The organism is Streptomyces sp. NPDC044033 (assembly GCF_056434425.1).
This window is the reverse complement of sequence record NZ_JBWKFF010000017.1, coordinates 56,221-169,301: the sequence shown is the minus strand read 5'-3', so window position 1 is coordinate 169,301 and position 113,081 is coordinate 56,221. Positions and strand designations below refer to the sequence as shown.

The window sequence follows — 113,081 nt, the reverse complement described above, 5'->3', positions numbered from 1 at the left end:
GTCTGCGAGGTCGCGCCGCAGGAGTGCGCGGTCGACGGCCGCTGGCTGGATCTGCCCGGTGCCGATCCGGCCGACTGGGCGCCGCTGCTCCCGGCCCTCCTCGCCGGTGCCGACGCCGCCACGGCGCTGCCCCGCCGACTGGCGCTGCGCCAGGGCTACTGGTGGCGGCAGGCGCTGCTGCCGGTCCCCGCGCCCGCCGCGACCTCGCCCTTCGCGCTGCCGACGGAGGGCGGTACGTACCTGATCCTCGGCGGTACCGGCGGCATCGGTGCCAGCATCGCGGCCTGGCTGCTGGAGGAGCGGCCCGACTGCCGCGTGCTGCTGCTGGCCCGGCGGCCGGAACTGCCGGTCGACCTGGCTCCATGGGCGGACCGCGTCGAGCTGATCGAGGCGGATCTGGCCGAGGCGGCGACCGAGGAGATCATGGACCGGCTCGACGGCCTCGCGCACGGCCGCCGGATCGACGGTGTCGTGCACGCCGCGGGCGCGGGGGCCGGTGGTCTGATCGCCCGGCGCGACGCGGCCGCGATGCGCCGGGCGATGGCCGCCAAGCTGCGCGGCGCCCTGCTGGTGGAGCGGCTGATCGAGCGTCACCGGCCGGTGTTCGCGGCGTACTGCTCATCGATGGCCGCACAGTTCGGCGGCGTCGGCCAGCTCGACTACGCCGCCGCGGGCGGCCTGCTGGACGGCTTCGCCCGGCACCGGGCCGGGGAGGCCGAGACCACCGTGCGGATCGGCGTGGACTGGGACATCTGGAGCGAGGTCGGCATAGCCCGGCACGCGCTGCGGACGGACGCCCGCCACCAGGCGCACCTGACGGTCGGCCTGGCGGTGAAGGAGGGCCAGCGGCTGTTCGCGCAGGCGCTCCAGTTGCAGCTTCCGCAACTGCTGGTCTCCACGACCGACATCGAGCGGGCGCGCGGCTTTTACGCCCCGGACGCCGACAGACCGAAGGGCGGCGTGCGCTCAGCGGCACCGGGCGAAGCCCTCGATTCCCCCGCACCGGCGGCCGATCGGCTCTCCACCTGGCTGTGCGACTGGCTGGGGCTGGACGGACTCGACCCGGCCGCCTCGCTCTACGACCACGGCGCCGATTCGCTGACGCTCCTCGACCTGATCGGCGAGGTGAAGGAGCACTTCGGCGTCGACCTGGAGCTGTCCCAGCTCAGCCACCAGGTGAGTCTGGCCGAGGTGCTGGCGCGGCTGGACGAGGCGGCGCCCATCGAGTCCGCCGCAGAGCCGCCCGCCGGGGCATCCGTCACGGCGCCCGCCGAAGCCGATGCCCCCGTGACGCTGGAGGTCTGGCAGCCGGGCGAGGGACGCGACGTATTGTGCCTGGTCCACCCGGTCGGCGGGGACATCCAGGCGTACCGGGCGCTGGTCTCGGCCCTCGACCCGCGGCTCACCGTCTGCCTGATCGCCGACCCCGCGCTGGTCCGGCCCGACCTGCCCGCCTGGTCGCTGGCCGAACGGGCGCGCCACTACCACGCCGCGCTCCAAGCGCGCTTCCCGCACGGCGAGTGGCGCTGGCAGCTGGCCGGCTGGTCCTTCGGCGCCTGGGTGGCGCAGTCGATGGCGGCCGAGGCGGAGTCGGCCGGCCGCCCGGCGTCGGGACTCTATTTGGTCGACCCGCCGCCGCCCGACGCCGGGCCGCGCTTCGCCGCCTATGACGAGACGCAGCTCGAAGCGGTCTTCGCCCACGAGCTGGGCCAGGGCAGCGCGGGATCGCCCGCGAGCCAGGAGGCGGCGGCGTACGCGGAGCGGCTGACGCGCTGCTGCCGCGCCAACCTGGCCGGCATGGCGCGACACGAGCCGCCGCGGCTGTCCGGCACGCCCAGCCGGCTGTGGCTCGCCGGACGGCCGGTGGCGGGTCTGCCCGCGCTGGGTTCCGCGCGGGAGCAGCAGCGGCTGTGGCGGGCGCTGCTGCCGGAGCCCGCGGGCTCGTACGTCCTCGACACCACGCACTACGACATCGTCCGGCCGCCGGGGGTACAGGAGGTGGCCGACGCCATCAACGCCGCGTCGCTGCCGGGCCCCGCGACGCGCTGACACCGGCCACGAGCCGGTGCCGCCCGCCGCAGGACCGGCTCGGCCACGGACCGGCGCCGCCCACGAGCCCACGACAGGAAGAGTTCGACTTGGACACCACCGGCACCGGGCCGAGCCCGGCCCCCGCGATGGACAACCCCTACCAATCGCTGCCGCCGCGCTCGTTCTGGCGTTCCGCCGTGGCCGAGCCGGACATGGCGGACATCGGCGGTCTGTGGTCGCCGAAGTTCGGCATCGGGCAGGACGAGCCCGTCCTCACCGCCGGTTCGTGCTTCGCCGGCCACATCGGCCGCACGCTGCGCGAGCGCGGCATGAACTGGCGCGACGCCGAACCGGCCCCGCCGGGGCTGACCGAGGCCGAGCGGACGGCCCGCCAGTACGGTGTGTTCTCCTTCCGCACCGGGAACATCTACACCGCCGCCATGCTGCGGCAGTGGCTGTCCTGGGCGCACGGCGAGACCGCGCCGCCCGACGGGGTCTGGAGCGAGGACGGCCGCTGCTTCGATCCGTTCCGACCGGCCGTCGAGCCCGCGGGCCACGCCTCGGCCGAGGAGGTACGGGCCGCGCGCGGGGCGACGCTGGGGGCCATCCGCGGGGCCGTGGCCGAGGCGGGCGTGCTCGTCTTCACCCTCGGCCTGACCGAAGCGTGGCGGGACCTGGCCGAGGGCACCGTCCACCCGGTCTGCCCCGGTACGGTGCGCGGCACGTACGACGCCGAGCGGTACGCGTTCCACAACTCCACCTATCCCGAGGTGTACGAGGACCTGTCGGCCGCCATCGAGCTGGCCCGCGCCGCCAACCCCCGGCTGCGGGTGCTGCTGACCGTGTCGCCGGTGCCGCTGACCGCGACCGCCACCGGCGGCCACGCCCTGACGGCCACCACCTATTCCAAGTCCGTACTGCGGGCGGTGGCCGGGCAACTCGCCACGGAGCTCGACCACGTCGACTATTTCCCCGCGTACGAGCTGGTCACGGGCTTCCCCTTCAAGGCGGCGTGGTTCGAGCCGAATCTGCGCACGGTCACGCCGGAGGGCGTTGCCTTCGTCATGCGCCACTTCTTCGACGGACTCGCCCAGCGCCCCGCCGAACCCGTCCCGGCGCGATCCGCCGGGCCCGCCGCACCTGCCACCGGAGAGGACTTCTGGTGTGACGACGCCGTACTCGACTACTACAACCCCCGCTAGGTTCCTGCTGCTGGGCGACTCGCACGCCGGGCCGATCGGCCGGGCGGCGAAGGAGGCCGGCATCCCGTTCAGCGGCGGCCCGATCGGCGCCGGGCGCGATTTCAACGCCGAGTTCTTCGACGTGCGCGAGGGCGACGTCGTGTTCCGCAAGCCGCAGGCGGACGCGTACTACCGCGGCTTCCTGGGCGAGTTGGACGTGGCCGGGCTCGACGGGCTGACGGTCCCGCTGGTGGCGACGTTCGGCTTCAGCGCCCATTTCATCGCCACCACCCAGAACTGGCACATCTACCGCACCCGCGACGGCGGCTTCCCGCCCGGCTTCCTGGCCGGCCCGCTGTTCGACGCCGTCGTCCGCGCCACGGTCCGCGACGCCCTGGCCTTCTACGCGCACGCGCGCGCCATGGGCCTGCGGGTACTGGCGGCGATGGGGCCGCAGCGGGTGCCGAGCCTGTCCGATCCGGTGGTCTTCATGGCGGCGCAGGACGCCGTGCGCGGCGCGCTGGCCGAACTCGGCGTGGAGATCGTGGACCTGCGGCCGCGCGTGACCGGCGAGGACGGCTTCCAGCGCCCCGAACTGTGCGAGAACAACGACGTGATCCACGGCAATCTGGCATTCGGCCGGCTGATCCTGACGGATCTGCTGGCGCGGGGCCTTTGAGCGCGCGGGCCTTGAGCGCGCGGGCCTTGAGCGCGCGGGCCTTGAGCGCGCGGGCCTTTGAGCGCGCGCCGCGCCACAGCCGTCGGCCGATGTCACTCAACCCCCTAATCCTCAGGAGGACGGAATGGAGCAGTACGCACTGGATGCCGTCGAGCGCATCACCACCAGGCCGCCGGAGGTCTACGACTCCGTCGTCGTCGACCCGCTGACCCCGCTGACCGGCGCCGAGGTCTCCGGCCTGGACCTGTCGAAGGAGTTGACGGCAAGTCAGGTCGACGATCTCAAGCGCGCCTTCCTCGCCCACCACGTACTGGTCTTCCGGGACCAGACGATCTCGGGCGACGACCACAAGCGGCTCGCCGGCCACTTCGGCGAGATGCACCCGGTGGCGGCGCCCGCCGAGGACTCGGACCCGTACATCCTCGAACTCAGCACCACCAAGGAGTCGCGCGCCGTGGCCGGCAACGGCTGGCACGCCGACGGCACCGCCGACGCCGAACCCTCGCTCGGCTCGATGCTCTACATCACCCGCACCCCGGAGATCGGCAGCGGCGGCGACACCCTGTTCGCCAATATGCACCTGGCGTACGAGCTCCTGTCGCCGGCCATGAAGACGTTCCTCGACGGGCTGACGGCGGTCCACGACGGGCTGCTGCCCTGGCAGGGCGAGACGCCGCCGGCCGACTACGTCGTGCCCAAGAACGAGCACCCCGTGGTGGCCCGCCACCCCGAGACCGGCCGCAAGCTGCTGTTCGTCAACGGCGCCTACACGTCGCACATACCGCAGCTGACACGCGGCGAGAGCCGGGCGGTGCTGGACATGCTGTACGCCCACATCGCCGGTACGCCCATGCTGTCCTGCCGGGTCCGCTGGGCGCCGAACACCCTGGTGTTCTGGGACAACCGCTGCGTGCAGCACCACGCGACGTGGGACTACTACCCGCACTCGCGGTACGGCCAGCGCATCGCCATCAAGGGGCAGCGGCCACTGGCCTGACCGGGGCATTCGGTCCCGCGCGGGCCGCGCTCGACGACAGGGCGGCCGTGCGGGGTCATGTTCCCCAGGTACCGCTGGCGACCGACTCCGTCAGCGGTCAAAGGGCCGGGACCTGGGAGGGGGCTGAGAGATGTGAGACAGGGCCCCTTCCTGTACCCGCCACGCCACATCGAGTCGATTTCGCGTGGCTCCTCCGGCCCCTGCTCCATCGACCAGTACCACCAGGACCGGCGACAGCGCCCCGGAATATCAAGGGCAGGGCCGGCGAGTCACACCGAGCACGGCAGGCCACGAGCCCGAACCGGGCTCTACAACGCAGATGGCAACTGACGTGCAGGTCTGCCCGCCGGGCAGAGGCCTCGCCGCTGTCCTGACCTACAGGACGCCCGCGTCTCCGGCATCGGTGAGCAACGTCGCGCGCAGTCCGGCTTCATGACGGCCCGTCAGGCGCCGCACCTCCTTGCCGCAAGTGAAATAGATCATGGAGAGTTCGCAGGGAACGAGAGCAACCATCCGTGTTCGCCCCATTTAGTCCGGTCGTTCGCGCTCGGGCGGGGGTGACGGGGTGGAGATTTCACTTTCTTCGGCCTTTATCCCGGCCATATGATCCCCGGCATGGCTGCTGCGTGACCGTGTTCGGCGCGACGGCCTTCACCTGCTTTCCGCCCGAGGAAATGGATCAAGTGAAGCATCGTCGCACTCCTGCGGTGACTACTGCTACCGCTGCGGCCGGCCCAGTCATGACCATCGATTTCACGGCAACGCGGATACCCCGACGGACATGAACAACCGCTGTCTGCCGTAATGCGTCAATAAAGCCACTGCCTATATGAGGTCACCCGCACAGGGTCGCCCATTTGGATTGATAGAAGGGCTTGCTGAAAACAGAATGCGCAACACACATTCGGCCTCCGCGCGTATGCGGAGCGTCTTCCATCGCGGGATCGTGACCGCGACCGCGCTGGCCGCGGTCGCCGGCATAGCCGTACCGGCCGTGGCTGTCGCCGCGCCGTCGGGTGCGGCGGTCGTGCCGGCCCGTATCGGTACCAACGACGAACAGCGGCGTGCCGCGGCGTCGGTGGTCCATCTGGACCCGAGCCCGGTGATACTGCTGCAGAGTGACCAAGACTTCATCTTCACACTGTGGGAGGAGGCCCAGGAGGCCGGAGAGCGTCTGGATACGGTGCGCATCGCCGCTGAGGAGGCCATGGCCAGTACCTCTGCCGACGATTACGTGCGGTTCATCGTCACCGGCATCCATGAGGCGCACGAGGTCGACAAGCAGCTGGAGAAGAGCCGGGCCGAAGCCGAGTACGCGGCCCGGCAGGCCAAGACCCAGGCGCTGATCGCGGTGGGCATCCCGGTCACTTCGGATCTGCTCGCCCTCAACGACGAGAATTTCATCCGGAAGATCATGAAGCATCCGGACTCGGGTGCGGAGGTCAGGACCGCGGCCGCGCACTCATTGGCCGGCACCCCGGCCGACCAACGGGAGTTCATCGCCAACGGGGCTCGCGAGGCTCATGACCGCGATGTGGCCAATCAAGAGGAGAAGAACCGTGAGGAGGCCCAGCACCGCAAGGAGCTGGCCGCCCGCATCAACGTCGCAGCGATGTTCGCCATCACCCCGACCGAAGCCATGCTCAACCTCGGCGACGACAACTTCATCCGCGAACTGCTCCGCCGTGCCCCGGCCGACGCCCAGTACACCGAATTGTATGCCGCGGCCCAGCGGGCGGTGAACAGTTCCACTCCGGCGGATTGGAAGAACTTCATCCTCACCGATGCCGAACAGGCATACAAACGCGACGTCGAGGCCCGCCGCAAGAAGGTCGCCGAAGCCAATCGCCGGCGCGCCCTGGAGATCCAGGCGGCCGCCGAGAAGACCGGGGTGTATCCGGGTCTGGTCGCCGCGGCGAAGGCGGCGCGGGCCGGCAGCGACGAGGACGTCGTCCGCTTCCTGGAGGAGGAGAGCCAGCACCGGGCGAAGCGGCAGTCCTTCCAGCCGAGCAACGCCAAACTGGCCGACATGTACATCCGTCGGTCCAGCGTCGACGACAACATGGCCTTCCTCGCTCCCATCTATGCCGAGACCAAGCAGCCCGACCGCGAAGACGCGACCTGGGTCATCGTCCCCTCACTCGCCAAGCAGCCCGGCTGCTACTCCTTCGAGTCGGTCCGCGAACCCGGCTACTACCTGGCGCAGAAGGATCTCCGCGTACGGATGTCCGCGAACGACCACAGCACGGCCTTCGCCAAGGACGCCACCTGGTGCGCCCGCAAGGGCCTGACCGGTTCCGGAATGTCCTTCGAGTCGGCAAGCCAGTCGGGCCGCTGGCTGCGCCAGTTCCAGGGCGACATCTGGGCGGCGGACAAGAGCGGCAAGCACCGCTACGACAACAGCAAGGACTTCGCCCTGGACGCCACCTGGAATATCACCGCCCCGCTCGCGCCCTGACCCGTTCCCCCGCTGAGTCCGCTCCTCAAGAGGAACGGAACGCTCAAGGTCTCGGATCGTCCGAGCCGCGCCGCCATGGCCGGCAGCGCGATACCAGCGCGCCGACGAAGCCGGCGAGGGTGTGCACCATTTCGGATATCCCTCGCTCAGCCCGCTCTTTGATGCGTCGGCGGATGGTCTGGTCGGAACATCACGGGGTGGAGACGCGTTCGTAGCCCAAGCCGTGGGCCAAGGCGAGCAGCACGTGCTCGCCTGCGTGCCGAACGCCGCGCGCTGGGCCAGGGATCTGAACACAGGCTCCGGCCCCCGGCCCCCTCCGGCCGCGCCCCCTGCTCAGGCCACGGCCCGCCCCAGGCTGTCGGCCAGCCCGTCGGCCAGCCGCGCGCAGGCCGCCCGGCGCCGTTCGTCCCGGCCCTCGGCGCCGTCCCGGTCGGCGAGGGCGAGGACGTAGGCGCGTACGTGCGCGAAGGGGTACGCCTCGGCGTAGCCGCGGGCGTCCGCCGAGGCGTACGCGGCAGCGGCGGCCCGGGCGTTCGCGAGGGCGTTGGCGGCGGCGTAGGAGCGGGCGTTGGCACCGGTGTTGAGCTCCGCGTAGCTGTCGGCGAACTCGGCGGCCCGCTGCTCGCCGTAGTCGTTCGCCATCGCGTAGGCGTGGGCGTCGGCGGACGCGGTGGCGAACGCCTCGGCGTAGGCGTAGGCATGGCGGTACACCTCCGCCAGCGCCGCGCCGAGCGCCGCTTCCCACGCGTCCGCCCCGACCCGCTCCCCCGCCAGCGCCCGTACGTGCAGCGCCCGCACCGCTTCCTGGGCCCCGGGATCGTCACCGCGCCGTGCGGCGGCCTCCGCAAGCATCGGTGTGACGGTACTGGCGTGCCAGTCGTGGACCACGGCGAAGGGCACCTGCCCGCCCAGGCGCGCGAGTTCGCCGTGGACGCGCCGGGCCCAGCCGGTGGCCGCCGCGGCTTCCTGTCCGTCGAAGAGCGCGGTCATGACCTGCACGGACCAAGGTGCCGGGGCGCCGTCGTACGAGCCGGCCGCGTGGCCTTCTTCGAGGCGGGCGAGGAACTGGTCGAACGTTTCGGCTACGGCCGGGGGAAGAGTCATCCATCTCTCCTGTGTGGGCTGTCGCGGCCGCCGGTGCTCCGGCCTCCGGCGGGGATGATCACCGTATCCGGGGACGCGGCGGGAAAGCGATGGCTGGAGTGATCGCGCCCCACCGGCCCGGCACCGGCCCGGGCGACCTGTCCCCCGCCCTCGGCCTGCCCGGGGAGCAGATCGTCGACACGGTCGCGGAGACCGCGGACGCCATGGCCGGCTCCTGGCCCAGCGTGCAACGGAACCTCACCCGTACCTCACGATGTCGAACGTCAGGAAATGGGGAACCAGGCCGACAGTCGCTTGGCGATGGCCGATACGTCGGCGTTGTCCTGCGCGACTTCCTCGACAAACGGGCCGGCGAGAGAGGCCGGCGGCGGGGAGATGCCGGCGCTGACGCCGTTGAGCCGCAGGAAGACGCGCATGGCGAGCCAGGCGGTGCGCTTGTTGCCGTCGATCAGCGCGTGATTGCGGGCAACGGAGTGCAGCAGTGCCGCCGCCTTCTCGTGCGGCGTGGGATACAGCTCGGATCCGAACACGTTCGTCCGGGGCCGTTCGATCGCCGACACCAAAAGTCCCATGTCACGAACGCTGTGCTCGGTGCCGTTGACCGTGCGGGCGATGGCCAGGATCTCGTCGATCTGGAGGTAGCGCACTTCGTTCACTTCAGGTAGTCCAGGATCTCCGCATCGCTGTCCATGAGCTCGGCCAGGACGTCATCGACCTTCAGCTCGGCCCGATCCTGGGCGTCACGGATGGCCTCAATGGCAAGTTCCTGCTTGCTGCGGCCCTCCCGGCGAGCCCGCTCGGTGAGCTTCGCGTCAAGGTCGTCGGGGAGTCGGAGTGTCATCGCCATACAGCGATGATACCGGACTGGTATCTAGGTGGCGAGGTGGTATCAGCCACTCAAAACCTCGGACCACGGCGCCGCCCTGTGTGGCGCCTGTGTCATATCCAGGGCCGGACGCCCGACGCCCGGCACGCCGCCGATCCGGCCAGAGGTGCGGCACAGGCCGTCAGGCCGCCGCGTGCTCCCCGGCCACGCCGGATTCCGGCCGGGCCGCGTCGCGGTGAATCGGCGTCCCCGCGCCCGTCAGCGGGCGGCCCGTACCGCCTTCCCGGGCCGCGACGATCTCGGCGGCGATGGACAGGGCGGTCTCCTCGGGCGTGCGGGCCCCGAGGTCGAGGCCGATCGGCGAGCGGAGCCGGGCCAGTTCGGCCTCGGTGACGCCGACCTCGCGGAGCCTGCGGTTGCGGTCCTCGTGGGTGCGGCGCGAGCCCATCGCACCCACGAAGGCGACCGGCAGCCGCAGGGCCGCTTCCAGCAGGGGTATGTCGAACTTGGCGTCGTGGGTCAGTACGCACAGGACCGTGCGGCTGTCGGTCGCGGTGCGCTGGAGGTAGCGGTGCGGCCACTCGACCACGATGTCGTCGGCTTCGGGGAAGCGGACGCGGGTGGCGAAGACCGGACGGGCGTCGCACACGGTCACGTGGTAGCCGAGGAACTTGCCCGTACGTACGAGGGCCGACGCGAAGTCCACCGCGCCGAAGACGATCATGCGCGGTGGCGGCACGCTCGACTCGACGAGCAGGGTGAGGTCCGGCTCGCAGTGCCGGCCGGCCGCCGAGACGTCGACCGTGCCGGTGCGGCCCGCGGCCAGCAGGGCGCGGGCCTCCGCCGCCGCCGTACGGGCCAACTCCGGGGGCCCGTCGAGACCGCCCCCGTACGTGCCGTGCTCGTCCCCGTGTCCGTCGAGACCGCCCCCGTACGTACCGTGCTCGTATCCGTCGAGGCCGCCCTCGTACGTGCCGTCCGGGTGTACGAGCAGGGCGCCGCCGAGCGGCCCGGCGGGGCTTCGGGCCACGCGGACGAGGGCCGCCGTCCCGCCGCGCGCGGCGGCGGCCAGCGCCGCCGCGAACACCGTGCGGCGGGGCGCCCGCGCGGCCACCGGCGTGACGAGGATCTCGATGACCCCGCCGCAGGTCAGGCCGACCGCGAAGGCGTCCTCGGCGCTGTAGCCGAACCGCTCCAGGACCGGTTCGCCGTCCTGGAGGGCCTGTACGCACAGCTCGTACACCGCCCCTTCCACGCAGCCGCCGGAGACCGAGCCGATGACCACGCCGTCGCCGTCGACGGCGAGGGCCGCACCGGGTGACCGGGGCGCACTGCCCTCGACGGCCACCACGGTGGCGACGGCGAAGTCGCGGCCCTCCTCGACCCATCGGTTCAGCTCATCGGCGATGTCCAGCATCTCGGTCTCCTCTCTGTACGCGGGCCGGTCGCACGGCGGGGCCGGGGGCGGCCGGCCCCGCCGTGTGCCGCTCGCGGACGGCCCCGGCCCCGGACACCGCCCACGGCTCAAGGCTCAGACGGCCCCGCTGCCCGCGGCCGCGCCCGTACCGCCCGCGAGCAGCACGCGGTCGGGCCGGATCGGCAGGTGGCGGTGGCGCACGCCGGTCGCGTGCCAGACCGCGTTGGCGATCGCCGCCGCGACCCCCACGATGCCGATCTCGCCGATCCCCTTGATCCCCACGGGGTCGTCCGGGTCCGGGTCGTCCACCCAGTCCGCCTCGATGTGCGGGATGTCGGCGTTCGCGGCGAAGTGGTAGCCCGCGAGGTCGGCGCCGACGACGCCGCCCGAGGCCCGGTCCCTGACCGCTTCCTCGTGCAGCGCCATGGACAGCCCCCAGATCATGCCGCCGACGAACTGGCCACGCGCGGTCAGGGGGTTGACGATCCGGCCCGCGGCGAAGATCCCGAGCATCCGCCGGACGCGCACCTCGCCGGTGGTGACGTCCACGGCGACCTCCGCGAACTGCGCTCCGTAGGAGTGCCGTTCCTTGGCGGCCAGCGCGGCGATCGCCTCGGCGGTGTTGGACCGGGCCGTGATCCCCTGCGGGGGAATGGCGCCGCCCAGGGCCAGTTGCTCCCGCAGGTCCTTCGCCGCGATGGCGATGGCCCAGGACCAGGAGCGGGTGCCCATCGAGCCGCCGGCGAGCATCGCCGGCCCGAAGTCGCTGTCGCCGATCTTCACGCGTACGCGCTCCGGAGCGACCTCCAGCGCGTCCGCCGCGACCAGGGTCAGCGCGGTCCGGGCTCCGGTGCCGATGTCCGATGCCGTGATCCGCACGGTGAAGGTGGAGTCCGCCTCCGCCGTCACAGCGGCCGTGGACGGGGCGGCTCCGACGAAGAACGAGGCCGCCGCGGTGCCGGTCCCGAGCAGCCAGCGCCCCTCGCGGCGCACTCCGGGGCGCGGGTCCCGGTCCGCCCAGCCGAACCTGCGGGCGCCTTCCTCGAAGCAGTCCGGCAGCCGGCGGGTGGAGAAGGGCAGCCCGGAGACCGGCCCCGCGGCCGGTTCGTTGCGCATCCGCAGTTCGATGGGGTCGATGCCGCACTTCTCGGCGAGTTCGTCGAACGCGGACTCCAGCGCGAAGGAGCCCGGCGCCTCGCCCGGCGCGCGCATATAGGTCGGCGTGGGCGTGTCGAGCCGCACGAGGCGGTGTGCGGTGCGGTGCGCCTCGGCGTCGTACATCACGCGCGACACATCGGCGCTGCGCTCGATGAACTCGCGGAAGGTCGAGGTGACCGACTCCGACTGGTGGTCGAGCGCGCGCAGCCGGCCGTCCCCGTCGGCGCCGAGCCGGACGCGCTGCTCCGTGGGGCTGCGGTGGCCGACGAGCGAGAACATCTGACGGCGAGTCAGTACGACGCGGACCGGGCGGTGCAGCACGGTCGCCGCCATCGCGGCGGCCACCTGGTGCGGGCGGGTCGCCTTGGACCCGAAGCCGCCGCCGACGTGTTCGGACCGTACGCGAACCGAGGCCGCGTCGAGGGAGAACAGCTGCGCGAGTTCCTGCGCCACGAACATGCTGCCCTGGTTGGAGTCGACGACTTCGAGCCGGCCACTGTCCCAGCGCGCCATCGCCGCGTGCGGCTCCATCGGGTTGTGGTGCTCCTCGGGCGTGGTGTACCGCCCGTCCACCACGAACGCGGACGCGGCCAGTTGGGCTTCGAGGTCCCCCTTCTCCGTATCCGACTCCTGGCCCTGGGAGGCGTCCGGCCTGTACGCGCCGGGGTGCCCGGCGAAGAAGTCGACGTCGTGCGGCTCCTCGTCGTACTGGACGGTCAGCGCCTCGGCGGCCTCCCGGGCCTGTTCGGACGTCTCGGCGACGACGAGCGCCACCGGCCAGCCGAGGTGCGGCACCCGGTCGTGCTGGAAGAGCTGGAGGATCGGGTCGGCCGGCCCCATAAATCCCATGTACTGCGACTCGACGCGCGGGGCGTTGCCGTGGTGCAGCACGGCGAGGACGCCGGGCATCGCGAGGACGGGCTCCGACTCCATGGCGCGGACCCTGCCGCGGGCCACGGTGGACAGCACCAGCCAGCCGTGGGCGAGCTCGGCGAAGGGGATCTCCCCGGCGTAGCGGGCCGCTCCGGTGACCTTGTCCCGGCCCTCCACTCGGGTGTGCGCGGCTCCGACGGCGCCCGTCGCCGCCGCGGTTCCGGTCGTCACCGTCATCGGGCTGCCTCCTCGGTGAGCTCGGTCAGTACGGCGACGACGAGGTTGCGCATCAGCGTCACCTTGTATCCGTTGTGGGGCAGCGGCTCGGCGGCGGCCAGTTCGGCGTCCGCGGCGGCGGCGAAGGCGGCTGCGCTCGCCGGGCCTCCGGTCAGCGCCTGTTCCGCCGTACGGGCCCGCCACGGCCGGGACGCGACCGCCCCGAAGGCGAGGCGCACCTCGCGTACCGTCCCCTCCTCGATGTCGAGGGCGGCGGCGATCGAGCCGATGGCGAAGGCGTACGACGCGCGCTCGCGCACCTTGCGGTAGCGGGAGACGGCGGCGACGGGGGCCGGCGGCAGGGTGATGCCGGTGATGAGCGCGCCGGGCGGCAGCGCGGTCTCCAGGTGCGGGGTGTCGCCCACGGGGAGGTAGAACTCCGAGAGCGGCAACTCCCCCGGCCCGTCCGCCGTTTCGTAGGTGACGGTGGCGTCGAAGGCGGCGAGCGCCACCCCCATGTCCGAGGGGTGGGTGGCCACGCAGTGCGCGGAGGCGCCGAGGATGGCGTGGTTGTGGTGCTCGCCCTCGATGGCGGGGCAACCGCTGCCGGGGGCGCGCTTGTTGCACGGCTGGGCCGTGTCGGCGAAGTAGCCGCAGCGGGTGCGCTGGAGCAGGTTCCCGCCGACCGTCGCCATGTTGCGCAGCTGACCCGAGGCGCCCGCGAGGACGGCCTGCGCCAGCGCGGGGTACCGGCGCCGCACCTCGGGGTCGGCGGCCAGCTCGCTGTTGGTGACGGTCGCGCCGACGCGCAACCCGCCGTCCGGGGTGGCCTCGATGTGGCCGAGGGGGAGTTCGCGTACGTCGATGAGGCGCGCGGGCCGCTCCACGCCGGTCTTCATCAAGTCGACGAGGTTGGTGCCGCCGCCGAGGTAGCGCGCCTCGGGGTCGGCGTCGAGCAGCGCGACCGCGCCCGAGACGTCGGACACCCGCTGATAGCCGAATTCCCTCATGCCGCCGCCTCCGCGTCCGCCGCGTCGCTGTGGTGGCGGGGGGCGGCCGTCGCGCCCTCCGCCGTGATCCCGGCCGCCCGGGCGACCGCCTGGACGATCGACACGTACGCACCGCAGCGGCACAGGTTGCCGCTCATCCGCTCGCTGATCTCGTCGGCGGTGAGCGGCGGCACGCCCGCTTCGGGCCGTACGTCGGCGGTGACCGCGCTCGGCCAGCCCGCGGCGTGCTCCTCGATCACTCCGAGGGCCGAACAGATCTGTCCTGGCGTGCAGTAGCCGCACTGGTAGCCGTCGAGGTCGATGAACGCCTGCTGCACCGGGTGCAGCGTCTCGCCGTCCGCCACGCCCTCGATGGTGGTGACCTCCCGCCCCTCGGCGGCGACCGCGAGCTGGAGGCAGGACACGGCCCGGCGCCCGTCGATCAGCACCGTGCAGGCACCGCACTGGCCCTGGTCGCAGCCCTTCTTCGTGCCGGTCAGGTCGAGGCGCTCGCGCAGCGCGTCGAGCAGGGTGGTGCGGTGGTCGACGGGCAGGCTGTGCTTCTCGCCGTTGATGTTCAAAGTGATGGCACTGGACGTCGGTAGGGCCATGATCAGCCTTCTTTCGCGTATGTGGTACGCGGCGGGGTGTCGGGGCGCGGCCCCTGTCCCCGGCGTGGTCGAGCGGTCTCTGCCGGTCCGGAGCGGGCGCCCGATCGGGGCCCCGCCGGAACGGCAGATGGGAAGAAGGTGCCGCTGTGCGCAGCGGCACCGCCTCGGCCACCTGCGACGCAGCCGGTGGCGGTACGACCGTTCACGATCGCCACCGACCGGGTATGCCGCTACGGTAGACCTAAATGGACACTTGTCCGTTGAGCTTCAACCTAACGGACAGCTGTCCGCTTAACAAGGCCGTTCCAGCCGTGTTTCCGGGAGCCGGGAAGCTGTGATCGCGGGAAGGAGGACGAGTGCAGGAGAGAAAAGACGCGCCGCTGCGCTCGGACGCGCAACGGAACCGTGAGCGCATCCTGACGGTGGCGCAGACCGAGCTGACGCGGTCGAGTGACGTACCGCTGAGTGCGATCGCGAAGAAGGCGGGCGTCGGGCAGGGCACGTTCTACCGCAACTTCCCCGACCGCCAGTCACTCGTGCTGGAGGTCTACCAGTACGGCGTCCAGCAGGTCTCCGACTCCGCGTCCCATCTGCTGGCGACCCGCGCCCCCGACCGCGCCCTGCGCGAGTGGATGGACCAGCTCGCCCAGTACGCCATGGTCAAGGCCGGGCTGGCCGAAGCGCTGCGCAAGGCCACCAGCGCCTGCGGCACCCTGGCCGGGCTGGGCCGCGGCCCGGTGACCTCGGCCGTCACCCTCCTGCTGCGGGCGAACCACGAGGCCGGCACCATCCGCCCCGGGATCACCCCCGAAGACTTCCTGCTCGCCATCGCCGGCCTCTGGCAGATCGATCCGCGCGGCGACTGGCAGCCGCGGGCGACCCGGCTCCTGGACCTGGTCATGGACGGACTGTGCGCCGGGGCTCCCGGCCGGTGAAACGGGGCAGGCCCGCGGGCCCGGACTCGTAGGAGCTACGGCCGACGGCGGGGCTTGCCGCCCTTGCTCCCCTTACCGGGCTTGCTCCCCTTGCCGGACTTGCCGGCGCCGCCGCCCTTGCCGCCCTTGGACGCGTCGGAGCCGCGCCGCGGGCCCTTGCTCCCCGGTTTGCCGGCCGCGGACTTGCCGCCCGCGGGTTTGCGTCGCGCGCCACCGCTCTCCGGGCGCTCGGTCTTCGGCTGGGCGGCGGCCGGAGCGCGACCGCGGGTGCTGTTGACGGTCCGCCCGCGGACGATCCCGATGAAGTCCTCCACCAGGTCCGTGGTCTCCTCCTGCGGCCATGACAGCGCGATCCGCGACTCCGGGGCGTCCGCGAGCGGCCGGTAGGTCAGGTCCTTGCGGTGGTACAGCCGGGCGAGCGACTGCGGGACGACGAGCAGCCCCACTCCGGCTGCCACCAGCTCGACGGCGTCCTCCGTCGTGGCGGGGCGTTCCTTCGCGGGCCGCCCCGGCCGGTGCTCCCAGTCGAGGGTCTCGTCGAGGGGGTGCAACACGATCTCGTCGGCCAGTTCCTCGGCGGACACCTCGTCGACCGCCGCGATCACGTGGTCCTTCGGGACCACGACCACCGTCGTCTCGGTATAGAGGGGGATCGCGCTGAGGTCCGCACCGTCGACCGGCAACCGCACGAAACCCGCGTCCGCGCCGCCGTCCCGCAGCACACCGCACGCGTCCGCGGCGGACACCTGGACCAGGGTCAGCGGGACGTCCGGCAGCCGCTCGTGCCAGATCCGCACCCACTTGGTGGGCGTCACCCCCGGGACGTACGCGAGCTTGAAGGAAGGAGGGGTCTGGGAGCCGGTCACCGGTCCAGGCTACCGGCTCCTGGTCGGCGGTAGCGCACACGATCGATACCCTTGGCACCATGACGTCGCACCAGACCACCCAGACCATGAAGCCCGCGACCGCGGCAAAGAAGCTGGGTGTGTACCTTGAGGCCACCCCCGCCGAGTTCCAGGAGGGTGTCGTCTCACGCACCGAGCTGAACGCCCTCCAGGCCGACCCGCCCCAGTGGCTGCTGGACCTGCGGCGCGACGGCCCGCACCCCCGGCCGGTGGTCGCGGCGAAGCTGGGCGTCTCCATCTCGGGGCTCGCCCGCGGCGGAGTCACGGAGGCGCTCACCACCGAGCAGATCGAGGCGCTGAAGCAGGACCTTCCCCTGTGGCTCCAGCATGAGCGCGCCACCCAGGCCGAGGTCCGTAAGGAGAACGTGCGCATCAAGGCCAAGCGCGCGGAGAGCGACAACCAGTCCGGCTGACGGCTCCCCGGCCCATACGGCCACCCGCACCATCGGCATCACCCGTACGCCCGGCCACCGGCCGGGCGTACTTCTTATGTGCGGGCTTATGCGCGGGCGGTGAGGAAGCGGGCGAGCGCCGCGTCGGCCCGTCCCGAGGGACCTACCCCAGAAAGCTCAGGCGCACCTGCCGGTGCGGGTTGTCGACGTTGGTGTCGACGAGGCAGACCGACTGCCAGGTGCCGAGGGCCAGCCTGCCCGCGAGGACCGGGAGGGTCGCGTGGGGTGCGACCAGGGCGGGGAGCACGTGGTCGCGGCCGTGGCCCGGGGTGCCGTGGCGGTGGCGCCAGCGGTCATCGGCGGGGAGCAGGTCGCGCAGGAGCGCGAGGAGGTCGTCGTCGCTGCCCGCGCCGGTTTCAAGGATCGCGACGCCGGCGGTGGCGTGCGGGACGAAGATGTTGAGGAGGCCGTCGCGGTCGGGGGCCGTGTCGCGGAGGAACGCCTCGCAGTCGCTGGTCAGGTCGTACACCGTCTGCGTGGAGCCGGTGGTGATGTCCAGGATGCTGGTCCGGAAAGCGTCTGCCATGGGCCCATCCTCGTACATGTGCCCGCACTCGCGCATACGCCCGTACGCGCGCGGCGCACGGGAACCGGTGGCCGGAGCCATTCGAGCCGGCTCCCGTAAGTCCGTACGCGCGCGGCGCGCCCGGCCCATCGCATGCGCCCGCCCCGTACACACGCCCGTAAGACCACCGCAACAAAGGTCCGCCTGCTGAGACGGCCATTGCCCCGGCGGCACGGCGATCGCTACGTTCACGGCATGTCTACGTCAGCCCGGCTCATCACGCGCGGTCACATCGACCTGCTGCGGGTGGCCTCCGCCGCGTGTCGCCGCGGCCGCTGACCCCCTTTCTTTCGCGCTTCCCCTTCCGCACCCCCTTCGCGTCGTTCCCCGCCGTGCCCGGCCCCGGGCACGGCCGCTGACGCGTACCCCGCCGCTGCCCCGGAGCCCTGATGAGCGTCAGTCATGCCCCGCCGGACATCTCACCGCCCCTTGAACGCATCATTCCCCTCGGTTCGCGACGCTCCAGGTCGCCGCGCTGGCTGCGCCGTACCTGGGGGCCCGTACTGCTGCTCCTGGCGTGGCAGGTGTCCAGCTCCACCGGTCTGCTGCGGCCCGACACGCTCGGGTCGCCGGGGGCCATGGCCGCCACCGCCCGGGGCATGGTCGCGGACGGGACGCTGCCGTCGGCGATGCTCGTCTCGCTACAACGCGTCGCCGTGGGGCTGCTGCTCGGTGTCGTCGTCGGGACCGGGCTGGCGCTCGCCTCCGGGCTGTCCCGGCTCGGCGAGGACCTGCTGGACGCGACCGTGCAGATGCTGCGGAGCATTCCGTGGGTCGGGGCGATCCCGCTGTTCATCATCTGGCTGGGCATCGGCGAGGCGCCGAAGGTCGCGCTGATCGCGCTCGGGGTCGCCTTCCACCTCTATCTCAACGTCTACGCGGGAATCCGCGGAGTCGATCCCCAACTCGTGGAGGCGGGCGACTCGTTGGGGCTCGGCCGGTGGGGGCTGATCCGTCATGTCGTGCTGCCGGGCGCACTGCCCGGGGCCATGACGGGGCTGCGCTACGCGCTCGCCACCGCATGGCTGGCGCTGGTCTTCGGCGAGCAGATCAACGCCGACGACGGCATCGGCTTCCTGATGAACCAGGCGCGGGAGTTCCTGCGCACCGACGTGATCGTGGTGTGCCTGGTGGTCTACGCCGTTCTCGGCCTCGTCGCCGATTTCATCGTCCGCTTCCTCGAAAGGCTGCTGCTGCAATGGCGACCGAGCTTCACCGGCCAGTGAGCCCCTCGGCGAACGGCCTCCCCGCGAGCGGCCCCGCGGCCGTCCGAACCTCGGGGCTGACCAGGTCCTTCGGTGGCCGCGCCGTCATCGACCAGCTGGAACTGACCATCCACGAGGGCGAATTCGTGGCCCTGCTCGGCCGCAGCGGCTGCGGCAAGTCGACGCTGCTGCGCGTGCTGGCCGGGCTGGACCGGGAGATCGAGGGCGAGGTGCTCGTACCGCGCCGCAGGGCCGTCGCCTTTCAGTCGCCCCGGCTGATGCCGTGGAAACGGGTCTGGCGCAATGTGCTGCTGGGGCTGCCCGGCCGCCCCGGCCGCGAGCGGGCCGAACAGGCGCTGGCGGAGGTCGGCCTCGGCCACCGGTCCGGCGCCTGGCCCGCGACGCTGTCCGGCGGCGAGGCGCAGCGCGCCTCCCTCGCCCGGGCCCTGGTACGGGAGCCCGACCTGCTCCTCCTCGACGAGCCGTTCGGCGCGCTGGACGCGCTGACCCGCATCACGGCGCAGCGGCTGGTGGCGGAGTTGTGGCAGCGGCGCGGCTGCGCGGTGCTGCTGGTCACGCACGACGTCGAGGAGGCGCTGCTGCTCGCCGACCGGGTGCTGGTGATGGACCGGGGCGTGATCGCGTACGAGCGGACGGTGGGGCTGGAGCGGCCGCGCGACCTCGCCGGTCCGGCCTTCGCCGCCCTGCGCGCCGAACTCCTCGGCCGGCTCGGCGTGGAGGGGGCCGGAGAAGGCTCCCACGACACGCCCGGCACGCCCGCCGACCCGGCCTCCGGCGACTCCCCCGGCGCGCCCGCCGGACCGGCCTCCGGCGGCTCCCCCGACACGCCCGAGACCGCACCCGCCACGCTGCCCGCGCCCGTATCCGCGTGAGTCCGGCAGCGGACGCGCGAGATCCGCGTGCGTCCGCGACCGGACGCGTACGAAACACCGACGATCGGACCCGTGCCATGAGACGGCCCTTCCGCCCCGCTTCCCTGCCCCTCCTGCTGCTGCCGCCACTGGCACTCGCCCTGACCGCCTGCGGCGGCTCCTCCGCCGCCGAAGCGGGCGGCCGTACCGACGGGAAGGGGCCGGTGACGCTGAACGTCGGCGACCAGAAGGGCGGTTCCGAGGCCGTATTGCGGGCCGCCGGGGAGCTGGACGACCTCACGTACAAGATCAAGTGGTCGACCTTCACCTCCGGGCCGCCGCTGCTGGAGTCGGTCAACGCCGGGGCGGTGGACATCGGCGGGGTCGGCAACACGCCGCCCGTCTTCGCCGCCGCGGCGCGGTCGAAGGTCAAGGTGGTGGCGGCCACGCACGGGTCGGCGGCGGCCGACGCGATCCTGGTCCGCGAGGGCTCGCCACTGAAGCGGACCGCCGACCTGCGGGGCACGTCCATCGCGGTGGCGCAGGGCAGTTCCGCGCACTACCAGCTCGTGGCCTCGCTGGCGAAGGCCGGGCTGACGCCGAAGGACGTACGGCTGAGTCTGCTCCAGCCGGCCGACGCGCTGGCCGCGTTCAGCCGGGGCAAGGTGGACGCGTGGGCGGTCTGGGACCCGTACACCTCGCAGGCGCTGCGGAAGGCCGGGGCCCGCACGCTCACCACCGGCCAGGGTGTGGTCAACGGCCTCAGCTTCCAGGTCGCCGCACCGGCCGCGCTCGCGGACCGGAAGAAGTCGGCGGCGGTCAAGGACTACGTCGAGCGGCTGCGCCGGGCTCAGGGGTGGGTCCACAGGCACCCCGAGGACTGGGCCAGGGTGTGGGCGAAGGACACCGGGCTGCCGTACGAAGTGGCGCTGGACGCCGTACGGCGCAGCGCCGGCACCCGGGTGCCGGTGGCCGTGGACGACCCGGCCGTCGCCGCCGAACAGCAGATCGTGGACACCTTCGCGCGGCTGGGGCTCATCCCCCGTTCGTACCGCTTCGCGGACTTCGTGGACCGCAGGTTCAACGGTTCCCTGCCGCCGTCCACCACCGCACCGCGCACCTATGGAGAGGCCTCCTGATGTCCGTACATCTGCACTGGTTCCTGCCTACGGGCGGCGACGGCCGTACGCTCGTGGACCGCCACGCCTATACGGACGGCGGTATCAAGCGCTCGCGCATCACGCCGGTGAGCGGGGTGCGCGCCCCCGACATCGAGTATCTGGCGCAGATCGCCAAGGCGGCCGAGCAGCTGGGCTTCGAGGCCGTGCTGACCCCGACGGGCACCTGGTGCGAGGACGCGTGGCTGACGACGGTGGCGCTCTCGCAGCACACGGAGCGGCTGAAGTTCCTGGTGGCGTTCCGGCCGGGGGTGATCTCGCCGGTGCTGGCGGCGCAGATGGCGGCCACGTATCAGCGCATCACGCGCGGCAGGCTGCTGCTGAACGTGGTGACGGGCGGCGACTCGACCGAGCAGCGGCGCTTCGGCGACCACCTGGACCACGACCGGCGCTATGCGCGGACCGGTGAGTTCCTGGAGGTCGTCCGGGGCGTGTGGGGCGGTACGCCCTTCGACTTCGACGGCGAGCACTACCAGGTCAGCGGGGGCCTCACGGCGCTGCCGCCCGACCCGCTGCCGGAGATCTTCTTCGGCGGTTCCTCGGCCGCGGCGGGCCCGGTGGCGGCCCGGCACGTCGATGTCTATCTGACCTGGGGCGAGCCGCCGGAGCAGGTGAAGCGGAAGATCGACTGGATCAGGGAACTGGCGGAGCGCGAAGGGCGCACGGTCCGCTTCGGCATCCGGCTGCACGTGATTTCGCGGGACTCCTCGCGCGAGGCGTGGGCGACGGCGCACCGGCTGCTGGACGACCTGGACGAGGACACGGTGCGCGCCGCGCAGCAGGCCCTGGGCAAGAGCGAGTCGGTGGGGCAGCAGCGGATGCTGGCGCTGCACGGCGGCGAGCGGGACAAGCTGGAGATCTCGCCGAACCTGTGGGCGGGGGTCGGGCTGGTGCGGGGCGGCGCGGGCACGGCGCTGGTCGGCGGGCACGCGGAGGTCGCGGACCGGATCGAGGAGTACCACGCGCTGGGCATCGAGCACTTCGTGCTGTCGGGGTATCCGCATCTGGAGGAGGCGTACTGGTTCGGCGAGGGCGTGACGCCGGAGCTGGCGGCGCGCGGGCTGCTGACGCGGCTGCCGGCGTCGCCGCTCGCGGGAGTGCCCGCCGCCAATGGCCGTCCGGCCTCGGCTCCTGGGGGTGCGCCGCTGCTGCTCGCGGGCGGGCGGTAGGGGCGGGCGGTAGGGGCGGGCGTGGCGCTTCGGCCGGGCCTCGCGCACGTGCGGCGGGGTGCACGGCATGTCCGCGCCAGGAGGCGCCGCGTCGCCTGGCGGCTCCGAGCCTCGGGATACGCGCGCGGAAACCCCGCCCGTGCGCCACGGGGGCAGCGGCACGGGCGGGGCCGTTTCAACGGGTCACAGAGGTGGACGCGTGCTCACTCGCCCCCGCCGCCCCCGCTCGGCTCCGGCTCGCGGGGTGCCTCCGGTGGCATCGATCCGCCGTCGTGCTTCCCGCCGTCCTGGGCGACGGCCCGCGGCCCCCGGGGGTGCCGGAAGGGGATGCCGCGCCACCCTTCCGCGTCGGGCACGCGCGTCTCGTACGTCTCGACGGCCACACCGTTCATGTACCAGCCTCCTCTGTCATGAGAGGCCACGCCGCCGTAGGGTCGACGGCGTGGCCCGTGGGCCGCGGAGGGTTTTCTCCGCGGCCGGGCACCCGCTCCGGCGTCCGACCTGTCCAGGGATCCACCGCCGGAACGGGCGTCGCTCCCGTCCCGCCGGGCCGGAAAATCGTCAACCGGGCCGGAGGGGCGGAGTCTTGGGTCAGGCGCGGAACACGGCCTCCGGGCGGACCAGGCGCTCGACGCCTCCGCGTTCGGGCGCGACGAATGCCGTCGGCCGCTTCCGCCGCTTGTCCGGCGGGTCCGCGGGGTCCTCGTAGTCGGGCAGGAAGTCCCGCAGGACGAACACGTGCCCCGCCTCGTCGGCCACACGGTGACCGATGTCCGCGCGGGTGATCATCAGTGGCCCTCGGGATGCCGTGCGATCCGGACGTTGCAGTCCGTCACGGTCGTCATATCGCCGCCCGCCCGCGCCCAGTCGCGCACCTTCGCGAGTTCCGCGCACCCCTTGCAGTCGGGCACCGGGGTCGGCTCCAACACGCCTGTACGGTCCGGGAGGTCAATCGGCGGTGTGCTGTACCTCGTTGGCTCGGCCATGCCGGGCTCCTTCGTGTCGTCCGTCTGGCGACAACGCTAGGAACGCACGCGCCCCGACGCCGAGCCGATTGCGCGCGATTGCACGGACATCACCCGAGTGAGTCAAGGGCCGACGTGATCAGCGCCCGAGCCCGCGCCCCGTACACCGCCTGGTCCGCCAACTCCGCGAACGTCTCGGCGTACATGGTGACTTCGCTCGGCTGCGTGATGGTGAGGTAGCCGGACACCAACTCGACGTTGACCTGTGCCATGTCGTAGATCCAGAACCCCTCGACGGGCATGCGGACCCTGCCGAGACCGACGGGGATCACTCCGACGCTGACACTGGGCAGCGCGCCGACCGTCAGCAGGTGGTCGAGCTGTTCCGCTTGGGTTTCGGCGTCGCCCAGCGCGTTGCCCAACGCGCTCTGCTCCACGAGGAACGCGAACCGCCGTTGCCCCTCCCGCAGTACATGTTGGCGCTCCATGCGGGCCGCCACGGCGTCGGCCACGTCATCGATCACCACCCGCCGCCGTCGGTGGACGCCGCGCAATACGTCCTCGGTGTACCCGAACGTCTGGAGCAGGCCCGGGAACAGCCCCGGCGAGTAGGCGCGGAACCAGCGGGTGCGCTCGTACAGCGGCAAGCGGTCTTCCTGCGCCCGCCGCAACCCCGCGCGCTCCATCCGACGCCAGGAGATCCACATGCCCTCAACGGCCCGCAAAGAGGCGATCAGGTCCTCCGCCTGGTCCTCCGCGCCGCATACCCGGCACCAAGTCCGAATGTCGTCGGCGCTGGGCTGCGTCTTCGCTGTCGAGACCCGGGACACCTTGGACGGGTGCCAGCCGCACAGCGCGGCGAGGTCCTTGCCGTCGAGCCCGGCGTCCTTGACCAGCTCCCGAAGGCGGTCGGCGAGGAGCTGCCGGGCTTGCTGGACGCTGGACGATGCTGATTGGGGCATGGCTCACTGAACCGGCTTGTACTCCCCGTGCGGCGTAGCCCGCTCCCACACCAGCTCGAAGGCGGACTCGACCAGCCGAATGACGTCCGGCTCCGTCCGCCACTCTCGGTCGACGACATTCCCGACTCCGGAGAAGTACGTGAACAGCACCGCCTCGCTGTCGAACATCCACAGGTCGGTACCGGGGAGTGGGATGTCAGCGGCCTTCCGGCGGGGCAGCCAGCGGACCAGCTCACCAGCCACCACGTTGGGGAACGTCACGTCGTACTCATACCGGATGTAGTCCGTCACCGGCTCCGAGACGACCCTCGCCCGCCGCATGGCAACACCGCGGGCCGTCGTCTCCGTCACCACGTCCAGGAACGGCCGCCACCACGTGGAACGGTCAGCGGCAGGGTCCAGCCGCTTCCCGCGCCGCCAAGCGATGAACTCGGGATCGTCGGGCTGGTAGGAGTCGCGCAGTTCCAGATGCACGGCGGAACGGCGAGCCTTCGCCAGCCCGTCGAGTACGGGGTTCGCCATCGCCCTACTCGCCGTCGTCAGGCAGCAGGTACTGCCGCATGACCTTGGGCAGCCGGATGACCACCTCGTGATCGGGAACTTCCGTACTGTGCCCGGGGATCGACCCGACCTCCCGACACGCCTCCACCTCCTCTTCGCTGGCCCGGTACGACTGGATCAGCAGGTCCCCGCTGTCGTCGTCCAGCCAAATGGTCGGCGAGTCGGTGTCAGGCGTGTTCGGGATGATCCCAAGAAACCGCAGCTTCATGCCCGCTCTCCTCCGGCGATCCGCTTGCACGTGATTGCTCGACTTTCACGCGCGCTGCCGCCTTCGTCAATGGGGCCCGACATGCGCAAACGAGTTCGACGGCCGAGCCGAGACCGGATCGGCAGACCGGGAAGGGATCAGCCCCCTCCGCCGTTAGTAGAACTATGAACAACTTCGGGACGCGCGAAGTCGACGTCGTCGTGATCGGCGCCGGGCAGGCGGGACTGTCCAGCGCCTACCACCTGCGGCGGGCCGGATACCAGCCCGGCCAGGGCTTCGTCGTGCTGGACCACGCGCCGCACCCCGGCGGCGCCTGGCAGTTCCGTTGGCCCTCGCTCACGTACGGCAAGGTGCACGGCATGCACGCGCTGCCCGGCATGGAGCTGACCGGGGCGGACGGGGCGCGGCCGTCGTCCGAGGTGATCGGCGAGTACTTCGCGGCGTACGAGCGCGCCTTCGACCTGCGCGTCCACCGGCCGGTGGACGTCGCGCAGGTACGCGAGGGCGAGGGCGGGCGGCTGCTCGTACGGGCCTCCGACGGCGACTGGTCGACGCGCGCCCTGATCAACGCGACCGGCACCTGGGACCGGCCCTTCTGGCCGCGCTACCCCGGTCAGGAGACGTTCCGGGGCCGTCAGCTGCACACGGCGAACTATCCGGGGCCCCGGGAGTTCGCAGGTCAGCGCGTGCTCGTCGTGGGCGGCGGCGCCTCCGGGACGCAGCATCTGATGGAGATCGCGGAGGTCGCGGCCAGTACCACGTGGGTGACGCGCCGGCCGCCCGTCTTCTGCGAGGGGCCGTTCGACGAGCGGCGCGGCCGGGACGCGGTGGCGCTCGTCGAGGAGCGCGTACGGCAGGGGCTGCCGCCGCAGAGCGTCGTCTCGGTGACCGGCCTCCCCGTGACGGACGCGGTGCGGCGGGCGCGGGAGCGCGGGGTGCTGGACCGGCTGCCGATGTTCGACCGCGTCACGCCGACCGGGGTGGCCTGGGACGGCGCGCAGGGGCGGGCGCCCCGGACGGCGGACGTCGACGTCATCGTCTGGGCCACCGGCTTCCGCCCCGCCATCGACCACCTGGCCCCGCTGAGGCTGCGCGAGAGCGGCGGCGGGATCAGGGTCGAGGGCACCCGGGCGGTGCGCGACGCGCGCGTGCACCTGGTGGGGTACGGGCCGTCGGCGAGCACCATCGGGGCGAACCGGGCGGGCCGGATGGCGGTACGCGACATCCGCGGGCTGCTCGCGCGCGAGCGGGTGCCGGTGGAGGCCGCAACCGCATGAGCGGCCGTGAGCGGCCGTGAGCTGACGGGCCGACACGTCCCGCGTATATGAGCAAGGCGTGACAGACATCGGATGAATCCTTCACAGCCATAGGGCCCTGGGGCAGTATGGCCGCAGGCTCGAAGGAGGTTCCGTGCGCGTCGCGCTCTTTGTCACCTGCGTCAACGACACTCTCTATCCGCACACCGGGCAGGCCGTCGTCACCCTGCTGGAGCGGCTCGGCGTCGAGGTGGACTTCCCGCCGGCGCAGACGTGCTGCGGGCAGCCCCAGTTCAACACGGGGTACCGGCACGAGACCGAGCCGCTGGTGCGCCGGTACGCCGCGGCCTTCCGGGAGTACGACTACGTGGTCACGCCGTCCGGCTCGTGCGTCGCGATGATCCGCGACAACTATCCGCGGATCGGCGCCAAGGCGTCCGCCGAGGGGCGGGGCGAGGAGCTGACCGAGGCCGCGGCCAGTGCGGTGCCGAAGACGTACGAACTGACGGAGTTCCTCGTCGATGTGCTGGGGGTGACGGACGTCGGCGCGTACTACCCGCACACCGTCACCTACCACCCCACCTGTCACGGGCTGCGGATGCTCGGCCTCGGCGACCGGCCTCGGCGGCTGCTGGAGCACGTCAAGGGGATCGAGCTGCGCGAGCTGGCGGGCGCGGACGAGTGCTGCGGCTTCGGCGGCACCTTCGCCGTCAAGAACGCCGCCGTCTCGGCCGCCATGGGCGCCGACAAGGCGCGCGCCATCGTGGACACCGGAGCCGAGACCGTCTGCACCGTCGACAACTCGTGCCTCATGCACATCGGCGGCACCCTGGCCCGGCAGGGCGCGGCGGCCCGGCCCGTGCACATCGCGGAGATCCTGGCCGCCACGGAATCCATGCCACCGGCCGCCGCGAAGGCCGCCGCCGAGGGGAGCCCGCTGTGACCCGTACGTACCTCGGCATGCCCGGCAGCCACCCCACCCCCTCCCGCGCGCCGTTCCCCGAGGCCGCGGCGGTCTCCACACAGGACGCCCAGCTCCGCGGCAACCTCCGGCGCGCCACCCACACCATCCGCGCCAAACGCGCCAAGGCCGTCGCGGAGCTGGAGGACTGGGGATCGCTGCGCGCCGCCGGGGCCGCGATCAAGGACCGGACGCTCCGTCACCTCGACCACTATCTGGAGCGGTTGGAGGAGTCCGTCACCCGAGCCGGGGGCACCGTGCACTGGGCGGCGGACGCGGACGAGGCGAACCGCATCGTCACGCGGCTCGTCCAGGAGACCGGCGAGCGCGAGGTCGTCAAGGTCAAGTCGATGGCGACGCAGGAGATCGGGCTCAACGAGGCGCTGGCGAAGGCCGGGATCAGCGCGTACGAGACCGATCTCGCCGAGCTGATCGTGCAGCTCGGCGACGATCTGCCCTCGCACATCCTGGTTCCGGCGATCCACCGCAACCGCGGCGAGATCCGCGACATCTTCCGCGAGAAGATGGCCGCTTGGGGACGTCCGGCGCCGGACGCGCTCACCGACGAGCCGCGCGCACTCGCGGAGGCGGCGCGGCTGCATCTGCGCGAGAAGTTCCTCAACGCCAAGGTGGCGATCTCCGGCGCGAACTTCATGGTGGCGGACACGGGCACGCTGGTCGTCGTCGAGTCCGAGGGCAACGGGCGGATGTGCCTGACCCTCCCCGAGACGCTCATCTCGGTGGTCGGCATCGAGAAGACCGTGCCGACGTGGCAGGACCTGGAGGTCTTCCTCCAATTGCTGCCCCGCTCCTCGACGGCCGAGCGGATGAACCCCTACACCTCGACCTGGACCGGCACCACCGACGGCGACGGCCCGCAGACCTTCCACCTGGTGCTGCTCGACAACGGCCGTACCGACACGCTCGCCGACCGGGTCGGCCGGCAGGCGCTGCGCTGCATCCGCTGCTCGGCCTGTCTCAATGTGTGCCCGGTCTACGAGCGGGCCGGCGGCCACGCGTACGGGTCGGCGTACCCGGGCCCGATCGGCGCGATCCTCACCCCGCAACTGCGCGGCGTCAGCGGCTCCTTGGAAGCGTCACTGCCGTACGCGTCCTCGCTGTGCGGCGCGTGCTACGAGGTGTGCCCGGTCGCCATCGACATCCCGGAGGTGCTGGTCCATCTGCGGGAGCGGGTCGTCGAGGGCGGCGAGGTGACGCTCCGGGGCTCGAAGGCGGTGATCAAGCCCGCGAAGGGGCATGCCGCCGAGCGGGCCGCGATGCGGGCCGCCCGCTGGGCGCTCGACCACCCGGGCGCGCTCCGCGGCGGCCAGCGGCTCGCGGCCCGTACCCGCCGGCTGCACCCCAAGCGGCTGCCGGGCCCCGGCCGCGCCTGGTCGGACACGCGCGAACTGCCCGAGGTGCCTGCGGAGTCGTTCCGGGACTGGTGGGCCCGTACGCGCGGCGAGAGGGGCACGAAGTGAGCGGCAGGGAGCGGGTGCTGGGGCGTGTGCGGCGCGCTCTGGCGGACGTACCGCGGCACGAGCGGCCGCAGGACCATCCGGTGGCGCGCGACTATCTGCGCACCCACGGCGACCGGACGCACGCCGAACGGGTCGACCTGCTCGCCGAGAACCTGGCCGACTACCGTGCCCTCGTGCACCGTTGCGAGCCCGCCGGGCTGCCCGCGCTGATCGGGCGCCTGCTGAGCGAGCACGGGACGCGCAGCGTCGTCGTGCCCGCCGGGCTGCCGCCGGAATGGCTCGCGGGAGCGGACGTCGAGTGCCTGCCCGACGCGGCCGGGGACACGGCGCGCGGCCTGGACGCGGTGGACAGCGTCGTCACCGGGTGCGCGGTCGCGATCGCCGAGACCGGCACCCTCGTCCTCGACGCGGGGCCGGATCAGGGGCGCCGCCGGATCACGCTCGTACCCGACCATCACATCTGCGTGGTACGGGCGCGGGAGAACGTCGTGGACTCCGTGGTGCAGGGGCTGGAGCGGCTGGACCCGGCGCGCCCGCTGACGTGGATCTCGGGGCCGTCGGCGACGAGCGACATCGAGCTGGACCGGGTGGAGGGCGTGCACGGCCCGCGCACCCTCGAAGTGATCATCGTGGAGGACGCGGCGGGGGCGTGACGGGCGCGGCCGGGTCCGCGCGGTCCTGTTACGCCCCGGGCGGGCCGGACTTCGCGGCCGGCCGGCTCGCCGCGCTCAGCCGGCGACGGCCGACTCGATCCCCGCGGACCGCGCGATCAGATACTCGTCCGCCCCTGGCGCGGCGGCCATCTGGAGCCCGAGCGGCAGCCCGTCGGCGGCCCGGCCGGCGGGTACGGTCAGGGCGGGCGCGCCCGCGTAGCTCCAGGGCAGGTTCATGATCGAGCTGCCGGTGGTGGCGATACCGCGCGGCGCGGGCCCGGGTGCGGCGGGCGTGATCCACAGGTCTATGCCCGCCTCGCCCATCGTGCGCGACAGGCGGGCGCGGAACTCCTCCCGGTGCCGCAGCGCGCCCTCGTAGTCCACCCGCGCCACGCCGTGTCCCTGCCGGATCGCGGCCGCCGTCTCCTCGCGGTAGTACCGCTCGTAGCACGGGAACCAGTCGGCGTGGGTGCGGGCGACCTCGTAGCGGTTGACGAGGAACTGCTGCCGGACGATCTCCTCGTAATCCGCCATGAACGGGACCCGCCGGACCGGGAACCCGGCGTCGGCCAGCCGCTCGGCCTGCCGCTCGAAGGCGGCCAGCGCCTCGTCGTCGGCGCGCCCGAGATAGGGGCCGTCGGGGACGCCGAGCACCGGCGGCCGGTCGCCGGCGGCCGCCGCCCGCCAGCCGTCGCAGAGCACGGCGGCGGCCCGCGCCACCCCCGCGACGTCGGGCGCGAAGACGCCGACCGTGTCCAGCGTGGGCGCGTTGTCGATGACGCCCGCGACGGGGATGCGGCCGTGGGTCGGCTTGTAGCCGACCACGCCGCAGAAGGCCGCCGGGCGGATCACGGAGCCGACCGTCTGGGTGCCGATCGCCAGCTCCACCATGCCCGCCGCGACGGCGGCGGCCGAGCCGCTGCTCGAACCGCCGGGTGTGTGCTCCAGGTTGCGGGGGTTGCGGGTGGGCCCCGGCGCGAGGACGGCGAACTCCGCCGTCACCGTCTTCCCGGCCACCAGCGCGCCGGCGGCCCGCAGCCGGTCGATGACCACGGCCTGCGGGCCCGCAAGCGCCTCGGCGGGCACCGTTGATCCGGCGTGGGTGGGCAGGCCGTCGACGCGGATGATGTCCTTCACCCCGGCCGCGAGGCCGTACAGCGGGGGCTCGTCGGAGCCCTCGGGCAGGCGCGCGGCCGTCTCGGCGGCCTCGGCGCGCAGCCGTTCGCGGCGGCCGGGTTCGGCTACGAAGGCCCGTACGTCCGTGTCCAACCGCTCGATCCGGTCGCAGAGCCGGCCTGTGTCCAGCATCGGATTTCCCATGCCGACCGAGGTTACGGGGGCGTGCGAGGGTGCAGACAGGGGCTTCGGGCGGTGGCAGGATGCGGCACAGCTCACTGATCATGTGGGGCTGTTCGCCGATCGCAGCATGGAGGCGTCGTGTTCACCCGCTCAGCGCTGTCCGTCCTCGCCGCCACCACCGCCGCCCTCGCCCTGCTGGTGGGCTGTACCAGCACCAAGGTCTCCGGATCGGACGGCTCGCAGCTGAGCCTGGTCGAGAAGGGAAAGCTGAAGACCTGCACCCATCTGCCCTATGAGCCGTTCCAGGTCCGCAAGAACAACAAGATCGTGGGATTCGACGTGGATCTGGTGGATCTGATCGCGGACGATCTCAAGGTGAAACAGGAGATCGTGGACACGCCCTTCGAGGGCATCCAGACGGGTGAGGATCTCAATACCCGGAAGTGCGATATCGCCGCGGCCGGGATGACGATCACGCCGGTGCGCGAGAAGAACCTGGACTTCTCGGACAGCTATTTCGAGGCGACGCAGGCCCTGATCGCCAAGAAGGGCGCGCCGTACCGGAGTCTGGCCGATCTCAAGGGGAAACGGCTCGGCGTACAGCAGGGCACCACGGGCGAGAACTACGCCAAGAAGCACGCCTCCGGGGTCACCAGGGTCCAGTTCGAGGACCTGGCCCTGCTTCTCACCAACCTGAAGACCGGGCAGATCGATGCCGCGGTCCATGACAACGGTGTCCTCTTGGACTACGCGAAGAAGAATCCGGAGCTGGCGGTCGCGGCCGAATTCCGTACGGGCGAGCAGTACGGATTCGGTGTGCAGACCGGCAACGACGCGCTGCGCGAGGAGATCAACAAGGTGCTGAAGAAGGCCAGGGCAGACGGTCGTTACGACCGCGTCTACCGCAAGTGGTTCTCCGACGCTCCCAAGAAGTGAGGTGTCACCTCACATGGCCATGTCCCGCCGGCAGCGGTCCCGGGCGATACGCGTCGTCCAGTACGCCGTGCTCGCCGCCGTCCTGCTCACGCTGGCGTTCGCCGCCGACTGGGGCGAGATCCGGCGCGCCTTCTTCGACGCCGAGGTGGCGAAGGCGCAATTCCCCGACATCATCACCACGGCGCTGGTCAACACCGCCGTCTACACACTGCTCGGATTCGGCTTCGGACTGGCTCTCGGGCTCCTGCTGGCTCTTATGCGGCTCTCGGAAGTGCCGCCCTACCGCTGGCTGGCCGTCGGCTATATCGAGTTCTTCCGCGGCGTGCCCACACTGCTGGTCTTCATCGCCCTGGGGTTCGGGGTTCCGCTCGCCTTCCAAGTGGCCATCAATCAGTACGCGACGGTGATGCTGGCTCTCGGCCTGGTGGGCGCGGCCTATATGGCGGAGACGATACGGGCGGGCATCCAGGCGGTCCCCAAGGGGCAGACGGAGGCGGCACGTTCGCTGGGCATGTCGCAGAGCCGGGCCATGGTGTCGATCGTGATTCCGCAGGCGTTCCGGATCGTGCTGCCGCCGCTGACCAATGAGCTGATCCTGCTGACGAAGGATTCCTCGCTGGTGTATTTGCTGGGCCTCTCGCTCGACCAGTACGAGCTGTCCAAGTTCGGCCGGGACGCCCTCAATCAGAACCGCAGCCTCACCCCGATCCTGATCGCGGGGCTGTGCTATCTGGTCATCACGCTGCCGCTCGGCCATCTCGTGCGGCGGCTTGAGGCCCGTACGGCGAGAGCGAGGTGAGCTGTGTGGTGAGCGACGAGACGAGTACGGCGATCGAGGTCCGGGGCCTGCGCAAGTCGTTCGGCGAACTGGAGGTGCTGCGCGGAATCGACTTCCGGGTGGGGCGCGGCGAGGTGGTCTGCGTGATCGGGCCGTCCGGGTCGGGCAAGTCGACGCTGCTGCGGTGCGTGAATCTGCTGGAGGAGCCGACGTCGGGGTCGGTGATGGTGGCCGGCGTCGAGATCACCGATCCGGAGGTGGACATCGACCGGGTGCGGCGGCGGATCGGCATGGTGTTCCAGTCGTTCAACCTCTTCCCGCATCTGTCGGCCATGGGCAATCTGACCATTGCCCAGCGGCGGGTGCTGCGGCGGGACAAGGCGGAGGCCGTGCGGGTGGCGCGGGAGCGGCTGGCGCGGGTGGGACTCACGGACAAGGAGTCCGCCTATCCGGCGCAGCTCTCCGGCGGTCAGCAGCAGCGGGTCGCCATCGCCCGGGCGCTGGCCATGGACCCCGAGCTGATGCTGTTCGACGAGCCGACGTCGGCGCTCGACCCGGAGTTGGTGGGCGAGGTGCTCGCGGTGATGCGCTCGCTCGCCGACGAGGGCATGACGATGCTCGTGGTCACGCACGAGATGAGTTTCGCGCGGGAGGTCGCGGACCGGGTGGTGTTCATGGACGGCGGGGTGATCGTGGAGGAGGGCACACCGGAGCAGGTCGTCGGCGCTCCCCGGCACGCCCGTACGCGGGCCTTTCTCGCGCGCGTACTCGATCCGACGGCCACCGAACTCGGTTCAGCCGCCACCGGACTCGGTTCAGCCGCCACCGGACTCGATCCAGCGGCCGCCGAGCCCGGCCCGGGGGCCAGCACACCCGGCCCGGGGACCACCGAACTCGGCCCGGGGACCACCGAACTCGACGAACGCACGAACAAGGGACCGGACGTTCGCTAGAACGCGTGATCGCGTCAGGAGAGATTGCGAAATCACCCTGCGACGCATGATGCTTACGGTGCGCAAGCGACGGGCTGCAGACCGTCATCGCACATCCGGCTCAAGTCCCCATGACGAGCCGGATGTTGGTCCCACATTTGCACCAAGGAGAAGGCACCACCATGAACATCATCACCGACCTGCTCGCCGGCATCGTCCACTTCGTGGGTTGGCTCGTCTGACGGACGCTCTCCCCCAAGCGGCGCCGCACCTCCCCGTCCCAGGGGGGTGCGGCGCCGCCGCGTCGTACACGGCGGGTACGGCTGTCCGACGGAGTTCGATGTGGCGCGGCACTTCCGCGAGGCCCCACTTGACGCTCGCCGGTGAGGGCACCGACGAGAACTGACGGAATGTCATCGTCCGCCGGCTGATCGGCCTCGGCGGGCTCGGCTGATCCGGCCGGAGGCGCGGGGCGGGTGGGGCGAAGGCGCTCAGCGCTCCATCGGCCGCTTCGCGGTCTCCGGCAGGACGCAGTACACGCAGGCCGAGACCAGGCAGAGCCCGGCCACGTACCAGGGGAAGCCCCCGGCATGGCCGGCCTGTTTGAACCAGGTGCCGACATAGGGGGCGGTGCCGCCGAAGAGCGCCACGGTCAGCGAGTACGGGAAGCCGATGCCGGCGGCCCGTACGCGCGCGGGGAAGACCTCCGCGTTCACGGCGGCGGCCACCGAGGTGTAGCCGGTGAGCAGGACCATGCCCGCGCACTGGACCAGCAGCAGCGAGAGGAACGCGTCGGTGACCGCGTGCAGGAGGGGCACGGCGAGGACGGCGAAGCCCACCGCGAAGGTGATCAGCAGCGGCTTGCGGCCGATGCGGTCCGAGAGCATCCCGCCCAGCGGCTGGAGCAGCGCGAAGAAGGCGAGCGAGATGGTGCCGACGAGCAGCGCGTCGCCCTTGTCGAAGCCCGCGTTGACCTGGGCGTAGGTGGGCAGGTAGGTGGTCCAGGTGTAGTAGGCGATGGTGCCGCCCGCGGTGATGCCGCAGATCAGCAGGGACTCACGGGGGTGGTTGCGCAGCGCCTCGAAGAGCGCGGGGCGGGCGGCGGCTCGCTGCTCCACGCTGCGCGTCTCGTGTGCGCCCTGCCGGACCCAGAAGCCCACGAGGCTGATGAGCGCGCCGATCAGGAACGGCACGCGCCAGCCCCAGTCACCCATCTGCCCGTCGGTGAGCAGATGCGTGAGCAGCGCGGCGACGCCGGAGGCGATGAGCTGGCCGATGGTGGTGGACACGTACTGGAAGCTGGAGAACAGGCCGCGCCGGCCCGGGCCCGCCGATTCGACGAGGAAGGTCGTGGACGCCGCGAATTCCCCGCCTACCGAGAGCCCTTGGATGAGCCGTGCGATGACGAGGACGACCGGGGCGAGGACGCCGACGGCGGCGTAGGTGGGGGTGAGAGCGACGAGGAGGCTGCCGCCGCCCATGAGCAGGATGGTGATGGTGAGCGCGGCGCGGCGGCCATGGCGGTCCGCGACGGCTCCCATGAGCAGGCCGCCCACGGGACGCATGAAGAATCCGACGGCGAAGACAGCGAAGGTGGAGAGCAGCGGGACGAGGGAGTTTCCGGAGCCCTTGGGGAAGACCTGGTCGGCGAAGAAGACGGCGAGGAACGAGTACGCGTACCAGTCGTACCATTCGGCGGCATTGCCGACGGAGGCCGCCGCGAGCTGGCGGAACGCGGATACGGGCCGTGCGCCGGAGGGCTTGCCGCGCCCGGCCGCTATGTGATCGGTACTCGTCATGATCCGCTACTCCCCCGGCACGGCCGCCCGCTAACGCGGACGCGGGGACTGGGATCGCGTGGCCGGCGAGGTATGCGGGGTCGGTGGAGGCAACGGGCAGGCGGGGGCGGTAAGGGACAGGGGGCTTACAGGGGCAGCGGTGAGGTGGCCTGCCCGTCGGCGGGGGGCGCGGCCGCCGACAGCCGGCCGCCACCGTCGAGCACGGCTCACCGCGGCCCGCCCTCTCCGGCTCCGCCCAGGCCGTGCCGCGCTCGGAATCTGCCCCCGTGCTCGGGCCGTGGCCCGCGGCGGGTCAGGCCGCAGGGGCGAGCTGCGTGTCGCGTCGGACCAGAGCCGCGTACCGGCCGCCGCGCGCGAGCAGTTCGTCGTGGGTACCGCGCTCCATGATGTGGCCGCCGTCGAGCACGACTATCTGGTCGGCGTCGCGGATCGTGGAGAGCCGGTGCGCGATGGTGATGGTCGTACGGCCGGCGGAGAGCGCGTCCATCGCCTCCTGGACAGCGAACTCGGTGCGGGTGTCCAGCGCGCTGGTGGCCTCGTCGAGGATGAGCACGGGCGGGTCGCGCAGAATGGTCCGGGCGATGGCCAGCCGCTGCTTCTCACCGCCGGAGAAGCGGTATCCGCGCTCGCCGACCAGGGTGTCGTAGCCGTCGGGCAGGGCGGCGATGTGGTCGTGGATCTGCGCGGCCTTCGCGGCGGCGGCGATCTCGTCGTCGGTGGCGTCGGGCTTGGCGAACCGCAGGTTGTCCCCCACGGAGGCGTGGAAGAGGTAGGTCTCCTGCGAGACCACGCCCACCGCCCGGGCCAGTGTGTCGAAGTCGAGGTCGCGGACGTCGACCCCGTCGATCAGGACGCGGCCGCCCGTGACGTCGTAGAGCCGGGGCACGAGGTAGCTCAGGGTGCTCTTCCCGGAACCGGTGGGGCCGACGACGGCCAGACTGCCGCCCGCCGGGACGCTCACATCGATCCCGCTGAGCGTGAGGGCAGCGCCCGCTTCGTCGGGACGGTCGGCTGCGCTCTGGGGCCCGGCCGCGTCGTTCCGGTCGACTGCGGCCTTGGGGTCGGCAGCGGCGTCGAGGGCCTTCGAGCCCTCCGAGCCCTTCGGGTCACCGGCATTCTTCGAGGCGCCCACGTCCTTCGAGTCGCCAACATCCTTCACGTCGTACGAGAAGGAGACGTCCTCGAAGCGGACGTCTCCGCGGACGGTCCGGAGGTGGACGGGCTCCGCGGGCTCGTCGATGTCCACCGGCAGGTCGAGGTACTCGAAGATGCGGTGGAAGAGCGCGAGCGAGGTCTGCATCTGGACGCCCGTGGTGAGCAGGCTGACCGTGGGCCGGAGCAGGCCCTGCTGGAGCGAGACGAAGGCGACCAGGGTCCCGATGGAGACGGCCGGGCCGCCCAGCTGGAGCGTCATTCCCGCGGCCCAGTAGATGAGGGCGGGCATGGCGGCCATGACGATGCCGATGGTGGACATCCGCCACCGGCCGGCCATATTGGAGCGCACTTCGAGGTCGACGAGGCGCTCGGACTCCGCGGCGAAGTCCTTGGTGAGGGAGTCCGCTCGGCCCATGGTGCGGCCCAGCAGGATGCCGCTCACCGACAGGGATTCGGTGACCATCGCGGACATGGCGGCCATCTGCTTCTGCCGCTGCGAGGTGATCTTCTTGCGTTCGCGGCCGACTCTGCGGCTGATCCATACGAACAGCGGCAGCAGGAGCAGCGAGACGACGGTGAGCCGCCAGTCCAGGGCGAGCATGGCCACCACGGTGGCGACGACGCTGGTCAGGTTGGAGACCAGCGAGGTGGCGGTGGAGGTGACGGTGGCCTGCATGCCGCCGATGTCATTGGCGATCCGGGACTGGACCTCGCCGGTGCGGGTGCGGGTGAAGAACGCCAGCGGCATGCGTTGCAGCTGGGTGTAGACGGCGGTGCGCAGGTCGTGCATGACGCGCTGGCCGACGGTGGTGGAGATGAGGGTCTGCAGGACGCCGAAGATGCTGTTGACGACGGCGGCGGCGATCATGCCCAGCGCGAGCAGGCTGAGCAGGCCCGTACGGCCGTGCGGCAGGGCGACGTCCAGCACCTCGCGGAGCAGGAACGGCGAGGCGACCGAGACCAGCGAGGAGGCGGCGACCAGCAGCCCGACGAGGGCGAGGCGGCCGCGGTAGGGACGGAAGAGCCGGAGGATGCGCCGCAGCTGCGCGGGCTGCTCCGGATCTGCGGGCGGGGGCGTCCATTCGATGTCGTCGCGGGGCATGGGCTCCTTCACAAGGGTGCGGGAACGAAGTCTCGCCGAGCATAGCTCATTGTTACCTATACTCACAATGCACTAAATCCTGTACCCTGTGATCATGACGGCCCCCGACCCGACCGGCCACCTCGCCGAACAGCTGCTGCGCCTCAACCGCAGACTCCACCGCGCACAGCGCCGCCTCCTCGAACCGGTGGGCATCACCCCCGCGCAGTCCCGGCTGCTGCGCGCCGTCGCGCACTTCGGCGACGAACCGCCGCGAATGGCCGACCTCGCCGAACGGCTGGAGGTCGTGCCGCGCGCGGTGACCACGCTGGTCGACGCGCTGGAGACGGCCGGGGCGGTGCGCCGGGTGCCGGACCCGGCCAACCGCCGCGTCATCCGGATCGAGCTCACGGACCACGGCCGTTCGACGCTCCGCGCGCTGCGTGACGCGCGCCGGACGGCCGCGGAGGACATCCTGGCCCCATTGGACGCCGAGCAGCGCGAGGTGCTCGGCGAACTGCTGGCCCAGCTGATGGCCGGGCCGAACGGCTACTGCTGACCCTGCCCCGGGGCCGCATCCGCGCCCGCGCTCCGGGGCCGCACCCCGGCACCGGGCCCGGCACCTCGACCCGGCACCATGAACCGGTACCGCATCCCGACACCGACACCCTGAGACCGAAACCCGATACTGCATACCGAGACCCGACATACCGCCATACGGCCATACCGGCGTCTTCCACGCCCCCGCACGAAGCTCGCGTTCAGCCGTCGACGCCGAGACGCACCACTAGCCGAGGAGAGCACCATGCCGCTGCTGGAGCCCGACCCCCACGCACTCCGGCCGACCACGACGCGGGCACCCTCCCCCGACCGCGTCGCGAGCGACCGTTCCCAGGGCACGCCGCAGCCGCTGCGCGGTGACCTGGAGGCGCTGCTCGGCGCGGAGAAGGTGCTGTGGAAGGTCTCCGACCTGGTGCGCTACGCCTCGGACGCGAGCCCGTACCGCTTCATCCCGCAGGTCGTCGTACTCGCCGAGGACGTGGACGACATCTCCGCCCTCTTCTCCTACGCCCACGGCAAGGGCCGCCAGGTGGTCTTCCGGGCCGCGGGCACCTCGCTCAACGGACAGGCGCAGGGCGAGGACATCCTCGTCGACGTGCGCCGGCACTGGGCGGGCGTCGAGGTCCTGGGCGACGGCACCCAGGCCCGTATCCAGCCCGGCACCACCGTCGTACGGGCCAATGTCGCCCTCGCCCGGCACAACCGGGTGCTGGGCCCGGACCCGGCGAGCTCGATCGCCTGCACCGTGGGCGGCGTCGTCGCGAACAACGCCTCCGGCATGACGGCGGGCACCACCCGCAATTCGTACCGCACGGTCCGCTCCCTGACGCTCGTACTGCCGTCCGGGACCATCGTGGACACCGGCGACCCGCGCGCCGACGCGGACCTGGCGCACGCCGAGCCGGAGCTGTGCGAGGGGCTGCTGGCCCTCAAGGCGGAGATCGAGGCGGACGGCGCGCTGACGGCCCGGATCCGCGCGAAGTACGAGATCAAGAACACCAACGGCTACCGCCTGGACGCCTTCCTCGACGGCTCGACCCCCGTGGAGATCCTGCGCGGGCTGATGGTCGGCTCCGAAGGCACGCTCGGCTTCATCTCGGAAGTCGTCTTCGACGCCCTGCCGCTGCACCGGCTCACCTCCACCGCCCTGCTCTTCTTCCCCACCCTCCAGGCGGCGGCCGCGGCCGTGCCGCTGTTCAACGAGGCGGGCGCGCTCGCCGTGGAGGTGATGGACGGCAACACCCTGCGCGCCTCCGTCAGCGTCGCGGGCGTGCCCGCCGACTGGGCGGAGCTGCCGAAGGAGACGGCGGCCCTGCTGGTGGAGTTCCGCGCTCCCGACGAGGCGGCCCTCGCGGAGTACGAGCGGATCGCGAACGACGCGATCGGCGGTCTCGAACTCACCGCCCCCGTCGCCTCGGTCACCAACGCCTTCACCCGCGACCCCGGCACCATCGGCGGCTACTGGAAGGCCCGTAAGGCGTTCGTCACCGCGGTGGGCGGCTCCCGCCCGTCCGGTACGACGCTGATCACCGAGGACTTCGCGGTGCCGCCGTCGCGCCTCGCCGAAGCGTGCGAGGCGCTTCTGGAGCTCCAGGAGCGGCACGGCTTCGACGCCGCCGTGGCCGGGCACGCCGCCCACGGCAACCTGCACTTCCTGCTCGCCTTCGACGCGGCGGACCCCTCCGACGTCGCCCGCTACGCCGCCTTCATGGACGACTTCTGCACGCTCACCGTGGAGCGCTTCGACGGATCGCTGAAGGCGGAGCACGCCACGGGCCGCAACATCGCCCCGTTCCTGGAGCTGGAGTGGGGGCCGCAGGCCACCGAGCTGATGTGGCGGATCAAGCGGCTCCTCGACCCGCACACCATCCTCGCCCCGCGCGTCCTGCTCGACCGCGACCCGAAGGCGCATCTCCGCGGCCTCAAGACGATTCCGCGGGTCGAAGAGGTCGCCGACCCGTGCATCGAGTGCGGGTTCTGCGAACCGACCTGCCCCAGCGGGGATTTGACGACCACACCGCGCCAGCGGATCGTGCTGCGCCGGGAGATGATGCGCCAGGCCCCGGATTCGCCGGTCGCCGACAGCCTGCTGGACAGCTATGGCTACGACGCCGTGGACACCTGCGCCGGCGACTCGACCTGCAAGCTCGCCTGCCCCGTCGGCATCGACACCGGCGCGATGATGAAGGACTTCCGGCACCAGCGGCACTCGCCGCGCGAGGAGCGCACGGCCGCGCTCGTCGCCAAGCGCTTCAAGGTGGTGGAGAAGTCCGCGCGGCTCGCGGTCGGCGCGGCGCAGCAGATCAGCGACCGGCTGCTGGAGTCGGTGACCGTTGCCGCGCGCAAGGCCGTACGTCCGGATCTGGTGCCGGAGTGGCTGCCGGAGATCCCGGGGGCCGCGGCCCGCAAGCTGCCCGCTACGCGGCGCGTCGGCGCGGTCGCCGTCTACTACCCGGCCTGCGTCAACCGGATCTTCGGGGAGCCCGAGGGGTATGCCGGGCCCTCACTGCCGGAGGCCGTGGTGGCGGTCTCGGCGCGCGCCGGGAAACCGGTATGGATCCCGGGGGACGTGGCGGGCACGTGCTGCGCGACGATCTGGCACTCCAAGGGGTACGACGAGGGCAACGCGGTCATGGCCAACCGCATCGTCGAGGCCGCCTGGGGCTGGACGGCGGGCGGGCGGCTGCCGCTGGTCGTCGACGCCACGTCGTGCACGCTGGGCATCGCCCATGAGGTGGTGCCGTATCTGAGCGAGGACAACCGGAAGCTGCACGCGGAGTTGAATGTCGTCGACTCGGTCGTCTGGGCGGCCGAGGAGCTGCTGCCTGATCTGACGGTGTTGCGGACCATCGATTCGGCTGTCCTGCACCCCACCTGTTCCATGCGGCACTTGGGGGACGAGGCGCAGTTGGTGACGGTCGCCGAGGCGTGCGCGCGGGAGGTGGTGGTGCCGGACGACGCGGGGTGCTGCGCCTTCGCGGGCGACCGCGGCATGCTGCACAAGGAGTTGACGCAGTCGGCGACGGAGCGGGAGGCGGCGGAGGTGACGTCGCGGCCGTACGACGCCCATCTGTCGGCGAACCGGATGTGCGAGATCGGCATGGACCACGCCACCGGCCGCAGTTACCACTCGGTGCTGCTGGAACTGGAGCGCGCGACGCGTCCCTCGGACGTCTGACGGCGCCCCGGGGCGGCCGGTGGGTGCCCGTGGGCGCTATGTCCTGGCACCGGTGTGCAGGGCGAGCGTGCTCTTGGCGCCCACCGTCGCGGTCGCTCTGCCGTCTTCTCCGACGGTGACCGTACGGCCCGCGCAATCGTCCGGCCCCGCTGCGACGACATCGCGGTAGGTGCCGGCGGGCAGTCCGGTGGCGAAGGTCCTGCTGAGCGCGGTGTCGCCGTTGTTGAGGGCGACGAAGCCCTTGTCGCCGCGGGAGAAGGCGATGGTGCCGCGGCCGTCGTCCCACCAGTGGGCGAGTTCGGTACCGGCGACGGCGTTGCGGAAGCCGACCATCCCGGTGATGTCCTGCCGGGCGTGCGTGCATGTCCAGGCGCCGTTGTCGCAGCGCGCCGCGCCGCCGTCCGGCGGGCCCGCGTCCCTGTCGGACCAGGCGTAGCCGGAGTAGACGTTGGGCGAGCCGTAGGGTGAGGCGAGCATGAAGATGTTGGCGAGGGTGTAGGCGGCGGAGTCCTTGTAGCTGAGGGTGGAGCCGTTGCGCTCGGTGTCCCAGTTGTCGACGAACGTACGGGCGCTGCCGCTGCTCAGCTTGGCGTCGCCGATGTGCCGAAGGCTCGTCAGGTCGCCGCTCTGGAAGGCCGACTTGAGGTGCGTGCCGTAGCGGAACTCGTCGACGTCGCCGATGCCGGTGTACTCGTCGGGCTGGACGGCCTCGCCCGCGCCGTAGATGGCCTCGGACACCCAGAAGCCGGGGTCGGCCATCTTGCCCTTGATGGCGGCGAGGTCGGTCGCGGCGATGTGTTTGGCGGCGTCGACGCGGAAGCCGTCCACGCCGAGCGAGCGCAGGTCGTCGAGGTAGCGGGCGATGGTGGTGCGTACGTAGTCGCTGCCGGTGTCGAGGTCGGCGAGGCCGACGAGCTGGCAGTTCTGTACGTCGCCGCGGTCGCGGTAGTCGTCGATGTCCTCGCGGCAGCCGTGGAAGTCCTGGACCTGGTAGGAGCCGGGGTAGTCGTACTTGGTGTACTCCGTGCCGCCGGTGCCGGTGCCCGATCCGGCCGACATGTGGTTGACGACGGCGTCGGCGATCACTTTGACGCCCGCCGCGTGGCAGCTTTCGACCATGTCCCCGAAGGCTTCGCGATCGCCGAGCCGTCCGGCGACGCGGTAGCCGACGGGCTGGTAGGAGGTCCACCACTGGTCGCCCCGGATGTGTTCGGAGGCGGGCGACACCTCGACGTAGCCGTAGCCCGCGGGGCCGAGCGATTCGGTGCAGGCGCGGGCCACGGCGTCGTACTTCCACTCGAAGAGGGTCGCGGTGACGGTCTTCCCACCCTGCGGTGCGGCCTGTGAGGAGCCCGGGGCGAGGGCGGCGAGGCAGGCGGCGGCGGTCAGCCCGGCCACAACGCCGCTGAGGGCGCGGGTGCGCAGGTACACGTGCGGCTCCTTCGGTGTGCGGGCACGGCGGGTGCCCTCGAAGGCAGCCACGCGCCAGGCCACCGTGGGGGTTCTGGGACGGAGACTGCCGCCCGGCGGTGAACACGTCAAGGTATACGGCCGAGGATACGACGGGCATCGCCTCTCGCCGCCGCCGGCTCTACGGAACCGCCTCGTCCGCACGTCGGGCCTCTTGCGCACCGAGTGCCCCAACCGCCATGGTCCTGACCGAAGTTCCTGCGAAAGCCGCGCACCGTCAACTCCCTGGAGGGTCGATGAACGAGGCAGCACCGCAGAACCATGGCGAAGACCCCGGCCCCAGCCGCCGCTCCCTGCTCTGGACGGCGGGCGCCGCGAGCGCCGGTCTGGGGCTCGGCGGGTTCAGTGCCCAGAGCGCCGCCGCCGACAGTAGATCCGCGACACAAGGGGCGCCCGCGGCCCCGTCCGCCGAGCCGAAACGGCGGGGCCCCACCATGATCGGAGTGCCTTTCGACCGCCGCTCCACGGTCCGCGTCGGGATCATCGGTCTCGGCAACCGCGGCGGCAGCATGATCGACCTGTTCCTCGCCGTGCCGGGGGTGCGGGTCGTCGCCCTCTGCGACATGGTCAAGGAGAAGGCCGCCCGGGCCGCGGCGAAGGTGACCGCCGCGGGCCAGCCCGCACCCGCCGTCTACACCAACGGCGCCGACGACTTCGAGAATCTCTGCGACCGCGGAGACGTGGACTTCGTCTACGTCGCCACCCCCTGGGACTGGCACTTCGAGATGTGCCGCACGGCGATGCTCAGCGGCAAGCACGTCGGCGTGGAGTGCCCCCTGGCGATGGAAATGCACCAGCTCTGGGAGCTGGTGAATGTCTCGGAGAGCACCAGACGGCACTGTATGCAGCTGGAGAACTGCTGCTACGGCAGGAACGAGATGCGGGTGCTGCGCATGGCGCACGCGGGCCTCTTCGGCGACCTGCTGCACGGCGCGGGCGCGTACAACCACGATCTGCGCTCCCTGCTGTTCGACCCCGTCTACTACAAGGACGGGTGGCGGCGTCAGTGGCACACCCGGCTGCGCGGCGACATCTACTCCACCCACGGCCTCGGCCCGGTCGCCAACTACATGGACGTCAACCGGGGCGACCGCGCGGTACGGATCACCAGCGTCGGCTCCCCCTCCCTGGGGCTCGCCGCCTACCGCAAGGAGCACATGCCGCCGGGCGACCCCAGCTGGAAGGAGTCGTACATCGAGGCGGACCGGACGATCAGCCTCATCCAGACCGCCAAGGGCCGGGTGATCCGGCTGGAGCACGACGTCTCGACCCCGCACCCCTACAGCCGCGTCAACAGCCTCGGCGGCACGAAGGGCCTCTTCGAGGACTACCCGGAGCGGATATACATCGAGCCGGACCACACCGACGACCAGTGGGGCGACTTCGGGAAGTACGCCCAGTGGGACCACTGGCTGTGGAAGGAGCACGCCAACCCGCCCGGCGGGCACGGCGGCATGGACTACATCCTCATCTTCCGGCTGATGCAGTCCATACGGCTGGGGCTGGTCCCGGACTTCGACGTGTACGACGCGGCGACCTGGACCGCGCCCGTACCGCTGAGCAACGCGTCCATCAAGGCGAAGGGCGCGCCTCAGGAGTTCCCCGACTTCACTCGCGGCCAGTGGCGGCACAAGCGGCCCGGGATGGACTCGCAGAAGCCCGAGGAGTGAGCGCGCGGGGTCCGGCCAGGCCGCCTGGCCGGACCCCCGGTTCCGTCTCGGCGGCGCTGCCGGACCTCCGTCGGCTGCCCCGCGCGGTGGCGAGCGGGAGGTCGTAGCGGCCGCCGGTCCCGGCCGGCCGGGTGGGGGACCTTGGCCCGTTGTCTCGCTCACCCGGGATAACCAGTTGAATTCAGACGGCGAATACGGCGAACCTTTCACGGCCCCCCGCCAGCGCACCGCTACCCGTGAGACGCCATGCAGATCAAAGACCTTCCGTATACCGACCCCGGCCGACCGGACGTTCGCTCCGGTCCTCGTTTCCTGCTGTGGCTGGGCAGCAACCAACTGGGCGGCCAGATCAAGGCCGCGCTGTGGGGAACGCTGCACATGATCGCCGTAGCCCTCTTCCCCGCCGCCGTGGGCATCGCCGTCCAGGCGGTGTCCGACCGCTCCGGCGCCCGACTGGCCCTCGCGGGCGGCCTGATGGCGCTGCTCGGCGTCCTCACGACGCTGGGCGACACCATGCTCCACCGGGTGGCCGTGAGCAATTGGATCCTCGCCTCGGCGCGGGTCCAACAGCTCCTCGCCCGCAAGGCGGCCCAGCTGGGCTCCGCGCTGACCCGGCAGGTCGCCGCGGGCGAGGTGGTGGCCGTCTCCACAGGCGACGTGGAAAAGATCGGCTGGTTCGTCGAGGCGTTCTCCCGCTTCACCGCGGCCCTGGTCGCCACCGTCGCCGTCTGCGTGGCGCTGCTCATCTACGAGCCCGAGATCGGCTGGCTGCTGGCGGCCGGGGTGCCCGTACTGACACTGGCCGTACTGCCGTTGCTGCCGCGCGCGACGCGGCGGGCCGACGAACAGCGAGAGAAGGCGGGGCGGGCCACCGAACTGGCCACCGACACCGTGGCCGGGCTCCGGGTGCTGCGCGGCATCGGCGGCGAGGAGCTGTTCCTGACCCGCTACCGCCGCGCCTCCCAGGAGGTGCGCAGGGCGGCGGTACGCAGCGCCCGCATGTGGGCGCTGATCGCGGCGGTGCAGGTGGCACTGCCGGGGCTGCTGCTGATCGGTGTGGTCTGGTACGGCGTCGGGCTCGCCCAGGACGGGCGCATCGGCGTCGGCGAACTGGTCACGGTCTACGGCACGGTCACCTTTCTGCTGTTCCCCTTGCGGCAGTTCGAGGAGATCGCCATGGCCTACTCCTTCTCGCGGCCGTCCGCCCAGCGCGCGGCCCGGGTACTGGCGCTGGAGCGCAACACCGACCCGGGTGGGCAGAGGCAGGCCGCAGACGGCCCCGCCCCGGACGGTGAGCGGCTCGCCGGTGACCTGTACGACCCGTCGAGCGGTCTGCGGGCCCCGGCCGGGCAGCTGACCGCCGTGGTCTGCGGCGACCCGGACGCCGCCGGCCGGCTCGCGGAGCGGCTCGGCGGGCACAGCGGGCAGGACGCCGAGGCGGGAGCCTCCGCGCTGCTCGGCGGTGTCGCCCTGGACGAGGTGCCGCTGGACGCGGCCCGCGCCGCCGTGCTCGTACAGGACAAGGACCCAGTGCTGTTGTCGGGAACCCTCGCCGAACTCCTCGACGTGCCCGCGTCGGGGGCCGTAACCGGCGCGGCCGCACTGGCCGCTGCCCAGTGCGATGACGTGCTGACCGCGCTCGCCCAGGCGTCGGCGGACGACTCCGGCGACCCGATGCGGACCCGTATCACCGAACGTGGCCGCTCGCTCTCCGGCGGCCAGCGCCAACGGCTGGCGCTGGCCCGGTCGCTGGTGACCGACCCGGAAGTGCTGGTGCTGGACGAACCGACCTCCGCGGTCGACTCGCACACCGAGGCGCGGATCGCGGAGGGGCTGCGCTCGCTGCGGGAGGGCCGCACCACCGTGGTGCTCTCCTCCAGCCCGCTCCTCCTCGACCGGGCCGACCGTGTGGTGTTCGTGCGCGACGGCGAGGCGACGGCGGTGGGCACCCACCGGGAACTGCTGCGCACCGACCCCGCGTACCGCGCGGTCGTCACCCGCGAGACCGACGACGAGCAGGACACGACGCCCGCCGCGGGACTGGAAAGCGAGCTCACGCGGCTCAACGAGAACGAGCAGATCGAGGAGTCCGCATGATCGGCGTCGCGCCGCCGGCGCACGACCCCGCCGCACCGGAGTCGGCGACGACCCTGCCGGTCGGCAAGCCCAGGACCGTACGGGCGTACATCGGCGAGCTGCTGCGCAGGCACCGAGTGGCCTTCGTGGTGCTGGTGACGGTGAACGCGGTCGCCGTGCTCGCCTCCATGGTCGGCCCGTATCTGCTGGGCGGGCTCGTGGAGAACCTGTCCGCCGGCGCGAGCGATCTGCATCTGGGGCGCACGGTCTCCCTGTTCGCGGTGGCACTGGCCGTACAGACCGTGTTCACGCACATGGTGCGGCTGCGCGGGTCGGTGCTCGGCGAGGAGATGCTGGCGGATCTGCGCGAGGACTTCCTCGTACGGTCCGTGGCCCTGCCGCCGGGCGTGCTGGAGCGTGCCGGGACGGGCGATCTGCTCTCCCGCATCACCACGGACATCGACCGGCTGGCGAACGCGATGCGCGAAGCCGTGCCGCAGCTCGCCATCGGCGTGGTGTGGGTGGCACTGCTGCTCGGGGCGATGGCCCTGACCGCGCCGCCGCTCGCGCTGTGCGCGCTGGTCGCCGTGCCGGTGCTGATAGCCGGTGGGCGCTGGTACTTCCGCCGAGCCCCGAGCGGCTACCGCTCGGAGGCCGCCGGCTACGCGGCGGTCGCCGCGGCGCTCACCGAGACGGTGGACGCGGGGCGGACCGTGGAGGCGCACCGGCTGGGCGAGCGCCGGGTGGCCCTCTCCGACCAGCGTGTCCGGGAGTGGACCCAGTGGGAGCGTTGATCACTTCCGTACCTGCACCCCCACCTGCACAGACACCCAAAAAGAGCCCTTCCCCACCTTCGGGGGAAGGGCTCTTTCGTGACCCAGACGGCCGGTCAGCTGTCCCGGGGGTCGGGCCACGCGATGGCGTTCAGCTCCTGATCCAAGGCGTCGACGTCCGGCCGCTCAAGGAGCGCACGCTCTTCCCGGTTCCGCTCCAGTTCGGGCCGGACGGCTTCAGCGAACTCCTCCTTCGTGACCCCCAGCACGCGGGACAGACGGTCGGCGTCGTCGGCGAACGCTCCGTCGACATCCGTACGCAGCAGTGCGGCCCACATCCGCAGCGCATCCCGCGTCTCCTGATTGGTGTCGACGTCACAGACCGACCGTGCTCGGGCAAGTAGCCAATAGGTGAACTCAGTGTCCTTGACGCGATATTGGCGCTCCATGCCCCCAGGCTAGGGCTCACTGATCCCCGCCGTGTGCCGACACAGAAAAGGGCCCTTCCCCGCGTCCGGGGAAGGGCCCTGCCCCCCGACCTACGCCCCAGTCAGGGACTAGCGTTCACGTGATCGCACGGTATGCCTCTCGGGGCCCGACCGAACAGCGGGGGCGACCCTCTGAACCGGTCCCCGGGGGGAGCGCTGCGAGCCTAGCAGCGTGCGAGGTGAGGTTCAGCTATACGGCCGTCTGCGGCCACCAGGTCCGCGCAGCGCAGACAGGTGATGTCGGCGATCACGGGGTGTGCCACCTGGTATGCCCTCATGCACCCGGCGGTCTCCTCCAACCGACGGTTACGGGCCCGTACATGGGTCTCCTTCCCGACTCCGATGGTGATCACCTCGTACTGAGCTGCGTTCTCCGGCATGGGCAGAGCCTCCTAGCTGGGGTACACCCGAACGCGAACAATGCCCGGGTGGTTGTACGTTGCCCCACTCCCCCGCTTGAGGGCCCGCGCAGCTTCGCCGACAACGAACAGCCCCAGTTTGGGCAGCACGTAGGCGTACAGCGCCGTCCGCTCTGCATCGTCCTCAACGGCCGCTAGATGGGCGTCAAGGGCCTTCTCAAGGGCCGTGCGAGCGGCTTGTGGGGTGTCGGCGGTCCCGGTCCCTTCGGACGGCTCACCGGCCGCTAGGTGGAGCCACCAGGTGAACCCGATTGCGGCGACGGGTTCGGACTCGTGTACCGGGGTTTCGTAGTCGGGTTGCAGGTTCTCCCAGCCCGGTTGCGGGCCCCGGATGCCATGGTGATTGACGTACACCATGAACGCCTCAAGCTCGGCTGCACCGACGCCTTCCGCCTCCTCGTAGGCTGCCTTGAGTTCCGTCATCACATCGGGCGTGATCCGGCCCGACAACTCAAATGTGCCCGTGCCGCTCCAGACTTCGCCCTTAGGCGCGTACAACCGTGCCAGCCGCAGCGCTACCGCGTCCGACACAAGGGCGGGGTGCCCGTCGTGCTGTTCTGTCTCCATGCACGGCATGGTACGGAAACGCCCCGCCCGGCGGGTGCCGGACGGGGCGGGTACTGCGTGCTGGTGGGGTTCCACGATGCTCTTCACCCGCCCTCGTACCGCTCGCCGTGGGTACGCAAGTGACGCTCCTCCCACGGCTCCCACGGGTCAGCGGGACGTGCTCCGTTCCGCTTCTTGACGCAGTTGTCACACACGGCCCGCTGTACGCTCCGCGCTTCGGCTTCCGGGGTGCCACCCCCCGGCTTGGGTACCGGCATGCCCTCCTGCATCACCACGTCCGGCGGTAGGCCCGTTTCAGGGTCAATACGAACCGTGCACACGCAGACAGGGCACGCCGTGAACGGCACGCCACACTCGACGCACGTCGAGAGGATCAGTTCCAGAGACATGGATCTAGCCTACCGAGCATGACAGTCCGCAGACGACGAAAAGCCCCGCCCGGCGACGGCCGGACGGGGCGGGCCCTACGCGCGCCGCCGGGCCTCTCCGGCACCGGTGCCGGGGGCGGGGCGCGTCACGCAGTCAGGGCAGGCGTAGACGGGCATCCCGCCTCCGCTTCCGGTCCAGCGGTAGCGGACGGCGACGAACGCGCGAGTCTCGACGCCGCACACCTCACAGAGCACAGAGGGAATCTCGGGTATGGGCGGGAACAGTTCGTCGGCCGTCATCGCTGCGCCCCCTGCTTCGCACGTACGGGGGTGAGCGTCAGCGTGGTCTCGGACCGGGCCCGGAAGATCGCTGCGGCCTCTGCCTTGGTCGGTCCGCTCCACGACCCCAACCACGCGGTGGGCAAGGGGAGTTCGGGACTCGCGGCCGGAGTGGTCGGGGTGTGTCGGCCGCCGGAGGGGAATAACACGTTCAGCGCCCAGACAAGGGCGCGTGCGATAGCGTCGCGCATGGTCGTTCAGCTCCTCGGAAAAGCTGTTCGGCTGAGCCTCGGCGAACCGCGTTGGACCGGTTCGCCGGGGCGTTTCTTTGGGGGTGCAGGAAGCCCCGGTCGTACCCCCTGTAGGCGTACGACCGGGGCCGCGATCAGGTGGTGCGGCTACGCGCTCTTAGATGGCTGTGGGTCGGGCTCGCGGGGTGCCTCGGGGGGCATCGGTCCAGCGTCGTGCTTCCCGCCGTCGCCGTCGTCGGCCGCCGCCCGTGGTTCGGGGAGACGGAAGGGCACGCCGTGCCACCCGTCCCTATCGGGCGTGCGGGTCTCGTACGTGTCTACCGGCTGATCTGCCATGGTGCTCCTTTCACCCAGTGGTTGCGCCATGCTGGCACCAGTGCCGATGCATGGCGTGCGACTCGCACGACCGGTCAGCCGTGTGAGTGATGCCCCACCCCGGTCGCAGCCGCTGCGCATACGACCGGGGCGGGAGTCTCTACGCGCTGTCGGCGTCGGTGGTGTCGGCGTCGGTGTCGGTCTTGGTGTCGGCGTCGGTGTCGGCGTCGGTCTTGCTGCCGGTGTCGGTGGTGTCGCTGGTCTCGTCGTCCAGCGGGTCTGGTGTGGTGTCCATGCGTCCTCCAGTTGTTGCGGGTGGGCTGAGCGGCTGCACCCCCTCATAGGTGAGGGCGCGCTCCGCGTGGCACGTCTTGCAGTGCTTTGTGCCCCGCCCCAGGACCCAACGGGGGTGGTAACACGGAATGATCGTCAGACTGCCGAGCGTCGGTGGAAGCGGCGGGCTCATCACGAGCTGGCCACCACCCCCGCGTGCTCCTCCTTGAGGTGACGTCGCAGCAACACCACGGCGTCACTCGTCATGCTGCCGTTCCGCCGCTCGCGGGCGGCCCGCAGAGCCGCTTGCAGGGTCGTGCAGCTCGTGCAGCTCGGGCAGGGCTCACAGATGGGGGGGGTCTTCATCGGTCGTGCCTTTCGATCACCGGATCGAACTCCGGCCTTGCAGTGGGGAGGTGGGCCCGTCCGTCCGCAGGAGAAACGGATGGACGGGCCCCGGTCGGTCACCCCCACTGGGGGTGGGGGTGACCGACCATCCGGCGCTCGTGCGGATGCACGCGGGGAAACGCCGGGGGTCAGTGGGTCGCGATCAGGTATCCGATCCCGGCCACGACCATGATCAAGAACGCTGTCGGCACAGGGCCGGACAGCAACTGCCGGATGCGCTCAGTTCCTCGGGTAGTTGCAGTGCAGCCGCTCTTCCGCCGCCGCATCCGCCGCCTCCAGGTCGCCGCTCTCACGGGCGGCTGCGCCCTGGTCGATCAGCGCTCCGCACACGTCGCAATCGCAGCTGGGAACGTGGTCGCTCACGCCCAACCCCGACCGTTCGGCCGGATGCCGTGCGACGTGCGCTCGTAGTCCGTCGCGATCCGCAGCACAGCGGGTCGCACCGGCCACTCGTAGCCGCCCGGTGTCCGGCATAGGTAGGCGTCGGTCCCCAAGAGTCCGGCCACCTGTCCGAAGGTGGCGTTACTGGTGTCCACGACCCATGCGCCCTCTTGGTAGCGCTCGCTCATCCTGCCTCCGGATACGGGAGTTGGGGGTACGCCGCCCCCGGCGGGGGCACGTACTGTGTGTATCCAACGGTCCGACCCCAACCACTCCGTTGGGAAGGGCCGCACCCTTTAATAAGCAGAATTAAAGGCGGGTCGAACACGTGACAGGTACCGAGCTTGAGGCTGTTCGCACGGTCGCTCACTTCTACGGAGAGGAACTGAAGCATCGACGCCTGGCCCGCGAGTGGAGCCAGTCCAAGCTAGGCGGGAAGGCAGGCATGTCGCCCAGCCGCGTAGCGCAGATCGAAACCGCGTGCATCCCGGCGACGGTCAACAACTCTCGTGACCTTGACCGGGCGTTCGGAGATGAGGAACCGCCGGGTTTCTTCGAGCGCTATTGGGCCTTCATGGATGGCGCGCCCTTGCTCGCCAATTGGTTCCTTCGCTTCGTCCAATTCGAGCGGCAGGCAACTAGCATCAGCGAATATGCCGCGACGCTAGTACCTGGCTTGTTGCAGACTGAGGCGTATGCACGCGCCCTACTCCGCGAAGGCATGCTGACCTCAAGTGAGGCAGAGATTGAAGCTGAGGTAGCGACTCGATTGCACAGGCAAGAGATCCTGACGCGCGATGCGCCGCCCCCCCTCTGGTACATCATCGATGAGGCTGTGCTCACACGACCCGTAGGCGGCCATGCCGTTATGGCCGAACAGCTCGCGCATCTCCTTGAGTTGGGCAGACAGCCGACCACCGTGATTCAGGTGCTCCCCGTCGCAGTCGGTGCACATCCGGCGCTAGGCGGACTCCTGTCGCTCCTCTCACTTCCGGAAGGACCATCGGTCGCCTACCTTGAAGGCTCCACGCTCGGGCAGCTTGTTGAAGACTCAGCGCGAGTCGCCCATTACGGTCTCATTTACGATCACCTTCAGACGTACGCACTTCGGCCCGCCGAATCTGCGTCCTTCATCCGCCTAGCACAGGAAGATATGGAAAAGATGGCCAACACCCACACGCACGACTTGAGCGCCGCCGACTGGCGAAAGGCGAGCTACAGCAGCCAAGCCGGGGGGTCGTGCGTCGAGGTAGCACGCAACCTTGACGGCATCGTGCCCGTACGCGACAGCAAGGACACCACGCGGCCCGCCATAGTGGTCTCTCCGGCCGCCTGGGGCGCGTTCGTGGACTCCCTTAAGGTCTAACGCCTCCGGCGTCCCACAGGCCGATAGACGGCCACACAGGGCCCCGGCATCCCCCACCAGGGACGTCGGGGCCCTTTCGTCATCCCGTCCATGGGTATCATTGTTTAGTTAGACTAACTACTCAATTCGAGGCTTGCCCCAAACGCAAAAAACCCCTTCCACTCTTTCGAGTGGAAGGGGTTACCCGTCCGGCCCTGCATGCCCATCGTAGGAATTCCTACGGTGGGCTGGTCTGCTACTTCACGCGCTCCGTTTCGACCACTTCGGACCGTACGACAATGACGCCACCGCTCCTTGTCGCGGAGTAGCTATCGGCAGCCTTCTGGGCGAGCGCGCGACTCCCGTGGAACGAGACAATCTCCCAATCCTGCGTGACCTCGTACCGGGTCCGACGCACGACCATTCGATACCATTCGCCGCCCGCCTCTTCGTCTGCGAGATCGGTTGCGTGGAACGACACCGGCTGACCCTCGTTCTCCGCACGTAGCCGCTTCACCTCTTCATCGGCCAGACGTCGACTTTCCACCTCTTCGGGGGATTCGACCGCGAGCCGTCCGCGAACGAACGGTGAATGGAACGGAGTCTCGGCCATCCATACGATGATCGCAGCAGATCTCTTGACGCGTTCAGCTTCGACCGCATGCGTGTACTCTCGCTCGGTCTGACGCGTGGCTACCTCGCCGCTGCGACTCGTCGCCCGGTACAGCCGCTTACCCATGCCCACCACTCCTTGACCCGACGAATGAAGCGCTTGAACCCTACCACGCACAGGGGGCCAGCGTAGGAATTCCTACGCTGGCCCCCTCCCCGTCACGCCTCCGCGAGGAACCGCGCAAGATCCAGCACAGCCACCTCGCTGTACGGCGTCACACCCTGCGAGAGCAGCTCTCGCGCACGGATGAACGCGCACTCACGATTGACCGTACCGGGCTGCGGCATCATCGCGTCGGCGAACGTCGGGCCACTGACGCCAACTGCCTTGCCGTCAGGGTCAGTTGATACATACGGAGCAGGTATAGACGTCGGGTCGGCCGACCCCTCCCCCACACTCACTTCATCGGCGCACGCCGAACCGGCCGGACACTCCGACCGGCCGAGACCATCTATCGCGCAACCCCCGGGCGGACAGTCCGCAAACCCCATGCCGATCAGTGCACGAGACATGCGCTCGGCGTTCGTAGGCGACAGGTAGACCGACGCGAGGTGAACGTCCTCGCACACCTGCACACGTAGGTACCCGTCCACATTGCGGGAGATCGTAAGCGTGTCGCTAGGCGCTTGGGAGCACCTGAACTCATAGCTAGTAGCTGCGTGCTTGCTCATGTGCGCCTTTCGATCGGGTCGGTTGGGTCAGTACGGGAAGAGTGCAGGTGGTGAAGGAACAGTTGCGTGACAAGCTGTTCGATAGTCGGTTCCGGCGCTTCGCGCGTCACCTCGGCTTCGGAGTCCCCTGCTATTGCTGCGGCTTCCGCCATGTCGGCGAGCGCGCACCGAAGAACCGCTGCGGACACAACCACGACGGTCCCCCCGTGTGCTCTGCGGAATTCCAGCTCTACGGCGGGTACTCCCTTCAAGGAGCGCACCGGTCGCGCCGTTACGCGATTGGCCATCACTCCTTGGGCTTCGGGCAGTCGGTCAGTCATCGAGTACCCGCACCTCGGCTTCGGTGTCGTGCTCTTCGCTGTCATCCCACGCTCCCCAATCGGGGCCGTCCGTCACGGACGCACCGGCTAGAGTCGCGTCCTCGGGAGTGAGATAGCGGCTCATTGTCAGGTTTCCTTGCGGTCGTTGTTGAAGGCTTCACGTGCATGTACGAGACCCGAGAGCACAGCGGGGACATCAGGGCGGGTCGGTGCGGAATAGTCGTACTCCATCCGGACGGGAATCTTCCGTGCCGGACGACTGCGGCGGGTGCGGCGAATGTTCGACATGGGGAAATCTCCTTGCGTAATCGGGCTAGGCTGCGGCACGCTCGGAGCGAATCTCGGCTATTCGCTTGTTCAGTCGCTGCGCGGTTTTCTTCACTGAGTCACGGCTCTTCCCAGTCGTCTCAGCCACCTTCGCGGCAGACACGCGGCCCTCTTTCGTGAAACCGCCGACAACGGTCATGGCTGCTGATAGCACTTCGCGCTGTGCGGGGGTGAAGGCGTCCAGCACGAACGGCACGTCATACTCGGCTGCCTTGCGTTCGTGGTGCCGCTCCTCGTTGTCGGCGATAGCACCTGTCTCCGTCCATGCATTGCCCTTGCCTTGACCGAGCGGGACGTGTCTGACGAACTCTCCTTCCGAGTCCGGGCGCGTGTAGGGCTCTCCAATTCGGCGAGCTGCCACGGGGTATGACCGGCCGTCAGAGTTCCGCCACGGGGCCTTTCCGCCCTTCTGTGCGCCCTTTCCGGTAGTCGGGAGACCACGCACCCGTACGGCGTCTCTGGACGTCTCCAGCTCGCTTGCCGACAACGAGGGGTGAAGGTCACCGCCGTTGCGCTCTGTCCACTTGTCCGGCGTCAAGTCGTCGGATGCCTCAACGGCCGACGCTTCGCGCGCCGAGTCGCCCCCTTCGTGGATGTACGCCGGGCCCTCGAAAGCTGCGCGGACCCGTGCCGCGTAGTCCGCTGACAATCTGTGGTCGACATCGAACGCATCGGAAGCGGCGTACGCCGCAGCCGCAGCCATGTCCCCGCCGCATACGCGAAGTGCTGTCGCGAAGACTCGGCGCGCGTCTCGGCCAACGCCCGGGGCCGATTCAGCGAGTGACTGCGCCTTGGCCTCCAACTTCGCTGTCTGGATTGCGTATGAGCTGAACTCGGCGCGGTTCTCGCCGTGTACGTCCCACGTGGTGACAGCCGACCATACGGCGGCCCTAGCCGTCTGGCACAAGTCGTCGCGTGAGGCTGCACCCGCGCCCCGGGTGTCTCCGCCGGGGACCTTGAGCACCTGCCCCCATGCGACAGCGGATGACGCACCCTCCAGATCCGCCATGACCGCCTCGGCGGCGAGCCCCTGTGTGTCGCTCTCAACCAGACGACGTGTCACCACCCGGCCGAGTGCCGTTTCTATGTCGTCGTGCAGAGCATCGAAATCGTCTATCTCGCCTGTCTGTGCGGCAACTATGAGGCGGTCAGTCGTGGCGCTGCGCATCTGTGTTCGCTCCTCTTTCGGTGGGCTCAGGTGGGGTAATGCGGGGTGGGGGTACACCCGCCCGACCGGCCGAAAGAAGGCATGACGAAGCCCGAAAAGGGCATGCCGAAATCCCCGAGCGGCGGGTTAGCCGGGCGGGGTTCTCAGCAGACGCAAAAGAACCCCCGCGCCACGTGTTGGGGCGCGGGGGTCAGAGAGTGAGTCGGTTAAGACTCGTGTCCCCCTACGCGCGATGGACCGCGTAGGGGGCCGCGTGTACCTGCCTAGACAGACAGACGACACGTCTCAGGAAGTGGTAGGCGACAAGGGCCGCCACGCAGCGGCGAGATACCCAGTGTCTGCACTGGGCTGTAGAGGGACGGTCGAACCAGAGAACGGGCATGAGTTGGACACCCGCCGCCGGAGCCGCCTTGACCATGCATGCGAGCGCTCGCATAGCGCGAGCGGAGCGGTAGCGAATCGCAGTTAAGGGGGCAAGCCAGGGTGAACGGTTTTCGCGCATGGCAAATAACCCCTCCCCAGGTGCGTTGCCCCCATCGCTCGGTGCGATGCCGTACATACATACACGTACCGAATCGGACAATGCGACCCATTAGAGAACGGGCAACCCTCCCTGCACCCACCCATCAACAGACTAAGATCACATGCTGACCTGGACCGTTACCATCCCGTCACCACCTCATCGTAGGAATTCCTACGCTGAGTGATGTGAGCCAGTTCACGCCATCACCCCCGGTTTGTCATCATTCGTCACCGTGCTGACACAGACAGCTCGCGGGAGTGCAACAGGTAGCGGGCCGCACGTTCCAGCGTCGCCGGGTCATCCTTGAGCAGACCGAGGGCCGCGTTGCACTCGGAGTGCAAGAGGCCGCGCACGCGCCCGGTCGCGTGGTCGTGGTCGACCACGAGTCGCACCCCCTTGGCGGGCCGCCCGCTGCACACGAGACAGCGCCATTGCTGCTGCGCCCCCATCCGCCGGTACTCCTCCCCCGTGATGCCGTACGCGGCCATGAGCCGCCGCTCTCGCTCCGTACCCGGGTCACGGGCCGCCGCCCTCCGAAGCGCCGTGCAGACGCGACAGCGGGCCGTACGGCCGTCCGCACCCCGGGCCCGCTTCGGGAACCGAGCGAGCGGCAAAACGTCGGCACAGTCACTGCATGTCTTCACTGCCATCAGTAATCACCCCCCTTGAGCGAACCCCATGAACGCTTGCCAATATCAGCGCTAGCCGTAATCGGCACGCCGAAGAGATCGAAATTCATGCAGCGCTCAATCTCGCGTGCGATCTCCGCAGCCTCACCGGACGGAGCCGAAGCCACCACTTCGTCATGCACCGGCAACCGCAGATAGGGGAGTAGCCCAGCATCCTGCATATCGCACAGGGATTGCCCCAGCACATCACGAGCAGTGGACTGAACTCGGTAGTTGACTACTGCATACGTACGGTCGCGGTCGAGCGGCAGGAAGCGGCCGGTCACCGTCTCCGTCACCATGCCTTGATACATGGCCTCACGCTGCCAACATTTCGACGCGCGCTTGATCTCAGGAAACGCCCGGTCATACGCGCGCATAGCCGCAGCCACCTGATCAATGGGCGCACCAGTTTGCCGACTCACGGTCGACGCACCACCGCCGTACACCTTCCCAAAACCGATGCCCTTGCAGATGGAGCGAAGGCGGCCCCCCGGATCAGGTACGTCGCCGTACACGAGCCCACGCGTGTAGCTGTGCAGGTCTTCGCCATTGCTGATCGCATGCTTCATCTGCCGTACATCCGCGAGAGCGGCAAGTACCCGCATCTCCACAGCGTCGAAATCGCACGAGATCATGACGTGTCCTTCGTCGGCGAGCAGCGCCCGACGGATCATGACGTCTTTACCCGGAAGCGTTTGGAGCGCCGGACGCGTGATGGACATGCGTCCCGTACGCGCCTGAAGTGTCCTGATCCCCGGGTGTACGCGGCCGTCCGCATCCAGGGTCTCAAGGAACGTATCTACATACGACGACCGCCACTTGCCTGCGCGCTTACTGCGAATCACCGCGTCGGCAAGGGGGTTGGGTGTGCGCGACCCACGCGGGTTCCACTGATCGTCAAGGTCGGCGAGAGCCAGCAGTACGGCTTTGTCAATCTTGAGCGCTCCCCCGTCCGTCCGTTCCGTCAGATCCTCACCCATGCCCAGCAATGCGGCGGCTATCTGCTTGGTCGAGTTGACGTTCTCGACGCCGTACCGGGCCGCCTTGACGGCGAACTCCCTTGCTGTGGCACCCAGTTCAGTACCGAGTGCACGCGTGTACTTCTCATCGAGCACCATACCCGTGCGCTGCATGTGGGCGCAGATGAGCGCAATTCGATGCTCGTACTCGACCAACCGGGGGCGCACGCCCCGTGCTGCATGCAGCTCTCGCAGCTTCGGATACAGGCGCGCGGTCAGAATGACATCCAATCCCGCATACAGCTCATACGTGGGGTGGTCAAGTGCGATGCCCGCCCAGCCGGTTTCCTTCGTCAGTCCCTGCGAGCGGAAAACTGACGTGAGGTCCCCTTGCGTATCCGGGGCGGACGGGTCCAGATAGACCGCCGACAGCGGCTTGAGGCCCGTGCCGACTCCCCCTTCTTGAGGCTGTCTCGGGTCGAGAAGGGTTGCCAGGATCTTGGTATCAACTGTTCGCGGGTAGAGATCTTCCATGGGCGTGTGTGCGTGCCGATCAAGAACTAGCCAGTCAAACGGCGCGTTGTGGATCAACACCTTCGGTAGCCGCCGCAGCGCACGCCGCGCCGCATCGAGAAACAGCGGCCCCAGCTCGACAGGCAACACCCACGCTTCTCGCGCATCCCCGAACTGAATGAGCCGCACCCGGTAGTTACTTGAGAAGACATCAAGGCCCGTCGTCTCAGTGTCAACGGCCACCGGCAGGCCGCGAGCGGCGCGGTAGCGCCACCAGCCCTCGAACGCTTCGACGTCGGCGACATCTTCGGCCACGTAGATCGCCACCGGGTCGCCTGCCACCCGGAATTCGTGCGAATGCATGACACCCCTTTGATGCGCAAAGGGGCTACCACCGTAGGAATTCCTACGGTGGTAGCCCCTTGGTGAGTCTTTGAGTTGTGGCTACTCGGCCCCGAAGATGCCCGGTCCAGGGCGCGCAGAATCGCGTAGGTCTCGCAGATTGCGGAAGCCCTTCTTGCCCTTGTGGGGGCCCGACCCTGCCCCCTCCATCACGCCCGGGAAGGTCCGAAGTGCGTCATAGAATTTGTTACGCGTCATGGGGTGCCGTACGCCGCACTCTTCGCCCCATTCGCGGTACCTCGCCCAAGCGTCCGGCTTGTTCACGAACTCCCCTTCGGCGACCTCGAATTCTTCTCCGATGAACCCGGCGAGAGGATGAGAAGCGTCCCGGTAGTGCGCCGTCCGGCGCTCGACAGACGCGGGGAACTCAATCCCCTGCCCGTGCTCGTACTTGTCGAACCACTTGACGGCCCCCTCCACTGCCCAAGCTGCAATGCCCTCACGTTCTCGCTTGAGAGTGGCCTGAAGGTGTCGGTCTTCGCGGCCTCGAAAGTCTTCCTCCCACGGCACGACCCGCACGCGCTGCCACAGTGCCGCATCCGTCGCATCGACGTCCGGCACGTAGTTGGTATCGACTTGCACAAGGCACGACGGCCTGAACGTGATCTCATTCCGCGCGTACACGCCCCGCGCACTGATCGTCTGGTCGCCTGTAATTGACTTCATCAACGCCTGATCGAGCGGCATATGTGCAGGCCACTCCGAGGAGATCACCAGCCGCTTACCCCGCAGCCCTACCACGTCCGCGCGGGGGCCGCCCGACTCCCTTCGACGCTGGAACAGCGACGCGTCAACACGGTGCGCCGCAGCGCCGAACACGTCTTCAAGGGTCGCCGTAAATGTGGTCTTGCCGTTGGTCGTCGGACCGACATGCATAACGAAGCAGCGTTCGACCGAGAGGCCCGACAAGCCGTAGCCGACAAGGTCTTGCAGAAACCCCGGCATTGTCTCGCTGTGCGGGTGGCACTCTCGGAGGAACCGCTCCCAACGAGGGGCACGCGCACCCGGCTTGTACTCGACGTCAATGAAGAAGGTGTTCATGTCCCCCGGAGAGTGCTCGCGCACCTCCCCCGTACGAAGGTTGACCATGCCGTTCCGGAACGCCAACTCGTCTGGCCGCGCGTCGAATTGGTCGACCGTCGCGTACACGCCCGGGATGGAACTCAGCATGTCCACCATGCCGCGAACCTTCTGTGCATCCTGCGACCGTTGAAGCCATTTTGCGTGAGCGTCCGGATTCGAGTGCCCGGACTCCTCCCCCATCGCTTTGATGACAGCTCGAACGTCGGCGTAAAGGGCTTCGGTTGGTACTTGCTCCCACTTGCGACCTTCCCACTTGAACACCCCCGCACCCGGCACCATGCGGACATGGCCACCAAGTCGGTTAAAGAGACGTTGGGCATTACCAAGGTCAGTCAAGGGGAGTGGGGATTCAGCGTAGGAATTCCTACGCTGGTATCCCTTCTCCTGCTTGGGCTCGGGGCCGTCGTCACGAACCAGCACCGCCCGACGTATCGCCGAATGGAACGCACCCGTGAACATGTCGGGGTCGTCGGCCCGCCAATCCGTTATATCGAGTCCCGCCGGAATTCCAATGAGCCGACGCACCATCACACCCTCACGGACAAGTGCCTTTGCAAGCTCCTCCGTGAAAGCCTCTCCGGCCTTGTCACGGTCACCGGCAATCACTACGTCGGCGTCACCAAGAGCCGCCGCTATCTCGCGAATCAGAGCCCCGTTACGGGCGAGCCCAGCGCCGCGCACCATCACGACGTTGTATCCCTGCGCCCACGCCGTCAGACCATCGCTCGGGCCCTCCGTGATGACCCAGGTATCAAACCCCGAGTCGTTCCGCAGAACGCCATACTTCGCCCACGTACCCTCGGAGTTGGACAGCGATACCCAGCGCACCGGGCACCGGCCCGAGAGGTCTCGACCCTGCGCCCCCCGGACGACGCCATCGAACCCGAGGAACGGCACGATGAGTCTGGGGTACCGCGCGAACGTGTGCGACACGAAGTCAGGATTCGTGCCAGTAGGGGCGTACGCCGCAAGCTCAAGACGCGCGAACTGCGCCGATGCCAGACCGAATCGAGTCGCCGCGTACTCCTCGGCCCGCTCCGTCGTGTCCAGGTCCACGAGCCCATCAAGCCACATGCGGAGCGCTGCCACCTTGCCCGCATCCACGGGGGCCGGGGCCGCCGAAGGGGAGGTCTCGACACCTTCCGCATCTACGTTCTGAATGTCACCCCACGACAGACCGGCGGCCCGCAGCACATCCACAGTCGGGCACGACGCCCGACATGAAATGCCGAGTTTCCCGTTATCGTGCAGTGACAGCCACAACGAGGGTGACGAGTCTTTGTGTGCCGGGCAGTGGGCTAGCCACTCCCCTGGCTTGTAGTCGGCCGCTCCGCCGAATCGGTCAAAAATGGTCGATAGCTTCAAGGGGCACTCCTCACCCGATTTCTCTGCTACCGACTGAAAGCCCCGCACTTGCGCCAAAGCGCAGGTGCGGGGCGGGGTTTCAGAACGTAAGGGCGGAGTCGCTTTCGTCCCAATAGATGGACAGCACCTCGGCCTCTGCACCACGACGCGCGGTGTCGACTCGTCGCACTGCAATATTGCTTCCGTCCGGCATTACGCCATCTGCGTCCGCAACCGCTGCACGCGCAATCGCGGAGCCACCCGCGATCACATAGCCATGCACGAACTCGCCCGGCTCAGACACATCGGTGCGAGCCACGTAGTAAAGAGCCATTTCTGTCTACCTCTCCCATTGAGCGACCCGGATAGGCCACTGTCATTCACAGAACTCAACCGTTAGTGCGTCGCCGTACTTCTCAGCGAGACGCATAGCGGCCCGCTTGGGGTCCCGTGGCACGGGCACGCGCGGCCATCCTCGACGTGTCTCAGCCACCCATTCGGCGACGCTGCGTCCGTCAAGCGGATGCGCTCCCCCGGTCACCACGCGCACGAATTGATTGTGGACGCGCCTACGTTCCGCGATGTTCACACGGAGTCCCCCTCCAGCGGCGCGACACCCAAGAGAACTGCACGCAGCCGCCGGAAGGACTCCAGCGACATGACGACGTACGACCCTTGCGGGCCCTTACCGCGCCGCTTGATGACGGCCGCACCGAATGGGGTAGCTGCTGCCTCGGCCTCTCGATCTGCCTGATCGAGAAACGCTGCGAGGTCTATTGCCTGGCAATTCTTCGCCTCCAGCGTCCAGGGCCACGCGTCGATGTCGCCCGTGTCCCTGAAACCGGTCTGAGCCTTCCGATAGGCATAAAGGCGACGGTCCGGCAATTTCTCGTTGAGGAAATCCCGGACCGCCGACTCGTAGGCCGTACCTTTGCGTTTAGCTGCGGTCATCGCGCCCCGCCCGCATAGCTGCGATACCCGTCACGACAGCCACGACCACGAACAGCCAAAGCCAAGCAACAATCACAGCAACAAGCGACCAACCCACTGCATCTTCCGCACTCATGAACTCTCCCTAGTCGTCGTCAGACAGCAGCAAGCGCGCACCACGCGCCATCGCAACAGCAGCCGCAAGCCAGAGTGCTTGAAAGTCTCCGCGCATCACCGCACTTGGGTGGATCACCAACGTGTCCCCCTCCCTCATGCTGCGGACGTCGCCGGAGCAGGGGGCCGCAGCCCGTTCAATGAATCGATTCACGCGACATGCCCCCACGACGTCCGGCGCACAATGTGGCGAGCCGCGCGGACCGAAATACCGAACGAAGCCGCAAGCTTGGACAGGTTCGCACCCGCCCCCGCTGCGTGCCGAATGGCGCGCACCTTCTCCTCATTCATCTTCGCCGCACTATTACCCGTACCGGTCGACGGATGCAGGGATTCAGCATCCAGTGCATCAGTGATGGACATCAGGTGTGCATAGGTAAGATCTCTCGACACTTCCGGAGTGCGGAACGGGTGGCGCATGATGCTTTCTGCGGTACGCATCTTCTGACTCTCCTGTTACCCCTATGGTCGCAGCGTAGGAATTCCTACGCTGCCCGGGAGGGCGGGGGTCCGTCGAGCGGCGGGCTCCCACCCTTCGCGCCCCTAGAAGGGCGGCTCACCCTCATACGCCGAGTCGGTCAGTACGGCGTCAATATCCGCCGGGACCTTGCCGTGCACATCAATCATCGGCTTCCGGTACGCAACATCGACTCCGGCCTTAGTGGTGAACTCGACAAGTTCGAGCCGAAGCGTGCACAGCGCCGGGCCGCCAACGCGGTCAAGATCGTTCTCTATCTCGTGGAGCACCTTGACCAACTCCCAAGAGCCAGACAGGAAACGGAACCTGCCAAGCTGCGGGTCGTCGGCAAGACGAAACTTGACCTCAATGGAGGGGGTCGGGCCGCGCCCCGTCTTCGCCGCCGCCTTTCGGTCCGCGAGAAGCTTCGGGCATCCGCACGGCTGGCCCTTGTCTTCTTCCGGCGACAGATATGCAGCGCCGTCGCACTCGTGGATGGGGCCCTGTCGACCCCACAGAATCATGCGTGCCCGAATGGCACTCACGCCATCAATCACGACCTTGACCGAATCCGCCCCGGTCAGAATCTCCGTACCGTCTTCCCCGGACGTCTCCCATTCCTCGGGGGTCCCGCCCATCAGTTCAGCAACGGCCTTAGCCGTCTCGGGGTCGCCGGTCGTCACACGCCAATGGGCCAGACTTTCCGGCCGGTTCCCGACCATGCGCCCCGAGCGGAACCGGCCCACCGTGTCATTCTTGAACATCCGGGCCTTCGGCTTTGCATCCGGGTCAGTATCAAAGATCGCAAGGGACCGCGACATGTGTAAGTCTCCTGATGTGCTTGTGAGTTGAGTGGACAAGAGGGGGCGCGGGGACTCAGCCGCGCCGCGCCCCCTCCGTCATAGGTGTTTAGGCGGGGTGAGGGGACACCCCGGCCGACCGAGCGCGCGGCCTAGGTAAGTACCCACCCCGGGCCGTCAGTTGCAGGGTCTACGCACCAGAGTTCCAAGACACTCGCCCCATACGCACCAGACGCGCAGCAGCCGCATCCGACGTCTTGGACATAGATGATCGGATCATCGTGGTCGGTCATCAGTGGCGACAGCTTTTCGATCAACTCGGAAGCTCGCATGCCTACTTCGCCCGTCGCTGAGTACCGGTGACCAGCGTCGAACCGCCGGACGCTACGGGCTTCCCGATCACACCCTTGGATACCTCACGGTCCCATTCGAATGTCTTGCGCAATGCCAGGAAGTAGTCAAAGACTCGTGCACTGACCTCAATCGGCTTGAACGCCCATTGCTCCGGCGTCACGTGCAGCACTGCACCCACACGAATCTCCGGCATGGGCGAGCGATTACCGTCCGGATCGATGATCTCATCGGCGAAGGCGTACGCCGTAGCCTGTAGCGACACGTCCGGGTAAGTCGCCTTGGAAGTCTTCCAGTCGAGAACGGCAAGTTCCCCATCAATCCGGGCTAGCGCGTCGAACGAACCGGCATAGGTGTGCTCGTTGGACCACGCCACTTCCTCTAGCCGCAGAAACTCGGGCTGCACCGTATCCAGGAACTCAGCGAAGTGCGCCCGATACGGCTCAATGTCCGGGTGAACGCGGCGCACAGCTTCTCCCCGCGCCATGCGCTCGAAAACGTCATGCGCTTCCGACCCAAGGTCGGCACGCTGCTTGGTGTACCGCCGGGCCGCGCCCTTGAGGTAGTCAATCGCGCCGGAACGGTCAGTCAGCGCGAGACCAACGACCGACCCAAGATTGTCGACTGCGGCCTCTGCGGTCATCTTCGCGGCCCATGGCTGAAGGAACGGCTTTGCCTGCATACCGATAATGGATGTCACGCCCGGGGCCTTGATACCCGTCTCAGGCTCGACGTAGAAGCGGCTTCCGCCGCGCATGATGGTATTGACGCCTGCCACTGTGTGAACCTCTCTCGCGCCCCTGTGGGGGTAGCTCTCGCTTACGAAAGGGTTCATGCGGGGAGGGGGTACAGCCGAGAGGGAAGAAAGAAAGTGTCTTCCCGCTCCTTCTTCTCTATGTACGCATCAGGAAAGAAGGAACGGGAAGACACTTTCTTTCTTCGCAGGACGGCGAGAGGGAGGGTAGCCACCCCGCCGAGAGGCCGTAGCCCCTGTGAGCCCGCCTACGGGCATAGAACGGCCCCCGGCGACCAGAGTCACCGGGGGCCGGGCGGGAATCTGTTACGCGGGCAGCTAGGGGCTCTCGGGGCCCTCTTCGCCCGCGCTCAACGCGTCGAGTACGCGAGACCACGCAGGGGACGGATCGGTTGCGTTCAGGTACTGCACCGTGAACGCGACCCTTCCCGCAGAAATGCGGGGAGCCACACGACGCCATCCCCGCGCTCATCGGCCTCGCTCAACGCGGCGAGCACTTGCCGCCACACTTCGGCGATACCGCTGTCCGGCTGCGTGCTCGACAGGGCCGCCAGATGCCGCGCAAGGGCCCGCCGGTCGTCACGCTCGAACCTGACTGCCTTCATGCTTACTCCCCCCAACGCACGAACCCCGCCCCTCTCGACCAGCGTAGGAATTCCTACGGTGGCCGAGTGAGGCGGGGCGGGGGTACTGCGGGCTACTTCTCTTCGGCTTCCGCTGCCTTGATGATCTTCCGCAGAATCCCGATCATCTCTTCGGCGTCCGAGCGGATACGCTCACGCCCCTCATTGTTAGCGGCAGAGATGAGTTCGAGCGGCAGGCTCTCGAATGCCTTGAGGGTCTCCCCCATGACCTCCACCCCCTTGATCTCCGGGGCGACGGTCTTACTGCTGGCCTTTTCGACCGCTGCTGTAGCAGCCTCCTTGGCTACCTGTGTACCACTTGCAATCGCGCGCTTCTGTGCGTTTTTCTCGTTCTTGATTTCCAGTGCCGATTGGGTGCGGACACCGAGCGCGCGAAATGCAGCCTGGGCCAGCGTCTCACCCTCCTTGCGCTCAATCTTCGAGTACAGGGCCAGTCGTTCGGGTGCGACGTCCGGGGAGTCAAGCTCACGCAGCTTCTGAACCCGCACGGTGTCCATCTGCTGTCGGATCGATGACTGAACCGCGTTGCGCTGCTTGTACTTGTCCGGCTCTGCTGTCTTGTCGATGCCCTTGAGGGAGATGCCTCCAGCCTCGTATGCGTCCTCGGCCAGATTGCGGGACGCCTGAGACTTCCGCAAGACGTCCGGTCGCCCATGTGAGTCAGTCAGATTCTCAGCGGCCTCAAAGAGGAACACGGCCGCATCGTAGGCACCCTTTGCACCTTGGACGATATGAGAGGTGGTTTCCTTGACCTTCTCGGCCGCAGCGTCGCGAAGCCGCACAGCTTCGGGATTGCCCTTGTACTCCAAGGACTCAAGGGTAGCGACGGCCGTACCCTTCTTTGCGGCCTTCTGTGCGGCCGTGACCCGCGCTGATGCTTCCCGCATGCGGGTGCGAAGAATGGCTTTCTTTGTACCGTCTGCTACATCAAGCAGCAGATTATGAACCCTTGCTTCTACGTCCTTGAGGCGATCAGGAGAGAACTTTTCAACGTCCTCCATTTCCTCTACGAGCGCCATAGCTTCGGCTCCCGCCGACTGCTTTTCGGCTTTCTCCAATTCAGCGCCGGGGTTCTCCTTGGGTGCGGGGGTCTCCTCCGTCGCGGGTTCCTCGGTGGGCGCAGCGTACGCGGCGACGCAGCGAGCGCACACCTTGGTGTCGGCGGTGAGCTTGACGCCGGAGAGCGCTTCCGCGCTGCTGATCTCCTTGTCGGCGGTAGCCGTCTTGCAGATGGTTTCCCGCGTCCCGCTCTTCAGTACGTGCGGAACCTTGCCCTTACCCACCATCCCGAGCGCGCTACCCTGCTCAAGAACCTGTCCTGCCGTCATCGTCTCAGCCACGGCCGTACACCTCTCTGCCCTTGCTCGCCGGTCCGTACCGGCGAGCCAGGCAGCAACCTACACCCCCCACAGTGCGGCGCGCAACACGACACGTAGACACACCGTAGGAATTCCTACGGTGATCGCCCCGACGCCAAAAACCCCCGCCGCTGACCCGAAGGGCAGCGGCGGGGGTCGACGGTCATTCCTCGCTAGAGGGGGGTGGCTCGTGCAATAGGGGGTGGTCGGGGGCAAGTGAGCGCAATGCGTCCTCTAGGTCGGCAATGCGCTGCTCTCGCTGAGACAATGCACTTCGCACAGGGCGGCCCACTCTGGCCGCGTACCGCTCGCGATCTTTCCTCAGTCGCTCTTCTCGGTGTCGGGCGTACGTCGCAGCATTCTGCTCGCGCGCTTTCTCCGGGTCCGCCATTCTGCGTGCGCGTCCTTCTTTCACTCGGCAAGCCTTGCAATGGCTACTGCGCCCATCCCGAGCCTGCGAGCTCAGCGAGAAACCGTCCAGTGGTTTGACGACGCCACATTTGGTACAGCGCTTTTCCTCACGCTGCGCAATCTCCTGCATTTTGGCCACCCGTGCGCGATGCTTTTCGAGAGCCGTCTCCGGGCCTGCCTCTTTCCACGCGCGGCGGGCCGCCGCCTTGCAGTCTCTGCATTGACTGGCCCGGCCGTGAAGTCCGCCCGCATTTCTTGAGAAACCGTCAAGCGGTTTGGTGATGCCACATTTGGTACAGCGCTTCTCGTCCACAGCCTGATTTTATCAGGTGGGTGGTACAGAGGAGCAGAAACGAAAAATTGCCCCCGCCACTGACCATGTGGTCAGCGGCGGGGGCCGGGGTTACTTCTCAGCAAAACGGGCTGCAAGGTTGTCGACTGTTTTGTGTAGGTGAGACAGCGATCCGTCATTCATGATGAGTTCGTCAGCCATGCCGGGGCCGAGTAGTTCGGACGAATGGCCACCGCCGACAAAGCCGGGACGGTCGACATACCAAAGCTCGAAGCCTCTCCGGGCCAATGCTCGGGCCTCATTGTCGAACCGCACATCCGGCACCACCAACGGCGCGTCCGCATGTGTCTTCTCGACTAGGGCACGCCACCAATGGTCAGTACTGACGTGATCGCGGATGCCCTCGGTCCCGAGACGCTGAAGGAATCGCCGAGCTTCCGGATAGCGGTCTTTGACCCGCTCCCACCCGAGATACCCCACGACGTCGGCGAGATACAAGGGCCGATGACCGAAGGGCAGCGGCTCGTACCCGATCACGGGATTGATATCGAGCGCCATGGCCTTCAACGGGTCGGCGAGTGCCCGACGCTCGAATCCGTGTGTCTTCACCAAACGGGCCGCAACGGTGTCCTTACCGCTCCGGGCCCGCCCGATGATTCCAATTCCCCTCATGCTGTCCCCTCTCGCTCTGTCGCTTACGCAAGAGTTGAGGCGGGGACAGGGGACACCTAGACCAACTCAGCGCCGTAAGGCTCGTTGGGCTCAGGCAACACGTGGGGGCAGTCGCAGCACGCAGTGCGCGCGGCCTCTATCTGCTCCCCTATGTCCCCAACAGCCTTGCGGTGTGCGGCTCGTACCGACTCTTGGGTGAGTGCTTCGGACTTCGCCGTCAGCGTCACGCGACCGGCTGCCGAGTGACCCGCCCACAGAGCCGTGACAGCGACGACGGCCGTAACGACCGCATCGACGTCCAGCCCGGACACCGCCGGGAAGACATAGCCCAGAACGGCCACGAGCGCTACCACAACGGCCCGCACACGGACGGGATTTGCCTTGATCAGAGTGAGCACTTTTACCCCTTAGCCAGTCGAATCAGTTCCATGATGAGCGCGAACACGCCCGTGACTACAGCCGCCGGAACGCTGTACCGCCATCGCTCCACGCCACGGATGCGCTGTTCGTGGTCAGCAAGCATGCTCGCGGTAGCGGTCTGGTGCTGCGTCAACTCCCGCACGTCCCCCCGGAGCCGTACGATCTCGTCGTAGATTTCGCGCGGTCCGATGGTGACGCCGAGAGGGTCACGGTCGTCCATCCCCCACACCTCCATCACTGACAGATGCCGCGTGCGTCTTCTCAGATGCTGCACGGGCCGCCTCACGGGCCGCCTCACGGGCCGCCTCACGGGCCGCGACGCGAGTCGCCTTGGACCGTGCAGCCTCCAGGGCCGTCACGCGCCTCTCAAGGGCATACACGCGCTTCTCAAGGGAGGTTGCAGACCTTGACGAGTGTGCAGGCTTCGACGTCGGCACAGGAACGGGGGCCGGAGTCGGCTTCGCCGTCCGGGCAGGCTTCCGAGAAGGGAGAGGCTTCACGGCGCTCGGTATGAGCAACCGGCGCATCGATGCGGGACCGGGAATTCCATCGGCGTCCGCAGTGGCATAGCCCAACGAGCGCTGGTAGTCGGCATAGTTCAGCCGGTCTGCTTCAGTCCAGCGGGGGCCCGGCCCGGCCGTGTAGTGCGCTCCGAAACCACGCTTAACCAGGGCACGCCCCATGGCGGTGATGTGCGCCCCAGACGCACCGGGGCCGTACTGTTGACCGTCGACGGTCACCGAATGGCCACCTACATACGGACTCTTGGGCTTCTCCGGCTTCGGCTTGGCCTGCGGGTCGGGCCGCTTTTCCGAGGGGCTACTCGGAGTCGCAGGAACGTTCACTTCCTGCCCATCGCGTATGCGGTCCGGGTCTTTGATCTCAGGGTTCAGCGCAAGCAGACCAGCCAGAGTCACACCGGCCGCCGCCGCGATGGCTGTCAGCGTCTGACCCTTGGTCACTCTCACTATCCGACTCGCCCCCGCTTCCCCGCCGTCCGGGGGCGACGTCGGCGAGGTCACCCCATTCGAGTCGTAGGCGGGTCTCCCCACTCCGAGGATCACGCTTCGCGGGCGCGTCTTGTAGCAGACCGCGCCGCCGCTCCCCTGATGCGGGCCGCTACCGGCAACCGTATTGCCCTCAACGGTCCGCACCGACTGACCGGGGGCGGAGTCGTGCGTCACGAATCCCACGTGATCAGCGGACGGGCCGCCATCCCACGAGTAGAACACGATGTCGCCCCGCTTGAAGGGTGCGTTCCGGCCGTACCACTGACCCTTATTGCGGAAGTAGTTGACATGCGATGGGCAGTAAGCGAACTTGCCGACAGCGGCTGATTCTCCACCCTTGCTCGCGCAGTAGCTCACGAAAATGTCACAGAACGGCTGGTGATTCATGGGATACCAGCGACCGAATGGGGTGTCGTACCGCTTACCGGATGGCGACGGACCGCCGATGTACCCCTGATCGGCCCACTTCTGCGCCTCACTCAGCACAGCTTCCCTACTCATGGTCTCGCCCTCCAAGGCAAACAGAAGGGTCCGCCCCGAAGCTCGGGACGGACCCATCAGCGTAGGAATTCCTACGCTGGTCAATCGATCGGGAACGGCGTCCCGTTGATGGTTCCTAGCCTCTCCGCCTCAACCCCTGTCAGGGTGGTAACGAGAGGTTGAAAAAGACCCGCCATAGCTGCCGCATCGTTCTTGTTCACTCCAACGACGCGGAACGCCTGCGACCCGTCCCCGATCTCCCAACTCCACGCGCCGGGCCATGGCCAGACCCACCGAAACGTACGCCATGGGATGCTCTGACCCTCTACGGAATGGCCCTTCATCATTGATGGCGTGATGGCTATCTCCGGGCCTCTGTTCCCCGCCTCTGTCACCGGATACAGCCGGAGCGTCTGTGCGTACACGAACGCCCGTATGTCCATCACGACCACAGCGTTGTTAGTGCCGGTCATGTCGACGTGGTACAGGTCCACTTCCTGCCCCCCGCCCACGACGCTTCGCATGGTGCCCGGGTAGACCACACTAACCGGCAGGATCTCCGAGCGAACTCCGCGCTTCGGCGTGCGCTCCAGCGTCCCTATACGGGTACGTATCTGCCTCACTTCATCCATGAGGGACGGAAGTCCAAGCACCTCAAACCCCAATCGGCGTGACAGTACCCGGCGTGAACCCCTGTGCTGCGGCAGCACTCTCGGAGAGCGCGTAAAGCACTGGAGTATCAAGATACGCCGAGTAGGCCACGTTGATATGCGTGGTCACACTGCCGTACACGGCCAGAGTGAACGAGGTAGCACCGTTCCCCTCTTCCCACCCCCAACGACCGGGCCACCTCCAGACCCATCGATAGCGCATCCAACGCCAAACATTGTTGAACGGCTGCGGGGGAGTCTCCAAGTCGCCATAGGTGACTCGCCGGTTGATAAGTTCCTGGCCGGTGGAATCGAGAACCCGGGCACCGAGCGGTACACCTCCAGGGGGGAACCCACTCACGTACTGCGCCCTGATGCGCCATTCCATCACGATAACGGGGTTATTAAGACCGGCCGTTGAGACTGCCGCGAAATCTGCCCACCCCGCTCGGTCAGCCTGCGTGAACGGCGTGGGATAGAGCTGTGCCGGAGACATACGGTCAGCCTGCCCACCCATCTTGGGGTTCCTCTCCAGCGCCGAGAGTCGCCGCTTCATTGACGCCAATTCAGCCGCTAGCGACGGATTGTAGAGGGAAGTTGCCACGTGCTCACTCCTCGAAAAGGGTAGCCGGTACCAGGGTGAGCGTAGTCTCCTCGCCGTTCCCATCGACCTTTGTACTTACCTCGGTCACCAAGTACGCCCGGCTGTCGCCCCGGATTGTCTCCGACTTGTTGCCGGGCCACCATGGAAGGCCAACACGAACGCCGACCACCTGCCCGACTTCGACGTCAGCAGGCGACGGGAACGCGTCGGGCCGCAATCTGACCTGGGGGACCACGACTTGCGTGTGCCCTTCCCGAACCATCCTGTCGGCGTGCGCCTGCAACGTCGACCGCTGCGTCACGTCCATATGAGACTCGACCGCCTCCAGGCGCGGTACGCGCGTCCACAGGGCCGCTTCCGACTCCGTATCGGATGCATAGGCCACAATCGCCTGCGAGCCCTCCCCTGCCCCCGTCGTACGCCCCTGCGTCAGCATATTGGTACCGTCTCCGGAGACGCTCGTAACGTCACAGTTCACGCCATGCTCAAGCTCAAGTCCCGTGACGTCACCACTCGCCGGGTACAGCAACCGGAAGCGATTCACGATTCGTGACCCGGACCAGTAATGGTCAATCCGGAAATTGAACCCCTTGATGACAGCGGCCAACTGCTCGACCGCTTCGCCTACCTGCTTGTACTCATACCAGTGATACCTACGAGTGCGAGATACTCCGGTCGGCACCACGACACCCCGGCCCGGCTTGGGCTTCCCCTCTTCGGGCGGGTTGAGCCAATCGAACGTCAGGGCATCAGGACCCTTGCCGACCTCAACACCCTCAACCCCGCCCGTGTCATCCGCGCGGTCTGCTTGAGTGCGCAACAGGCTGTAGACAATGTCAGCCTGATCCCAATCCACATACGTCGCCGCGTCCGGCTGGAATGACTCCGTGTCATAGCGGCCGGACATCAGGTTTACGCAACGGCGACGGTAATACGCCCATAGCCCCTCACAGTTGAGCGACATTTCCTCGCGTTCCATATCGACCGACCACGTGATCAGCGGCCCGCCAAAGATGACCCGCTTCCCCTGCTGGACATACACGAGGATGCGCCAAGGCTGGATGGCGTCCCAGCTCTGCCCGTGCAGCTGGTCACCTGCTAGCGGGATCGTAAACGACGCCTTACCTGGTGCATTCAGGGACCGGGCGACATCGAGCGATGACACCGGCAGCTCACCCCACACGTTCCCCGACTTGAATTCCACGAACACGACTCGATACATGTGCAACCCTTCGAATGTGACCAGCGTAGGAATTCCTACGCTGGTCATCGACACCCGATCAAGGGCGACTTAGACCTTCGGCGAAACCGTGGCGAACACCCGCGTATTGCTGTTGATCATGAGCTCCTGGCCCGGCATGGGGCGGATGGAGAGCCAATACGTGGCCCGCTCTCCGGCCCCCAACTCCAGCCCCCAGGACGGGGACGCGCCCCCGCGCCGGTACTTGTCGTTGGCGTAGTAGACCTCCGAATATGACAGGATGCCGCTACCGCCGGTCTGATCACCAATCGTGGACCAGCTGAGTGTTGCCGTGAGATTGGAGCCTGCCGTGTTGGTGGCATTGCTGCGAAAATTGGAGGTCAGTGACACGATTCGGTCATAGTCGGCTGCGGGTACATCGACCCTTGCGCAGCCGTACCACTTGTCACCGACACCCGAACCGCCGCCCCGCACGGTGCGCTGCGAGGCGTTACCGAAGAACTGTTGCGTACCGCGCTCGATCGGACGCGTTCGGTTTCCCGTAGTCGCCATATGCAGCGTGTCGCTCACCATGTCGTAGATGAGGGTTCCGTTCAGCATTCCGCGACGGACATCAGAAACCGAACGGCCCCCCGCCGTCCGCACGGGGTGCAAAGGGGCTGCATCCTGCTGCACACCGTACGAGAAGCGCATATCCCGTACCGACGTAGCGTCGAGCGGCTTGCCGCTCTCGACCTTGACAGCGGCGAGCACAAGCGCGTTCTCTGGAACGTCCGAGGTGGCAGGGGCTGCGCCGCCGTTCGGTCCCTCCACAGCCACGAACCCCCACCCGGCTGTTAGGTCCCCCAGGCTGTATTGGGTCATTGAGTCACGTGCGCTCGCGTTCACCGCATCGTTGGAGTTCTCTTCTACCTGCACACACAGGAAGTAAGACCGTACCTCGCCCGGCGGGGAATTCGGCAGCTCGAATTCCTGTGGCTCCTCCGTGTAAACATACGCACCATTTCGCTCATCCACCTGTCCGAAGGGGTTGAAAGGCACCCATGCATCACCCGCTGAAACCGATACCCGCGCCGTCTGATCTGTGACCGGCTTGACCTCAAAGCCATCACACACACCCGTTGTCGGCGCACGCAGCCGCGACAGCAGCCGCCGGAAATCAAGCGCATCGTATGTGCCCTGCTGCACGAACAGCGGCGACCTGAGAACTCCCACTACAATCCCTTCGTCGTTTACAACCATGCAGAGCGCCAACGAGCGTCGACGCCCATACCCTCATAACCAGCGGACGCGTACAGCTCAAGACAGTTCCCGCCCGGGTCGAGCGGGAACCACTCGCTATCCGGAGTCACGGCCCCGAAAACATTCGCCCCGTTGTGCAGCACCTCGCGGCGCTGCGCATCAATCTCCAGTACCTCACCGGCAGGAAGACGCATGTCAAGCCCAAACCGCTTACCTGTCCCCCTGTGCGTGATGCTCGGGTACAGCATCGGGCCAACCAGCCGGAACCAGGGCCACGTTGGGGTATTGCCGCCATTCACCAGCATGGATCGGGGAGCGACGTACGAACCCGCATCTTGGAAGGTGAGGGGAAGCCGCATCGAGAACAGCCGGACACCCCCTCGGGGTGCGGGAGGCAGAATCTTGGCACGACTCTCGTAGTCGGCGTACAACAGAGGGTCGGCCGCTGCGAGTTCCAGCGTCACTTTGGCGGCCCCACGCACATGCATGACATCGATCTTGACGTCACGCTTCCGCACTCGGCACGCCACGCGGCCACGACCGTTGGTCACCCCGGGGAACGCGAAGCGGAACTGCCGCTCCTCACCCCCCGGTTGGAACATCGTGAGTGCGTCGGGCAGATTCACATCAGGGTCAAGAACCGTGAGGTCAATCGTGAACACGCGTCCGCCCAGGTAGTCGTGGCCCGGCACGAGCCCATCACGCTGTAGTAGCTCTTTATCTGACGTCCGCATGTCCGGCGCATCGAGTAGCCCTGCCACCTCCTCCAGCACGAACGGGGACGGCCCACCGATGAGCCGCCCCCCTAGTTCACACGTCCAGTCGTCGCCGACGTACGTCATCGCGCTACCGACCACTAGTCTTCATCTCCCATGCAATCGCCTTGCCAATCTCGTATGGGTCGGCGTCCGTATGGGCGTTGACCGTGATCATGCTGTTCGGGCGATTGCGATAGGCGTCCTTCGCGACGTCCGGCCGCTCGACGTCTCCCACATTGAGGCGTATCGACCCCTTGCCGCCCCCCATTGCCACCCCCGCCGACATGGCACGGTCGATGTCGGCGAACGCATCATCCATGGGTGACGCGTACGCGGCCATCATGGACAGCGAAGCGCGGGACCCCGTAGGAATTCCTACGCTGGTCGCCGGAGCGGCGAAGGGTGTGGGCAGTGCACCCCCTCCCTCGTCTCCGTCGCCGCTCGGGAGTCGCACAGAGAAGAGGTTCATGGGGTTGAGCTTGGAGGCAACGCTACTCACGGCGGAACTGACTGCGCCAATCATGGACTTGATGCCGTTGATCAGTCCCTGAACGACCTGCTTGCCCTTGTCGTAGAGCAGTGAGCCCAGGTCCCCGAGTGCACTCGTGATCTTGCCGGGTAGACCCGTCACCACGCCGACGACGTTGCCCACCATCGAGCGCACTGCACTTGTCAGCTTCTCCGGCGAGCGGGCCGCCGTAGTGATCGCATTCTTGAACGTGCCCAACACGCTACCGATAGCATTCACGGCCGTCGTGAAAACGGACTTGATAATGCCCCATGTAGTCGTGATCACGGATTTGGCCGCGTTCATAACGGTCGTGATCACAGACTTCACCGCATTGAACGCGGTGACTACCGGGGGCCGCAGAGCACTCACAGTCGCCTGCCACGCAGCCTTGATACCGTTCCAGCTACTCGCAATCCCCGACTTGATGGCATCCATAGTCAGTGAGATCGCATTGCGCACCGAGGCGAATGCCGCTTGTACAGGCTGAATCAGGTACGTGACAGCCGCGTCCCACACGGCCTGGATGGCGTCCCACGCCACTGTGATGACCGTTTGCACCACCGTCATCACGGTGGTGATGTACAGCTTCACCAAGTCGAAATACAGCTGAATCACGGTCCATATGACCTGAACAGCCGTCTCAACATACGGCTTGATGGCGTCCCAGACTCCGAGGATCACACCCTTGATGGCGGCCCACACCACGATTGCCACATCACGGATCAGGGACCATGCGGAGTTCACGAAATCGCGGAACCATCCGACCTTGTTGTACGCGAGCACCAAGGCCGCAACGAACGCGACGATCCCCGCGATGATGAGCACAACAGGGTTGAGGCTCATCACGACGTTGAACGCAGCCTGTACGGCCGTCCACACCCGCGTAGCAGCCGCAGCAAGCTTCGCCCGGGTCAGATACTGCCCCACACTGGAAGCGGCGCTCAGCGTCGCCGCACCGGCCGTCTTGAGACCGCTAGCGGACGCGTTGGCCGCTGTGACCAGCCCGGACCCCATGGCATTGGCCGCAGACCGAATTTTGCCGCCCATCGTACCCATGCGCCCGGAGAAGACAGAGGCCGCAGCGTCGGCATTGGCGAACCCCGAACCGAAACGGCCGAGAGCACTAACCGCGCCGCTCACCCCCTTGCCGACTCCGCCGACAACTCGGCCCGCGTTGGCTACGGATGAACCGAAACCCAGGATGAGCCGCTGAGTCCCCGTAATGGACTTGGCTACCGCGAAGACCGCGACAGGGAACGCGGCAAGCGCCACGACTCCCAGCTTGACCCCATCAGGCAGCTTGCCGAAGCCACGCGCTAGATCAGTGAGCCCATCAAGAGTGCTCTTCACGGCATCGCGCATACCGCCATCCCAAAGCTGTAGGCCCAACTCCTCTACCGCCGACAGGAAGTTGAGGAGCCGCCCCTTGGCCGACTCCTCGTATGCAGCCGCCATCCGGCGGGCCGCACCCCCCGAGTCGTCCAGCGCTCCGGTAAGCCGATTCAGCTTCTCGCGCGACGCGTCGCCGACAAGTGCCAGGAACGCCGGTCCAGCACGCTGACCGAATGCGGCCATGATCTCAGAGGTGGTGGCACCAGCCTTGCCGTACCGGTTGACCGATTCGGCCAAGCCAATGAACTTGCCGTGTTGATCCTTGAGCGAGAACCCGTATTTCTTGGCGAGCTTTGCCGCCTTGCCGGTGTCACTGTTCAGCGCAACGAGCATGCCGCGCAGTGCAGTACCGGCCATGTCCGCTTGTAGACCGTTGTCGCCGAGAACCGTCATTGCCGCCGCTGCCTCTTCCAGCGACATGCCAAAGCTTGCAGCGACCGGCCCGGCGTACTTGAAACTCTGGCCCAACATCTCAATGTCCACGTTGCCAGCCGCCGCAGAGGCCGCAAGGACGTCGACCGCGCGACCGGCGTCCCCGGTCTTCAGTCGCATGCCGGACATGATGTTGGTAACGACGTCCGCCGTCCGTGCAAGGTCCATATTCGCGGCAGACGCCAAGTCAAGCATCTTCGGCGTGATGGCAATGATCTCATTGGTCTTGTACCCGGCCATGGCGAGAAAGCCCATGCCTTCAGCCGCTTGACTCGCCGTGAATTTGGTCGTTGCGCCTAGCTGCCGCGCCTTGGCCTCTAGCTTCGCTATCTCAGCAGCAGGGGCGTTCGTGACACCCTTCAGCTTGGCCATAGACGTATCAAAGTCCATGCCCAGCTTGATGACACCCGCACCGGCCGCAGCGACGCCAAGCGTCAACGGCTTGACTGCACGGGCCGCCCCCGCCGCCGGAGCCGCCCACGAATTGAACCGCGTACCGGCCCGCTGAATCGACTGCCCGACGCTCTGCGTACGGGTACCGATGCCCTGAATGACCGACCCGACTCCGGCCGCACCGCGCATGATGCCCGAATACCCGGACTGCACACCCCGGTTGAGCGACCGGCCCGCTACCGCACCGGCCCGCGATGCCGCAGACGAGACCTGTGAAAACAGGTGATCGCCGCGCGCCTGTAGATCGATGAAAGCCGTACCGACCTTCATGCCCGACACACGCTCACCCCTCTACGAAATACGAGGTCTGCGACCAACACCCATCTTGGATGCCAGCGACAGCAGCCCCTTAGACGTCTTCTCCGTCTCCTCAACCCCCGGCCGAGGAATCCGAGTTGGTTCGGGAACCGGGTTTTTTTCCGCACCATGTGCGACGAGTAGGCCACCCAACAGATAGTTGGTGACTCGCAGGCTCTCGACGGTCGTTGCAGCTAGCTGCGTGTCCAAGGACCCCCACAGCGCGCGTTCCGGACCCGTCATCGACCGCGCCAAATGGGAGTCATCCGGGAGCCGTTGCAGCAACACCTCGAACCTCCCCCACGACAATGACGCCGACCCAACGTCACGTACGTCCAAGCCGTACACGCGCTGGAAATCAGCGTCAATGTCATCCCCGTGGCGCTCGATTAGCTCTGCGAGTCCTCGGATTCCCCCAGAGTTGCACCCTGATCTTCCATATACGCCTCAACCACGAACGCAAGATCAGTAGACCGGCCACCACCCGCAACGAACGCGGCGTACTGCTCGCCGAGTAGCGAACGCCCCATGTCCGCAACGGCATTGCGCGCGGCAGCGTCATGTGCGCTATCCGGCCAGAACGCGGGGCCGGGGATGGTGTACATCGCGCCGTCCACCCCCTCAAACTCAATCGCTTCAGTCTCACGCTCTGCGGCACTCTTCCGAAGCGTAGACAGTCGGAGGACCTTCTTATTGGGCTTACCCATGGTGAACTCTCCCTGCTTGATGATCTAGCAGCGTAGGAATTCCTACGCTGAAGGGCGCGCGCCAATGCGCACGCCCCGGCGCTTATGCACCCTTGCCTTCTAGGGCTTTCACGCGCGCCACGAGAGCGGCCCACTCGTCCTCGGTCGGGAATCCATCCTTACCGGCGGGGCCGGTCGCGCCGGTCGCGCCCTTGTCGCCCTTGCTTGCTCCCGACTTGGCGAGACCCTGAAGTTCGGCGACGGCGGCCCGCAGTGTGTTGTGTACGCCCGGGTGATCCGGGTCCCCTGTCTCCACGACGGGCGGAAGGGGCTTCGTAACTTCGGCCATCACACAGTCTCCTTTACGTCGGCTGCGAGCCCACTCGTGCCCGGGGTTGGCGTCAGAGCCGAATCCGTCATGTCCCAAGTGGCGAGGTTCCCGTATGCGTCGCCGAGTGCCTTCACGGTCATGCCCCACGAAACGGCCTGTGCGGACGTGAACTTGGGCGACTCGACGCCGGAGACCTGCGAGTTGGGTATGTGCATCGTCCACAGTGTCTCGCCGTCCCGGACAACGAAGAACGAGGCGAACGGCGCGCGCTTGGCGTTGGCCGCTATCTGAAAGGAAAGCTTGCCGCCCGAACTGACGTTGATAGAGCCGGTCTTGAGGCCGTAGAACGCCTCAAGGACAGTAGGGCTTGACTCCAGTGCGGAAAACTTCAGCGACAGATCACGGCCCTTGATGATGGTGCGCACAGTGCCCGCCTGCCAGCTCTTGATATCCTCGGTCTCCTCCGAGAATTCATGCTCGACACCATCGTCACTGAACAGGCCAAGCGTCTTCCAGTGACTGGAATCCCCCTTGTCTGCAAGGCCAATCGCGCCTGTCACAGGGTCGATTTCGACGATCGGCGCGACAGTGCCGAATTCCTTCGGAGCCGTGAACACGACTCCATTAGTTGCGACCCTCACCAGGTCAGAATCAAAGTTGTCGGCCATAGCCGCTCCCCCTTTCGGGTCGAACCGAAACCCCCACGGACGCATACCACCGTGGCTTGTCCGTAAGGGGGTCCGGCGTGAATTGCGCCCCTGCAATCGTGTAGACACGCGATACCAGAGGGGCGGGTCCAGGCATCGCGTGAAGGTGAGCCAGCACATCCCGTAGGCGGTCGGAACTTTGCGCCCGGGTGTCTCCGTAGACGTACAGCGCTAGAACCGCCTGATCCAGTGCAGGCCATCGCGTGACCCCGCCGTTTCGCTCGACTACGGTGAACGGAAACCGGTCCCCGACGTCAGCAGGGACATCCGGCCCACCCTCGAACCCATCAATGTGAGCACGCAGGTAAGCCAGCGCCAATGCCTCAACGTCGGGGAATCGCACGTACGGAGTCACTGAAAGTCCCCTAGGTTGAACACGTGGTGGGGTCGCCTATGCGACTTCCGCGACCCGAGCACGATGATGCTGGCCACAGGGTCCCGCGCGTACACACGGGCCACCATCACGCGCCCCACACCAGCCTGGTTCCGCATCCTGGTTGACACACCGAAGCCAGCAGCCTTGAAAGCCCCTGTGAGAACCGGAGAACGACCACGGGCACCCGCAGCCGCCTGTTTGCCACGGGCGTGTAGAAGGGCCCTCACTTCCTGGCTACGGGCCAGTGCCTCAATCGCAGCCGGATCTATCTGCACACGAACAGCCATCAACCATCAATCCTCCGTATCCGCACCTTGAGCAGACCGGGGCCGAATGCCTGCCGTTGCCACAGCGGCGGCCCGTCGACCTCCCAGACTTCGTCCCACACCCGCACCCGGTCTCGTCCGTTGACGTCTGTGCGGGGCGGAAGCATGACCGCAGCTCCGAACGCCTGCGCGTCTCGGCGGGACGCCTTCTCCGATCCGGACGGGTAGATGAGGCGGCCCCAGTGCTTGCCGATGTCCGACCACTCGAACTCGGCGTTTCCGTACCGGTCTTGGCCAATCTCTGTACGCCTGAATACGGTCACCCGGTCCCGCATCAGACCCGCGCTGATCACCACTGCCCATCCCAGACGACGCCGTTCGCCTCTGACCGTCCAGTCGGCGTGAACTGCCGGACCTTCCAGGCCGAGTAGCCCACAGCCACCTCTACGGAGACCAATGACGGTATCCCTAGGGCGAATTCGATGTCCTGCCGCTCCTCAACCGACAGCGACATGCCGTTCTGCGCACTCCGCGACAGCCGGTAGGAGGCATCCCCAATGGACTCGGAAACGAGCCCATTGGGGTTGTCGACCGCACGAGCCGCAAGACGCATCACGACCTGTGCGACCGTCACCGGCACAGGGTCCGGCCACTCAAAGAGCGGACCGGCCACCTCCCGGACAAGCCCGGAAGCATCGCAGAGCAGAGCCTCTACGCGTCCCCGGTCCCCCTCGGGAATGGGTTCGGGGCGACGGACACTGAATTCCTCGAACGAAACGAACGACGTCGCCACTTGCCCCCCCCCTTACGTCAGACCTTGTTCTTCACGGACCGGGTAACGCCACCCTCCGGGGTGTCCGCCGACTTCTCAAAGTCAAACGCCACACCAACGGACCGCACCTGTTCCGGCTTGTCCGACACCTTGATGACGTCCTTAGCGGTCTTACCGCTGCCCTCGGTCACGATGGTGTACGTGTAGTCAGTCACCTCATTGATTCCGGCAAACGTCGAGATAAAAGACCGATCCTGCGCAACGCGGCTGTCGTAGTCCTTGATGGCACGCAGCGCGAAGCCCTCGAATGCCTGAGAGCCGCCACCCTTGGCACCCTCGGGAACCAGCGGAGCACGGTTCACGAGCACGTACGCGGACGGGTGAAAAGCAATCATCGCGTCATCATCGATGCGGTTAGCTACGACGATCCGGAAGTTGTACAGCTCGCCCAGCTCGGCCCGACGAAGCGCGGAGTCCGAACCGGCCTCGTTCACCTTCGAGAGGTTCGGGTGAGCCAGCAGGGCCTCTTCAACGTTCACGCCAATAGCCAGAACGCGGCCGTTGGTCGGCACATCGCGCTGATTGAGCCGCTTCCGAAGCCGACGCATCGCGCGGAGAATGGCCTCGGCGTCATCCTTGGCCGGAATCTTCTCGCCCTTGACCGCGCCATTGATAGCCGAAGCCACCAGCGCCTCAAGCCGGTTGGCGACAGCCTCAGTCTGAGGCGCGAGCACCTGTGCGCCGAAATCCTCCACATCGAGAGTCAGTTCCGCGTCAGAAAGCTCAACTGCCTGATAGATATGCTTGTTCAGCTCTACAGCAATCTTCTTCTCATTCAGCTTCTCGGCCTTGATTACGTAGTCGTCACCTCCATCCATATCGCGCAGAGCCTCAACCTGCCCTGCCAGCTTGGACGGACGCTTGACGTTCACAGTGTCACCAGCAGAACCGGTAAAGTCTGCGCCGCCGTCTCGCGTCACCAGACCCGCTAGAACGATCTCGCCCTTGAGGAGTCCGAGAGCCGCCGGGGCCCACGCCTCTGCCTTGATTACACCCTTCGGGGTGGTCTCCATATGCGCCATTCCTTACGTGAGTTGCGGGCCGTCTAGTACGGCAACCGCTTACGGATCGCAGCAGCGAGTTTCACCGGGTCGAGAACTTCCGGCCCATCCGCCGACTCGTTGCCGCCGCCAACCTTCGGCTTCGGCCGCGAGGGAATTCCGCCCCGCTTTACCGTCGACCGTTCGGCGACCCTCTGCGCCGCCGCCATCAGTTCATCCTTTGTGGAGCCCTGTAGGAGGGCTATAACGTCCGAAGGAAGCCCGGTTGACTCGGCGACCTCCGACCGAATGACCACTCGGCGCGCTTCGTCGCGCTCACGCTCGGCAGCCTCCAGTGAATCGCGCAGCTTCTGCGCTTCGGACTTCTGCGCCTCTTCGGCATCCTTGTGCGCCTGCACAATCGGCGCGAACTCATCAAGCTGCGCACGGAGACGCGCAAGCTCGGCATCCCGACCGTCCACATCGGGGCCAGCGTAGGAATTCCTACGCTGATCCTCGGCGGGTGCCTCCGCTGGACTCTCCTCGTTCGCCTGCCCGTCTGGGGTAACGTCCTCGCTCACGGGTCAATCTCCTTGTTTGTAGACCGGATACGGGTTGCCGTAGCGGCTCTCTCGGAATTCAATTTCACCGCTACGCAGCATCTCCCTGAACCGCGCGGCGTTCTTGGGGGGCCGCTGCTTGCGCCCGTAGACGGGTACTGCGACACAGCGACAACCGTTGTGCCACGGAGCCGCGTTAGCCGTGTGGTTGCCCGACTTGAACTTTCGGCCGGAACCGATGCCGACTCCCGCGCTGCGGGCCGTCTTGTAGAGGTTCGGACGTGCGGCGAGCGCTGCACAGAAGGCGCAGCAACGAGCCGACGCCTTCCGCTGGTAGCCAATAACCCTCGGGTCGTTGTTGATGAAGTAGGCCATAGCGTCCCGCCCGCCGGACATCACCATCCGGGACGCTTCGCCAAGATGGCGAGAGCCGACGAGACGTTGAATCTGCTCCTCTGGGACACCTTGAGAGCGCAGATAGGACGCGTGACGCTCCGCCTTGACCGACAGCCGCTTTGCTTCCGTCTCGGCCGTTCTGGACGCCGTGCGCGTCGCCTCTGCGTACGCCTCTTCCGTCGAGCGGAACAGCGACTCACCGAGGATCGCACGGCGATGCGACTGGTAGTAGCTCACCGAGACTCGTGCAGAGAGCGCGTAAGCCTCGGCTAGCACATGCTCCGCTAGGCGCGCGTACTGCGCCACTGAATACGGATCACTGATACGAACCCGCCCCCATGCGGACTGCAAACGTCTCAAAGCGCGACCGGACAGCGCGTGTTGCGCACGGGAGTGCAGCTCTGTCAGGGCCTCGGCACGGCTCTCATTGGGCGTCACCCGTCGCCCTCAACAGGCGCACTGTCAGCCCGCGTCTCGCGGGCCGTATGGTCCGCACCGAAAGCTGCCAGAGAGTCCGCAATGGCGTACGTATCAGCCTCGGCCTTGACCGTCCGCCAATGGTCGACGTCGAAAGTGGTCACACCAGGTATTCGCTCCCACAGGACCTCGGCCGGAACCCCGAGCATCTGCGACATCTTCCCAAGTGCGTCTACCGTGGCACTCAGTGAACGAGCCTCGGCGTCATGCCAAATGACACGCGCTTCGGCATCCTCGGCCGCACTAGCGTCCCCGTCCGCATACGCCGCAAGCCGGAGAACCTGCCCCCAGGACTGGCCAAACAGGGTTTGACGCTCATGGACTTTTCGCGAAAGCCCAGACTCAGCCGCCGTCAGCGCGTCGGCCGAAATGTTGACCATTCCACCGAGAAGGAAGTGTGGGGGGACTTGTGCGATCGCAGCCATGGCCTTGACTGCCGCTTCGCGCGACTGCAAGTAGCCATCGAGAGAGGTCTGTTCGAACTCGCCGAACCTGACGTTCTCGCCCGGCGTCGCCCACACTCGGTCCACAGCAGCCTGAAACGTCTCAACCGGCAGACCTGTGCGCGGGTCCTTCGGAATCTGAATCCCGGTCGCCCAACGCTGCCTGAACGCGCTGTAGGACTGCGCCACCAGCATGTCAAAAGTCGTGGACGTGATCCGATCCTGAATCGGCATCAGCGGCGCAACCTCGCCCAGCTCGTGAGGCAGGGTTTCCGGGCCGTCCGCCCACCGGTTGCGGAACTGTACGACCGGGCAACGACCCATACCATGCGGCTCAACCCGCCGGGTCAGCCATTCAGACGGATCATCGTCATCACCCTCGGGAACCCACAGCTCCGAGATATTCGCACTGTCCCACACCTGCCACGCCCCGAAGGAGGCTTTACCTTCTCGACGCACCCCGAGATACCGAACCGCGTAGTCAAGCCAATCAGCGTCAGCATCGTCCGCGACGCCGGTAACCGACAGGGGCGACATGGGCCGGATGACCGGCGCAGACTCCCCCGTGATGGGGTTCTCACCCGGCACCACCGAGACGTACGACTTCCCGAACGTGAGCGCAGCTCGATGCACTTGCGCCTGCCGCGAGTCCATCAGATTGTCAGCCCAATACCGCCACGGGCCCAAGTCCTCTGGACGGTCCGACCGGCGGTAGCCCTCAACCATGAGGTTCTGCGCGACAGTTGAGACGATGAGCGGTAGCCAATTCTCAAGTGCACGCGTCACCATGACGCCGAATTCGGCTTTGGCCTTCTTGGGGATGTATGGACGATCCTGCACGCCCCGGTAGTACTGATCCACCCTGGTCAACTCTGGCATTTCCGCCTTGCGTTGCACCAGGGCACCCGCCAGGGCGGAATGCGCATCACCCATGCCGGGTAGCCTCCTACGTACTCAGAAGCCGTACACGACCCCCGGTTCGGGATCACCCCACTTCTCCAGAACCCCGGCTTCCAGCGCCTTCCGGCGAGCTTCACGGGCGAGAATGAGACATACGGCTGAATCGATCTTGCGCGGGGATTCCCGTGCTTCCTTACCGAGGCCCACCCCGTATGCATTGGGGCGACGCCTAGCGTTCTTCAAGTGCGTGACCAAATAGGGGTCTTGGGCTATCGCAATGGCCTTCGCCTCGAAAGCGGCGACAACACCCTCTGCCGCTTGCGTGAATTCACGCACCCGGCGACGCATGTCGTACGCAACCGAATGTCCGGGACTCGCCTTGATGAACAGTGCATCGCGGAAGTCCTCGGCCCACCTGTCAACGTACGACTCATAGAACGCCAAGTCGGCATAGAACGCAGCCACTCGCCAACGCTCGAACGCCGACCGCACCACGCGGTCAACCTCTTCGCGCGGGACCTCCCACCCCTCGGCCGCCGGGCCGTCCGGCCTCTGCCAGACACCCAACGGCCACACGTAACCCGTCCGGACGTCACACGCCACAAGGGCAGTCGCGTCCGAGTAGTGATGGGTGCCACGCGACCCGTCGAACCCGAGAGTGATGATCGCACCATCCTCGGGCACCGTAGGAATTCCTACGGTGAGGGCCGCCTCTACGTCGGCTGGATCGAGCCACGCATCCGACGCAGCCACAACCCGCGAAAAGTAGAAGCGCAAGACCTCTTCCCGAGTGGTCCCCGGGTCGTAGATCTCATCTACCAGACGGTCAATCGAAATCCACGGACAGTACGCATAGCACTCCAGCAATGCGGCCCGCACCGACGCTTCGTCGGCTAGGTCCGTCTCCGGGGGTGCCTCCAACGCGGAGTACAAGAGCCCAGCACCAAACGGGACGCCGACAACCTTCAGGAAGGCTTCGTACGTCGCCTCTGCAACGGAGTTCTCACCCGGCGCGTGCGCATTGGTAGTCTCAATGCCACGCCCATCCACTTTGGCAGCGTTGCGCTTGAGTACCCGAGCGAGCTTATGGCCACCATTCGTATCCTTAAGGTGGTGCGGCTCATCTAGGGTGTAAAACGAAGTCCTGTTTCCCTCCAGGGACGCCGAAGCGGTCGTAACTGGCTCTAGCCGCCCCCGGCGGACGCGCCGCCCCACAGGGTGGCGCATCAAAATGCGCGTCTGCCCGACATCCAGACCGAATGCTTCGGCCATTTCCGGCCCCACCATGGCCCGAATAGACGCCATGGTGTTCTCAGTCTGGGCATACGAAACTGCGGCGAGCTGCACCAGTGGCGCGGGGTGAACCTTCCCGACCGCGACTCTCACGCCGAGAGCGGTAGTTACCACCCCATGCGGCAGGCACGGCCCACACAGTTCAAAGAGGCACAGCGCAGCGGCGAATGGGCCCTTACCCCACCCCTTGGACCGCCGTAGGGCCGCCCGGCGGAAGCGGAATCGGCCGCCCGAATCGACCGCGTAAAACCAAGCGATGAAATGCTCTTGCTCAGGCGTCGGCTCGAAAGGATCACCAGCGTGCTCGCCGTCCGGCTGAACCAGATGCGACCGCATCCACGCCACAGCCGCATAGCCAATGGACTCGTGGAACTCCGGCCAATTCTCGGGGTGCGTGCTGCGCGGGGCGTACTCGGGGATGGTGCCAATATGCGGCATCATCCACCCCCAAACAGTTTCACGACGTTCTCCGCCTCAACCTCACCGGCCACGGTCACCGACCGGGCCCCGGACCCTCCTCCGGTAGCCATCCGGCCTCGGAGTCGGTCAAGGTGCGTCGCACCGAGCAGGCTCTCGTTCTGCCGAATCTCTGACAGGACGTCCTTTGCGGCCCGCAGCTTGCGCGGGTCGTCCGCCGCCTTGCCGACAAGACGGTTGTAGCCGTCGACCAGCGGCAGCAGACTCAGCAGCCGTTGCCAGTCAGTCCCCTGAAAGGCAGCCGACTGTGGCGAGTTGGACCATGCGGCCCACCAATCCCGAGTAGCAGCAAGCCACTTCTTGGGCGTTGGCAACGGCGGGGCGGGTACGCCTTCGACGTCGGCAAGCTCACCGGCCGACATGCCGAGATTGGGTGTCCGACCGTGTTTCTCTTCCTTGGGCGGAGGGCCCATGCCTGCCATGGCACCCCCTTGCCGTCCCGTACGAGCGCACGCTACGTTGAAGCCTCACAGCCGAACGAGAGGCCAGCAGATGAGCGCGACACTGTTTGTTGAAGAGATCGATGGCATGACGTTCACCGCCATGCCGACCGAAGATGAGTATTGGGATTGGTACTGGACTACCCCCGCCGGTATCGCTGAGTGGGAAGCCGAACAGCGCGAGATCTCGCTGCTTCGCCGCCGTTTCGGCGGCATCATCTGACCTCAACGACCGACCCCCCGTCGACTCCGGCGGGGGGTCTTCGCATGCGCTCGCCCGTCCGCGCGCTGCGCGCGGGGCGTTGGCGTCACCACAGCGAAGGGGTGCAACTCTGGCTAGACGAGACCTGACGTCCTGTGCGCTCGTCTCACGGCCTCGCGGAGGCTCGCCGGACACCTAGGCCGTCCGGGGCGTGCGGGGCCCTCAGACGGCCGTACAGGGCGGCTTACAGGGCTGCTAGGCTGCGCCCATGACCAGTGAGAGCACGAACGGACACCTGTGGGACGCGCTCGCGTCGATCCTGAATGCGCTGGAAGCGGCAGGCGAGTCGCCCATCCCTGTCACAACACGCGGATTCTCAACCATCAATGGCACCAGCGGTCGGGCATACGCCGACCGCGAGTTGGGAAAGTGGGTGACCGACTCCAAGGACTAGGCGCGCGACCTCGCTGCCCCCGGCATACTGTCGGGGGCATTCTCTTTGCCAGAACACCTGCGCCGAGCCGTGATCTTCCGATATTCTCGGCCCATGACGAAACCCCCAGGACTCACACAGTCCGAAGCTCGCCGCATTGCCCGCGAACAAAAGGGCGTCGCCAAATCGGCGCGATGGTCCGAAGCAAAAGGACGTTGGGACACAAGTGGTTGGCCTGCCTCACACGAAGCGTGGATCGTAACCACGCTGGACGGTACGACCGTCATCGCGGACGGTAGCGCATAAGCCCTGCGCGCCCGCCTAACGGCCTCGTGACCTACGAGCGAGGGAAACCCCCGCCCGCAGACCACGGGGCCGTCTGACGCGCACTCTGGGATTCCTTGGGGCATGTGCTCACGTGTGTGCGCGCGTGTATGCGGCCTGCGCCACCCCGGGTTTCGGATCATCGTCGCAGGTCACGCACCGTGGCGAAGGTCCGCCGCGAAAAGTCCCAGACCTGTACGCAGCGGCTCGCGCTATCGGCCCCGGCCTGGAGGCCAAGCTCCGAGGGGGGCACTCCCCTACTCTCAGTTACTGGAATCCTTGTGCGCTCACGTTTCGCAATCTCGTTGCGCACGCTTCGCGGCGCGTGAACCATCGCGTGAACTCACACGCATTCACGTTCAGTTCGCTTCACTTCGCGCTTTCGCGCGCTTCGAACGGTGACAGCTCAGCGCTTCGTTCACGCGTAGGTAGCTTGGCGTTCTTCGCTGTCGCGCCTTCGCTTGCGCTCTTGCGCCTGTGATGCCATTCGCATAGCGCTTGAAGGTTCTCGCGCGAATGATCATCACCAGCGATGACGTGATCGCATTGGTTCGCGTACCGGCCGCAGCGCTGCCCAGTGTCGGCGCGTACCCACTCACAGGAGTGGTCGGCATCCATGAGCACACGGGCCCGTACACCCGCCCAGTTGGCCGGGAGTCGCGCCCGGCGGGTACTGCCCTCCCATGCCATGCGGCCCCCTCTCGGAGGGTCCCCGCATAGGGGGCCCCGTACGGAACCCCCGCCTTGGGACCCTAGGGATCAGCGTAGGAATTCCTACGCTGATCGGTGGAATGCCCGGAGTCGAACCGGGTTCGGGACCCGAGTAGGGGTCCCTGCGTCCAACGCACACTCCCAGCAGGTAGCGACCCCACCTTGCACCCGCCCGGGGATCAGCCGGGACGGGTCGATCATGCCGCGCAAAGGACCTTCTCCGGGTCTTCCCCTGCGCGACTCGCGCCCCCTACGGGATTCGAACCCGTCGCCTCCGCCTCGACAGGGCAGTGCTCAATCCGCTGAGCTAAGGGGGCAAGAAGCTCGCCTAGAGGCTCAACCGTGGGAAGAGAACCACGGGAGCACTCTAGGCGGGTGAGTCGCTCGCTGGGCGTCGCGTAGTTTCGCGCACGCGCACGCGCGGAGCGGCTACATAAGAGTTAAGACGGGGCGGGGGTACACGGATCTACCCTCTCCCCACGACCCCCCGAGATGGGAAGACACAAAACGTCTTCCCGTACCTTCTTCCTAATGTGCGTATCAGGAAAGAAGGAACGGGAAGACGTTTTGTGTCTGCACTTCGTCACTGAACGTAAAAAAGGCGACCCTCTCGACTCCGGAGAGTGAGAGGGTCGCCTTCGCTGGTTACGGGTGTTGGGGGCGGGACCCGCGCCCCCGCTCCTTCAAGCGCACTCGCCGTGGCGGCTCACCCGCCCAGTTGATCACTACCCGCGCGTCCCCATTGAAGGGTTGCCCCCGGTAATCGGCCTTTTTGATCCAAATCTCATCAATCGCAATACCCGTTAGCGCTCGACGCAACGACATATCCGCTGCTTTCCAGATCTCCCGCAATGACTCATCGTCCGAGTCCAGCAACCACGAGACATCGACGTCACTTGTAGCTCCGCTGTCTGCCAACGCTTGCTGAGCTGCTGTCACTCGCGCATTACCCTCTGCTAGGTCAGACGTGAAGAACTGTTCTGACGGGCCGTCATACAATCCTGCTTTGCGATCGTCCCAAACGCGCTTGAGGGCCCGCTGCGCGCGGTCTAGCGCATCCCTGTGCTCTTGCTCATCCTCGCTCTCTTGGGGCTTCCTGACGGCCCTCCAGCGCCGTACAGCCTCAATCATGATGGGGTCGTCAGCTTCGGCATTCCCCAGACGGCTTCGGACCTGTGCCGACACATAGGACTCAATGGATGCAGCCGCCGCAGAAGCCGGGTTGAGGCAACGGCCTTTGCTCCCTGCCTTGGACTTCCAGCACCCGTACCCCCTGCCCTGCCATGGTGCGGACCCTTCGCACCCATCGCAGCACGCCATACCCGTTAGTTGATATTTGGCTTTGGTGTCGTGCTGCGTCCCGTCGCTAGGTACGCCGATACCAGGTGGCGTGGAACCCACATTGTCTAGAGCGGCTTGCCGCTCCTCATCGGAAACCAGCGCCGGACCGTCCATGACGGATACGCGGTTGCCGTCTGCATCTCGGTACAGCACTCGTCGCCCTTTGTTGTCTTGCCGCCCAGTGGTCTGCCACCCGGCATACGCCGGATTGTTGATCATGTCCCGCACTGTGGCCAGGCTCCAGCCGTCTTCACCAGTCGGGCTAGGTACACGCTCTGCCCCCAACCGTAGGGCTACGTTCCTCAAGCTCAACCCATCAGTGACCGGCCACGTGTGGACTAGACGCGCAATTGCCGCCTTAGTTCGGCCGTCCGGGTCGCCGGACAGCTCTGCCGACACCCGTAGCTTGCGTTCGTCGTAGAGGTCTCCCTCATCGTCCTGCGTCTCGATGAGCACGACTTCCAGCCCATACGGTGCATGCGCGCTGGTCCACTCACCGTTGGCACGCTGATGGTCCTTTGTGTTGCGCACACGTTCCGAAAGGTTCTCGGTTTCCTCACGCGCGTCCTCCGCACGCCGGATCAACTCCCCTCGGTCACGGGGGTTGGAAGAGTCCAGCTCGGGTCTCGCGACGTCCTCATTCCAACCAAACAGCAGCCGCCGGGGTTGACCGTCTGGCGGCTCGATGATTGAGAGGATCGCTCCCGCTCCTCGACGGTCCCAACGGTCTAGCCGGAAACACCAAAGCGCACCGATCTCCCCCTTTACGAGCGCAGCTAGCGCGACGTCTTGATCTGTGCGCTTCCCCTTCTTCTTGCGGAACCTGCTTGCTGATCCGACCTCCTTGTGCACGTTGCGCACTGTGAGTCCTAGTTGAGCCGCCACCCTTCGGCCCAACGTCTCTTGCGCCGCGATTGAGATTTCCTTCTTGCCACCCCGGCTTGCTCTGCTCTTGACTGCGGCCGACTTCCGGCAGAACAGGTCTATCAACATGGTCGGGTCGGGCCCGGTTTCCGTGTCCATGGACGGATCATTGCACGTCAGAGACAGGGTATGGAAGTGATTAACGACCCTGGGAGCGCTACACGATGTGGCTGCGCACCGTGCTCTTCCCGGTCATCAACATCTCGCACGCGCTGCTCTTCGGCACCGTGCTGATCGTCGGCGGCGTCTTCGTGCTGTGGGGCTGGATCTCGGTGGGGCAGCTGACCACGGGGGCCCTCCTCGCACAGATGCTGATCGACCCCATCGGGCTCATCCTCCGGTGGTACGACGAGCTTCAAGTCGCCCAAGTGTCGCTGGCCCGGCTGGTCGGTGTGCGGGAGATCGAGCCGGAGGACGCGGACGGCCAGGTCACTCCGGACGGCAGGCATGTCCGGGCGGACGAGGTCCGCTTCGGTTACCGGTCCGGTCACGACGTATTGCACGATGTCTCGCTCGATGTGCGGCCGGGCACCCGGCTCGCGCTGGTCGGACCGTCCGGGGCGGGAAAGTCGACGCTCGGCCGGCTGATCGCGGGGATCTACGCGCCGCGTACGGGCGAGGTGACGCTGGGCGGAGCGGAGCTGGCTCGGATGCCGGCCGAGCGGGTGCGTGAGCATGTCGCACTGGTCAACCAGGAACATCACGTCTTCGTGGGCTCGCTCCGCGACAATCTGCTGCTGGCCCGGACGGGCGCGAGCGACACGGAGCTGTGGGCGGCGCTCGGCGCGGTGGACGCCGACGGCTGGGCGCGCGCCCTGGGCGAGGAACTGGATACCGAGGTCGGCTCGGGCGGCACCGCGCTCACCCCGGCCCAGGCTCAGCAGGTGGCCTTGGCGCGCCTGGTCCTCGCCGACCCGCACACGCTCGTCCTCGACGAGGCGACCTCGCTCCTCGACCCCCGCGCGGCCCGGCATCTGGAACGGTCGCTGGCCCGTGTGCTGGAGGGCCGTACGGTCGTGGCGATAGCGCACCGCCTGCACACCGCACACGACGCGGACGTCATCGCGGTGGTGGCGGAGGGCCGCATCAGCGAGCTGGGCAGCCACGACGAACTGGTCGCCGCCGACGGCGCGTACGCGGCGCTGTGGCGCTCCTGGCACCAGTAGCCGCCGGACCGGCGGAAGGCAGGGCTCCGGCGCCATGGGCCGGCCCGTCATGCCTGGTGGATCAGCGCGCGGCGTCAGACGCGGGGCACCGCGAGGCGGAGGAGCGTCCGCATCCGGGATGTATGCGGACGTTCCGACAGTGCGAGGGTCCGGAGCTGTCGTCGCTCGTCCGCCAGGGATGAGCGGGACAACCCTCAGGGGGCTGGGCGCGGTCAGATGTAGTCGAGCGCGCCCAGTCCGCCGAGACCGCCGAGGAACATGAAGACCGGCGTCAGGACCTTCAGCTCGACCCAGCTGCCGGCCCGGAACCGCATGCCCTTCGGGGGACCCAGCGGGTGCCAGCGCTTGCGGCCGATGGGGATGGGCCACAGGATCGGGCAGCCGGAGACGGTCAGGGCGTCGCCGATGTCGTGGACCAGCGCTCCGAGGATGATCGGCAGCCCCAGCCACAGGTACTCCTGACCGGAGCCGGTGAACAGCCAGTCCGATCCGTTGCCCGGTTTGTTCAGGATGTCGGCGAGCATCCAGGCGCTGGTCGCGCCGAGCAGCCAGACCAGGACGTCGCTCGATGTCCGGGCCATCCGCCACAGCAGCCCCTCGACGGCGAGCACCAGGTGGACGAAGAGGATTCCGAGCACCGCCCAGCGGCCTCCGGTCATCGCCAGCGCCGAGGCGCCGGCGCCGATGAGGACCGCCCACAGCCAGGTGTGGGTGAGCGTGCGGTGACCGCCGGAGCGCCGTGCGTCGCCCCGCATCCGGGTGGCCTTGTAGACGGCGTGCGAGAGTTTGTCGACAACCTCGCACAGGGTGCGTGAGATCGGGCCGAAGGCCCGCGATATCGTCGCCTGCTTGTGGTCGAGGTCCGGTGCGAGCGCCGCACCGGCGCAGATCAGTGCGCCGACGATGAGCACCGGCCAGGGCATCGGATGGCCCGCGCCCGCGGTGGCCGCGCCCACCCCCAGCCAGGCTGCCGCCCCGGACAGCGAGTGCGCCGGTCCCATCATGCTCGTTCCCACCCCTTTGGTCGCCGGCGTCTCGGATCGGTGACGCCCGGTCGGCGACACAGCGTAGCGTCAGATGATCTACGTAGGACCCGCCGGTTCCCGCGCACGGCTCCAAGGCAGGCAGTATGGGGGCGTGACCCTTATCGATCAGACGCCGAGCACCGCCGACCCCGACGCCCTCTTCGAAGCTTTCTCCAGCTGGGCCCAGGAGCGGGGCATCGTGCTGTACCCCGCTCAGGAGGAGGCGCTGATCGAGGTGGTCTCCGGAGCCAATGTCATCTTGTCGACGCCGACCGGCTCCGGTAAGAGCCTGGTCGCGGCCGGTGCGCACTTCGCCGCGCTCGCCAATGACCAGGTGACCTTCTACACCGCTCCGATCAAGGCGCTGGTCTCGGAGAAGTTCTTCGACCTGTGCAAGCTCTTCGGCACCGAGAACGTCGGCATGCTCACCGGCGACGCATCCGTCAACGCCGACGCGCCCGTCATCTGCTGCACGGCCGAGGTGCTCGCCTCGATCGCGCTGCGGGACGGCAAGAACGCCGACGTCGGCCAGGTCGTGATGGACGAATTCCACTTCTACGCCGAGCCGGACCGGGGCTGGGCTTGGCAGATTCCGCTGCTGGAGCTTCCCCACGCGCAGTTCGTGCTGATGTCGGCGACGCTCGGCGACATGAAGCGGTTCGAGGAGGACCTGACCCGCCGCACCGGCCGGCCCACCACGGTCGTGCGATCGACGACCCGCCCCGTGCCGCTCAGCTACGAATACCGCACGACGCCGTTGACGGAGACGCTCACCGAACTGCTGGAGACCCACCAGGCGCCCGTCTACATCGTGCACTTCACGCAGGCGGCGGCCGTGGAGCGGGCGCAGGCGCTGATGAGCATCAACATGTGCACGCGTGCGGAGAAGGACGAGATCGCCAAGCTGATCGGCAATTTCCGGTTCACCACCAAGTTCGGCCGGAACCTCTCCCGCTACGTACGGCACGGCATCGGCGTGCACCACGCGGGGATGCTGCCGAAGTACCGGCGGCTGGTAGAGCGGCTGGCACAGGCCGGGCTGCTGAAGGTCATCTGCGGTACGGACACGCTCGGCGTGGGCGTCAATGTGCCGATCCGCACGGTGCTGTTCACGGCGCTGACCAAATACGACGGGCAGCGTGTACGGACACTGCGCGCGCGGGAGTTCCACCAGATCGCAGGGCGTGCCGGGCGGGCGGGCTTCGACACCGCCGGGTTCGTCGTGGCGCAGGCTCCCGAGCATGTCGTCGAGAACGAGAAGGCGCTCGCCAAGGCGGGCGACGACCCGAAGAAGCGCCGCAAGGTGGTCCGCAAGAAGGCTCCCGAGGGCTTCGTCAACTGGGGCGAGAACACCTTCGAGAAGCTCATCGCCTCCGAACCCGAGGCGCTGACCTCCCGCTTCCGCGTGACGCACGCGATGCTCCTGTCGGTCATCGCCCGGCCGGGCAATGCCTTCGAGGCGATGCGCCACCTGCTGGAGGACAACCACGAGCCCCGCAAGAACCAGCTGCGGGACATCCGGCGGGCCATCGCCATCTACCGCTCGCTGCTCGACGGCGGGGTCGTCGAGCGGCTCGACGAGCCCGACGCGGAGGGGCGCATCGTCCGGCTGACGGTCGACCTCCAGCAGAACTTCGCGCTCAACCAGCCGCTGTCCACCTTCGCGCTCGCGGCCTTCGAGCTCCTGGACCCCGAATCCCCCTCCTACGCCCTGGACATGGTCTCCGTGGTGGAGTCCACGCTGGACGACCCGCGGCAGATCCTGGCGGCGCAGCAGAACAAGGCGCGCGGCGAGGCGATCGCGCTGATGAAGGCGGACGGCGTCGAGTACGAGGACCGCATGGAGCGGCTCCAGGACGTGACGTACCCCAAGCCGCTGGAGGAACTGCTCTTCCACGCCTACGGGGTCTACCGCAAGAGCCACCCGTGGGTCGGCGACCACCCGCTGTCGCCGAAGTCCGTCATCCGTGACATGTACGAACGGGCCATGACGTTCACGGAGTTCACCGCCCACTACGACCTCGCGCGCACCGAGGGCATCGTGCTGCGCTACCTCGCCAGTTCGTACAAGGCGTTGGACCACACCGTCCCGGACGACCTCAAGTCCGATGACTTCCAGGACCTCATCGCCTGGCTCGGCGAGATGGTGCGGCAGGTCGACTCCAGCCTCCTCGACGAGTGGGAGCAGCTCGCCAACCCGGAGGACGAGACGGCCGAGCAGGCCCAGGAGCGCGCCGACCAGGTCAAGCCGGTCACGGCGAACGGCCGTGCCTTCCGGGTGCTGGTGCGCAACGCCATGTTCCGCCGCGTCGAGCTCGCCGCGCTCGACAAGGTGGAGGAACTCGGCGAGATGGACGCCGACGCGGGATGGGACGCGGACCGGTGGGGCGAGGCGATGGACGCCTACTGGGATGAGTACGAGGACCTGGGCACCGGCCCGGACGCGCGCGGGCCGAAGCTGCTGCAGATCGAGGAGCGGCCCGAGGACCGGCTGTGGCGGGTGCGGCAGACCTTCGCCGACCCGAACGGCGACCACGACTGGGGCATCTCGGCCGAGGTGGACCTCGCCGCCTCCGACGAGGAGGGGCGTGCGGTGGTGCGGGTCATGGACGTCGGCCAGCTGTAGTCTCCCAGTCGCCATCCCCCTGGCCCGCCCGCCCAGCAGAGGAGCACCACCGATGCCCACGCCCGCCGACCGGCTCGTCGACCTGCTCGACCTGGAGCGGATCGAGCAGGACATCTTCCGCGGCCGCAGCCCCGACGAGTCGCTGCAGCGGGTCTTCGGCGGGCAGGTGGCCGGGCAGGCGCTGGTCGCGGCCGGCCGGACCACCGACGGGGAGCGCCCGGTGCACTCGCTGCACGCGTACTTTCTGCGCCCGGGCCGGCCGGGGGTGCCGATCGTGTACCAGGTGGAGCGGGTCCGGGACGGGCGCTCCTTCACCACCCGCCGGGTGGTGGCGGTCCAGCAGGGTCGGACGATCTTCAACTTGACTGCCTCCTTCCATCGTCCCGAACCGGGCTTCGAGCACCAGGTGCCGATGCCCGAAGTGCCCGGCCCGGAGAATCTGCCGACGCTCACCGACGAGATCCGCACCCATCTCGGCGACCTGCCCATTACCTTGCAGCGCATGGAGCGCCGCCAAGCCTTCGACATCCGGTACGTGGACCGGCTGCGCTGGACGCCCCAGGAGCTGCGGGGCGCCGAGCCGCGCAGCGCGGTGTGGATGCGCGCGGTGGGCCCGCTCGGCGACGACCCCCTGGTGCACACCTGCGCCGTTACCTATGCCAGCGATATGACGCTCCTCGACGCGGTGCGCATCCCCATCGAGCCGCTGTGGGGCCCGCGCGGCTTCGATATGGCCAGCCTCGACCACGCCATGTGGTTCCATCACCCCTTCCGGGCCGACGAGTGGTTCCTCTACCAGCAGGAGTCGCCCATCGCGACGGGCGGCAGAGGGCTGGCCCGGGGCCAGATCTTCGACCGCGAGGGCAAGCTCCTCGTGTCAGTGATGCAGGAAGGGCTCTTCCGCGCCGTGGCACCAGCACCGGACGGCGCGACGGACGCCAGAACTTCGACCCACAGCACGACGAGCGGCAACTCGACGAGCGGCAGCGGGACGACGGACAGCGCGGAAGTCGACGGCGCTACGGCCGGCAGCACGGGAACCGACGCCGCAAGCCGCTCCTAGAGGGCGGACCGCCCGGTCGGCCGATCCCAAGAGGTGTGCCCTAGGGAATCCGCGTCGTACGGGCCGACTTCCCCCGCCCTCCCTGTGCGCTGCGCTCGCCGGCCTGGTCGTCCCGGCCGGGACCGCGGTGTTTGCGGCGGCGGAGACGCGCCCACAGTCCGTGCCGCGCCCTCGGCACGGACTCCCGCCGAGCCAGGGTTTCGCGCCGCTGAGTCCGGTGAGTCGGGCGAGTCAGCTGAGCCCGGCACCCGGGTTCGAGGGGATGCTCCGTCTCAGGCCGCGCGTCGGGGTCGGGGCGCTGTCCCAGCGGAGACCGAAACTCACGGTCTGGCCGCAGCCTTGGCACTCGCTCCAGCTGAGGCACCCGCTCCGGCTCCGGCCCTCGCTCCGGCTCTGGATCCAGTCCCTGGGCCGAATCCAGCACCGGGCTTGGCCTCAGGGCTGACCCCGGCTCCAACCCCCACTTCGGCTCCAGCTGCGGAACCGGCCCCAGGGCCGAATCCAGCACCCGGCTTGGACTCAGGACCGACCCCGACTCCAAGCCCCGCCCCGACTCCAGGACCGGCCACGGCTCCAGGACCAGCCTCGGCTCCGGAGCCGACTCCTGCTCCGGACGCGGCGCGGGTCGCACGTCTCTCGCCTCCTCCAGCAGGACGGTGAGTCCGAGTCGGAGCCAGGCGATCTCGTCCGGGTCGTCTGCGACGGTCAGCTTCTCGGCCACCTCTCGCGCCGCAGCCGCGTCCGTAGGCACCGGCGAGAGGACGGGGCGCAGCGTGCACAGATGCGTGCGCTCGTACGGATCGGGCACGGCTTCGGCCAGTTGGTCGGCGTCGAGCAGCGCCGCCGTGACCGCCGCCCGTCCCCAGGGGTCCTCGGTCTGTGCTGTCAGCTCTTCGCGCCGTCGATGGCGCCACCTGCGCCCCCGCCGGTCCTCGCCCCCGGCGAGCGCCTCCCGCATCGCGAGCGGGGCCCGGCCGGTCAGCAGCTCCGGCTCCCGGTCGGCGAACTCGACGAGCTCCGCCGCGAGATAGAGCCAGACCACGGTGCGGTAGCGGTTCACATAGAAGCCCACCGGGTCGAAGCAGCCGGCGCGCGCGAGGCGGCCGAAGCGGGACGCGCTGATGCCCATCAGCGCGGAACCCTCCGTAGTACCGAGCGTCCATACCCGGGCGCGCAGCGCCTCCGGGAACCCCACGTCCGCGGTGTGCCGCTCGATCTCCTCGCGCGCCACTCGCCGCTTGCCCTGCGAGGCCGCCGGGAGGGTCCGTACCGCCCCCAGCCGCACCGCCAGCTCGAACTCCCTGGGCTTGAGCCGCAGTTCCCTCGCGGCGGTCCCGAGCGGCACGCTCTGCCCCTCACCCCGTACCGCCCCGCGCTCCCGCACCGCCATGACGCCCTCCCCCGCAGACCTCAATCACTGACAGTGACGACTGTACTGCGGTTGGCGACGACGCGCCTCCCCTTGTGGATAACCCCGTAAATGCCTGGTCAGAAGGGTCAGACGGGCAGAGGGATCAGCGGAGTCAGAAGGAGAAGGGTCGGACCGGCCGAGCTACCACCCCGGGCCCAGGGCCGAACCCAAGCCCGCCCCGGCCCCGAGCCCACCCCCCGGTCCCAGATCCGGTCCCAGGTCAGGTCAGAGCGAAGAGCCCCCAGCCCCGCCCTGCCTGCGCGCCCCCACGCTCAAGTGCTCCCCCACCCGGTTCACGAGCAACGTCATCTCGTACGCGACCTGCCCGATGTCCGCCTCGGCGCCGCTGAACACGCACAGGCAGCTCCCGTCCCCCGCCGCCGTGACGAACAGCATCCCGTCGTCGAATTCGATCATCGTCTGCCGCACCCGGCCCACCTTGAAGTGGTGGCCGGAGCCCTTCGCGAGGCTGTGCAGCCCGGCGGAGACGGCCGCCAAGTGCTCGGCGTCCTCTCGCGCCAGGCCCGAACTCGCGCCCGTCACCAGCCCGTCGTTGGACAGAACCAGCGCGTGCCGTATCTCCTCGATCCGACTCGTCAGGTCGTCGAGCAACCAGTCGAGTCCCTTGCGCAGTGCCATACCCCGCCTCCCCGTGCGAATGTTCCCCGTCATTCCCCGTTATTCCCGTTATTCCCCGTCATTCCCGTTGTTGCTGTTCCCCGTTATTCCCCCGTAACTGCCGTGCCAGCCTTGCTCACGTACGCCGTCCGGGCAACCCGCCCGGCCCGCCTGCGCGCCTCTGTACAGGGGTTGGCACAGGATGGGGACATGGCAGAGAAGATGAGCAAGGACCAATGGCACGCGTTCCTCTCGGAGTCCACCCGCACCGCGAAGGTGTCGACCGTACGAGCCGACGGCAGCCCGCACATCGCGCCCGTCTGGTTCCTGCTGGACGGTGACGATCTGGTCTTCAACACCGGTGCGGACACGGTCAAGGGGCGCAATCTGGCACGAGACGGTCGGATCTCGATCTGCGTGGACGACGACCGGCCGCCGTTCTCCTTCGTCACGCTCCAGGGCCGCGCGGAGCTGATCGACGACCTCGCGGAGGTACGGACCTGGGCGACGCGCATCGGGGCCCGTTACATGGGCGCGGAGCGAGGTGAGGAGTTCGGCGAGCGCAACGGCGTGCCCGGCGAACTGCTGGTCCGCGTCCGTATCGACAAGGCCGTGGCACTGGCGGACCTCGCCGACTGACCGCGCGGACCGCCGCATCACCCCCGACGGCGCCGACGGCCCCGACCGCCCGCGACAGCCGAGAACGCGACAGCCGAGGAGCTCCCGCCGACCAGAGAGCCCCAGCCGGTCAAAGAGCCCCAGCCGGTCAAGGCGACCCAACCGGTCCAGGGTCCTCGGAACCCCCCAGCCGCAGCCCGTGCGCCTCCCTCCGCAGATGTTCCAGCAGCGCACGGGCCGCCGGTGAGCAAGGCCGGTCGGCGGGGCGCAGCACCCCCACGCTCCGGCGGATGGACTTCAGCGGCGTCTCGATGAAGGCCAGCTTGTCGTCGTGTTCGGCGATCAGCATGGGCAGGGCCGCGATCACATCGGTCGACACGAGCAGTTGCCGCAGGGTGAGGATGGACGTGCACTCGATGCGGTTGTCGGGGATCGGTACGCCCTGGTGGAGGAAGGATTCCTCCAGTTCCGCCCGTAGCGCGGTCTGTTCGACGGGGAAGACCCAGGGGTAGCCGAGCAGTTGTTCCAGAGAGGTTTCGGCTCTCTCGTGCACCGGATGCCCGACGCGCGCGACGAGCTGGATCGGTTCGAGGTAGAGCTGTTCCTGCGTCAGCCGCGGCGGCGGGGTGGCGGAGGTCAGGCGGCCCACCGTCAGGTCGATCTCCCCGGCGAGCAGCGCGGTGTGCAGCACGTCGGGGGTCGCTTCCCGTACGACGACCGTCAAGCGCGGGTGCTCGGCCTTGAGGGCCGCGATGGCCCGGGGCAGCAGCAGGTTCGAGCCCGCCAGGTGGGTGCCCACGGTCACCGAACCGATCTCGCCCTGGGCGAGCAGTTCGATCTGGCGGCCCGCCTGGCGCAGCTGGGCGAGCATCGCGTAGGCGTGCTCGATGAAGGACTCGCCGTAGATCGTCGGGGTCACGCCGCGCGGGCCGCGGTCGAAGAGCGGTACGCCGAGGATCGCCTCCAGCTCGTGCAGCCCCCGGGTGACGACGGGCTGGGTGATGTGCAGCGTCTCGGCGGCCCGCATGATGCCGCCCTGGTCGGCGATGGCCGCCACCAGGGTCAGATGGCGCAGCTTGAGCCGCCCGTCCAGGAGTCGGTCGACCGTCATGACCAGATGGTATGCCCGTATGGGCATGGGTGGGGACTCAAAGAGCATTGGTGGAGCATGGGGGGATGTTTCTAGGCTCGGGGCATGTCGAGCTCAGCAGCGAATGCACCAGCGAGGACCCCGTCCGTACACAACTTCATCAATGGCTCGTACGTGCCCGGAGTGCGCACCTTCGACAAGGTGAGCCCGGTCGACGGCTCCCTGGTCTCCCAGGTGCACGAGGCGGGCCGGGAGACCGTTGACGACGCTGTCAAGGCCGCCCGCCGCGCCCTTGACGGCAGCTGGGGACGGATGTCCGTGGCGGACCGGGCCCGGCTGCTGCGCCGGGTGGCGGACCGGATCGAGGCGCGGTTCGACGACTTCGTCGCGGCCGAGGTCGCGGACACCGGCAAGCCGGAGGCGATGGCCCGCACGCTCGACGTGGCCCGCGCGCACGCCAATTTCCGGTCCTTCGCGGACACCATCTCGGCCACCGGGCTCGACTCGTTCCTCACCGAGACGGCCGACGGCGGGCGGGCCCTGAACTACGCCGTGCGGGGTCCGCTCGGCGTGGTCGCCGTCATCGTCCCCTGGAACCTGCCGCTGCTGCTGCTCACCTGGAAGGTGGCCCCGGCGCTGGCCTGCGGCAACGCCGTGGTCGTCAAGCCGTCGGAGGAGACCCCGGCCACGGCGACGCTGCTCGGCGAGGTGATGGCCGAGGCGGGCGTGCCCGACGGGGTCTACAACGTGGTGCACGGCTTCGGGCCGGACTCGGCGGGCGAGTTCCTCACCACCCACCCGGGCATCGACGGCGTGACCTTCACCGGGGAGTCCAAGACCGGTTCGGCGATCATGCGCGCGGTCGCCCCGCTGGTGCGGCCGGTCTCCTTCGAGCTGGGCGGCAAGAACGCCGCCGTGGTCTTCTCCGACGCCGACCTGGAGCGCACGGTCGACGGACTGGCCCGTTCGGTGTTCACCAACACCGGCCAGGTCTGCCTGTGCACGGAGCGGGTGTACATCCAGCGGGAGATCTTCGATGACGTGGCCGCTGGTCTGACGGAGCGCGCCAAGGCGCTCAGGCTCGGCCGCCCCGAGGACCCCGCGACGACCACCGGTCCGCTGATCTCCCAGGCCCACCGCGAGAAGGTGCTCTCCTACGCCGCGCTCGCGCGGGAGGAAGGCGCCACGGAGCTGACCGGCGGCGGGATCCCGGCCATGGGCGGGGAGCTGGACGCCGGCGCCTGGATCGAGCCGACGCTGTGGACCGGGCTCGACAACTCCGCGCGGACCCTGCGCGAGGAGGTCTTCGGCCCTGTCGCCGCCCTCGTCCCCTTCGACACCGAGGAGGAGGCCGTCGCGCTCGCCAACGACACGGACTACGGCCTCGCCTCGTGCGTGTGGACCACCAACCTCGAACGCGGTCACCGCGTCGCCCAGCGGATGCGGGTCGGGATGTCCTGGGTGAACACGTGGTACCTGCGCGATCTGCGCTCCCCGTTCGGCGGCTCGGGCCTGTCCGGCGTCGGCCGCGAGGGCGGCACGCACTCGCTGCACTTCTACACCCAGCCCACCAACGTGTGCGTGCAGCTGTGAGCGCCGCCGACACCGCCCGCGCCGTGGAGCGGCTGCGTGCCGCCGAAACCTCCGGCCGGCCGTGCGCGCCCGTACGGGATCTGCTCGGGGCTACGGACCAGGACGCCGCGTACGCCGTGCAGGCCGCCGCCATCGAGGCGCGGGTGACCGACGGGGCCCGTCGTATCGGCCGCAAGATCGGGCTGACCTCGAAGGCCGTGCAGTCCCAGTTCGGGGTCTTCTCCCCCGACTTCGGGGTGCTGCTCGACGACATGGTGTACGCGGACCGCGAACCGATTCCGCTGGAGCGGTTCCTGCAGCCTCGGGTCGAGGCCGAGGTGGCGTTCGTACTCGGCGCCGACCTCGACTCGCCGACGACGCACGTGGCTGACGTGCTGCGCGCGACCGAGTTCGTGCTCCCCGCCCTGGAGATCGTCGACTCGCGGATCGCGGACTGGGACATCAAGATCACCGACACCATCGCCGACAACGCCTCCAGCGGGGCCCTCGTGCTGGGCTCGACGCCGCGCCGGGTGGACGCGGTCGATCTGCCGGCCACCGGCATGGTGCTCGAACACCGCGGCGACGTCGTCTCGGTCGGCGCCGGTGCGGCCTGCCTGGGCACGCCCGCGGCGGCCGTCGCCTGGCTCGCCCGCGCCGTCGCCCGGCACGGCCACCCGCTGCTCGCCGGCGAGGTGATCCTCTCCGGCGCGCTCGGCCCGATGGTCCCGGTGCACGGCCCCGGCAGCTACCGGGCCCGGCTGGACGGCCTGGGCGCGGTGCACGCCGTCTTCTCCGGATCGGCCGGACCCACCGCCGATACGGACTCCCCCGAGGAAGGAACACGCCCATGACGGTCCCCGTCGCGATCATCGGTTCGGGCAACATCGGCACCGACCTGATGTTCAAGATCAAGCGGCTGTCCACGCAGCTGCACCTCGCGGCCATGGTCGGCATCGACCCGGCCTCCGACGGGCTGGCGCGCGCCCGGCGGATGGGCGTCGCGACCACGCACGAGGGCGTGGACGGGCTGCTGAAGATGGACGAGTTCGCGGACATCGAGGTGGTCTTCGACGCGACCTCGGCCGGCGCCCACGCCCGTAACGACGCCCTGGTGCGCGAGCACGGCAAGCTGATGGTCGACATGACGCCCGCGGCCATCGGCCCGTACGTCGTGCCGCCCGTCAACCTCGACGCCAACCCGGAGGCGACCAACGTCAACATGGTCACCTGCGGCGGCCAGGCCACCGTGCCGATCGTCGCGGCGGTCTCGCGGATCGCGCCGGTGGCGTACGCGGAGATCGTGGCGTCGATCGCCTCGAAGTCCGCGGGGCCCGGCACCCGCGCCAACATCGACGAGTTCACCGAGACGACCTCGGCCGCGATCGAGCAGGTCGGCGGGGCCGAGCGGGGCAAGGCCATCATCGTGATGAACCCGGCCGAGCCGCCGCGGGTCATGCGGGACACCGTCTTCTGCCTGATCGAGGACGCCGACCCCGACGAAGCGGCGATCAGCGCCTCCGTAGACGCGATGGCGGCCCAGGTGAACGAGTACGTACCCGGTTACCGGCTCAAGCAGGCCGTCCAGTTCGACCCGGTCGACGAGGCCCACCTCCCCGTACTCGGCCGGGCGTTCCGCGGTACCAAGGTGTCGGTCTTCCTGGAGGTGACCGGGGCCGGGCACTACCTGCCCGACTACGCCGGAAACCTCGACATCATGACGTCGGCCGCACTGCGCACCGCGGAACGACTGGTCGAACTGCGCCGAGGAGCGATCACCGTATGACCACCACCGACCCCCACGAGGTGTACGTACAGGACGTCACCTTGCGCGACGGTATGCACGCCGTGGGCCACCGCTACACCACCGAGCAGGTCGCGACGGTCGCCGCGGCGCTCGACGCCGCCGGCGTCGACGCGATCGAGGTCTCGCACGGCGACGGGCTCTCCGGCCACAGCGTCACCTACGGGCACGGGTCCCACACCGATGACGAGTGGATCTCCGCGGCCGCCTCGGTCGTCAAGAACGCCAAGCTGACCACGCTCCTGATCCCCGGCATCGGGACCGTGGAGGACCTCAAGCGCGCCCACTCCCTCGGCGTCACCAGCGTCCGGGTGGCCACCCACTGCACCGAGGCCGACGTCGCCCAGCAGCACATCGGCTGGGCGCGCGAGAACGGCATGGACGTCGCGGGCTTCCTGATGATGAGCCACCTCAGCTCGCCGTCCGACCTCGCCGCCCAGGCCAAGCTGATGGAGTCCTACGGCGCGCACTGCGTCTACGTCACCGACTCCGGCGGCCGGCTGACGATGACCGACACGGCCGAGCGGGTACGGGCGTACCGCGAGGCGCTCGACGACGCCACGCAGATCGGCATCCACGCCCACGAGAACCTCTCGCTCAGCGTCGCCAACAGCGTCGTGGCCGTCGAGAACGGCGTGTCCCGGGTGGACGCCTCGCTCGCCGGGCAGGGCGCGGGGGCCGGCAACTGCCCCATCGAGGCGTTCGTCGCCGTCGCCAACCTCATGGGCTGGACCCACGGCTGCGACGTGTTCGCCCTCCAGGACGCGGCCGACGACCTCATCCGTCCGCTGCAGAAGCGGCCGGTGCGGGTGGACCGGGAGACCCTGACGCTCGGATACGCGGGGGTCTACTCCAGCTTCCTGCTGCACGCCGAGCGCGCCGCCGAGCGGTACGGGCTCGACACGCGCGAGATCCTGCTCGAACTCGGCCGGCGCCACATGGTCGGCGGGCAGGAAGACATGATCATCGATGTCGCGCTCGACCTGGCCGGCGCCAAGTCCGCGACAGCCCCGGCGGGAGACCCCTCATGACCAGCGCCACCGACATCACCGAGCTCGCCATGCTCCTGGACGCCGCCGCCGAGGCCGCGGCCCCCACCGCGCAGCTCACCTCCGAGTACAAGTTCTCGCTGGAGGACGCGTACGAGATCCAGCGCGAGCTGGTCGCCCTGCGGTGCGCCCGCGGCGACTCCCTCTCCGGCGTCAAGCTCGGGTTCACCAGCCGGGCCAAGGCGCAGCAGATGGGCGTGGACGACGTCATCGTCGGCCGGATCACGCACGGGATGCGGATCGCGGACGGCGGCGAGCTGGACTTCGCGCGCTACTGCCACCCCCGCATCGAGCCCGAGGTCGCCTTCCGGCTCGGCGTCGAGGTGGACCCCCGGGACGAGACGCTGGACGCGGAGACCGTCGTCGAGGCGGTCGCGCCCGCGCTGGAGGTCATCGACTCCCGGTACCGCGACTTCCGGTTCACCCTGGAGGACGTGGTGGCGGACAACACCTCCGCCGCCGCGTACGTCATCGGCTCCTGGACCGAGTACGGGCGCGCCGGCGACCTGGCCAACCGGGGCGTGACCCTCGACGTGGACGGCGAGGTTGCCGAGACCGGCTCCACCGCGGCGATCCTCGGGCACCCGCTGCGCGCCGTGCACGCCGCGCAGCGCATGGCGCGCACGTACGGGCTGACCATGCCCGCGGGCACGGTGATCCTGGCCGGTGCGGCGACGGCGGCCGTGCCGCTGAAGCCGGGGCGGTTCGTGGAGGCCACCGTGACGGGGCTGGGCAGCGTCGGCCTGCGGGTCAGCGGTGACGCCGATGTCTGAGTCGCTCGTCGTGGCGGGCAAGGCCACGCCCCGGGGGAAGTTCCCGCATGTGAAGGTCGTCGGCGACCTGGTCTTCGTGTCCGGTACGAGCAGTCGGCTGCCCGACAACTCGATCGTGGGCGCCGAGGCCGACGAGATGGGCGCGACCCGGCTCGACATCAAGCAGCAGACCCGCGCGGTGATCGAGAACATCCGCGACGTGCTGGCCGCGGTCGGCGCGGATCTGTCCGATCTCGCCCAGGTGACCTGCTACCTGGTCAACATGAACGACTTCGCGGGCTACAACGAGGTCTACGCGGAGTACTTCGACGAGCACGGCCCCACCCGGACGACGGTCGCCGTGCACCAGCTGCCCCACCCCCACCTGCTGATCGAGATACAGGCGATCGCACACCTCAGCCGTGACCGCCGACCCGAGGAGGGACGATGAGCTCCATTCCGCCCGTCATCAATTTCCCGCGCTGGATCGAGGAGCACGAGCACCTGCTCAAGCCGCCGGTCAACAACAGGCAGGTGTGGGAGCCCATGGGCGACTTCATCGTGCAGGTCGTCGGCGGGCCGAACGAGCGTACCGACTTCCATGTAGACCCGTACGAAGAGTGGTTCTACCAGGTCAAGGGCGATATCCACGTCAACCTGCGGACCGACGCGGGAATTGAGCGCGTCGACATCCGCGAGGGCGACATGTGGATGCTGCCGCGGAACATCCCGCACTCGCCGCAGCGCCCCGAGCCGGGCTCGATCGGCATCGTCATGGAGCGCATCCGCGAGGAGGGCACGCTGGAGAAGTTCCAGTGGTACTGCCCGAACTGCCTGGAGCTGGTGCACGAGGTGGAGTTGCAGGTAAGGGACATCGTCAAGGACCTGCCGCCGGTCTTCACCCAGTTCTACGAGAGCCAGGAAGAGCGCACCTGTCGCGCGTGCGGGACGTACCACCCGGGCAGGGGCTGACCGATGAGCGTCATCGACATCCACACCCACTACGTGCCGCGCGGCTGGCCCGATCTCGGCGCCGAAGCGGGCGGCACGGGCTGGCCCTCGCTGCGGATCGAGAGCGAGCGGGACGCCATGATCATGGTGGGCTCGAAGGAGTTCCGCCGGATCGGCTCCGACTGCTGGGACGCCGAGGTGCGGCTGGCGGACATGGCCGCCGACGGCGTGGACCTCCAAGTGGTCTCCCCCACCCCGGTCTTCTTCTCCTACAGCCGCCCCGGCCCCGAGGCGCTGAAGGTCTCCCGCATCTTCAACGACCTGGCCCTGGACATCTGCTCCCCGGCGCCCGACCGGCTGCTGCCGTTCGCCCAGGTGCCGCTCCAGGACCCGGAGGCGGCCTGCCGCGAGCTCGACCGGTGCCTGGCGGCCGGCCATGTGGGCGTCGAGATCGGCAACCACGTCGGCGACCAGGACCTGGACTCCGCGGGCGTGGTGATGTTCCTCCAGCACTGCGCGGACGTCGGCGCCCCGGTCTTCATCCACCCCTGGGACATGGCGAACTCGCCGCGCCTGGACCGCTGGATGGCGCAGTGGCTGACCGGTATGCCCGCCGAGACCCATCTGTCGATCCTCGCGATGATCCTCGGCGGCGTCTTCGACAAGGTCCCGGACACCCTGCGGGTGTGCTTCGCGCACGGCGGCGGGTCGTTCGCGTTCTGGCTGGGCCGGATGGAGAACGCCTGGCACGGGCGGAGCGACGTCATCGCCACCTCGCAGTTCCCCCCGTCGCACTACCTCGACCGGTTCAGCGTGGACTCGGTGGTGTTCGCGCCGGAGCCGCTGCGGCTGCTGGTGGACACGCTGGGCAGCGGCCAGGTGATGGTGGGCAGCGACTATCCGTACCCGCTGGGCGAGCGCCCGGCGGGATCGGTGGTCCAGCGCGCCGAGTTCCTCGACGCCGACGCGAAGGCCGCCATCCTCGGCGGCAACGCGCGGCGGTTCCTGAATCTCGGAGCGGCGCGGTGAGATAGGCCGGGGCCGGGGGAAGGCCCCGGCCCGCGGTCAGTGGTCTTCGAACAGGGCGAGGAGGTCGCCCCGTTCGAAGACCTTCGCCGTTTCGATGGCCGAGGGCGATCCGGCCGACGGGTCCGCGCCGCCCTCGACGAGGAGGCGGACGACCTCGGCCTCGCCCTTGAAGACGGCTCCGGCCAGGGGGGTCTGGCCGCGGTCGTTGGGCACGTCGGGGTCGGCGGCACGGTGCAGGAGGGACGCCACGGTCCCGGGGTGGCCGTGGTAGGACGCGAGCATGATGAGGGAGTCGCCCGAGTCGTTGGTGAGGTTCACCGGGACTCCGGCGTCCACATAGGCCGCGAGCGTGTCGGTGTCGCCGTGCCGGGCCAGGTCGAAGACCTTCGCCGCGAGTTGGAGCACCTCGGGGTCGTGGGCGGGCTCGGTCGCTGGGGGCTGTTCACTCATCGCTGGTCATCCTCCGGCTGCTGCGCCTTGGCATGGGCTCCGTCCCACCCTACGGCCGGGGGCCCGTCCGGCGTCCGGCTCCACGCGCGCTCTCTTACTACCCGCGGCCCCTCGCCGTGTGCGTGAGCGTCCGGTTGCGCCCGTACGGGTGATTCGCGAACGTTCCGGGCCACCGCCGTATGGGAGGCGACGGGCCCGGCATTGATCGCCGCAGCTCGCGGGTCCCGGCCGGTTCTCCGGTGTTTCCGGTGTCCTGACCAGCGCTCCATTACAGGCATTGGGGTGACTTTGATGATGAATCACCCATTCGCCCCTTTTACCGCATAGGCACTTTCTGTGAGGCTGGAAGAACTCATGGTGACCGTCCCCCATCACCCAGGAGAAACCCCATGATCCTCACCATCTCGGGCGTCGTTCTGCTCGGTGTCATCGTGTTCCTCTTCTTCCGCAAAGACGGCCTCAAGGCGTCCCACGCCCTCGTCTGCGCCCTCTTCGGCTTCTACCTCGCGGGCACCGCGATCGCGCCCAGCATCAAGGCCGGCGGCGCCAGCCTCGCCAGCCTGCTGGGCGGGCTCAAGTTCTGAAGGCCCGTCCAGCCGACCGGGACCGGGCACCCCAGGAGCTCGCTCCGAGCCGCCCGCAACCACATCACGACCAACTGGAGACCGACGTGGGCCGGCGACCGCTCCCCCGCATCCTGACCGCCAGCGCTCCGATCGTCCGCGGCCGCGAGTACGCGCGCACGGCCGCCGACAGCGCCGCCGATGTGCTGCACCCGCTGATCACCATCGTGCGGGGCCTGCACGGGCTGGCCGCCGCCGGACGGCGCAGGTGGGCGGCGACCCCCAAGGAACGGCGCGGCCCCATGCTGTTCGGGCTGGCCCTCTGCGTGCTCGCCCTCGCGCTGATGCCGTACGGGCCACCGCTCGCCCTGGTCGCGCTGATGGCGGCCGCGGCGTGGACCGGGCGGGGCCGCGCCCCCGCGGACATCGGGCCGGGCGAGGCCGAGGCCGAGCGGCTGCAAGCGCTGTACGACGCCCTCGTGCCGTACTTCTCGGCCGCGGAGGACCCCAGCCCGCTCTACGCGCACGGCGGCGGCTGGGAGGACGTCTTCAGCGCGTACGAATTCGACGGCGACGGGCGGCTGACCGGCCTCCGACTGCGCTATCCGGCCCACTTCACCGACGGCGAGGCCGAATCCCGTGCCAGGATCGAGCAGTTGCTGCACGCCAAGTCCGGCCGGGGCCGGGAGTACCTCTTCGACTGGGACGAGGAGGGCAACCGGCTGCTGCTGAGCGTCCTTCCGGCGCTGCCGACCGACATCTGCGCCCAGCGGTTCGTGACCGCGCCGGGTGAGACCGTGCTCGGTTTCACCGACCCCTCCGGCATGCCCCGGACCCTGCCGGTCGCCGACGGCGAGGGGACCCGCGACGCGCCCCCGGTGGTGTGGCGCACCGGGGCGCGCTCCACGGAGCCGCATCTGCTGGCCCTGGGCCAGCCCGGCAGCGGCACCACGACGCTGCTGCGCTCGATCGCGCTCCAGGCCCTGCACCACGGCGACGCGCTGATCATCGACGGCGGCGGCACGGGCGAGTACGCGTGCCTGTCCGGGCGCGAGGGCGTGCTGGCCGTCGAGTCCGGCCTCGCGGGCGCCCTCGCCACGCTGGAGTGGGCGGCGCACGAGACGGAGCGGCGGCTGATCGCCGCCAACCGGGCCCGCCAACTGGGCGGGCCAATCCCGCATGACGTCCGCCGACCGCTGTGGATCATCGTGGACCGGCCGAGCGTACTGAGCCATCTCGCGGCGGCCGACGGCCGGAGCGAACCGCAGAACCTGCTGCACGTGCCGCTGCGGCACGGGCGCGCGGCCAACGTCACAGTCGCGGTGGCCGAGCAGTTCGACGCGGTGGAGACGCTCTGCGCCCCGGTCCGCACCCACGCCCGCGCCCGGGTCGTGCTCGGCCCGGTCACGGTCGGGCAGGTACGGACGGTGCTCGGCGTGCCGCCGCACACGACGCCCGCCCGGGAGGTGCCGCCCGGTCGCGGTTACGCCCGGCTCGGCACCGGCCCCGTCCACCGGCTCCAGGTACCGGCCACGCCCGACCCGTACGACGAGGAGACGAGCGAGGCGCAGCGGACGGCCGTGCTGGCGTTGCTTCCGCGGCGCACGGCAGCGGACGCGGCGTCCGCTGCCGAGGCGTGCCCCGGCGGCGACGAGCCGCTGCCGGTTCAGGCGACGTAGCTCCGCGGGGCCTCGGCCGTCGCCCCGGTCGCCACGAGGCGGGCCGCGGCGGCGAGCCGGACCGCGGCCTCCTCGGCGACCGGTCCCGCGACGGTGAACGGCAGCCGCACATACCCCTCGAAGGCGCCGTCGACGCCGAAGCGGGGGCCGGAGGGCACGCGCACGCCGAGCCGCTCCCCCGCCTCGGCGATGCGCGAGCCGGACAGGCCCCCGGTGCGGGTCCACAGGGTGAGGCCGCCGTGCGGGACGGTGAACTCCCAGTCGGGCAGATGGCGCCGGACCGCGGCGACGAGCGAGTCGCGGTTCTCGCGCGCCTGCGCGCACCGCAGGCCGACGGACTCGTCCCAGCCGTCGGTGGTGAGCAGCCAGGTGACCGCGAGCTGTTCGAGTACAGGCGTGCCGAGGTCGGCGTAGGCGCGGGCGGCCACGAGGCTGCGGATGACCTCGGGGGCCGCGCGGACCCAGCCGATGCGCAGCCCGGCCCAGAACGACTTGCTGACCGAACCGACGGTGATGACGGTGCTGCCCGCCGGATCGAAGGCGCAGACGGGGCGGGGCCGTTCGACGCCGGGGTCCAGACACAGTTCCGACATGGTCTCGTCGGCCACCAGGACCGTACCGGCGGAGCGGGCGGCCTCGACGAGCCGGCGGCGCTGCCCCTCGGGGGCGAGCGCCCCGGTGGGGTTGTGGAAGTCGGCGACGACGTAGGCCATCCGGGGCGCGGCGTCGCGCAGGACCTGGCGCCAGGCGGGGATGTCCCAGCCCGCGAGGGCGTCGGCCATGGCGACGGGCACGAGGCGGGCGCCGGTCTCGCGCACCAGTTGGAGGACGTTGGCGTACGAGGGCGACTCGACGGCGACGCGCTCACCGTGGCCCGCGATGAGGCGGCAGATGGCGGCGACGGCGCCCATGGCACCGGTGGTGACCATGATCTGTTCGGGCATGGTCGGTATGCCGCGGGCGGTGTAGTGGTCGGCGATGGCCTCGCGCAGCACGGGGAGCCCGGCCGGGAAGTCGCCGTGGGTGCGGGCGTAGGGCGGCAGTTCTTCGAGGGCGCCCTGGAAGGCCCGGGTGAGCCAGGGTTCGGGCGCGGGCAGGGCCGCGCAGCCGAGGTCGATGACGGAGGCGGCGGACTCGGGCGGCAGCGGGTCGAGGCCGCGGGTGGGCAGCGGCTTCCCGGCTGGCACGGAGGTCCAGCTGCCGGCGCCGCGGCGGGATTCGAGGAACCCCTCGCCGCGCAGGGCCTCGTAGGCGGCGGCGACGGTGGTGCGGCTGACGGCTAGGGCGGCGGCGAGTTCGCGTTCGGCGGGGAGCCGGGCGGCGACGGGCACCCGGCCTTCGAGGATGAGCAGCCGGACGCCGTCGGCGAGGGAGCGATAGGCGGGTACGCGACGGACGCCTGGTGTCCCGGCGGCGCGGGCATGCTGCGATCCGAGGAGGCGCGCGAGTTGTGGGGAGCCCACCGCTGAGGTCCACTGGCTCATCAGTTGCGGTCCACCTTTCGGAGATTGGCCATGGATCATGAGATGCACCAGGCCACAGGGTGTCACGAAGCAGGCCACTTCACCACTGTCCACCAGCCGTCACCGCCGGTCATCACCCGAGGAGCCTTCGTTGACCACAGCGACCGCATCGACCGCATCGACCGCATCGACCGCATCGACCCGAGGGAGGACGCCGGTCTGGCGGCGGCTCGTGCGGCTGTACGCCGGGCTGGCGCTGTACGGGGTGAGCGCGGGGCTGCAACTGCGCGCCGGACTGGGGCTCGCGCCGTGGGACGTGCTCAATCAGGGCGTCGCGCGGCACACGGGCATATCGATCGGCACGGCGTCGATCGCCATCGGCGCGCTGGTGCTGCTGCTGTGGGTGCCGCTGCGGCAGCGCCCCGGCCTCGGGACGGTCTCGAACGTCCTGGTGGTCGGCCTGATGATGGACGCGACCCTGAGCGTGATGCCGCAGCCGCACACGCTGTGGGCGCGGGTGCCCCTGCTGGCGTTCGCCGTCGCGCTGTGCGGCGCGGCCACCGGGCTCTACATCTCGGCGCGGTTCGGCGCCGGCCCGCGTGACGGCCTGATGACCGGGCTGCACCGGCGCACGGGACGCTCCCTCCGCTTGGTGCGGACCCTCATCGAGGTGACCGTACTGGTGACGGGCTTCGTGCTGGGCGGCTCCGCCGGGGCGGGCACGGTGCTGTTCGCGCTGGCGATCGGCCCGCTGTCGCAGTTCTTCCTGCGCCGCTTCGAGGGCGCCGGCGCGGGCGGCGGGCCTTCCGTGGTGGGCGCGCGCGGCGGTGCCGCGGAACGCGCGATACTGCCGCGGTGATGCCCGTACGCCACGCCTTCCTCGATCATCCGACGCCGCTCGCCTTCGCCCACCGGGGCGGTGCGGCGGACGGCCTGGAGAACACCGCGGCCGCCTTCCGGCGGGCGGTGGACGCCGGATACCGCTATCTGGAGACCGATGTGCACGCCACGTCGGACGGGGCGCTCGTCGCCTTCCACGATCCGACGCTGGACCGGGTCACGGACGCGCGCGGCGAGATCGGCGCGCTGCCGTGGCGGGCGGTGCGGCGGGCGCGAGTGGGCGGCACCGAGCCACTGGCGCTCTTCGAGGAGCTGCTGGAGGAGTTCCCCGGCGCGCGGTGGAACGTCGACGTCAAGGCGGAGGCGGCGCTGGCGCCGCTGCTGGACCTGGTCGGCCGGGCGGACGCCTGGGACCGGGTGTGCGTCGGCTCGTTCTCGCACGCCCGGATCGTACGGGCGCGGCGGCTGGCCGGAGAGCGGCTGGCGCATTCGCTGGGCACGCGCGGCGTGGTGGGGATGCGGCTGCGCTCGTACGGGCCGGGGCGGGCCTTGGGCCGGCCGGCGGAGGCGGTGTGCGTGCAGGTGCCGGAGTACCAGTCGGGGGTGCGGGTGGTGGACCGGCTCTTCGTCCGGCACGCGCACGCCCGCGGGCTCCAGGTCCATGTGTGGACGGTGAACGAGGCGGAGCGGATGCGGGCGCTGCTCGATCTCGGGGTCGACGGCATCATGACCGACCGTCTCGCCACGCTGCGGGACGTACTGGTCGAGCGGGGCGCGTGGACCTGATCAAGCCTCATCAGGCCGGAAGATGAACATCCAGTTCCGGTCCTGATTTAGGGCTTGGGCGGCTGGGCCGGTAGTGTACGCCTTTGGCCCACCGGGCGGACCGTTACTGCGCGCTGAAACGGTGCAAACACAGGGTGACATCTGCTGCCAGATGTGACAAACCGGGCGCAGGTGGGTACAACAAGGGGCGGCACGACGGGCGACGCATGTCCCGCAACGGGAATCTTCACCGCCGACCGGACGTTGACCGGATGACGACGACAGCGACACCTGTCCTGTGGGCGACAAGCCCGGGAGGCACGATTCATGAGTGAGCGAGCTCTCCGCGGTACGCGACTCGTGGTTACCAGCTACGAGACCGACCGCGGCATCGATCTGGCCCCGCGCCAGGCGGTGGAGTACGCATGCGAGAACGGACATCGATTTGAGATGCCGTTCTCGGTAGAGGCGGAAATCCCGCCGGAGTGGGAGTGCAAGGCGTGTGGCGCCATGGCACTCCTGGTGGACGGCGATGGGCCGGAAGAAAAGAAGGGCAAGCCTGCGCGTACGCACTGGGACATGCTCATGGAGCGACGCACCCGCGAGGAGCTGGAGGAGGTGCTGGCCGAGAGGCTGGCCGTGCTCCGCTCCGGTGCCATGAACATTGCCGTGCATCCGCGGGACAACCGCAAGTCCGCCTGAGGGCGGCATACCGATTGATCACGAGGGCCGGGGGACCCCCCGAACCGTGGGGCACACCCCCCCACCCCCACTCGACTCACCGAACCCCTTTCCCCGGAGCCCCCCCTCCGCTCCCGGTCCTGCTCAGTT

The 113,081-nt window shown here is 68.6% G+C and carries 109 protein-coding genes, 1 tRNA gene and 3 pseudogenes (1 of these 113 running past the window's edge); 43 read left to right on the top strand and 70 right to left on the bottom strand.

The genetic code is table 11. The features are described from left to right. The 5 genes from AC07AB_RS27725 to AC07AB_RS27705 form a co-directional block, all read left to right on the top strand. Positions 1-2,049, top strand: partial view of an amino acid adenylation domain-containing protein gene (locus tag AC07AB_RS27725; RefSeq protein WP_478572064.1) — the end only. 7,533 nt of this gene lie to the left of the window's left edge; only the last 2,049 of its 9,582 coding nucleotides appear in the window; its start codon lies off the left edge, out of view; the stop codon is at positions 2,047-2,049. A gap of 128 nt (positions 2,050-2,177) precedes the next feature. After that, positions 2,178-3,233 (top strand): GSCFA domain-containing protein, encoded by a 1,056-nt coding sequence (locus tag AC07AB_RS27720; protein WP_478572198.1) that lies wholly within the window; start codon positions 2,178-2,180, stop codon positions 3,231-3,233. Then, on the top strand, positions 3,196-3,891 hold the full coding sequence (locus tag AC07AB_RS27715) for a hypothetical protein (RefSeq protein WP_478572061.1): 696 nt from the start codon (positions 3,196-3,198) through the stop codon (positions 3,889-3,891). Before AC07AB_RS27720 ends, AC07AB_RS27715 begins: the two co-directional genes overlap by 38 nt. 124 nt (positions 3,892-4,015) lie before the next feature. Further along, complete coding sequence (locus AC07AB_RS27710) at positions 4,016-4,888, top strand: TauD/TfdA dioxygenase family protein (protein WP_478572058.1); 873 nt, start codon at positions 4,016-4,018, stop codon at positions 4,886-4,888. Positions 4,889-5,834: 946 nt separating this feature from the next. Further along, complete coding sequence (locus tag AC07AB_RS27705) at positions 5,835-7,346, top strand: AbfB domain-containing protein (RefSeq protein WP_478572055.1); 1,512 nt, start codon at positions 5,835-5,837, stop codon at positions 7,344-7,346. 333 nt (positions 7,347-7,679) lie between these two features. Here AC07AB_RS27705 and AC07AB_RS27700 read toward each other — a convergent pair whose 3' ends face one another. The 7 genes from AC07AB_RS27700 to AC07AB_RS27670 all read right to left on the bottom strand — a co-directional run bounded on the left by AC07AB_RS27700 (position 7,680) and on the right by AC07AB_RS27670 (position 14,540). Continuing rightward, positions 7,680-8,450, bottom strand: a complete 771-nt coding sequence (locus AC07AB_RS27700) for a SpcZ (protein WP_478572052.1) — start codon at positions 8,448-8,450, stop codon at positions 7,680-7,682. Positions 8,451-8,713: 263 nt separating this feature from the next. Further along, positions 8,714-9,106: a type II toxin-antitoxin system death-on-curing family toxin gene (locus AC07AB_RS27695; protein WP_478572049.1), complete on the bottom strand. Its 393-nt coding sequence runs from the start codon at positions 9,104-9,106 to the stop codon at positions 8,714-8,716. Next, positions 9,103-9,297, bottom strand: coding sequence for a ribbon-helix-helix protein, CopG family (locus AC07AB_RS27690; RefSeq protein WP_007445201.1), 195 nt, complete (start codon positions 9,295-9,297; stop codon positions 9,103-9,105). The genes AC07AB_RS27695 and AC07AB_RS27690 overlap by 4 nt, the downstream gene beginning before the upstream one ends. Before the next feature lie 160 nt (positions 9,298-9,457). Continuing rightward, positions 9,458-10,693: an XdhC family protein gene (locus AC07AB_RS27685; protein WP_478572046.1), complete on the bottom strand. Its 1,236-nt coding sequence runs from the start codon at positions 10,691-10,693 to the stop codon at positions 9,458-9,460. A 114-nt stretch (positions 10,694-10,807) separates the two neighbouring features. Beyond that, positions 10,808-12,961, bottom strand: a complete 2,154-nt coding sequence (locus AC07AB_RS27680) for a xanthine dehydrogenase family protein molybdopterin-binding subunit (RefSeq protein ID WP_478572043.1) — start codon at positions 12,959-12,961, stop codon at positions 10,808-10,810. After that, the gene (locus tag AC07AB_RS27675; protein ID WP_478572040.1) at positions 12,958-13,950 is read right to left on the bottom strand and encodes an FAD binding domain-containing protein; all 993 of its coding nucleotides are present in this window, start codon (positions 13,948-13,950) and stop codon (positions 12,958-12,960) included. The genes AC07AB_RS27680 and AC07AB_RS27675 overlap by 4 nt, the downstream gene beginning before the upstream one ends. Beyond that, entirely contained in the window at positions 13,947-14,540 is a 594-nt protein-coding gene (locus AC07AB_RS27670) for a (2Fe-2S)-binding protein (RefSeq protein ID WP_478572037.1), read from the bottom strand. The genes AC07AB_RS27675 and AC07AB_RS27670 overlap by 4 nt, the downstream gene beginning before the upstream one ends. A gap of 356 nt (positions 14,541-14,896) precedes the next feature. Here AC07AB_RS27670 and AC07AB_RS27665 point away from each other — a divergent pair, with 356 nt between their 5' ends. Then, positions 14,897-15,475 (top strand): TetR/AcrR family transcriptional regulator, encoded by a 579-nt coding sequence (locus AC07AB_RS27665; RefSeq protein ID WP_478572034.1) that lies wholly within the window; start codon positions 14,897-14,899, stop codon positions 15,473-15,475. A gap of 35 nt (positions 15,476-15,510) precedes the next feature. Here AC07AB_RS27665 and AC07AB_RS27660 read toward each other — a convergent pair whose 3' ends face one another. Beyond that, complete coding sequence (locus tag AC07AB_RS27660; RefSeq protein WP_478572031.1) at positions 15,511-16,341, bottom strand: LysR family substrate-binding domain-containing protein; 831 nt, start codon at positions 16,339-16,341, stop codon at positions 15,511-15,513. 59 nt (positions 16,342-16,400) lie between these two features. Here AC07AB_RS27660 and AC07AB_RS27655 point away from each other — a divergent pair, with 59 nt between their 5' ends. Then, a complete protein-coding gene (locus tag AC07AB_RS27655; RefSeq protein WP_478572028.1) occupies positions 16,401-16,793 on the top strand; it encodes a DUF5997 family protein in 393 nt (130 codons plus the stop codon). A 142-nt stretch (positions 16,794-16,935) separates the two neighbouring features. Here AC07AB_RS27655 and AC07AB_RS27650 read toward each other — a convergent pair whose 3' ends face one another. Beyond that, positions 16,936-17,358, bottom strand: coding sequence for a secondary thiamine-phosphate synthase enzyme YjbQ (locus AC07AB_RS27650; RefSeq protein ID WP_478572025.1), 423 nt, complete (start codon positions 17,356-17,358; stop codon positions 16,936-16,938). Positions 17,359-17,786: 428 nt separating this feature from the next. Here AC07AB_RS27650 and AC07AB_RS27645 point away from each other — a divergent pair, with 428 nt between their 5' ends. The 4 genes from AC07AB_RS27645 to AC07AB_RS27630 all read left to right on the top strand — a co-directional run bounded on the left by AC07AB_RS27645 (position 17,787) and on the right by AC07AB_RS27630 (position 21,821). Beyond that, complete coding sequence (locus AC07AB_RS27645) at positions 17,787-18,623, top strand: ABC transporter permease (protein WP_478572022.1); 837 nt, start codon at positions 17,787-17,789, stop codon at positions 18,621-18,623. Beyond that, positions 18,596-19,495, top strand: coding sequence for an ABC transporter ATP-binding protein (locus AC07AB_RS27640; protein ID WP_478572019.1), 900 nt, complete (start codon positions 18,596-18,598; stop codon positions 19,493-19,495). The genes AC07AB_RS27645 and AC07AB_RS27640 overlap by 28 nt, the downstream gene beginning before the upstream one ends. Before the next feature lie 77 nt (positions 19,496-19,572). Next, entirely contained in the window at positions 19,573-20,613 is a 1,041-nt protein-coding gene (locus tag AC07AB_RS27635; RefSeq protein ID WP_478572016.1) for an ABC transporter substrate-binding protein, read from the top strand. Beyond that, positions 20,613-21,821, top strand: coding sequence for an LLM class flavin-dependent oxidoreductase (locus tag AC07AB_RS27630; protein WP_478572013.1), 1,209 nt, complete (start codon positions 20,613-20,615; stop codon positions 21,819-21,821). The genes AC07AB_RS27635 and AC07AB_RS27630 overlap by 1 nt, the downstream gene beginning before the upstream one ends. Before the next feature lie 203 nt (positions 21,822-22,024). Here the strand turns inward: AC07AB_RS27630 and AC07AB_RS27625 are convergent, their stop codons facing one another. From AC07AB_RS27625 to AC07AB_RS27600, 6 genes are all read right to left on the bottom strand, one after another. Further along, entirely contained in the window at positions 22,025-22,213 is a 189-nt protein-coding gene (locus AC07AB_RS27625; protein WP_478572010.1) for a hypothetical protein, read from the bottom strand. Between the two features lie 199 nt (positions 22,214-22,412). Further along, positions 22,413-22,610 (bottom strand): hypothetical protein, encoded by a 198-nt coding sequence (locus tag AC07AB_RS27620; RefSeq protein WP_478572007.1) that lies wholly within the window; start codon positions 22,608-22,610, stop codon positions 22,413-22,415. Then, positions 22,610-22,807: a hypothetical protein gene (locus tag AC07AB_RS27615; protein ID WP_478572004.1), complete on the bottom strand. Its 198-nt coding sequence runs from the start codon at positions 22,805-22,807 to the stop codon at positions 22,610-22,612. The genes AC07AB_RS27620 and AC07AB_RS27615 overlap by 1 nt, the downstream gene beginning before the upstream one ends. An 89-nt stretch (positions 22,808-22,896) precedes the next feature. After that, positions 22,897-23,748, bottom strand: a complete 852-nt coding sequence (locus AC07AB_RS27610; RefSeq protein ID WP_478572001.1) for a helix-turn-helix domain-containing protein — start codon at positions 23,746-23,748, stop codon at positions 22,897-22,899. 3 nt (positions 23,749-23,751) lie between these two features. Beyond that, on the bottom strand, positions 23,752-24,270 hold the full coding sequence (locus AC07AB_RS27605) for a DUF6879 family protein (RefSeq protein ID WP_478571998.1): 519 nt from the start codon (positions 24,268-24,270) through the stop codon (positions 23,752-23,754). Positions 24,271-24,274: 4 nt separating this feature from the next. Next, positions 24,275-24,517, bottom strand: coding sequence for a hypothetical protein (locus AC07AB_RS27600; RefSeq protein ID WP_478571995.1), 243 nt, complete (start codon positions 24,515-24,517; stop codon positions 24,275-24,277). 164 nt (positions 24,518-24,681) lie between these two features. Between AC07AB_RS27600 and AC07AB_RS27595 the strand changes: the two genes are divergently transcribed. The 4 genes from AC07AB_RS27595 to AC07AB_RS27580 all read left to right on the top strand — a co-directional run bounded on the left by AC07AB_RS27595 (position 24,682) and on the right by AC07AB_RS27580 (position 28,868). Then, complete coding sequence (locus AC07AB_RS27595; protein ID WP_478571993.1) at positions 24,682-25,794, top strand: NAD(P)-binding domain-containing protein; 1,113 nt, start codon at positions 24,682-24,684, stop codon at positions 25,792-25,794. A 133-nt stretch (positions 25,795-25,927) separates the two neighbouring features. Further along, positions 25,928-26,716: a (Fe-S)-binding protein gene (locus AC07AB_RS27590; RefSeq protein ID WP_478571990.1), complete on the top strand. Its 789-nt coding sequence runs from the start codon at positions 25,928-25,930 to the stop codon at positions 26,714-26,716. Between the two features lie 17 nt (positions 26,717-26,733). After that, positions 26,734-28,215, top strand: a complete 1,482-nt coding sequence (locus tag AC07AB_RS27585) for a lactate utilization protein B (RefSeq protein ID WP_478572196.1) — start codon at positions 26,734-26,736, stop codon at positions 28,213-28,215. Beyond that, the gene (locus AC07AB_RS27580) at positions 28,212-28,868 is read left to right on the top strand and encodes a LutC/YkgG family protein (protein ID WP_478571987.1); all 657 of its coding nucleotides are present in this window, start codon (positions 28,212-28,214) and stop codon (positions 28,866-28,868) included. Before AC07AB_RS27585 ends, AC07AB_RS27580 begins: the two co-directional genes overlap by 4 nt. 75 nt (positions 28,869-28,943) lie before the next feature. Here AC07AB_RS27580 and AC07AB_RS27575 read toward each other — a convergent pair whose 3' ends face one another. Beyond that, on the bottom strand, positions 28,944-30,188 hold the full coding sequence (locus AC07AB_RS27575; protein WP_478571984.1) for an amidase: 1,245 nt from the start codon (positions 30,186-30,188) through the stop codon (positions 28,944-28,946). Positions 30,189-30,305: 117 nt separating this feature from the next. Here AC07AB_RS27575 and AC07AB_RS27570 point away from each other — a divergent pair, with 117 nt between their 5' ends. The 3 genes from AC07AB_RS27570 to AC07AB_RS27560 are packed head-to-tail and all read left to right on the top strand — an operon-like array spanning position 30,306 to position 32,834. Then, a complete protein-coding gene (locus tag AC07AB_RS27570; RefSeq protein WP_478571981.1) occupies positions 30,306-31,103 on the top strand; it encodes an ABC transporter substrate-binding protein in 798 nt (265 codons plus the stop codon). A gap of 13 nt (positions 31,104-31,116) precedes the next feature. Next, entirely contained in the window at positions 31,117-31,902 is a 786-nt protein-coding gene (locus AC07AB_RS27565; protein ID WP_478571978.1) for an amino acid ABC transporter permease, read from the top strand. After that, on the top strand, positions 31,899-32,834 hold the full coding sequence (locus AC07AB_RS27560; RefSeq protein ID WP_478571976.1) for an ATP-binding cassette domain-containing protein: 936 nt from the start codon (positions 31,899-31,901) through the stop codon (positions 32,832-32,834). Before AC07AB_RS27565 ends, AC07AB_RS27560 begins: the two co-directional genes overlap by 4 nt. 470 nt (positions 32,835-33,304) lie before the next feature. On the opposite strand, the gene AC07AB_RS27555 is transcribed toward AC07AB_RS27560, so the two are convergent. Beyond that, positions 33,305-34,612 (bottom strand): MFS transporter, encoded by a 1,308-nt coding sequence (locus tag AC07AB_RS27555; protein WP_478571973.1) that lies wholly within the window; start codon positions 34,610-34,612, stop codon positions 33,305-33,307. A 292-nt stretch (positions 34,613-34,904) separates the two neighbouring features. After that, positions 34,905-36,869: an ABC transporter ATP-binding protein gene (locus AC07AB_RS27550; RefSeq protein ID WP_478571970.1), complete on the bottom strand. Its 1,965-nt coding sequence runs from the start codon at positions 36,867-36,869 to the stop codon at positions 34,905-34,907. Between the two features lie 94 nt (positions 36,870-36,963). On the opposite strand from AC07AB_RS27550, the gene AC07AB_RS27545 reads away from it, so the two are divergent. Together AC07AB_RS27545 and AC07AB_RS27540 are read left to right on the top strand one after the other, a co-directional pair. Then, positions 36,964-37,407 carry a MarR family winged helix-turn-helix transcriptional regulator gene (locus AC07AB_RS27545; RefSeq protein WP_478571967.1) on the top strand — a complete coding sequence of 148 codons (444 nt, stop codon included), beginning with the start codon at positions 36,964-36,966 and terminating at the stop codon, positions 37,405-37,407. 246 nt (positions 37,408-37,653) lie between these two features. Continuing rightward, positions 37,654-40,587: an FAD-binding and (Fe-S)-binding domain-containing protein gene (locus AC07AB_RS27540; RefSeq protein ID WP_478571965.1), complete on the top strand. Its 2,934-nt coding sequence runs from the start codon at positions 37,654-37,656 to the stop codon at positions 40,585-40,587. Positions 40,588-40,623: 36 nt separating this feature from the next. Here the strand turns inward: AC07AB_RS27540 and AC07AB_RS27535 are convergent, their stop codons facing one another. Next, entirely contained in the window at positions 40,624-42,018 is a 1,395-nt protein-coding gene (locus AC07AB_RS27535) for an alpha-amylase (protein WP_478571962.1), read from the bottom strand. 275 nt (positions 42,019-42,293) lie between these two features. On the opposite strand from AC07AB_RS27535, the gene AC07AB_RS27530 reads away from it, so the two are divergent. From AC07AB_RS27530 to AC07AB_RS27520, 3 genes and pseudogenes are all read left to right on the top strand, one after another. Next, positions 42,294-43,727 carry a Gfo/Idh/MocA family protein gene (locus AC07AB_RS27530; protein WP_478571960.1) on the top strand — a complete coding sequence of 478 codons (1,434 nt, stop codon included), beginning with the start codon at positions 42,294-42,296 and terminating at the stop codon, positions 43,725-43,727. 246 nt (positions 43,728-43,973) lie between these two features. Further along, complete coding sequence (locus tag AC07AB_RS27525; RefSeq protein WP_478571957.1) at positions 43,974-45,824, top strand: ABC transporter ATP-binding protein; 1,851 nt, start codon at positions 43,974-43,976, stop codon at positions 45,822-45,824. After that, positions 45,821-46,594 (top strand): annotated as a pseudogene (locus AC07AB_RS27520) (ABC transporter transmembrane domain-containing protein); the annotation flags it as partial. The gene AC07AB_RS27525 and the pseudogene AC07AB_RS27520, both read left to right, overlap by 4 nt. A gap of 98 nt (positions 46,595-46,692) precedes the next feature. Here AC07AB_RS27520 and AC07AB_RS27515 read toward each other — a convergent pair. The 8 genes from AC07AB_RS27515 to AC07AB_RS27480 all read right to left on the bottom strand — a co-directional run bounded on the left by AC07AB_RS27515 (position 46,693) and on the right by AC07AB_RS27480 (position 50,480). Further along, on the bottom strand, positions 46,693-47,025 hold the full coding sequence (locus AC07AB_RS27515) for a hypothetical protein (RefSeq protein WP_478571954.1): 333 nt from the start codon (positions 47,023-47,025) through the stop codon (positions 46,693-46,695). A gap of 203 nt (positions 47,026-47,228) precedes the next feature. Next, positions 47,229-47,444, bottom strand: coding sequence for a hypothetical protein (locus tag AC07AB_RS27510; protein WP_478571951.1), 216 nt, complete (start codon positions 47,442-47,444; stop codon positions 47,229-47,231). Between the two features lie 12 nt (positions 47,445-47,456). Further along, on the bottom strand, positions 47,457-48,050 hold the full coding sequence (locus tag AC07AB_RS27505) for a hypothetical protein (protein WP_478571948.1): 594 nt from the start codon (positions 48,048-48,050) through the stop codon (positions 47,457-47,459). Positions 48,051-48,514: 464 nt separating this feature from the next. Then, positions 48,515-48,718, bottom strand: coding sequence for a hypothetical protein (locus AC07AB_RS27500; RefSeq protein WP_478571945.1), 204 nt, complete (start codon positions 48,716-48,718; stop codon positions 48,515-48,517). Between the two features lie 705 nt (positions 48,719-49,423). Next, complete coding sequence (locus AC07AB_RS27495) at positions 49,424-49,558, bottom strand: hypothetical protein (protein WP_478571942.1); 135 nt, start codon at positions 49,556-49,558, stop codon at positions 49,424-49,426. 170 nt (positions 49,559-49,728) lie between these two features. Continuing rightward, positions 49,729-49,902 carry a hypothetical protein gene (locus AC07AB_RS27490; RefSeq protein ID WP_478571939.1) on the bottom strand — a complete coding sequence of 58 codons (174 nt, stop codon included), beginning with the start codon at positions 49,900-49,902 and terminating at the stop codon, positions 49,729-49,731. 261 nt (positions 49,903-50,163) lie between these two features. Continuing rightward, complete coding sequence (locus AC07AB_RS27485) at positions 50,164-50,307, bottom strand: hypothetical protein (protein ID WP_478571936.1); 144 nt, start codon at positions 50,305-50,307, stop codon at positions 50,164-50,166. Continuing rightward, positions 50,304-50,480 carry a hypothetical protein gene (locus tag AC07AB_RS27480; RefSeq protein ID WP_478571934.1) on the bottom strand — a complete coding sequence of 59 codons (177 nt, stop codon included), beginning with the start codon at positions 50,478-50,480 and terminating at the stop codon, positions 50,304-50,306. The genes AC07AB_RS27485 and AC07AB_RS27480 overlap by 4 nt, the downstream gene beginning before the upstream one ends. A 173-nt stretch (positions 50,481-50,653) precedes the next feature. On the opposite strand from AC07AB_RS27480, the gene AC07AB_RS27475 reads away from it, so the two are divergent. Next, positions 50,654-51,691 (top strand): helix-turn-helix domain-containing protein, encoded by a 1,038-nt coding sequence (locus tag AC07AB_RS27475; RefSeq protein WP_478571931.1) that lies wholly within the window; start codon positions 50,654-50,656, stop codon positions 51,689-51,691. A gap of 235 nt (positions 51,692-51,926) precedes the next feature. Here AC07AB_RS27475 and AC07AB_RS27470 read toward each other — a convergent pair whose 3' ends face one another. The 35 genes from AC07AB_RS27470 to AC07AB_RS27300 form a co-directional block, all read right to left on the bottom strand. Beyond that, positions 51,927-52,409: a hypothetical protein gene (locus AC07AB_RS27470; RefSeq protein ID WP_478571929.1), complete on the bottom strand. Its 483-nt coding sequence runs from the start codon at positions 52,407-52,409 to the stop codon at positions 51,927-51,929. A 92-nt stretch (positions 52,410-52,501) separates the two neighbouring features. After that, positions 52,502-53,014 carry a hypothetical protein gene (locus tag AC07AB_RS27465; RefSeq protein ID WP_478571926.1) on the bottom strand — a complete coding sequence of 171 codons (513 nt, stop codon included), beginning with the start codon at positions 53,012-53,014 and terminating at the stop codon, positions 52,502-52,504. Between the two features lie 312 nt (positions 53,015-53,326). Further along, on the bottom strand, positions 53,327-53,458 hold the full coding sequence (locus tag AC07AB_RS27460; RefSeq protein WP_478571923.1) for a hypothetical protein: 132 nt from the start codon (positions 53,456-53,458) through the stop codon (positions 53,327-53,329). Positions 53,459-53,460: 2 nt separating this feature from the next. Then, positions 53,461-53,622 carry a hypothetical protein gene (locus AC07AB_RS27455; protein WP_478571920.1) on the bottom strand — a complete coding sequence of 54 codons (162 nt, stop codon included), beginning with the start codon at positions 53,620-53,622 and terminating at the stop codon, positions 53,461-53,463. Between the two features lie 25 nt (positions 53,623-53,647). After that, a complete protein-coding gene (locus AC07AB_RS27450; RefSeq protein WP_478571917.1) occupies positions 53,648-54,829 on the bottom strand; it encodes a hypothetical protein in 1,182 nt (393 codons plus the stop codon). 750 nt (positions 54,830-55,579) lie between these two features. Further along, positions 55,580-55,840 carry an endonuclease VII domain-containing protein gene (locus AC07AB_RS27445; protein ID WP_478571914.1) on the bottom strand — a complete coding sequence of 87 codons (261 nt, stop codon included), beginning with the start codon at positions 55,838-55,840 and terminating at the stop codon, positions 55,580-55,582. Positions 55,841-56,001: 161 nt separating this feature from the next. Further along, positions 56,002-57,858 (bottom strand): DNA polymerase, encoded by a 1,857-nt coding sequence (locus AC07AB_RS27440; protein ID WP_478571911.1) that lies wholly within the window; start codon positions 57,856-57,858, stop codon positions 56,002-56,004. An 81-nt stretch (positions 57,859-57,939) separates the two neighbouring features. Continuing rightward, on the bottom strand, positions 57,940-60,345 hold the full coding sequence (locus AC07AB_RS27435; RefSeq protein ID WP_478571908.1) for a phage/plasmid primase, P4 family: 2,406 nt from the start codon (positions 60,343-60,345) through the stop codon (positions 57,940-57,942). A gap of 79 nt (positions 60,346-60,424) precedes the next feature. Further along, positions 60,425-60,658 carry a hypothetical protein gene (locus tag AC07AB_RS27430; protein ID WP_478571905.1) on the bottom strand — a complete coding sequence of 78 codons (234 nt, stop codon included), beginning with the start codon at positions 60,656-60,658 and terminating at the stop codon, positions 60,425-60,427. A gap of 251 nt (positions 60,659-60,909) precedes the next feature. Beyond that, positions 60,910-61,275 (bottom strand): hypothetical protein, encoded by a 366-nt coding sequence (locus tag AC07AB_RS27425; protein WP_478571903.1) that lies wholly within the window; start codon positions 61,273-61,275, stop codon positions 60,910-60,912. Between the two features lie 303 nt (positions 61,276-61,578). Then, complete coding sequence (locus AC07AB_RS27420) at positions 61,579-61,869, bottom strand: hypothetical protein (RefSeq protein ID WP_478571900.1); 291 nt, start codon at positions 61,867-61,869, stop codon at positions 61,579-61,581. Positions 61,870-61,971: 102 nt separating this feature from the next. Then, the gene (locus AC07AB_RS27415) at positions 61,972-62,706 is read right to left on the bottom strand and encodes a recombination directionality factor (RefSeq protein WP_478571897.1); all 735 of its coding nucleotides are present in this window, start codon (positions 62,704-62,706) and stop codon (positions 61,972-61,974) included. A gap of 313 nt (positions 62,707-63,019) precedes the next feature. Further along, positions 63,020-63,814, bottom strand: coding sequence for a PD-(D/E)XK nuclease family protein (locus AC07AB_RS27410; protein WP_478571894.1), 795 nt, complete (start codon positions 63,812-63,814; stop codon positions 63,020-63,022). Between the two features lie 374 nt (positions 63,815-64,188). After that, the gene (locus tag AC07AB_RS27405; protein WP_478571892.1) at positions 64,189-64,395 is read right to left on the bottom strand and encodes a hypothetical protein; all 207 of its coding nucleotides are present in this window, start codon (positions 64,393-64,395) and stop codon (positions 64,189-64,191) included. 92 nt (positions 64,396-64,487) lie between these two features. Beyond that, a complete protein-coding gene (locus AC07AB_RS27400) occupies positions 64,488-65,774 on the bottom strand; it encodes a hypothetical protein (RefSeq protein ID WP_478571889.1) in 1,287 nt (428 codons plus the stop codon). Between the two features lie 832 nt (positions 65,775-66,606). Next, complete coding sequence (locus AC07AB_RS27395; protein ID WP_478571887.1) at positions 66,607-67,167, bottom strand: deoxynucleotide monophosphate kinase family protein; 561 nt, start codon at positions 67,165-67,167, stop codon at positions 66,607-66,609. Positions 67,168-67,223: 56 nt separating this feature from the next. Further along, entirely contained in the window at positions 67,224-67,565 is a 342-nt protein-coding gene (locus AC07AB_RS27390) for a hypothetical protein (RefSeq protein ID WP_478571884.1), read from the bottom strand. 2 nt (positions 67,566-67,567) lie between these two features. Beyond that, positions 67,568-67,807 (bottom strand): hypothetical protein, encoded by a 240-nt coding sequence (locus AC07AB_RS27385; protein ID WP_478571881.1) that lies wholly within the window; start codon positions 67,805-67,807, stop codon positions 67,568-67,570. Continuing rightward, positions 67,794-68,984 (bottom strand): peptidoglycan-binding protein, encoded by a 1,191-nt coding sequence (locus AC07AB_RS27380; protein ID WP_478572193.1) that lies wholly within the window; start codon positions 68,982-68,984, stop codon positions 67,794-67,796. The genes AC07AB_RS27385 and AC07AB_RS27380 overlap by 14 nt, the downstream gene beginning before the upstream one ends. A gap of 194 nt (positions 68,985-69,178) precedes the next feature. Continuing rightward, positions 69,179-69,742 carry a hypothetical protein gene (locus AC07AB_RS27375; RefSeq protein ID WP_478571878.1) on the bottom strand — a complete coding sequence of 188 codons (564 nt, stop codon included), beginning with the start codon at positions 69,740-69,742 and terminating at the stop codon, positions 69,179-69,181. A gap of 593 nt (positions 69,743-70,335) precedes the next feature. Then, positions 70,336-71,535 carry a hypothetical protein gene (locus AC07AB_RS27370; RefSeq protein ID WP_478571875.1) on the bottom strand — a complete coding sequence of 400 codons (1,200 nt, stop codon included), beginning with the start codon at positions 71,533-71,535 and terminating at the stop codon, positions 70,336-70,338. Positions 71,536-71,622: 87 nt separating this feature from the next. Next, complete coding sequence (locus tag AC07AB_RS27365; RefSeq protein ID WP_478571872.1) at positions 71,623-72,774, bottom strand: hypothetical protein; 1,152 nt, start codon at positions 72,772-72,774, stop codon at positions 71,623-71,625. Next, the gene (locus tag AC07AB_RS27360; protein WP_478571869.1) at positions 72,765-73,616 is read right to left on the bottom strand and encodes a phage distal tail protein; all 852 of its coding nucleotides are present in this window, start codon (positions 73,614-73,616) and stop codon (positions 72,765-72,767) included. Before AC07AB_RS27360 ends, AC07AB_RS27365 begins: the two co-directional genes overlap by 10 nt. 4 nt (positions 73,617-73,620) lie before the next feature. After that, positions 73,621-76,590, bottom strand: a complete 2,970-nt coding sequence (locus tag AC07AB_RS27355) for a phage tail tape measure protein (RefSeq protein WP_478572190.1) — start codon at positions 76,588-76,590, stop codon at positions 73,621-73,623. 416 nt (positions 76,591-77,006) lie between these two features. Continuing rightward, entirely contained in the window at positions 77,007-77,324 is a 318-nt protein-coding gene (locus tag AC07AB_RS27350) for a hypothetical protein (protein WP_478571867.1), read from the bottom strand. Between the two features lie 82 nt (positions 77,325-77,406). Continuing rightward, positions 77,407-77,652 carry a hypothetical protein gene (locus AC07AB_RS27345; RefSeq protein WP_478571865.1) on the bottom strand — a complete coding sequence of 82 codons (246 nt, stop codon included), beginning with the start codon at positions 77,650-77,652 and terminating at the stop codon, positions 77,407-77,409. Next, positions 77,652-78,302: a phage tail tube protein gene (locus AC07AB_RS27340; RefSeq protein ID WP_478571862.1), complete on the bottom strand. Its 651-nt coding sequence runs from the start codon at positions 78,300-78,302 to the stop codon at positions 77,652-77,654. Before AC07AB_RS27340 ends, AC07AB_RS27345 begins: the two co-directional genes overlap by 1 nt. Positions 78,303-79,003: 701 nt before the next feature. After that, the gene (locus AC07AB_RS27335) at positions 79,004-79,339 is read right to left on the bottom strand and encodes a phage head completion protein (RefSeq protein WP_478571859.1); all 336 of its coding nucleotides are present in this window, start codon (positions 79,337-79,339) and stop codon (positions 79,004-79,006) included. Next, entirely contained in the window at positions 79,333-79,776 is a 444-nt protein-coding gene (locus tag AC07AB_RS27330; RefSeq protein WP_478571856.1) for a hypothetical protein, read from the bottom strand. The genes AC07AB_RS27335 and AC07AB_RS27330 overlap by 7 nt, the downstream gene beginning before the upstream one ends. A 17-nt stretch (positions 79,777-79,793) precedes the next feature. Then, positions 79,794-80,828: a phage major capsid protein gene (locus AC07AB_RS27325; protein WP_478571854.1), complete on the bottom strand. Its 1,035-nt coding sequence runs from the start codon at positions 80,826-80,828 to the stop codon at positions 79,794-79,796. A gap of 32 nt (positions 80,829-80,860) precedes the next feature. Further along, complete coding sequence (locus tag AC07AB_RS27320) at positions 80,861-81,376, bottom strand: hypothetical protein (RefSeq protein WP_478571851.1); 516 nt, start codon at positions 81,374-81,376, stop codon at positions 80,861-80,863. 3 nt (positions 81,377-81,379) lie between these two features. Then, positions 81,380-82,189, bottom strand: a complete 810-nt coding sequence (locus AC07AB_RS27315; RefSeq protein WP_478571848.1) for a VG15 protein — start codon at positions 82,187-82,189, stop codon at positions 81,380-81,382. Continuing rightward, positions 82,186-83,604 (bottom strand): phage portal protein, encoded by a 1,419-nt coding sequence (locus AC07AB_RS27310; RefSeq protein ID WP_478571845.1) that lies wholly within the window; start codon positions 83,602-83,604, stop codon positions 82,186-82,188. The genes AC07AB_RS27315 and AC07AB_RS27310 overlap by 4 nt, the downstream gene beginning before the upstream one ends. A 21-nt stretch (positions 83,605-83,625) precedes the next feature. After that, positions 83,626-84,957 carry a terminase gene (locus AC07AB_RS27305; protein ID WP_478571842.1) on the bottom strand — a complete coding sequence of 444 codons (1,332 nt, stop codon included), beginning with the start codon at positions 84,955-84,957 and terminating at the stop codon, positions 83,626-83,628. A 344-nt stretch (positions 84,958-85,301) separates the two neighbouring features. After that, positions 85,302-85,763, bottom strand: coding sequence for a phage terminase small subunit (locus AC07AB_RS27300; RefSeq protein WP_478571840.1), 462 nt, complete (start codon positions 85,761-85,763; stop codon positions 85,302-85,304). Between the two features lie 70 nt (positions 85,764-85,833). Here AC07AB_RS27300 and AC07AB_RS27295 point away from each other — a divergent pair, with 70 nt between their 5' ends. Both AC07AB_RS27295 and AC07AB_RS27290 read left to right on the top strand, forming a co-directional pair. Next, positions 85,834-86,004, top strand: coding sequence for a hypothetical protein (locus AC07AB_RS27295; protein ID WP_478571838.1), 171 nt, complete (start codon positions 85,834-85,836; stop codon positions 86,002-86,004). 247 nt (positions 86,005-86,251) lie between these two features. Then, the gene (locus tag AC07AB_RS27290) at positions 86,252-86,437 is read left to right on the top strand and encodes a hypothetical protein (RefSeq protein ID WP_478571835.1); all 186 of its coding nucleotides are present in this window, start codon (positions 86,252-86,254) and stop codon (positions 86,435-86,437) included. Positions 86,438-87,695: 1,258 nt separating this feature from the next. Here AC07AB_RS27290 and AC07AB_RS27285 read toward each other — a convergent pair. Together AC07AB_RS27285 and AC07AB_RS27280 are read right to left on the bottom strand one after the other, a co-directional pair. Beyond that, positions 87,696-87,768 (bottom strand) — tRNA-Asp (locus AC07AB_RS27285). Positions 87,769-88,096: 328 nt separating this feature from the next. Beyond that, a complete protein-coding gene (locus AC07AB_RS27280) occupies positions 88,097-89,815 on the bottom strand; it encodes a recombinase family protein (protein WP_478571833.1) in 1,719 nt (572 codons plus the stop codon). 50 nt (positions 89,816-89,865) lie between these two features. Here AC07AB_RS27280 and AC07AB_RS27275 point away from each other — a divergent pair. Continuing rightward, positions 89,866-90,882 (top strand): annotated as a pseudogene (locus AC07AB_RS27275) (ABC transporter ATP-binding protein); the annotation flags it as partial. 212 nt (positions 90,883-91,094) lie between these two features. On the opposite strand, the gene AC07AB_RS27270 reads toward AC07AB_RS27275, so the two are convergent. Beyond that, complete coding sequence (locus AC07AB_RS27270) at positions 91,095-91,886, bottom strand: metal-dependent hydrolase (protein ID WP_478571830.1); 792 nt, start codon at positions 91,884-91,886, stop codon at positions 91,095-91,097. 133 nt (positions 91,887-92,019) lie between these two features. Here AC07AB_RS27270 and AC07AB_RS27265 point away from each other — a divergent pair, with 133 nt between their 5' ends. Next, positions 92,020-94,533, top strand: coding sequence for a DEAD/DEAH box helicase (locus AC07AB_RS27265; RefSeq protein ID WP_478571827.1), 2,514 nt, complete (start codon positions 92,020-92,022; stop codon positions 94,531-94,533). Between the two features lie 52 nt (positions 94,534-94,585). After that, a pseudogene (locus tag AC07AB_RS27260) lies at positions 94,586-95,443 on the top strand (acyl-CoA thioesterase); the annotation flags it as partial. A 193-nt stretch (positions 95,444-95,636) separates the two neighbouring features. Here AC07AB_RS27260 and AC07AB_RS27255 read toward each other — a convergent pair. Together AC07AB_RS27255 and AC07AB_RS27250 are read right to left on the bottom strand one after the other, a co-directional pair. Continuing rightward, positions 95,637-96,986, bottom strand: a complete 1,350-nt coding sequence (locus AC07AB_RS27255) for a DUF6397 family protein (RefSeq protein WP_478571825.1) — start codon at positions 96,984-96,986, stop codon at positions 95,637-95,639. Positions 96,987-97,232: 246 nt separating this feature from the next. Then, positions 97,233-97,646 carry a roadblock/LC7 domain-containing protein gene (locus AC07AB_RS27250; protein WP_478571822.1) on the bottom strand — a complete coding sequence of 138 codons (414 nt, stop codon included), beginning with the start codon at positions 97,644-97,646 and terminating at the stop codon, positions 97,233-97,235. A 189-nt stretch (positions 97,647-97,835) separates the two neighbouring features. Between AC07AB_RS27250 and AC07AB_RS27245 the strand changes: the two genes are divergently transcribed. Further along, positions 97,836-98,264: a PPOX class F420-dependent oxidoreductase gene (locus AC07AB_RS27245; protein WP_478571820.1), complete on the top strand. Its 429-nt coding sequence runs from the start codon at positions 97,836-97,838 to the stop codon at positions 98,262-98,264. A 127-nt stretch (positions 98,265-98,391) separates the two neighbouring features. On the opposite strand, the gene AC07AB_RS27240 is transcribed toward AC07AB_RS27245, so the two are convergent. After that, a complete protein-coding gene (locus AC07AB_RS27240; RefSeq protein ID WP_478571817.1) occupies positions 98,392-99,354 on the bottom strand; it encodes a LysR substrate-binding domain-containing protein in 963 nt (320 codons plus the stop codon). Positions 99,355-99,438: 84 nt separating this feature from the next. Here AC07AB_RS27240 and AC07AB_RS27235 point away from each other — a divergent pair, with 84 nt between their 5' ends. The 8 genes from AC07AB_RS27235 to AC07AB_RS27200 are packed head-to-tail and all read left to right on the top strand — an operon-like array spanning position 99,439 to position 106,490. Continuing rightward, positions 99,439-100,926 carry a 2-hydroxymuconic semialdehyde dehydrogenase gene (locus AC07AB_RS27235; RefSeq protein WP_478571814.1) on the top strand — a complete coding sequence of 496 codons (1,488 nt, stop codon included), beginning with the start codon at positions 99,439-99,441 and terminating at the stop codon, positions 100,924-100,926. Then, the gene (locus AC07AB_RS27230) at positions 100,923-101,759 is read left to right on the top strand and encodes a 2-keto-4-pentenoate hydratase (RefSeq protein ID WP_478571811.1); all 837 of its coding nucleotides are present in this window, start codon (positions 100,923-100,925) and stop codon (positions 101,757-101,759) included. The genes AC07AB_RS27235 and AC07AB_RS27230 overlap by 4 nt, the downstream gene beginning before the upstream one ends. Beyond that, positions 101,756-102,691, top strand: coding sequence for an acetaldehyde dehydrogenase (acetylating) (locus AC07AB_RS27225; protein ID WP_478571808.1), 936 nt, complete (start codon positions 101,756-101,758; stop codon positions 102,689-102,691). Before AC07AB_RS27230 ends, AC07AB_RS27225 begins: the two co-directional genes overlap by 4 nt. Further along, a complete protein-coding gene (dmpG, locus tag AC07AB_RS27220) occupies positions 102,688-103,740 on the top strand; it encodes a 4-hydroxy-2-oxovalerate aldolase (protein WP_478571805.1) in 1,053 nt (350 codons plus the stop codon). Before AC07AB_RS27225 ends, dmpG begins: the two co-directional genes overlap by 4 nt. Continuing rightward, the gene (locus tag AC07AB_RS27215; RefSeq protein ID WP_478571802.1) at positions 103,737-104,531 is read left to right on the top strand and encodes a 2-keto-4-pentenoate hydratase; all 795 of its coding nucleotides are present in this window, start codon (positions 103,737-103,739) and stop codon (positions 104,529-104,531) included. The genes dmpG and AC07AB_RS27215 overlap by 4 nt, the downstream gene beginning before the upstream one ends. Next, positions 104,524-104,961 carry a RidA family protein gene (locus AC07AB_RS27210; RefSeq protein ID WP_478571800.1) on the top strand — a complete coding sequence of 146 codons (438 nt, stop codon included), beginning with the start codon at positions 104,524-104,526 and terminating at the stop codon, positions 104,959-104,961. The genes AC07AB_RS27215 and AC07AB_RS27210 overlap by 8 nt, the downstream gene beginning before the upstream one ends. Then, the gene (locus AC07AB_RS27205) at positions 104,958-105,482 is read left to right on the top strand and encodes a 3-hydroxyanthranilate 3,4-dioxygenase (protein WP_478571797.1); all 525 of its coding nucleotides are present in this window, start codon (positions 104,958-104,960) and stop codon (positions 105,480-105,482) included. The genes AC07AB_RS27210 and AC07AB_RS27205 overlap by 4 nt, the downstream gene beginning before the upstream one ends. 3 nt (positions 105,483-105,485) lie before the next feature. Beyond that, complete coding sequence (locus AC07AB_RS27200) at positions 105,486-106,490, top strand: amidohydrolase family protein (RefSeq protein ID WP_478571794.1); 1,005 nt, start codon at positions 105,486-105,488, stop codon at positions 106,488-106,490. Between the two features lie 36 nt (positions 106,491-106,526). On the opposite strand, the gene AC07AB_RS27195 is transcribed toward AC07AB_RS27200, so the two are convergent. Continuing rightward, the gene (locus AC07AB_RS27195) at positions 106,527-106,940 is read right to left on the bottom strand and encodes an ankyrin repeat domain-containing protein (RefSeq protein WP_478571791.1); all 414 of its coding nucleotides are present in this window, start codon (positions 106,938-106,940) and stop codon (positions 106,527-106,529) included. A 389-nt stretch (positions 106,941-107,329) separates the two neighbouring features. On the opposite strand from AC07AB_RS27195, the gene AC07AB_RS27190 reads away from it, so the two are divergent. Then, complete coding sequence (locus AC07AB_RS27190; RefSeq protein WP_030882634.1) at positions 107,330-107,524, top strand: hypothetical protein; 195 nt, start codon at positions 107,330-107,332, stop codon at positions 107,522-107,524. An 86-nt stretch (positions 107,525-107,610) separates the two neighbouring features. Next, positions 107,611-109,182, top strand: coding sequence for a P-loop NTPase family protein (locus tag AC07AB_RS27185; RefSeq protein ID WP_478571789.1), 1,572 nt, complete (start codon positions 107,611-107,613; stop codon positions 109,180-109,182). Here AC07AB_RS27185 and AC07AB_RS27180 read toward each other — a convergent pair. Continuing rightward, a complete protein-coding gene (locus AC07AB_RS27180; RefSeq protein WP_478571787.1) occupies positions 109,170-110,666 on the bottom strand; it encodes an SCO1417 family PLP biosynthesis transcription factor in 1,497 nt (498 codons plus the stop codon). The two genes, AC07AB_RS27185 and AC07AB_RS27180, sit on opposite strands and share 13 nt — an antisense overlap. A gap of 130 nt (positions 110,667-110,796) precedes the next feature. On the opposite strand from AC07AB_RS27180, the gene yczE reads away from it, so the two are divergent. The 3 genes from yczE to AC07AB_RS27165 all read left to right on the top strand — a co-directional run bounded on the left by yczE (position 110,797) and on the right by AC07AB_RS27165 (position 112,952). Then, complete coding sequence (yczE, locus tag AC07AB_RS27175; protein ID WP_478571784.1) at positions 110,797-111,504, top strand: membrane protein YczE; 708 nt, start codon at positions 110,797-110,799, stop codon at positions 111,502-111,504. Beyond that, entirely contained in the window at positions 111,504-112,271 is a 768-nt protein-coding gene (locus tag AC07AB_RS27170; RefSeq protein WP_478571781.1) for a glycerophosphodiester phosphodiesterase family protein, read from the top strand. Before yczE ends, AC07AB_RS27170 begins: the two co-directional genes overlap by 1 nt. Before the next feature lie 306 nt (positions 112,272-112,577). Beyond that, a complete protein-coding gene (locus AC07AB_RS27165) occupies positions 112,578-112,952 on the top strand; it encodes an RNA polymerase-binding protein RbpA (RefSeq protein ID WP_478571779.1) in 375 nt (124 codons plus the stop codon). The last annotated feature ends 129 nt before the right edge of the window (positions 112,953-113,081 follow it).

Excerpts from the sequence above, each read along its gene's own strand:
- AC07AB_RS27395 (WP_478571887.1), bottom strand. The coding sequence starts at position 67,167 with ATGAGGGGAATTGGAATCATCGGGCGGGCCCGGAGCGGTAAGGACACC.
- AC07AB_RS27565 (WP_478571978.1), top strand. The coding sequence starts at position 31,117 with ATGGCCATGTCCCGCCGGCAGCGGTCCCGGGCGATACGCGTCGTCCAG.
- AC07AB_RS27290 (WP_478571835.1), top strand. The coding sequence starts at position 86,252 with ATGACCAGTGAGAGCACGAACGGACACCTGTGGGACGCGCTCGCGTCG.
- AC07AB_RS27505 (WP_478571948.1), bottom strand. The coding sequence starts at position 48,050 with ATGGAGACAGAACAGCACGACGGGCACCCCGCCCTTGTGTCGGACGCG.
- AC07AB_RS27450 (WP_478571917.1), bottom strand. The coding sequence starts at position 54,829 with ATGCGCAGCGCCACGACTGACCGCCTCATAGTTGCCGCACAGACAGGC.
- AC07AB_RS27205 (WP_478571797.1), top strand. The coding sequence starts at position 104,958 with ATGAGCTCCATTCCGCCCGTCATCAATTTCCCGCGCTGGATCGAGGAG.
- AC07AB_RS27495 (WP_478571942.1), bottom strand. The coding sequence starts at position 49,558 with ATGGACACCACACCAGACCCGCTGGACGACGAGACCAGCGACACCACC.
- AC07AB_RS27690 (WP_007445201.1), bottom strand. The coding sequence starts at position 9,297 with ATGGCGATGACACTCCGACTCCCCGACGACCTTGACGCGAAGCTCACC.
- AC07AB_RS27250 (WP_478571822.1), bottom strand. The coding sequence starts at position 97,646 with ATGGCACTGCGCAAGGGACTCGACTGGTTGCTCGACGACCTGACGAGT.
- AC07AB_RS27675 (WP_478572040.1), bottom strand. The coding sequence starts at position 13,950 with ATGAGGGAATTCGGCTATCAGCGGGTGTCCGACGTCTCGGGCGCGGTC.
- AC07AB_RS27360 (WP_478571869.1), bottom strand. The coding sequence starts at position 73,616 with ATGACGTACGTCGGCGACGACTGGACGTGTGAACTAGGGGGGCGGCTC.
- AC07AB_RS27425 (WP_478571903.1), bottom strand. The coding sequence starts at position 61,275 with ATGACCGCAGCTAAACGCAAAGGTACGGCCTACGAGTCGGCGGTCCGG.
- AC07AB_RS27500 (WP_478571945.1), bottom strand. The coding sequence starts at position 48,718 with ATGACGGCCGACGAACTGTTCCCGCCCATACCCGAGATTCCCTCTGTG.
- AC07AB_RS27295 (WP_478571838.1), top strand. The coding sequence starts at position 85,834 with ATGAGCGCGACACTGTTTGTTGAAGAGATCGATGGCATGACGTTCACC.
- AC07AB_RS27255 (WP_478571825.1), bottom strand. The coding sequence starts at position 96,986 with ATGGCGGTGCGGGAGCGCGGGGCGGTACGGGGTGAGGGGCAGAGCGTG.
- AC07AB_RS27470 (WP_478571929.1), bottom strand. The coding sequence starts at position 52,409 with ATGGGTAAGCGGCTGTACCGGGCGACGAGTCGCAGCGGCGAGGTAGCC.
- AC07AB_RS27585 (WP_478572196.1), top strand. The coding sequence starts at position 26,734 with ATGCCCGGCAGCCACCCCACCCCCTCCCGCGCGCCGTTCCCCGAGGCC.
- AC07AB_RS27600 (WP_478571995.1), bottom strand. The coding sequence starts at position 24,517 with ATGAAGCTGCGGTTTCTTGGGATCATCCCGAACACGCCTGACACCGAC.
- AC07AB_RS27490 (WP_478571939.1), bottom strand. The coding sequence starts at position 49,902 with ATGAAGACCCCCCCCATCTGTGAGCCCTGCCCGAGCTGCACGAGCTGC.
- AC07AB_RS27620 (WP_478572007.1), bottom strand. The coding sequence starts at position 22,610 with ATGATCACCCGCGCGGACATCGGTCACCGTGTGGCCGACGAGGCGGGG.
- AC07AB_RS27380 (WP_478572193.1), bottom strand. The coding sequence starts at position 68,984 with ATGAATCACCAGCCGTTCTGTGACATTTTCGTGAGCTACTGCGCGAGC.
- AC07AB_RS27700 (WP_478572052.1), bottom strand. The coding sequence starts at position 8,450 with ATGACTCTTCCCCCGGCCGTAGCCGAAACGTTCGACCAGTTCCTCGCC.
- AC07AB_RS27350 (WP_478571867.1), bottom strand. The coding sequence starts at position 77,324 with ATGGGTAAGCCCAATAAGAAGGTCCTCCGACTGTCTACGCTTCGGAAG.
- AC07AB_RS27685 (WP_478572046.1), bottom strand. The coding sequence starts at position 10,693 with ATGCTGGACATCGCCGATGAGCTGAACCGATGGGTCGAGGAGGGCCGC.
- AC07AB_RS27460 (WP_478571923.1), bottom strand. The coding sequence starts at position 53,458 with ATGAGCCGCTATCTCACTCCCGAGGACGCGACTCTAGCCGGTGCGTCC.
- AC07AB_RS27720 (WP_478572198.1), top strand. The coding sequence starts at position 2,178 with ATGGACAACCCCTACCAATCGCTGCCGCCGCGCTCGTTCTGGCGTTCC.
- AC07AB_RS27445 (WP_478571914.1), bottom strand. The coding sequence starts at position 55,840 with ATGGCCGCGTACGGCATCACGGGGGAGGAGTACCGGCGGATGGGGGCG.
- AC07AB_RS27225 (WP_478571808.1), top strand. The coding sequence starts at position 101,756 with ATGACGGTCCCCGTCGCGATCATCGGTTCGGGCAACATCGGCACCGAC.
- AC07AB_RS27645 (WP_478572022.1), top strand. The coding sequence starts at position 17,787 with ATGAGCGTCAGTCATGCCCCGCCGGACATCTCACCGCCCCTTGAACGC.
- AC07AB_RS27345 (WP_478571865.1), bottom strand. The coding sequence starts at position 77,652 with ATGGCCGAAGTTACGAAGCCCCTTCCGCCCGTCGTGGAGACAGGGGAC.
- AC07AB_RS27355 (WP_478572190.1), bottom strand. The coding sequence starts at position 76,590 with ATGAAGGTCGGTACGGCTTTCATCGATCTACAGGCGCGCGGCGATCAC.
- AC07AB_RS27550 (WP_478571970.1), bottom strand. The coding sequence starts at position 36,869 with ATGCCCCGCGACGACATCGAATGGACGCCCCCGCCCGCAGATCCGGAG.
- AC07AB_RS27625 (WP_478572010.1), bottom strand. The coding sequence starts at position 22,213 with ATGAACGGTGTGGCCGTCGAGACGTACGAGACGCGCGTGCCCGACGCG.
- AC07AB_RS27180 (WP_478571787.1), bottom strand. The coding sequence starts at position 110,666 with ATGAGCCAGTGGACCTCAGCGGTGGGCTCCCCACAACTCGCGCGCCTC.
- AC07AB_RS27670 (WP_478572037.1), bottom strand. The coding sequence starts at position 14,540 with ATGGCCCTACCGACGTCCAGTGCCATCACTTTGAACATCAACGGCGAG.
- AC07AB_RS27595 (WP_478571993.1), top strand. The coding sequence starts at position 24,682 with ATGAACAACTTCGGGACGCGCGAAGTCGACGTCGTCGTGATCGGCGCC.
- AC07AB_RS27525 (WP_478571957.1), top strand. The coding sequence starts at position 43,974 with ATGCAGATCAAAGACCTTCCGTATACCGACCCCGGCCGACCGGACGTT.
- AC07AB_RS27405 (WP_478571892.1), bottom strand. The coding sequence starts at position 64,395 with ATGAAGGCAGTCAGGTTCGAGCGTGACGACCGGCGGGCCCTTGCGCGG.
- AC07AB_RS27310 (WP_478571845.1), bottom strand. The coding sequence starts at position 83,604 with ATGGGTGATGCGCATTCCGCCCTGGCGGGTGCCCTGGTGCAACGCAAG.
- AC07AB_RS27385 (WP_478571881.1), bottom strand. The coding sequence starts at position 67,807 with ATGGACGACCGTGACCCTCTCGGCGTCACCATCGGACCGCGCGAAATC.
- AC07AB_RS27195 (WP_478571791.1), bottom strand. The coding sequence starts at position 106,940 with ATGAGTGAACAGCCCCCAGCGACCGAGCCCGCCCACGACCCCGAGGTG.
- AC07AB_RS27530 (WP_478571960.1), top strand. The coding sequence starts at position 42,294 with ATGAACGAGGCAGCACCGCAGAACCATGGCGAAGACCCCGGCCCCAGC.
- AC07AB_RS27235 (WP_478571814.1), top strand. The coding sequence starts at position 99,439 with ATGTCGAGCTCAGCAGCGAATGCACCAGCGAGGACCCCGTCCGTACAC.
- AC07AB_RS27215 (WP_478571802.1), top strand. The coding sequence starts at position 103,737 with ATGACCAGCGCCACCGACATCACCGAGCTCGCCATGCTCCTGGACGCC.
- AC07AB_RS27655 (WP_478572028.1), top strand. The coding sequence starts at position 16,401 with ATGACGTCGCACCAGACCACCCAGACCATGAAGCCCGCGACCGCGGCA.
- AC07AB_RS27245 (WP_478571820.1), top strand. The coding sequence starts at position 97,836 with ATGGCAGAGAAGATGAGCAAGGACCAATGGCACGCGTTCCTCTCGGAG.
- AC07AB_RS27640 (WP_478572019.1), top strand. The coding sequence starts at position 18,596 with ATGGCGACCGAGCTTCACCGGCCAGTGAGCCCCTCGGCGAACGGCCTC.
- AC07AB_RS27465 (WP_478571926.1), bottom strand. The coding sequence starts at position 53,014 with ATGAGCAAGCACGCAGCTACTAGCTATGAGTTCAGGTGCTCCCAAGCG.
- AC07AB_RS27300 (WP_478571840.1), bottom strand. The coding sequence starts at position 85,763 with ATGGCAGGCATGGGCCCTCCGCCCAAGGAAGAGAAACACGGTCGGACA.
- AC07AB_RS27575 (WP_478571984.1), bottom strand. The coding sequence starts at position 30,188 with ATGGGAAATCCGATGCTGGACACAGGCCGGCTCTGCGACCGGATCGAG.
- AC07AB_RS27270 (WP_478571830.1), bottom strand. The coding sequence starts at position 91,886 with ATGATGGGACCGGCGCACTCGCTGTCCGGGGCGGCAGCCTGGCTGGGG.
- AC07AB_RS27325 (WP_478571854.1), bottom strand. The coding sequence starts at position 80,828 with ATGGAGACCACCCCGAAGGGTGTAATCAAGGCAGAGGCGTGGGCCCCG.
- AC07AB_RS27210 (WP_478571800.1), top strand. The coding sequence starts at position 104,524 with ATGTCTGAGTCGCTCGTCGTGGCGGGCAAGGCCACGCCCCGGGGGAAG.
- AC07AB_RS27510 (WP_478571951.1), bottom strand. The coding sequence starts at position 47,444 with ATGCCGGAGAACGCAGCTCAGTACGAGGTGATCACCATCGGAGTCGGG.
- AC07AB_RS27615 (WP_478572004.1), bottom strand. The coding sequence starts at position 22,807 with ATGGCCGAGCCAACGAGGTACAGCACACCGCCGATTGACCTCCCGGAC.
- AC07AB_RS27630 (WP_478572013.1), top strand. The coding sequence starts at position 20,613 with ATGTCCGTACATCTGCACTGGTTCCTGCCTACGGGCGGCGACGGCCGT.
- AC07AB_RS27430 (WP_478571905.1), bottom strand. The coding sequence starts at position 60,658 with ATGGCTCTTTACTACGTGGCTCGCACCGATGTGTCTGAGCCGGGCGAG.
- AC07AB_RS27635 (WP_478572016.1), top strand. The coding sequence starts at position 19,573 with ATGAGACGGCCCTTCCGCCCCGCTTCCCTGCCCCTCCTGCTGCTGCCG.
- AC07AB_RS27165 (WP_478571779.1), top strand. The coding sequence starts at position 112,578 with ATGAGTGAGCGAGCTCTCCGCGGTACGCGACTCGTGGTTACCAGCTAC.
- AC07AB_RS27605 (WP_478571998.1), bottom strand. The coding sequence starts at position 24,270 with ATGGCGAACCCCGTACTCGACGGGCTGGCGAAGGCTCGCCGTTCCGCC.
- AC07AB_RS27365 (WP_478571872.1), bottom strand. The coding sequence starts at position 72,774 with ATGGTTGTAAACGACGAAGGGATTGTAGTGGGAGTTCTCAGGTCGCCG.
- dmpG (WP_478571805.1), top strand. The coding sequence starts at position 102,688 with ATGACCACCACCGACCCCCACGAGGTGTACGTACAGGACGTCACCTTG.
- AC07AB_RS27440 (WP_478571911.1), bottom strand. The coding sequence starts at position 57,858 with ATGCATTCGCACGAATTCCGGGTGGCAGGCGACCCGGTGGCGATCTAC.
- AC07AB_RS27680 (WP_478572043.1), bottom strand. The coding sequence starts at position 12,961 with ATGACGGTGACGACCGGAACCGCGGCGGCGACGGGCGCCGTCGGAGCC.
- AC07AB_RS27610 (WP_478572001.1), bottom strand. The coding sequence starts at position 23,748 with ATGCCCCAATCAGCATCGTCCAGCGTCCAGCAAGCCCGGCAGCTCCTC.
- AC07AB_RS27455 (WP_478571920.1), bottom strand. The coding sequence starts at position 53,622 with ATGTCGAACATTCGCCGCACCCGCCGCAGTCGTCCGGCACGGAAGATT.
- AC07AB_RS27280 (WP_478571833.1), bottom strand. The coding sequence starts at position 89,815 with ATGGACACGGAAACCGGGCCCGACCCGACCATGTTGATAGACCTGTTC.
- AC07AB_RS27420 (WP_478571900.1), bottom strand. The coding sequence starts at position 61,869 with ATGCGTACCGCAGAAAGCATCATGCGCCACCCGTTCCGCACTCCGGAA.
- AC07AB_RS27710 (WP_478572058.1), top strand. The coding sequence starts at position 4,016 with ATGGAGCAGTACGCACTGGATGCCGTCGAGCGCATCACCACCAGGCCG.
- AC07AB_RS27540 (WP_478571965.1), top strand. The coding sequence starts at position 37,654 with ATGCCGCTGCTGGAGCCCGACCCCCACGCACTCCGGCCGACCACGACG.
- AC07AB_RS27650 (WP_478572025.1), bottom strand. The coding sequence starts at position 17,358 with ATGGCAGACGCTTTCCGGACCAGCATCCTGGACATCACCACCGGCTCC.
- AC07AB_RS27190 (WP_030882634.1), top strand. The coding sequence starts at position 107,330 with ATGATCCTCACCATCTCGGGCGTCGTTCTGCTCGGTGTCATCGTGTTC.
- AC07AB_RS27170 (WP_478571781.1), top strand. The coding sequence starts at position 111,504 with ATGCCCGTACGCCACGCCTTCCTCGATCATCCGACGCCGCTCGCCTTC.
- AC07AB_RS27240 (WP_478571817.1), bottom strand. The coding sequence starts at position 99,354 with ATGACGGTCGACCGACTCCTGGACGGGCGGCTCAAGCTGCGCCATCTG.
- AC07AB_RS27555 (WP_478571973.1), bottom strand. The coding sequence starts at position 34,612 with ATGACGAGTACCGATCACATAGCGGCCGGGCGCGGCAAGCCCTCCGGC.
- AC07AB_RS27415 (WP_478571897.1), bottom strand. The coding sequence starts at position 62,706 with ATGTCGCGGTCCCTTGCGATCTTTGATACTGACCCGGATGCAAAGCCG.
- AC07AB_RS27340 (WP_478571862.1), bottom strand. The coding sequence starts at position 78,302 with ATGGCCGACAACTTTGATTCTGACCTGGTGAGGGTCGCAACTAATGGA.
- AC07AB_RS27200 (WP_478571794.1), top strand. The coding sequence starts at position 105,486 with ATGAGCGTCATCGACATCCACACCCACTACGTGCCGCGCGGCTGGCCC.
- AC07AB_RS27515 (WP_478571954.1), bottom strand. The coding sequence starts at position 47,025 with ATGGAGCGCCAATATCGCGTCAAGGACACTGAGTTCACCTATTGGCTA.
- AC07AB_RS27545 (WP_478571967.1), top strand. The coding sequence starts at position 36,964 with ATGACGGCCCCCGACCCGACCGGCCACCTCGCCGAACAGCTGCTGCGC.